Consider the following 111,616-nt stretch of genomic DNA (forward strand, 5'->3'; position numbering starts at 1 on the left):
CCACGGTCGCGTCCACCGTCGCCAGCGCCGGCTACCGCCGCGTGCTGCGGTGGGTCGCGGTGCTCGACGACGCCCCGCGGGGCACGACGCCCCGGCCCGAGGACGTCGTCGGCCGGTCGATGGTGGCGCTCCCGCAGCAGGGCAACACGCACACGGCGCTCGTCTACGTCGGCGTGGACCCGGCGCGCCGGCGCCGCGGCGTCGGCACGGCGCTGTGGGAGGCGGCGCTCGACGTCGTGCGCGCGGAGGGGCGGCGCGTGGTCCAGTCCGACTCGTCCTTCGCGCCGGAGCCGCCGCCCGGCCCGGGTGCGATCGAGGCGCCCACGGGCAGCGGACGCGTCCCGGCGCACGACGACGCCACGACCTTCGCGCTGCACCGCGGCTTCACGCTCGAGCAGGTGATGCGGCACTCCGTGCTCGCGCTCCCGGTGCCGCCCGCCGTGCTCGACCCGCTGCGAGACGCGGCGACGGCGCGGGCGGCCGGGTACCGCGTGCACGTGTGGACGGACGACGTCCCCGAGGAGTGGCTCGCGCAGCTCGCGGTGCTCGAGACGCGCATGAGCACCGACGCCCCGAGCGGGGGCCTCGACCTCGCGGAGGACCCGTGGGACGCGGAGCGCGTCCGGACCTTCTCCCGGGAGATCCGCGACCGGGGCCGCGGCTACGTCGTCGCCGCGGCGGAGGACACGGCGACGGGCACGCTCGCCGCGTTCTCGATGGTCGCGTACCCCCGCGACCGGCCCGAGGTCGTGTTCCAGGAGGACACGCTCGTGCTGCGCGAGCACCGCGGGCGCAGCCTGGGCCTGCTCGTCAAGGTCGCCGTGCTCGACGAGCTGGCGCGCGCCCGGCCGTCGTCGCGCCGCGTGCACACGTGGAACGCCGAGGAGAACCGGCACATGCTCGCGATCAACGTCGCGCTGGGCTTCGCGCCCACGGGCGTCGAGGCGGAGTGGCAGCTCGTCCTCGACGCACCGGACCCCGCCAGCGCGCCCTGACCCCGGGGGCCGCCGCGGCCCGACCGCTCAGCGGATGCCGTCGAGGAAGCGGATCACCCGCTCGGTGACGAGCGCGGCGGCCTCCGGCTCGTACGACGGCAGGCTCGGGTCCGTGAAGAGGTGGCGGTCGCCGGGGTAGACGAACAGCTCGGCGTCGGGCGTGGACTCCACGAGCTCGCGCGCCGCGTCGAGGTCGCCCTCGCCCGCGAACGACGGGTCCGCCTCCATGCCGTGCACCTGGACGGGCACGGCGTCGGGCCAGGCGTCGCCGAACTCGGAGACGGGCACGCACGCCTCGAGGAGCACCGCGCCCTTGGCGCCCGGCTGCGTCTGGGCGAGCATCTGGGCCGGGAGGACGCCGAGGGAGACCCCGGCGTACACGACGCCGAGGTCGTAGCCGTCCACGGCCCCCCGGGCGCGCTCCAGCACGGTCCCGAAACCGAGCTCCTGCACGTGGGCCATGCCCTCGTCGAGGGTCGCGAACGTGCGCCCCTCGAAGAGGTCCGGCGTGTGCACCACGTTCCCCGCGCCGCGCAGCGTCTCCGCGAGCGTCCGCACGCCCTCGGTCAGTCCCTGCACGTGGTGGAACAGCACGACCTCCGCCATGGTCCCTCCTCCGATCGTCGCTCGTGGGCCGTGCGACGGCGTCGCCGCCCGGTGCGCGCCCGACGGCGCACGACCCCCATCGTCGCGCGGCCCGCCCCCACGCGCCCGGGGTCCAGGGACCTGCGACGGCCGTTCGTCAGGCCGCCGGACCATGGACCGCGGGACGGTCGGGGTGGGCGAGGGCCGACGTCGGTCAGTAGTTTGGTGGTCATGACCTCGCAGCCCGTGCCGCCCCCGATCGACCCCACCTCCACGCCGTCCTGGACCGCGCTCACCGTGCACCGCGACACCGTGGAGCCGGACCTGCGCACCTGGTTCGCGGCCGACCCGGACCGCGCGCGCCGCCTCACGCACCAGGCGGCCGACCTCACGGTCGACCTGTCGAAGAACCTCGTCACCGACGAGACGCTGGAGCTGCTCGTGCGCCTCGCCGAGGAGGTCCACCTCGACGACCGCCTCGAGGCGATGTTCACGGGCGAGCACATCAACGTCACGGAGGACCGCGCCGTCCTGCACACCGCCCTGCGCCGCCCGACCCCCCTGGGCGACGACGAGCACCTCGTCGTCGACGGGCAGGACGTCGACGCGGACGTGCACGCCGAGCTCGCGAAGGTCTACGCGTTCGCGGACAAGGTCCGCTCGGGCGAGTGGACGGGCGTGACCGGCGAGCGCGTGCGCACGGTCGTGAACATCGGCATCGGCGGCTCCGACCTCGGACCGGTCATGGCGTACGAGGCGTTGCTGCCGTACAAGCACCAGGACATCGAGGTCCGGTTCGTCTCGAACATCGACCCGACGGACGTCGCGGAGAAGACGGCGGGCCTCGACCCGCGCACCACGCTGTTCATCGTCGCGTCGAAGACGTTCGGCACGCTCGAGACCCTGACCAACGCGCGCCTCGCGCGGGACTGGCTGTGGACGGAGCTCGCGGCGGTCGGTGCGATCGAGGACACGGACGAGTCCCGGCAGGCCGCCGTGGCGCAGCACTTCGTCGCGGTCTCGACCGCGCTCGACAAGGTCGCGGCGTTCGGGATCGACCCGGCGAACGCGTTCGGGTTCTGGGACTGGGTCGGCGGGCGCTACTCCGTCGACTCCGCGATCGGCACGTCGCTCGCGATCGCGATCGGCCCGGACCGGTTCGCCGAGCTGCTCGCGGGCTTCCACGCGATCGACGAGCACGTGCGCCGCACGCCGTTCGAGCGCAACGTCCCCGTCCTCATGGGGCTGCTCAACGTCTGGTACGTGAACTTCCTCGACGCGCACACGCACGCCGTGCTCCCGTACGCGCAGTACCTGCACCGCTTCCCGGCCTACCTCCAGCAGCTCACCATGGAGTCCAACGGCAAGCGCGTGCGCTGGGACGGCTCCCCCGTGACGACGGAGACCGGCGAGATCTTCTGGGGCGAGCCGGGCACGAACGGCCAGCACGCGTTCTACCAGCTCATCCACCAGGGCACCCGCCTCATCCCGGCCGACTTCATCGCGGTCGCGAACCCCGCGCACCCGCTCGTCGACGCGGTGGGCGACGGCGGCGCGGTCCAGCCGGGCGCCGACGTGCACGGCCTGTTCCTCGCGAACTTCTTCGCCCAGACCAAGGCGCTCGCGTTCGGCAAGACGGCGGACGAGGTCCGGGCCGAGGGCACCGCGGAGCACCTCGTGAGCGCCCGCACGTTCCCGGGCAACCGCCCGACGACGTCGATCCTCGCTCCCGCGCTCACGCCGTCGGTCCTGGGCCAGCTCATCGCGCTCTACGAGCACATCACGTTCGTGCAGGGCGTCGTGTGGGGCATCGACAGCTTCGACCAGTGGGGCGTCGAGCTCGGCAAGAAGCTCGCGCTCGAGATCGCGCCGGCCGTCGCGGGCGACGAGGACGCCCTCGCGGCGCAGGACCCGAGCACCGCGGCCCTCATCGACCGCTACCTCGACCTGCGCGGCTAGCCCGCGCCCCGCCCGAGCACGGGGACGACCGTGCTCGGGCGGCTCGCGGGGGCCGGTCGTGCGCGGCGAGGCGGGGCCAAGCAGCTCCGCGGGCGGCGTCCCGCGGTGTGTCGTCCGCCTCACGGCGGGAACGTGTCGCGAGGTCGTGGCGTCGTGCGCGCGACCGCCCGTCCACAGCCGCGCTGCGAGCGCCCGCGCCCTGCGTACACTTGCGGGCGCGCGACCGCCGCGAGCCCGTTCGGCGTCGCTCTCACCGTGGAAGGAACCCCGATGGCCGACGCCGCCACCCCCGAGACTCTTGCTCGGACCCTGATCGAGCACGCCGACGCCGTGCGCAGCGCGTGGCTGGAGGCTGCGGCGAACGAGCTCCACGGCCGCACGTCGCGAGGCGAGCTCGAGCGGGAGCAGGGCGAGATCCTCGACGCGCTCCTCGAGGGCCTGCGCGCCGGCGGCGTCTCGCTCGCCGAGCCGGCGTTCGACCAGCTCCGGGGCATCCTCGCGGACGTGTCGTCCGCACGCGCGCGCCTCGGCTTCACGCCGCGCGAGACCGCGATCGGCGTGTTCGCGCTCAAGGAGGGCCTGTACCGGCTCGACTCCGCGACCGGTGCCGACACGGACGTCACCCCGCTGCTGCGGCTCGTCGACCAGCTCGGGCTCTTCACGTTCGAGACGTTCGCGGCCGCGCGCGAGGCGATCATCGCCGAGCAGGCCGAGCAGCTGCTCGAGCTCTCCACGCCCGTGGTCAAGCTCTGGGAGGGCATCGTCGCGGTGCCGCTCGTGGGGACGCTCGACTCCGCGCGCACCCAGGTCGTCATGGAGAAGCTGCTCAACACGCTCGTCGACACGGGCAGCGAGCACGCGATCATCGACATCACGGGCGTGCCCGCGGTGGACACCCAGGTCGCGCAGCACCTGCTCAAGACGGTCGTCGCGGCGCGCCTCATGGGCGCCGAGTGCACGATCAGCGGCATCCGCCCGCAGATCGCGCAGACGATCGTCGCGCTCGGCATCGAGTTCGGCGACATCCGCACGCGCGCGACCCTCGCCGACGCCCTCGTCGACGCGCTGCGCGCGAGCCGCGACACCCGGCAGGCCGGGCTCCCCGCATGACCGACGGCGTCCCCATCCTCAAGATCGGCTCGACGCTCCTCGTCTCGATCCAGATCGACCTCCAGGACGACACGGCGCTGCAGCTCCAGGAGGACCTCGCCCAGCGGATCACCGACACCGGTGCGCGCGGCGTGATCATCGACATCTCCGGGCTGGAGATCGTCGACTCGTTCATCGGCCGCATGCTCGCGTCGGTCGCCGGGATCTCGCACGTGCTCGACGCGACGACGGTCGTCGTGGGCATGCGCCCGGCCGTCGCCATCACCATGGTCGAGCTCGGCCTGTCGCTCGGCGACGTCCGCACCGCGCTGGACGTCGAGCGCGGCCTCGCGCTCCTCGCCCCCGAGGAGCGGTCCGCCGAGGACGTGCTCCTGGCCGCCGCCGAGCGCGAGGAGAGATGACCACCACCACCCCGCCGCCGGCGACCGCGGAGCGCGTGCCCGTGCGCACGGACTCCGACGTCGTCAAGGTGCGCCAGCTCGTCCGGGCGCTCGCGCAGCAGGCGCGCCTCTCGCTCGTCGACCAGACGAAGCTCGTGACCGCGGCGAGCGAGCTCGCGCGCAACACCCTCGTGTACGGGGGCGGCGGCGAGGCCGAGGTGCAGCTCGTCACGGAGGGTGCGCGGACGGGCGTCCGCGCCGTCTTCTCGGACGAGGGGCCGGGCATCCCCGACCTCGACCTCGCGCTCACCGACGGCTGGACCAGCGGCGGCGGGCTCGGGCTGGGGCTCTCGGGGTCGCGACGCCTCGTCCAGCACTTCGCGATCGACACCGCGCCGGGCGTGGGCACGCGCGTCGAGATCGCGACCTGGTCCCGATGACCTCGGCGGAGCCGGGCCGCCCGGACGACCGCCGCACGCTCGTCGAGGACGGGACCTGGTACACCGTGGACCACCCGTCCGCGGTCGGCAGCGTGCGCCGCGGCGCGAGCGTCGCCGCGCGCAACCTCGGCCTCGACGACGAGCGCGCGGCCGAGGTCGGCCTCGTCGTCTCCGAGCTCGCGACCAACCAGTGCCGCCACGCCGGGGGCGGCTCGGTGCTCGTCCGCGTGCGGCGCACCGGCGCCGAGGCCGCGCTCGACGTGCTCGCCGTCGACGCCGGGCCGGGCATGCGGGACATCACCGCGGCGATGCGCGACGGCGTCTCGAGCCGCGGCACGCTCGGCATCGGGCTCGGCACCCTCCCCCGCCTCGCGTCGGCGTGGGACGCATGGACGTCGCCCGGGCAGGGGACGGTCATCGCGGCGACGTTCGTCGCGCACGGCGCGACCACCGACCTGGCAGCACCCACGGGCGTGACCCGCCCCATGACCGGGCAGGACGTGTGCGGCGACGCCCTCGCGGTGCGCCACGACGACGGCGTGCCCAGCCTGCTCGTCGCCGACGGGCTCGGCCACGGGCCGCTCGCCGCGGCGGCCTCCGGCGCCGCGGTGCGGGCCTTCCTCGACGCGCCGCCCGGGAGCGCGGTCGCGCTCCTCGAGCGCGTGCACGGCGCCCTCGGCGGCACGCGGGGCGCGGCCGTCTCGGTCGTCCAGGCGTCGGGCGGCGTGCTGCGCTGCGCGGGCCTGGGCAACATCGCCGGGACCGTCCACGGGGCGCGCTCGCGCGGGCTCGTCAGCCACCCCGGCATCGCAGGGACGCGCGGCCGGCCGCTGCGCGAGACGACGTACGCCGTCGAGCCGGGCGACGTCGTCGTGCTGCACAGCGACGGCCTGACGGCCCGGTGGTCGCTCGCCGACTACCCGGGCCTCGCCGCCCGCTCCCCCCTCGTCGTCGCGGGCGTCCTGCTGCGCGACCACGCCGTGCGCCGCGACGACTCGTGCGTGGCGGTGCTGCCGATCGCCCGGGAGGCCGCGTGAGCACCACCCTCCTCATCACCCAGCTGCGCTCGGACTCCGACGTGCTCGCGCTGCGCCGGGCCGGGCGGGAGATCTGTCGCCTGCTCGGCCTCGACACGCAGGACCAGGTGCGCGTCGCGACGGCGCTGTCCGAGATCGGGCGGTCCGCGGTCGGTTCCGGCACGGCCGACGTCGTCGTGGGCGTCCTGCCCGGGCTGCCGCAGGCCACGCTGCGCGCCGAGATCGTCGCGGGGACGCCGTTCCTCGTCGAGGGCGACTCGAGCGACGGCGGCGTCCCGGCCGCCCGACGGCTCGTCCCCGGCCTCCAGGTCGACCCGACGGGCACGCGCGTGCTGCTCACCAAGGCCCTGCCCGCCACCGCGCGCACGGACGAGGCGACGCTCGCGGGCGTGCGCCGGTCCACCGCCGCCGCGCACGTCGCCGACGCGAGCGACGAGGTGCGCGTGCAGAACGCCGAGCTCGTGCGGACGCTCGACGAGCTGACACGACAGCAGGACGAGCTCCGGCGCTTCAACGAGGAGCTGGAGGAGACGAACCGCGGCGTCCTCGCGATGTACGACCAGCTCTCGGCGGAGCTCGAGGAGACCAACACCGGCGTCGTCGCGCTGTACGCCGAGCTCGACGAGCGCGGGCGCGAGCTCGCCGCCGCCAACGAGGCGAAGACCCGCTTCCTGCGGAACGTCAGCCACGAGCTGCGCTCGCCCGTGAACTCGATCATCGGCCTCACCTCGCTCCTCACGGACTCCCACCTCGACGCCGACCAGACGCAGCAGGTCGGGTTCCTGCGCGAGAGCGCGACGACGCTGCTCACGCTCGTCGACGAGCTGCTCGACCTGGCGCGCGCCGAGGCGGGCCACGACGACGTCGAGCCCACGCCCGTCGACCTCGGGGCGCTGCTCGACGAGCTGCGCGGCACGACCCTGCCGCTCGTGCGGTCCGGCGTCTTCCTGCGGGTCGCGGCCGAGCCGGGCCTCACGCTCGTCACCGACCGTCGGCTGCTGTCCCGCGTGCTGCGGAACCTGCTGACGAACGCGGTGAAGTTCACGGACGAGGGCGAGGTCGTGCTGCGGGCGGCGGCCGACGGCGACGTCGTGCGGTTCGACGTGCGCGACACGGGTCTCGGGATCCCGGCCGACCAGCTGGAGGCCGTGTTCGAGGAGTTCGTCCAGGTGCCCAACCGCCTCCAGCCGACCGTCCGCGGCACGGGCCTCGGCCTGCCGTACGCGCGCCGCACGTCGGAGGCGCTGGGCGGCACGCTCGTCGCGACGTCGCGCCCGGGCGCCGGGAGCGTGTTCACGCTGCGCCTCCCGTCCCTCCCCGCGGCGCCCGAGGACGCCCCCGCCGCGCGCCCGGAGCCCGAGGAGGCCCCCGTCCGCGACACCCCGCTCGGGCACGTGCTCGTCGTCGACGACGACCGGGCCTACGCGTCGGTCGTCGCCTCGATGCTCCGCGACGCCGCCGCGCGCGTCAGCGTCGCGCACGACGCCACGCACGCGCTCGCCCTCCTGCACGACGGCCCGGCCGACGTCGCGCTCCTCGACGTGTGCCTGCCCGGCACCGACGGCCTCGCGCTGCGGTCGCGGATCCGCGACGTGCACCCGGGCACGGCGGCCGTGCTCATGTCGAGCGCGCCGCCGCCGTCCGGCATCGGCGACGTGCCGTTCCTCGCGAAGTCGGAGATCGACCGCGACCGCCTCGTGGCGGCCCTGGGACGCGAGGTGCGCAGCCGATGAACGCCGACCGCACCGTGCTCGTCGTCGACGACACGCCCGCGCACCGGTACGTCATGGCGAGCTGGCTGCGGCGGGCCGGGTTCGGCGTCGTCGAGGCCGGGACCGGCCGTGACGCGCTCGCGCACGCCACGACCCCGGTCGACGCCGTCGTGCTCGACGTGAACCTGCCGGACCTCTCGGGCCGCGAGGTGTGCCGGATCCTCAAGAGCGACCCCGCGACCGCGCACCTCCCCGTCCTGCACGTCTCCGCGACCGACGTCGACGCCGCCGCGCGCACCGCCGGGCTGGAGGGCGGCGCGGACGCCTACCTGCCGGAGCCGCTCGACCGCGACGAGTTCCTCGCGACGATCAGCGCGCTGTGCCGACGCGTCGACGCCCAGCGTGGCGCCGGGCGCACCGCCCGCCGCCTGGAGGCGCTCACCGACGCGCTCGTCCCCCTGCACGAGGCGCGCTCCCCCGAGGCCGTCGCCGACCACGCCGCCCGGGGCGCGTGCGCCGTCCTCGGTCGCGCCGTGATCTCGATGGTCGTCGCGGACGCCGGGGTCGTGCTGCGCTCCGTCTGCGCCGCGGAGGGCGCCGCGCTCGTGCGCGGTCGCGGCCCGACGGCGGTCCTCCCGCCGACCGGGGCGTCGACCGCCGTGTTCGGCCCGGACGAGGTCCCCCTCCCCTGGCGGCCGCTCTTCGAGGAGGCGGGCGTCGGACCGTCGGCGTGGTTCACGCACTGGCTCGTCGACGCGTCGGGGGCGCTCGTCGGCGGCCTGGGCATCGAGGTCGGCGACGAGCCGCTGTCCGACGAGGAGCAGGAGGCCGCCGCGCGCTTCACGGAGGCCGCGACGGTCGCGCTGTCGAACCTGCGCACGTTCACCGAGGAGCACCGGATCGCCCTCGCGCTCCAGCGCGCGCTCCTGCCGTCGGGGCTGCAGGTGAGCGGCGGCGTCGAGGTCGTCGCGCGCTACGAGGCGTCGGACGACCGGCTGGACGTCGGCGGCGACTTCTACGACGCGTTCGACCTGCCGGACGGGCGCGTGGCCGTCGTCATCGGCGACGTCCAGGGGCACTCGCTGCGCGCGGCGACCGTGATGGCGGAGGTGCGGGTCACGCTGCGCGCCTACCTGCGCGAGGGCCACGACGCGGCGTCCGCCCTGGACCTGCTCAACGCGGCGCTGCGCGAGGACCACCCCGAGTTCGCGACCGTGTGCGTGTGCGTGCTCGACCCCCGGACCGGCGCCCTCGAGCTGACGGACGCCGGCCACCTGCCCGCGCTCCTCGTGCGCGCCGACGGCACGGTGGACCGGGCCAAGGCGGGCTCGCGCCTGCTGGGCGTACCCAGCCCGCGGTCCCGCCCCGCGCACCACGACGTGCTCGCCCCCGGCGACCTCCTCGTGCTCGTGACCGACGGTCTCGTCGAGCGCCGCGGGGCGTCCCTCGTGGACGCGCTGGACCGGCTGGCCGAGGTCGCCGGGCGGAGCGCCGGCGCGAGCCCGGCGCTCCTGTGCGAGCGCGTCGTCGCGGCGTTCGACGACCCGGGCCGCGAGGACGACGTCGCGGTGGTCGCCGTCGCGCGTCACGCGTCGCCGGACGGCACCTTGTCCTTGACGTCGTCGTAGCCGACGTCCCCGGGGATCTCGCCCGGGGCGTAGACGAGCCGCACGACGCCCGTGGGGAACGTCTCCGAGCGTAGGAGCGTCAGCGGGTAGACGGGCTCGCCCTCGTCGAACAGCCGCTCGCCGGTGCGCGCCGCGACGGGGTGGACGAGCAGGTGCAGCTCGTCGAGCAGCCCGGCCGCGAGGAGCTGGCGGACTACCGAGATCGACCCGGCGACGAGCACCTTGCCGACGCCCGGCTCCTCCTTGAGGGCGCGGACCGCGTCGACGAGGTCGCCGTTCACCCGCTCGACGTGCCGCCACCCGAGGTCCTGGTCGCCGCGCGTCGCGACGATCTTGCGCAGGTTCCCGAGCCGCGCGGCGAACTCCGCGTCCTCCTCCCCGGCGGTCTCCCGCTCGGGCCACGCGCCGGCGAAGCTGTCGTACGTGACGCGCCCGAGGAGGAGCGCGTCGACGTCCCGGTAGTCCTCGTCCACCGCCGCGGCCATGTGGTCGTCGAAGTAGGGGAAGTGCCACGCCGGGTCGATCTCGGCGACGCCGTCGAGCGAGAGGAACAGGGTGGACACGAGCGTCGCGGTCATGGTGGGCCTTCCGGTCGGGAGGATCGACGAGAAACAGACCGTAGCCGCAGCGGAATCTCATCGTCCCCGGCCGAACACGCCACCAATCCCCGGTCGAACACGGGGTCAGCGACCAGATCCGGCGGATAACGGTCGCCGACCCCGTGTTCGGCGGAGGTGGGGGTGGGGGCGGGGTTCAGCGGCGGAGGGCCAGGGTCAGGGTCGCGCCGACCGTCAGGTGCTCGACGACGAGCAGGGCCACCGCACCGGGCGTCACCGCTCCGAGCGGGCCGAGCAGGGAGACGAGCAGCACGACGCCGCACGTCACGAGCCAGGGCCGTCGGCCGCCCGAGCGCAGGCGGCCGAGCAGCGCGCGCACGCCCCACCCGGCGTACCCGACGACGAGCGTCACGGCGACCGCCGCCGCGACGCCGACCGTCTGCGTCCCGGTCGCGGTGCGCACCGCGGGGTCGACGCCGAGCGCCGTCCCGACGACCAGCACGACGGCGGCGACCACCGCCGCGACGGGCGGGACGGCCCAGCGCGGCACGCGCCGCGCCGTCCGCCCGTCCGGCACGGACGCGCGGGGATGGCCTGGGACGTGCGAGGCGCCGCGCGAGGTGGCGTCCGAGGCGCTGCTCGACGTGCTCCGTGTCGTGGACATGACGTTCCTCCTTCGTCGCGCGGCGGAGCCGCGTCTCGTGCGGCCGGGGCCGCGGTCGGCGGGTGCCGACGTCTCCCACGGTCGTGGCCCGAGCGCCCGCCTCGCGTCGGCCGGACGGCGGGGGCCGGGCCGACCGGCGTCGGGCCTCGACCCTCCTGCCGGACGGCGACCCCCGACCTTGGTCGGTGGTCGGCCGCGCACCGGCCGCCTAGCGTCCGGAGCATGACCACCACCGACTGCCCTCCCCTCGCCGGGCGCCCCGTCCTCGCGACGGCCGCCGCGCGCCGCGACGGCACGCACGTCCTCGTCCCCGAGTGGGTGGTCGCGCTCGCCTGGCTCGCCGTCGCGGTGCTCACGGCGCTCGCGACCGCCGGGGTCGTCGCGCAGGACGACGCCGGCGCGGGCCCGTGGCTCGACGTCTCCGTCGCGGTCCTCGCCCTCGCGGTGCTGCCCCTGCTGTGGTCGCGGACCCCGTGCAACGCCCCGGTGGTCGGCGCGCTGGTCCTCGCCTCGCTCGCGGCGTACTCGGGTGCCGCGACCCCGGCCTCGACCGTCGCGACCCTGCAGGTCGCGCGCTGGTACCCGCTGCGCACCGCGCTCCCGGTCGCGGTCGCCGGCTTCCTCGGCCACGCCGTGCAGGCGCTGTGGCGGCCGCAGGCGCTGCCGCTCGGCTGGTGGCTCCTGTGCGACCTCGCCGTGCACGCCGCCCTGCTCGGCTGGGGCCAGTACGCGCAGGCGCGCGACCAGCTGCTGTGGTCGCTGCGGGACCGCGCGCGGCGCGCCGAGCGCGAGCAGGAGCGCCGCGTGGCCGAGGCGCGCGTCGCGGAGCGCACCCGGATCGCGCGCGAGATGCACGACACCCTCGCGCACCGGCTCTCGCTCCTCGCCGCCACGGCGGGCGCGCTCGAGTACCGGCCGGACGCCGACCCGGAGCGGCTCGCCCGCGCCGCGGGACTGGTGCGCGCCGGGGTGAGCTCGGCGCTCGACGACCTGCGCGACGTCGTACGAGTGCTGCGCGCCGAGCCCGGGCTCGGCGGGGCCGACGCGCTGTCGCCGCAGCCGACGCTCGACGACGTCGAGCGGCTCGTCGTGGAGGCGCGCGACGCGGGCGGCGACGTGACCTACGAGCGGACGGGGTCCGCCGACGTCCCGCCGACGGTCGCGGTCGCGGCCTTCCGCGTCGCGCAGGAGGGGCTGACGAACGCCCGGCGGCACGCGCCGGGCGGCCCGGTGACGCTCCGCGTCGTCGCCCGGGCGGGCGAGGTCCGGGTCACGGTGTCCGACGGCGGCCCGCGCCGCGTCCCCGTCGGCGCGGGAGGTGGCGGCGGTATCGGCCCGGGAGGGGGCGGCGTCGGCGACCGCGCGGGCGGCGGCACCGGTACCGGGCTGGTCGGGCTGCGGGAGCGCGTCGACCTGCTCGGCGGGACCCTCGACGCCGGGGCGCGGGACGCGGGGTTCGTGCTCGACGTCCGGCTACCGTGGGACGCGTGACGGAGCAGGGTGGGGGCGCGGGCGCCCCGCGCGGGAGCGACCACCACGACGCCGGAGCGGTCGTCCCGGGCACCGCGCGCACCCGCCTGGTGATCGTCGACGACGACGCGCTGGTCCGCGCCGGGCTGCGCCTCATGCTCGACGGCGCGCACGGCATCGAGGTCGTCGGCGAGGCCGCCGACGGCGTGGAGGTGACGGCCGTGCTCGACGCCCACCCGACCGACGTCGTGCTCATGGACCTGCGCATGCCGCGCGTCGACGGGATCGAGGCCACGCGGCGCGTGCGGGCGCGACCGGACGCGCCGGCCGTCGTCGTGCTCACGACGTTCGACACGGACGAGGAGGTCGTCGGCGCTCTGCACGCCGGGGCGTCCGGCTACCTGCTCAAGGACATGCCGCCCCAGCGGATCGTCGCCGCCGTGCGCGCGGCCGCGACGGGCGAGCCCGTGCTGTCACCGGAGATCGCGCGGCGTCTCATGACGTCGGTCGCCGACGCGGGCGGCCAGCGCGAGCGGGCCCGGGCCGCGCTCGACGCGCTCACCGGGCGCGAGCGGGACGTCGCGGTCGAGCTCGGCCGCGGCGCGACGAACGCGGACATCGCCGCGCGCCTGTTCCTCAGCGTCCCGACGGTCAAGGCCCACGTGTCGAGCGTGCTGCTCAAGCTCGGGCTGGAGAACCGCACCCAGGTCGCGCTGCTCGTCCACGCCGCGGGCCTCGACTGACCGTCAGTCGCCGGGCCACTCCCCCGTCCAGCGCTCGAACGCGCGCGCCCCGCCGCGGTCGATGAGCGCCTTCACCACCGCGTAGACCGCACCCTGCAGGAGTGCCGCGAGCACGATCTCCTTGAGCGGGTACTCCGACTGCAGGGGTGTCGGGGCGTCCTTGCGGTGGCCGGGCGAGACCCGCTTGTAGATCTGCTTGAACACCTGCCCGGCGACGAGCCCGCCCACGACGGAGCTGACGATGCCGACGGGGCGGTACAGGATCTTCGCGGACTTGCTGCCGTTCTTCTCCGGGGGGTGGTCACCGGTCGTCACGTCGTCCATCCCCCGACGCTAGGTCGGCTGCGGCGCTCTCGCTCGTCGCACGGCCACGGGCGGCCCGCCGCGGACGTCAGGCCGGCACGACGGCGCACCCCGCCGGGTCGACGACGACCCGCACCCGGTCGCCCGGCTCGACGACCGACGGGGCGCCCGCGAGCGCCACCAGCCGGGCGGGCGCACCGCCGTCGGCGCCGGGCAGGTCGACGTCGACGGTCACCTCGACCGCGCCGCGGCGGAACACGCTCCCGACGACGGTCGCGTCCCACGCGTCGTCCGACGACGGCACGCCCTCGCCCGCGAGCCGCAGGCCGCGCGGACCGACCGCGAGCAGGTTCCCCGGCCCGTGCGGGACGAACGCCTGGTAGCCGAGGAACTCCGCGACGCGGCGCGACCCGGGCGCGCGCCAGAGGTCCTCGGGCGGCGCGACCTGGAGGAGCCGGCCCGCGTCCATGACGGCGACGCGGTCGGCGACGGTGAACGCCTCGTCGTGGTCGTGGGTGACGAAGACGGCCGTCGTGCCGGTGGCGCGCAGGGCCTCGCGCAGGTCGAGCGCGAGGCGCTCGCGCAGCCCCCGGTCGAGCGCGGAGAGGGGCTCGTCGAGCAGGAGCAGGCGGGGGCGCGGCGCGAGCGACCGCGCGAGCGCGACGCGCTGGCGCTCCCCCCGCTGAGCGTCGCGACCGCGCGCCGCTCGTACCCGGCGAGCCCGACGACGTCGAGCAGCTCGGCCACGCGCGCGTCGCGCTCGGCGCGCGGCAGCCCCGCGATCCCGTAGGCGACGTTGCCCGCGACGTCGCGGTGCGGGAAGAGCTGGCCCTCCTGGAACATGAGCCCGAACCCGCGGCGGTGCACGGGGACGCCCGTGAGGTCGCGGCCGTCCCACGCCACGGAGCCCGCGGCGACCGGCTCGAGCCCCGCGACGGCGCGCAGCAGGCTCGACTTGCCGCAGCCGCTCGGCCCGAGCAGGGCGAGCACCTCGCCGGGCGCGACGTCGAGCGTGACGCCCGCGACCGCCGTCGTGCCGGGGTCGGTGCGCGCTCCCCCGTCGCCGCGCCCGCCGTACCGCACGACGACGTCGCGCACCGCGAGCCCGGCGGCCTCCCCGGTGCCGGGGCCGGGGCGCGACGGCTCCGGCGCGCCCGCGCGCGCGGGGGCGGGGTCGGTCTGCACCATCAGAACTCTCCTCCGGGTCGGTCGCCGCGCAACCGCTCGGCGAGCAGCATCACGGTCGCGGTGAGCAGCGCGAGCACGACGCTCGCCGCGAGCGCCATGCCGTAGTTCTCGGCGCCCGGGCGCCCGATGAGCCGGAAGATCACGACCGGCAGGGTCGCGCTGTCCGGGCGGGCGAGGAACGACGTCGCGCCGAACTCCCCGAGCGAGACGGCGAACGCGAACCCGACGGCGAGGCCGAGCGAGCGCGCGGCGATCGGGCCGTCGACCGTGCGGAACACGCGCCCGGGCGCGGCGCCGAGGGTCGCGGCGGCCTCGCGCAGGCGCGGGTCGATGGCGCGCAGCGTCGGCAGGACCGTGCGCACGACGAGCGGCGTCGCGACGACCGCCTGCGCGATCGGCACCAGCAGCCCCGACGTGCGCAGGTCGACGTCGAGGCCGAGCGGCCGGTCGAGCGTGACGAGGAAGCCGAAGCCGACGGTCACCGCGGAGACCCCGAGCGGGAGCATGAACACCGAGTCGAGCACCGAGATCGCGCGCCGCCCGCCGCGCGAGCGCGGGCGCCGGGACACGACGAGCGCCACGAGGCCCCCGATCACGACGGCGAGCACGGTCGCGAGCGCGGCGGTGCGCAGCGAGTTGCCCGCCGCCTCCCACACGGTGACGGACAGCGCGTTGCGCCCGCCCGTGGTGCCGAGGTTCGCGTAGTTGTCGAGGCCCCAGCCGCCGCCCGGGACGCGGAACGAGCGCACGACGAGCGTGCCGAGCGGCAGCCCGACGAGCACGACCACCACGGCCGCGGTGAGCGCCGCGGGCGCGAGGTCGCCCGTCGGGCGGCCGTCGCGCCACAGGCGCAGCGGGTGGGCGGACGACGCCGACGACGACAGGTTGAGGGCGCGCTCGCGCCGGGCCCGCGTGCGATTCGCGACCGTGAGCGCCGCCGCGACGACCACGAGCTGCACGACCGACAGCACCGCCGCGGTGCGCAGGTCGAGGAACTGCGTGGTCTGGATCCAGATCTCCGTCTCGATCGTCCCGTAGCGGATGCCGCCGAGCACGAGCACGACGCCGAACGCCGTCGCGCAGAAGAGGAAGACGATCGACGCGGCGCTCGCGATCGCGGGCGTGAGCGCCGGGAGCGTCACGGTGCGGAACGCGCGCCACGGCGTCGCGCCGAGGGCGCGCGCCGCCTGCTCGGCGCGCGGGTCGAGGTGCTCCCAGAGGCCGCCGACCGTGCGCACCACGACGGAGTAGTTGAAGAACACGAGCGCGACGACGATCGCGGCGAACGTCTCGTCGAGCCGCAGGAACCCGAGCGGGCCGCCCTGCACGAGCAACGACCGGAACGCGACGCCGACGACGACGGTCGGGAGCACGAACGGCACCGTGACGAGCGCGCGCACGACCCGGCGCCCGGGGAACCGGCACCGGTACAGCACGTACGCGCCGGGCACGCCGAGCAGCAGCGACAGCGCCGTGCCGAGCACGGCCTGCCAGAGCGTGAGGCCGACGATCCGCCACGTGCGGGGCTCCGAGAAGACCTCCGCGAACCCCGAGAGGTCGAGGCCGCCGTCGTCCCCGACGAACCCGCGCGCCACGAGCGTGACGACCGGCCACGCGAAGAACACCCCGAGGAACGCGAGCGGCACCGCCGCCGCCAGACCCCACAGCACCCCGCGCCCGACGCCGCCCCGCCGGACCTCCCGACCCCTCACCACGGCTCTCCCCCGCGCGACCACGGCTCTACCCCGAGCGACCACGGCTCTACCCCGCGAGGGAGAGCCGTGGTCGCTCGGGGACCGGGGGTCAGTCGACGACCGTCGCCGTCCATGCCTTGATCCACTCGTCGCGGTGCGCCGAGACGTCGGCGGGCGCGACCTCGAAGGGTTCGTCGGCGAGCGGCGCGAACTCGGCCCAGCCGTCGGGCAGCGTGACGGAGTCGTCGGCGGGGTACATGTACATCTGGTCGGCGACGTCGGCCTGGAACGTCTCGCTCACGAGGAAGTCGAGGAGCTGCTGCGCGCCCTCGGGGTTCTTCGCGTTCGCGAGCACGCCCGCGTACTCGACCTGGCGGAAGCACGTGTCGAGCAGCGCGCCCGTGGTCGACGCGGAGCCGTCCTCGGTGAGCGTGAACGCGGGCGACGTCGAGTACGACAGCACGAGCGGGCGCGGCCCCGCGCCCTCCGAGCCGGAGAAGTCGACGTAGTACGCGTCGGACCAGCCGTCGACGACCTTCACGCCGTTGGCGCGCAGGTCCGCCCAGTAGTCCTCCCAGCCGTCCTCGCCGAACGCCCCGACGGTCGCGAGGAGGAACGCGAGGCCCGGCGACGACGTCGCGGGGTTGGTCACGACGAGGAGGTCCCGGTACTCCGGCTTCGCCAGGTCCTCGAGCGTCACGGGCTCGGGGATCCCCGCGTCCGCGAACCACGCGTGGTCCACGTTGACGCACACGTCCCCGAGGTCGACGGCGGTGAGCTCACCGCGGTCGCCGACCGCGTACGACGCGGCGGACTCCGAGACGTCCGCGGGCGTGTACGGCTCGAGGACGCCCTCGTCGATCGCGCGCGACGCGAAGGTGTTGTCGATCCCGAACACGACGTCGCCGAGCGGCGAGTCCTTCGTGAGGATCAGCTGGTTGACCAGCGCGCCGCCGTCGCCGGGCGCGACCTGCTCGACGGTGAGCCCGCTCTCCTCCTCGAACGCGGCGAGCACGTCGTCGCTCACCGCGAAGGAGTCGTGGGTCACCAGGGTGACCGTGCCCCCGCTGCCCGACGACGCGTCGTCGCCCCCGGCGCCGTCACCACCCGAGCAGGCCGCGAGGGCGAGGAGCGCGAGCGTCGCGCCCACGCCGGTCGCGAGGGCCCGGCCGCGGCGGGCGACGGTGGTCGTGTGCTGCATGTGTCCTCCCTGGACGTTCAGGAGGGGTCCACCGGCCCGACGAGCCGCGCGCCGGGTGGGCGCGACGGACCGCGCGAGCAGGTGATCGAGAATCCCGACTTCCTCCACCGGTGCTAACCGGATCAGGTTCGAGGGTCTGCGGTGGTCCGCACTCTCAGCTCCTCCAGGAGCTCCCCTGTCGTTCACCGCGAGCCTACACCGGCCCCTCACCCGGAGAGTCCCCTGAGAGAACCCTGAGCACCGGAGACCGCGGACCAGGGACGGTTCGGGGCCTGTCCCCGATGCCGCGGGCACGCGCGCCGCGGGAGGTTCGGTACGGCCGCCGGGAGCCCCGGCGGCCACCACAGGACGACGCCGCCCGGCGAGCCACGACGCTCCCGCGCAGCGGCACGACGAGAGGACGGACGAGGACGTGACGACGACAGGTGCGGCACGGCGGAGCACCCCGCGCGAGGGCGCGCCCGCTGAGGGCGCCGAGGGCGGTGCACGACCCGCGATTGCCACCGCGCGCGGGCTGGTGAAGACGTACGGGCGCGGCGAGGCCGCGGTGCGTGCGCTCGACGGCGTGGACGTGGACGTCGAGAAGGGTCGGCTGACGGCGATCATGGGCCCGTCCGGGTCCGGGAAGTCCACGCTCCTGCACTGCCTCGCGGGGCTCGACTCCCCCACGGCTGGGACCGTCGTCGTCGACGGCGAGACCGTCTCCGCGATGAGCGAGCGCCGGCTGACGCGCCTGCGGCGCACGCGCCTGGGGTTCGTCTTCCAGTCGTTCAACCTCGTGCCGACGCTCACGGCGGAGGAGAACATCGTGCTGCCGCTCGCGATCGCCCGGCGCCCCGTAGACCGGGAGTGGTTCGACCGCGTGGTCGACGCCGTGGGCCTGCGCCCCCGGCTGGGGCACCGGCCCGCCGAGCTGTCGGGCGGGCAGCAGCAGCGGGTCGCGTGCGCGCGGGCGCTGGTGTCGCGGCCCGCGATCGTGCTCGCGGACGAGCCGACGGGGAACCTCGACTCGCGCGCCGCCGCGGAGGTCCTGGGCTTCCTGCGCGCGTCCGTGGACGACCTCGGCCAGTCCGTCGCGATGGTCACGCACGACCCGACCGCGGCGTCGTACGCCCACCGGGTGCTCTTCCTCGCGGACGGCCGCCTCGTGACCGAGCTCCACGACCCCACGCCCCAGGCGGTCCTCGACACGCTGGGCTCCCTCACGCCCGCCGCGCCGGCCCCGGCGCACGCCGCCCCGGCAGCGACGACGGCGGCCGCCCGATGATGGGCCGGATCGCGCTGCGCGGCGTGCGCGCGCACGGCGCGCAGCTCGTCCTCTCGGTCCTCGCCGTGACGATCGGCGTCGCGTTCGTGACCGGCACGTTCGCGCTGCGCGCGATGCTCGCGACCACGTTCGACGGCATCGTCGCCTCGTCGGTCCAGGCGGACGCGTACGTGCGCGGCGCGTCGTCGGCCGGGGACGCGCTGATGTCGACGTCGGCCCAGGTGGGCGGTGCGCGCAGCCTCGTCCCGGCGGACCTGGCGCGCGACCTCGGCGCGCGCGACGACGTCGCGCTCGCGCTCCCGGAGGTGAGCGGTCCCGCCGTGCTCGTGGGCGCGGACGGGACCGCGGTCCTCGGCAGCCAGGCGCCGAGCATCGGCGTCGCCTACGACCCCCGCGACCCCGGCCCGCAGGTGGTCGACGGCCGCGCACCCCGCGACGGTGGCGAGGTCGCGCTCGAGTCGGCGACGCTCGCGGCGTCGGGCCTCGCGGTGGGCGACACGACCGACGTCGTGCTGGGCGACGCCGTGCGGCCCGTGCGCGTGGTCGGCGAGGTCTCGCTGTCCGCACCGATGGCGGGCGCGACGATCGTCCTGCTCGACGCCGGGACCGCCGCCGGGACGTACGCGCCCGACGACCTCGTCCCGTCGGTCGCTCTGTACGCGGCCGACGACGTCTCCCCGGAGGCGCTGCGCGACGCCGTCGCGACCGCGCTCCCGGCGGGCGCCGAGGCGCTGACGGGGGCGGAGCTGCGTGCCGAGACGAGCGAGGCGATCACCGACCAGCTCGGGTTCGTCTCGACGTTCCTCCTGGTGTTCGCCGCCCTCGCGCTGTTCGTCGGCACGTTCATCATCACCACCACGTTCTCGATGCACGTCCGACGCCGCACGCGCGAGCTCGCGCTCCTGCGCGCGGTGGGCGCGTCGCCCGGGCAGGTGTTCGGCTCCGTGGTGGGGCAGGCGGCGGTCGTCGGGGCCGTGGGCGCGCTGCTCGGCGTCGGGGCCGGGTTCGGCCTCGCGGAGCTCGCCCGCAGCGGGCTCGGCGCCGTCGGCATGGAGCTCTCCGGCTCGCTGCCCGTCACGACCACGGGGGTCGCCGTCCCGCTCGTGGTCGGCGTCGTCGTGTCGGTGCTCGCCGCCGCCCTGCCCGCGCGGCACGCCGCGCTCGTGCGCCCGGTGGAGGCGATGCGCGCCGACGTCGTCCGGCCCACCGGGACGGGGCGGGCCCGTGCCGTCGCCGGTACCCTCGCGCTGCTCGCGGGCGTGGGGCTCGTCGTCGCGGCGGCCGTGGCCGGCAGCGGGGGCGCGCCCCTCCTCGGTCTCGGCGCGGCCGGCGTCGTCGCGGGCGTGCTCCTCCTCGCGCCGCTCGCGGTCGGCCCGGTGCTGACCGTCCTCGCCGCGCCGTTCGTCGCGCTGGTCCGCCCGCTCGGCGGTCTCGCGCGCGGCAACGTCACGCGCCAGCCGCGGCGGACCGCGGCCACCGCGGGCGCGCTCGTCGTCGGGATGGCGCTCGTCTCGACGACGTCCGTCCTCGCGCTGTCCACCCGCGTCTCCGTGCAGGACATCGTCGACCAGGAGACCGCGGCCGACCTCGTCGTCCGCTCGGCGATGCCGTACCTGCCCGACGGGGTCGCGGGCGACGTCCCCGCCGTGCCCGGCGTCGCTGCGGTCGACGTCACGACGTACGGGCAGGTCGTCGTCGACGGCGAGCCCCAGCTGGTCGTCGGGTTCCCCGCCGAGGGCTTCGGCCGCTCCGTGCGCACGACCGCGACCGAGGGCGACCTCGCCGCGTACGCACGGGGCGAGGCCGCCGTCATGGCGGACGCGCTCGACGAGCACGGCTGGGCCCTGGGCGACGTCCTGACGCTCGCCGACCCGGCACGGCCCGACCTCCCGGCCCGGGAGGTGCGCATCGGCGCGGTGGTCGACTCGCACGCGTTCTCCGTCGACCTGCTCCTGCCGCCCGACGTGGCGGCCGCGGTCGGCGCGACGACGACGGAGATGCTGTTCCTCGACGCCGAGCCCGGCGCGGACCTCGCGGCCGTCCGCGCCGGGGTGACCGACGCCGTCGCGCCGTACGTCGTGGCGTCCGTGCTCGACGCCGACGAGTTCGCCGCGGACGTCGCCGGCCAGGTCGAGTCGGTCCTCGCGATCGTCTACGCCCTGCTGGGGCTCTCCGTCCTCGTCGCCGTGCTGGGCATCGTCAACACGCTCGCGCTGTCCGTCGCGGAGCGGACGCGCGAGATCGGGCTGCTGCGGGCCGTCGGGCTCGGGCGGGCCCAGCTCGCGACGACGATCGTCATCGAGTCCGTGCTCGTCGCGGTGTTCGGCACGGCCGTCGGGCTCGCCGTGGGGACCGGCCTCGCCGCCGCGCTCCCGTCGGTGCTCGCGGACCAGGGCTTCACGACGCTCGCCGTGCCGTGGGCCCAGCTCGGCGCCATGCTCGTGCTCGCGGGCGTCGTGGGCGTCGTCGCCGCGGCGTGGCCCGCGGTGCGCGCCGCGCGCCTGCCCGTCCTGGACGCGGTGAGCCACGACTGAGCCGGGTGCGCGCGCCGGGCGACGCGTGGGCGGCGACTTCGCACTACGGTGGTCGTGCGAGCACGCCCGGCGCCGCCCGGCGCCCCGACCGACGGAGGAACCCCTCGTGGCCGACACGAACGAGAACGAGCAGACCCTGGCCCTCAAGGTCGGGACCGTCGCCCTGACCTTCGCCGCGGGCTGGGCCGCGCAGAAGCTCGTCACGTTCGTCTGGGCCAAGGTCACCGGGCACGACGCCCCGAAGGACCTCGACGACGAGGAGGTCGGCGTCGTCCAGGCCGTGACCTTCGCCGCCGTCGCCGCGGGCGTCGGCGTCCTCGCCCGCCGCTTCGCGGGCAAGGAGGCGAAGCGCGTCGTCGCCCGCCTCGCGTCGCGCGCCTGACGCTCGGCCCGCTCCGTCCGCGCGAGGGAGGCCGGGCCGCCGGGTAGCCTGGCGCGCGTGACCGCCCCGCCGGCGAGCCCGACGACGCCCCCTCAGGACTCGATCCTGCGCGCCGGCCTGCGCGTCCTCGCCGACGCCGGCCGGCTCCTGGCCCGGCACTGGCCCGCGCTCGTCGCGGTCGCCGTCCTCGCGCAGGTGCTGCACGAGCTCGCGCTGCGGGCCGCGCTCGCCGTCGCGCCGTCGTCCGGGGTGCTCGGCCTGCTCGTGCTGTGCTTCTCGCCGCTCGCGACGGTCGTCGGGATCGTCGTCATGCTGCACGTCCTGCGCCGGGAGCCGCGCACCGAGCGCGACCGGCTCGAGGTCCGGGCGCTGCTCGGCTCGATCGCCTCGGTCCTCGTGCCCTACCTCGTCATCTACGAGTTCTACGGCGGGCTGTCGTCCGACTGGCAGGCGTACATCGACTCCGCCGCGCTCGACCACGCGTTCGCCGCGGGCGCGGGGATCGAGACCGCGAGCCCCGTCCCCGAGGGCTTCGGGCTCACCGTCGTGCTCGTCGTCGCGGGCGCGCTGCTCGCCCGCACCCTGCTGGAACGGCTCGCGCGGCGCCTCGACCGCGGCGTCCCCGCGCGCGACGGCGACGCCCGGCACAGCGCCCGCTCCGCCGCGGTGCGCATCGCCGCGGGCTACTGCGAGGTCGTCTGGATCGTCGTCGGCGCGTTCACCGTCACGGCCCTCGTCGGGCGCGTCCGCGAGTGGTGGTCGACGCGCGTCGTCGTCGTCGAGGTGACGACCTGGTGGGACGGCGTGGTCGCGCGCGTGGACGCGCTCAAGCCGCTCGTCGACGCCGTGGGCCCGACGACGTCCCTCCTCGTCGCGGGCGTCGTCACCGGGCTCGTGGTGCCGCTCGCGTGGCTCACGCTCGGGACGATCGTGTACGGCGTGGAGGCGATCGACGTCGTCGACCCCGCCCACGCGGTGCCGGGCGACGGCGGCGCGACCGGCCGGACAGCCCGCGCCGTCGACCGGTTCAACCGGACGCTCGGCGAGAGCGGCGCCCAGCGGGCGTGGGCGCTGATGCTCGACCCGGGCCGGCGGTTCGGCGGCCTCGTCGGGGCCCTCGGGATGCTGTGGCGCAGCCGCTGGGGCGCGGTGCTGCTCTTCTGCGTCGCGTTCGCGCTCCTCACGCTCGCCGAGCAGGTCGTGCTCACCGCCGCGCAGGCGGTCGTCGGCCAGCCGGGGATCGTCGCGTGGCGCGCGCTCGTCGGCCCGCTCGAGACGGTCGCGACCGTCGTCGTGCAGGTGCTCACGACCGTCCTGCTCGCCGCCGCTGCCGACGCGCTGCTCGCGAGCCTGGGCCTGCCGTCCGCGCTGCGCACGCGACGGGCGGCGCGGCGGGCCGGCGAGCCGGACACCGGCGCCGGCACCGGGACGCCGAGCACGCCCACCGCGGTCGGCGCGGCCTCAGCCCCCTGACGCGGCACCCGGCCGGGCGCGGCGGTCAGCCGACGTCTGCGACGGGGAGCGACCAGTACGCGGGCAGGAGGCTCGGCTCGACGAGACGCACCTCGGCGGGCTCGGCGTCGTCCGGGGTGAGGAAGTGCTGCGCGCTCCGGCTGGAGACGGCGCCCGTGCAGACCGGCGCCTCGGGGTACGGCATGCCGGGGAGCGCCGCGGCGCCCGCCGCGTACTCCCGGCCGGCCGTGTCCCGGAGCAACACCGCGCACGACGAGAAGGTCTCCTCCGCGCCCTCCGGGGCGGGCGGCGCGTCGGAGCGCAGCGACACGTCGGCCGCCCAGAGCGTGTAGCCGTCGGGCACCTCGATCCGGCCGCCGTACCCGTCGTCGAGCCCGTCGACCGCCTCGACACCCACCAGCCGGGCCCGCACGTCACCGACCTGGGCCCAGCCGTCGGCGTCCGGCGCGTGCGCGACGCGCGGCTCGCCCGACCACCAGGCCTGCACGTCGTCCGACCGCCAGGTCAGCCAGCCCAGGGCGCCGAGCGCCACGACCAGCACGGGCAGCCACCAGCGGTTGGTCCGCCACCAGCCGGCGCTCATGCGTCCCACCCACCCGGGACGAGCGCGGGCCGCGCCGTCTCCAGGGAGTCCCCCGCGGCGGGCGGCGCGACGCGGCCGAGGTCGACCTCGGCGATCGCCTGGGGACGGTCGAGGTCCGCGTCCTGGTGCTCCGTGAGCACGCGCAGCACGAGGTCGCCCTCGAGCGCCCGTGCGGGCACCTCGACGGCGACGGTCCCCGCCTTCGGGACGTCCGGGTCCGCGAACGTGCTGAGGACCTGGTTGCCCACGCGGCGCGACGCCTCGTGGTCCCGCCCGGCGGCGTCGCGCAGCTCGACCACCTCGACGCTCGCCTCGCCCGTCGTCCCGGACACCGCGAGGTCCACGACGACCCAGACGCCGTCGGTCGTCAGCGGGCCGGATCCGTCGTCAAGCGTCGTGCCGGTGCGGACGTCGTCGACCCGCACGCGCACCGGACCGGCGGTCACGACCTCGCCCACGGTGCCGCGCGACGTCGTCGGCGTGAGCGTGGGCCACCACGTGTCGACGCGCGACACCGCGGCCCCCGCCCCCACGGCGAGGACGAGCAGCACGACGGTCACGGCCCGGCCGGTCCGCCGCGGGCGCCCGTCCGCCGCCCCGGGACCGCCCGGCGTCACGGGCCCGTCCGGCGCCTCGGGCCCGTCCGGCGCCTCGGGCCCGTCCGGTGCCACGGCGGTCGCTTCCTCGGTCACCAGCCGTCCTCCGTCTCGGGCGGGTCCACGATCTCGGGCGGGACGGCCCCGGCCGGGACGTCCACGAGCGTGACAGCGCCCGTCTCGGCCCACCGCCGGCCGCCGCCGACCGTCATGTCGCGGTACCGGAACGTCGGGACGGTCACGGTCAGCGGCGCGTCGGGCGTGCTCACCGCGCCGCGCTCCCCCGGCACCGACACGGGCCACAGGAGCGCGACGTCGTCGGCGAGGCCCGGCGAGAGCACGGGGTACGACGACGCGTCGCGCACGAGGAGCGTGGGGTCCGGGCGGTCCGGCTCCGCGTCGCCCGCGAGCGCCACGCCGCCGGGCAACTCGTCGGGGAGCCTCACCGCGGTGCGGTCGAGCCGCCGCGACTCGCGGTCCGTGTCCAGCGCGCCGACGACCACGACGAGCCACGCGTCCGCCCCGGAGTCCTCGAGCGCCGAGACCTGCACGGCGTCCGTCACGGACCACGAGCGCACGGTGAGGTCGAAGGGCCCCGTGGCGACCGGCTCCCCCGCGGCGGCCCGGGCCGGCCCCGCGTCGGCGGCGTCGTGCCGGGCGAGGCCGCCGGCCGCCGTCGTGCCGACGACGGCCCCCAGGACGACGGCGAGCGCCACGCGGCGCGGCCACGTGCCCACGACGGCGCGGAGCAGCGGCACGCCCCGGGCGGTCTTCGGCGCGGTCGACGTCACGGCGCGCATCCTACGGGGCCGTCACGGGCCGTCGCCGGAACCGCACGGGCCGTCAGGCCCCGCGCACGAGGAGCGTCGTGACCGGCCCCATGACGATCGCGTACATGACGGCGAAGAACAGCGTGTGCAGGAGCACGAAGAGCAGCGCGTCCAGCACGGCGCCGCGGGCCCGGAAGTGGCGCACGAGCTTGCGCACGAACTGGACCGGGTGGGCGAGGTCCCAGCTGTTGAACCGCACGTACCGGCCGAGGTAGATCCCGACGGAGACGAGCGCCAGCACGACGAGCACGACGACCCACGACACGGGACGACGGAACGGGGCGTCGTCGTCCGGGTAGAGCACGATCGCGAGCAGCGCCTGCGCGAGGAACACGTTGACGAGCGTGTTCATCACCCCGGACAGGGCGAGCGTCAGCACGGCCACGATGTCGTACCAGAGCGGGACCTGCTCGCCCTCCTGCCGGTGGCTGTAGTTCAGCTCGGTGACGAGGTAGCCCGCGTTCGGCAGGAGCAGCAGCCAGACGCCGAACCCGACGACGGCGCACGTCACGACCGCCCACGACGGGGCGCCGCCCGCGATGAGCACGGCGTCGACGAGGACGACGAGCCCGAGCACGATCACCGGAGCGATCGAGAGCCCGATGTTGAGGAGCATCGGCCGGTACACGCGCGTGCGGTACAGCGGCGCACGCAGCACCACGAGGGCGAGCGCGTACACGTTGAGCAGGGCCACGCCCCCGAAGAGCCAGTCGAGCACGACCCCACGGTACGGGGGGTTCCCCGCGCGCGGCGCGGGGAGCGTCGTTAGCGTGGAGGTGCTCGACGCAACGACCTCCCCCGTGCCCGACGACGGGCACCTCCCCCCAGGAGTCGCCATGGCGCAGCAGGACGCGGGCAGGGCCGCCGGACCCGCCGCGACGACGACGTCGACGTCCACCTCCCCGACGCTCATGCTCGTCCTCGCGACCATCGGCTTCGCGGTGAACTTCTGGGCCTGGGCGCTCATCAGCCCGCTCGGCGCGGCGTACGGGCAGCAGTACGACCTCACCGACGTGCAGGTGTCCGTGCTGGTGGCCGTCCCGGTCGTCGTCGGGTCGCTCGGCCGCATCCCCGTGGGGGCGCTCACGGACCGCTACGGCGCCCGCATCATGTTCCCCCTGGTCAGCGCCCTGACGATCCTGCCCGTGCTGTTCGTCGGGCTCGTCGCGGACAGCTTCGCCTGGCTGATCGTCGGCGGGTTCTTCCTCGGTCTCGGCGGCACCGCGTTCGCCGTCGGGGTGCCGTTCGTCAACGCGTGGTACCCGCCCGCGCGGCGCGGCACCGCCGTCGGGATCTTCGGCATGGGCATGGGCGGCACCGCGATCTCCGCGTTCACCACCGTCCGCATCCGCGACGCGTGGGGCGACGCCGCCCCGTTCCTCCTCGTCGCCGCCGTCCTCGCGGTGTTCGCCGTCGTGTCGTGGCTGCTGCTGCGCGTCCCGCCCGGCCGGGCGACCGCCCCCGCCGGCGGGTTCTGGTCCCGCACCTGGGCGACGTTCCGCCTCCCCGCCACGCTGCAGCTCTCCTGGCTGTACGCCGTCGGGTTCGGCGGGTTCGTCGCGTTCTCCGTCTACCTGCCGACGTTCCTCGTCAACGCGTACGACCTCACCGCGTCCGACGCCGCGGCCCGCACCGCCGGGTTCGTCGTGCTCGCCGTCGTCATGCGGCCCGTCGGGGGCGCGCTGTCCGACCGGTTCGGCGGCGTGCCGGTGTCCGTCGCGTGCTTCGCCGTCGTCACAGCGCTCGCCGCGGTGGTCGCGTTCCAGCCGTCGCTCGTGCCGGTCGGGACGATCGCGTTCCTCGGCCTCGCCGCCGCGCTCGGTGCGTCGTCGGGCGCCACGTTCGCCCTCGTCTCGAAGGTCGCACCGGTCGAGAAGGTCGGCGCGGTCACGGGCCTCGTCGGCGCGGCGGGCGGACTCGGCGGGTTCATCCCGCCGCTGCTCATGGGCGCCGTCTACCAGCTCGAGGGCACCTACGGCCTGGGCTTCGGGCTGCTCGCCCTGACCGCCCTGCTGACCCTGCTGTTCACCCTCGGCCCCGTCCGTCGGGGCGTCCAGGCCCGCGCCGCCGCTTCGTCGTCCTGACCCGCCCGGGGGAGCCCGCACTCGCGAGATAGAGCCGTGGTCACGCGAGGTAGAGCCGTGGTATGCCCGACGGCGCGTGGCGGCCCTGGGTGGGCGGGGTGGGTGGTGGTGCCGCGTCTACCATCCGCCGCTCGTTCCTCGCGGCTCCCGCCAGGCCCGCCACGACGCGGCACCACCACCCACCCCGCCCGGCGTCGTCACACCTCTGTCTCCCCAGCCCGAGCGACTGCCCGCGGTGTCAGGTGCGCTCGCACCGCACGGCCCACCGGGTCACCGCGGTCGCGCCGGAACTCGGTGGCGAGCAGGTGATCTGGGCTCGTCCTGGTCGGCTGACGGGCCACAATCACCTGCTCGCCGGAGGCCGCGGCCCATGGTGGACAGTGGGTGTCGCTCGACCCTCCGGCCCGGCGCAGGGCGGCCGGGGGGTGGTGCCCGGATCCACCACGGTCTTCGCCATTGACCACGGCTCTCCATCGCGTGACCACAGCTCTACCTCGGCGAGCCACGGCTCTACCTCTCTACCTCGCGCGACTGCGGTTCGATCGCGAGGTCAGTCGGACGCCGCGGTGCCGCGGGCGACGAGGCGCGGGAGGACGAACCAGAGGCCGACGAGCAGCACGAGCGCGCAGCCGCTCGACCACAGGGCGGCGGCGCGGTTCACGACGACGTCGACCACGAGCAGCACGGTCCCCGTGACGACGAACGCGAGGACGAGCACGCCGAACCGTGCGATCCGGTCGCTCAGGGTCACGAGCGTCGTCTTGCGGTGCCGGCGGAAGAGCGTGCGGTGCAGGCTCACGGGCGTCACGAACAGGCCGGTCGACAGCACGGCCAGCGCGACGAGCGCGAGGTAGACGTCGGTCTGGAAGGTGTCGAGGTCCCCGAAGCGCTGCTGGAACGGCAGCGTGAGGAGGAACCCCGTGAGGATCTGCACGCCCATCTGCATGACGCGCAGCTCCTGGAGCAGCTCTGCCCAGTTCCGGTCGGACCGTTCCTCGGCCGACTCGTCCCGCCCGTCGCTGACCTGGGTGGTCACGGTTTCCTCCCTCGCGCCGACGCTGGGATAATCTTCAGTCTGCTGGGGTCAGGAATCGGCTCCGTCCTGCTCGATCTCCGGGGACCCCCATCGATGGACGCTGCCCTGCCCTCCGACGCCACCGAGCCCGACGACGTCGTCCCGCCCGCTCTCGCCGACCTCCTCGCCGCCCTCGGCCCGGGTGATCCCCAGCCGGTCGGCCGCTTCCGCGTGGACATCGCGACCGACTCGTGGTGGTGGTCCGACGAGGTGTACGAGATGCACGGTTTCGCGCCGGGCGAGGTCGTGCCGACGACCGCCCTCGTCCTGTCGCACAAGCACCCCGAGGACCGCGAGCGCGTCGCGAGCGAGCTCGCGCAGGCCGCGCGGACCGGGGAGCCGTTCGGGTCCATGCACCGCATCGTGGACGCGACGGGCGCTACTCGCACGCTCGCCGTCGCGGCGCAGGGGAAGAACCCGGGCGCGGAGCTGCCCTGGGCGCACGTGGTGGGCTACTTCGTCGACCTGACGACGGCGCACGCCGAGGCCGCGCGGCGCGAGGCGACGGCGTCGATCCGGGCCGCGGACGCGTCGCGCTCCGTCATCGAGCAGGCCAAGGGCGTGCTCATGGCGGCGCTGCGCACGGGACCCGACGACGCGTTCGAGGTGCTGCGCCGGCGCTCGAACGACGTGAACGTCCCCGTCCGCGAGCTCGCCCGTCGCCTCGTGGAGGGCGTGGTCGGCGGCGCCGAGACGGCCGGGCCGCTGCTCGACGAGTCGGTGCGACGCCGGGTCGACGCGCTGCTCGAGGCGCCGTGCGTCGACGAGTCGGCCACCGGCGGCTGAGCGCCGGGCCTCAGTCCCCCGCGGGCGCGCCGACGCCGGGGATGCGGCGCGTCTCGACGATCTCGCGGGCGACGTCGACGAGCTTGATGTTCGCGTCCTGGGACACGCGGCTCATCACGGCGAACGCGCGGCCGGGCGTCAGGGAGTACCGCTCCATGATGATGCCCTGCGCCTGCCCGATGAGCGTGCGGGTCTGGACGGCGGACTGCAGCTGCTCCTCGGTCCGCGCGGCCGAGATGGCCGCGGCGGCGACGGCCGCGAACGTCGAGGCGAGGTGGTGGGAGTCCGGGCCGAACGCGTTCCGCGAGCCGGAGTACATGTTGAGCGCGCCGTGCGCGTTCTCCGACGTGTAGAGCTGGACGCACAGCATGGAGCCGACGCCGAGCTCGCCCGCAGCGCGCGGCGCCCAGCGCGGCCAGCGCGGGTCCGCCGCGACGTCCCCGGACTCCACGAGCGCGTGCTCGCGGATCGCGTCGAGGCACGGGCCCTCGTCGAGCTCGTACTGGAGCGCGTCCCCGCGCGCCACGACCGGGTCCGAGATCGCCGCGCTCTCGATGCGACGGCGGGTCACGAGCGAGATGCCGGCCTCGTCGCAGCCGTCGACCATCGCCACCGCGAGCTCGACCACCCGGTCGAGCGTCTGCTGGAGGGTGGGCTCGTCGGCGAGCGCGCGGGCGGCGTCCGCCACGAGGCCCGCCACCGTCGCCTCCTCCGCCATCAGGTCGACGACGGGGACCTCGGTCAGCGGTGCTCCGGACCCTCCCGGGGTCGGCTCGCCGCTCGTTCCGCGATCGGTGCTCATGGTGCTCTCCTTGTCTCCGCCGCAAGCCTACGTCGCGGCGAGCCGGAGCACGTACGGCGTCGGAGGCCCCGCCCGGGCGTCACCGGGGCGGGGCGGGGGCGGCGGCCGTCTCGCCCGCACAAGGCGTGGCGGCTGTGACCCTCTCACGGGCGCCGTCGCTCTCGCGGCGGTCCCGCCCCCGGGCGGGCGCGGACGCCCACCCTCCGACCCTCCCGGGCGAGCCGCGGTCTCACCGTCCGCGGCTCCCCCGGCGAGGAGGGGCCCGTCAGAACACGGGCTTGCCTCCCGTGACACCGAGGACGGTGCCGGACACGTAGCTCGCGTCCGTCGGGGAGGCGAGGAAGACGAACGCCGGCGCGACCTCCGCGGGCTGGCCCGCGCGCCCCAGCGGGGTGTCCTTCCCGAACTGCTCGATCTTCTCCTCGGGCTGGGTGGCCGGCTGGAGCGGCGTCCAGATCGGTCCCGGCGCGACGGCGTTCACGCGGATGCCGCGCGGGCCGAGCTCGGCCGCGAGGTTCACCGTGAGGTTGTTGATCGCCGCCTTCGTCGACGCGTAGTCGAGCAGGGACGTCGACGGCTGGAAGGCCTGGATGGACGAGTTGTTGACGATCGCCGCGCCCTCGCCCAGGTGCTCGAGCGCCGACTGCGTGATCCACAGCAGCGCGTAGAGGTTCGTCTTGAGCACCCGGTCGATCTCGTCGGTGGTGACGTCCTCGATCGACTCGCGCCGCGCCATCTGGAAGCCGGCGTTGTTGACGAGCACGTCGAGCCCGCCGAGCTCGGCCGCGGCGCGTCCGGGCAGGGCCCGTGCCGTCGCCTCGTCGGTGACGTCGCCGGGCAGGAGGGCGCACGTGCGGCCCGCCTCGCGGACCCAGCGCGCCGTCTCCTCGGCGTCCTCCTGCTCTTCCGGCAGGTAGCCGACGGCGACGTCGGCGCCCTCGCGCGCGAACGCGATGGCGACGGCGCGGCCGATGCCCGAGTCACCGCCCGTGATCAGCGTCCGACGGCCCTCGAGCCGCCCGGTGCCGCGGTAGGACTGCTCGCCGTGGTCGGGCACCGGATCCATGCGTCCGGTGAGGCCCGGGGGTTCCTGCTGCTGGGCCGGGAAGGTGGTCTCGTCGGTCATGTCGTTCCTCCTTCTCGTGTGGGGTTCTCGTCGTGCGCGGGGCCGTCCGGCTCAGGAGCGGGCCGGCTCCCGACGACGCGCGAGCTGCGCCTCGTGGGCGCGGGGCCGCGCGACCGGACGGACGGCGGCGAACGCGCCCGCGACCGTGGCCTCGGCCGTCGGGCCGACCCCGCCGGCCTTGCTCAGCGCGCGCATCACCTGCGCGGCGGTCTCCTGGACGGGGACGCCGGCCTCGCCGGCCGCCTCCGCGAGGAGCTGGCCCGCCGCGACGTCGTCGACGCCGTGCACGGCCATGAGCACGCCCTTGACCTGCTCGACGGCGGCCTGCGCGACGAACGCGCGCGTGACGGCGCGCTGCGACTCGCGCTCCAGCGCCTCCTTGTGCGTCGGGGTGACGTCGACGACGTACCCCGCGATCTCGACGACGCGACCGCGCGCGTCCCGTCGGCCCTGTCCCGTCACGACGACGGACCGGGCCTTGCCGTGCCCGTCGACGATCCGGTGGGCGCACGAGAACGGGCGACCGGAACGGATCGCCTCCGTGGCGGCGCGCACCACGCGGGCGCGGTCGTCCGGGTGCTTGCGCGAACGCAGCGCGTCGAGGCTGGGCTGGACGTCCCCCGGCGCCCAGCCGTGCATGGTGTACACCTCGTCCGACCACCACCACGTCCCGGTGCCGAGCTCGACGCGGTACTGCCCCACGAGGAGGTGCGTGCCCACGGCGAGCACCTCCGCGAGCGCTGCGGGGCGCACGGGCGCCGTCTGGTCGGGGCTGAGGGTGGTCACGGGGATCGAGGCCATGTCGTCCTCCCAAGGTTCGGGGGGCTTCGGGCCGCTTCATGACTCCGGTGCCCAACGTAGCCCACCCTCCCGAGGTCGGCACCCGGGCTCGGCTACGGTGCGGGCATGACGCGCGAGCCGAGTCGGACGATCGTCCAGCATGCCGCGGACGCGCTCGCGCTCGTCCGCCCGACGCCGCCTGCGGACACCCCGCTCGAGGACGCCGTGGGCGCCGTCCTGGCCGCCGACGTCGTGTCCGTCCTGGACGCCCCCGCGTTCGACGCGTCCGCGATGGACGGGTACGCGGTGCGCGCGCAGGACGTGGCGGGGGCGACGCCGTCGGCGCCCGTGGTGCTGCGCGTCGTGGGCGACGTCGCGGCCGGGGACGCGGGTCCGGCCGGGCTCGACCTCGGCCTGGGACCGGGCGAGGCGGTCCGGATCATGACGGGCGCGCCCGTGCCGCCCGGGGCGGACGCCGTCGTGCCCGTCGAGCGCACGTCGACCGGTCGCTTCACGCCGGGCGCGGCCGGGAGCGGGCCGACGACGGTCGCGGTCCACGACGCGTCGCGCACCCACGTGCGGCCCCGCGGGGAGGACGTGCGGCGCGGCGACGTCGTCGTCGGGGCGGGCACCGTGCTCACCGCGCGGCACGTCTCGGTCGCGGCGTCCGCGGGGCACGCGGCCGTGCCCGTCCACCGCGCGCCGCGCGTCGCGGTGCTCTCCACGGGCAGCGAGCTCGTGGCCCCGGGCACCACGCCGGGGCCGGGGCGGATCCCGGACTCCAACTCGGTCCTGCTCGCCGCGTCGGCGCGGGCCGCGGGCGCGCGCGTGGTCCGGCGCGGGGCCGTGGGCGACTCCGCGGCGGCGCTCGTCGCGACGCTGGACGGGCTCCTCGACACGTTCGACGGCGCCCCGCCCGACCTGCTCGTCAGCACCGGCGGGGTGAGCGCGGGCGCGTTCGACGTCGTGCGCGAGGTGCTCTACCCGGCGACGCGCGCGGGCACGCCGTGGCAGGACGCGGTCACCGACGCCCGGCTCGTCGCGGTCGGCATGCAGCCCGGCCGCCCGCAGGGCCTCGCGCGCTGGCGAGGCGTGCCGTGGCTCGCGCTCCCGGGGAACCCGGTGAGCGCGTACGTGTCGTTCGAGCTGTTCGTACGGCCGGTGGTCGACCGGCTGCGCGGCGTACCCGGGCCGGGTCGCGCGCTCGTCCGGCGTGTCGCCGCCGCGGGGTGGTCCTCGCCGGCCGGGCGCGAGCAGCTCGTCCTCGTGCGCCACACCGAGCCCGACGGCGCGCACGTCGTCCCCGCGGGCCGTCGCCCCGAGGAGGACGCGACGGCGCGCGGCTCCGGCTCGCACCGCCTGAGCGCGCTCGCGCACGCCGACGCGCTCGCCGTCGTCGGGGCCGACGTCACGGCCGTGGCGCCGGGCGACCCCGTGCAGGTGCTGCTGCTCTGACCCCGAGGCGGGCCTCGGTCACTTCGCCGGGGGCGGCGGGTGGCCCTCCGACGCCTGCACGACGACGAACCCGCGCCCCGAGAGCGCGAGCTGGTACGCCTCGCCGGAGCCGCGCCCGATCGCGGCCCCGAGCTTCGCCGTCTTGCGGATCGAGGACTGCAGCGACGTCGACCACAGCACCGCGGCCTGCATGTCGACGAAGGTGGGGACGTCCACGTCGAGCACGACGGGCGTGCCGAACGCGGTGACGGCCAGCGCCCCGGTCCCGGTGAACGTCGTGTTGAACAGGCCGCCGCTGAGCATCGACGCGCCTTCGACCCGGTTGATGTCCCACGCGAGCGAGCTCTCGAACGCGAGCACGTTCGCGCCGTTGACCGTCACGCCCTCGTCCTCCAGGTGGAGCACGAAGACCTGGTCCGCGTCCTGCGCGAGGAACACGTCGCCGCTGCCCGAGACCTTCATGAGCGACATGCCCTCGCCCGTGAACGCCTTCTTGAACATCTTGCCGAGACCGCCGCTGCCCTCGTACGCGAAGTCGACGTCGCCCTGGTAGGCGACCATCGAGCCCTGCTTCGCGAAGAAGAACCCGCCCGTGCCGCGGAGGTCGACCTTGAGCATGCGGTCGTTCTGGAGCTGGAAGCTGCCGGGCTCGACGGAGCGCTCGGCGTGGTCGAGGAGTGAGCTGCGCATGGGTCGATCCTCGCGGTCGCGGGCCGCGAGCGCACCCGAGCCCGCGGCCGACCCCGGGCGTGGCGCCGCGCGCTGCCCCGCGTGCGAGAGTGGCGGCATGAGCTTCACGCACCTCGACGAGCGCGGGCACGCGCGCATGGTCGACGTCACCGCCAAGCAGCCGACCGTCCGCTCCGCGACGGCGACCGGGACCGTGCGGTGCTCCCCGGACATCGTCGCCGCGCTGCGGGACGGGACCGTCCCCAAGGGCGACGTGCTCGCCGTCGCGCGCGTCGCCGGGATCGCGGCCGCCAAGCGGACGGCCGAGCTCCTGCCGCTCGCGCACGTCATCGGGGTCCACGGGGCCGTCGTCGACCTCGTCGTGGGCGACCACGGCGTCGACGTCACCGCGACCGTCCGGACCGCGGACCGCACGGGCGTCGAGATGGAGGCCCTGACAGCCGTCGCCGTCGCGGGGCTCGCGGTCGTCGACATGGTCAAGGGCCTCGACAAGTCCGTCGAGCTCACGGACGTCCGCCTCGTCGCCAAGACCGGCGGCAAGTCCGGCGACTGGCACCGCGAGCCGTGACGGCCCAGCCCGACGACGGGTCGGCACCCGACGGGCCGGGTCGGCACCTCGAGCTGCCGATCCCCGCACGGGGTGCCGAACCGTCCCTCGCGTTCGACGCCGTCGTGCTGGCCGGGGGCCGGGCGGAGCGGCTCGGGACGCCCAAGCCCGGGCTCGTCGTCGGGGGTCGGCCGCTGCTGGAGCACGCACTTGCGGCGACGGCGGGCGCGGCGCGGACGGTCGTCGTCGGGCCGGACGAGCTCGCCGCCCCGGGGCGCTACGTCCGCACGTGCGAGGACCCGCCGTTCGGGGGCCCGTCGCCGGGATCGCGGCCGGGCTCGCCGCCCTGCCCGACGACGGCCGCGCGCCCTGGGTGCTGGTGCTCGCGTGCGACGTCCCGCGGGCCGCGGAGGCGGTGCCCGCGCTGCTCGCCGCCGCACGCCGCCGGAGCGGCGAGGTCGCCGTGCACGCGGTGCGCGACGGACGGGAGCAGTGGCTCGTCGGCCTGTACGAGCGCGCGGCGCTCGACGCCGCGCTCGCCGCGCTGCCGACCGTGCACGGCGCGTCGGTGCGGCGCCTGCTCGCCGGGCTGTCCGCGATCGGCGTGCCCGACGACACGGGCGCCACCGACGACGTGGACACGTGGGAGGATGCCCGCGAGCAGGAGCGCCGCCTGGCCGCAGGCGCGCCCGCGGTGCCCGGCGCCCCGCCCGCCGGCACCCCCGACGACGGCAGGAGGCCACGATGACGAACCTCGAACGCTGGGTCGACGCGCTCGCGCAGGACCTCGGCGTCGACCCGGAGGTCGTCGACATCGGCGCGGTCCTCGACCTCGCGCGCGACGCCGCGCACGGCATCGAGCGCCCCGCCGCGCCCCTCACCACGTTCGTCGCGGGCTACGTCGCCGGGCTCGCCGCGCACGACGGTTCGGGCCGCAGCGTGCAGGACGTGCTCGACCGGGCGACCGAGCTCGCGCTCGCGTGGACGCCCGAGCCCGAGCTGCCCGGCACCGCGGCCCCGGCCGAGACGCAGGACTGAGAGATGGCGACCGTCCGCTACTTCGCCGGCGCGCGCGACGCCGCCGGCACCGAGTCCGAGACCGTCGACGCGACGACGGTCGGCGAGCTGCACGCCGCGGTCGTCGCGCGGCACGCGGCGCTCGCCGACGTGCTCCCGCGCTGCTCGCTCCTCGTGGGAGGCGTCCGCGCGACGAGCGACGACACCCCGGTCGCCGCCGACGAGACGGTCGACGTCCTCCCCCCTTTCGCCGGCGGCTGACTGACCCCGCCCGGCCGACCCCACCCCGTGCCGAGCAGGCGGTCCTGGCTCGTCACGGCCCCAGGACCGCCACGACCGCCTGGTCGGCCCGCCCCGACGGCCTGGTCGTCAGTGGTCGCCGCCGTCGAGCTGCGCGAGGACGTGGGGCAGGAGCGGCTCCAGGACGGCCCAGCCGTCGCGCACCCCGCCCGTGGAGCCAGGGAGGTTGACCACGAGCGCGCGCCCGTGCGGGCCGGGCGCGACCCCCGCGACGCCGCGGGACAGCACCGCGGCGGGCACGTGGTCCGCGCCGCGCCGACGCAGCTCCTCGGCGATGCCCGGGACCTCCTGCGCCAGCACCTCGCGGGTGCCCTCGGGCGTGAGGTCGCGCGGCCCGACGCCGGTCCCCCCGGTCGTGAGCACGACGCGCGCTCCCCCGGCCACCGCCCGGGCGACCGCGTCGCGGACGGGGGCGACGCCGTCGGGCACGAGGTCGGTGACGACCGCCCAGCCCGCCGCCGCGAGCAGCCCCACGAGGAGCGGTCCCGAGCGGTCCTCCGCCTCGCCGCGCGAGCAGCGGTCGGACACGGTGACGACGGCGACGGTCACGTCCGCGGGCCGTCCGGTGGGTGCGGTCATGGCGCCACGGTAGCGAGCCGGGCGGGGCGGGACCGCGGCGTGCGCTCGCCGCGCGCGATCCGGACGGTCTGGGCATAGTGGCTGTGGACCGACCGCCGCACCTGCTCGCCCAGGAGGCCTCATGTCGTACCTGTCCGTGCCGTCGTCGCCGCCGGCGCGCCGCCCCTGGTGGCGCCCGGTGGTCTCCGTGACGGACGGCGGGAGCGCGACATGACGACGACGTCGGAGGGACCGGTCGAGGACGCGCTGCTGCGGCTCGGCAAGCACCTCAAGCGCGGGAAGGTCTCCGACGACCTGCGGCAGGTGTTCCTCACGGGCGGCCGCCAGGGCGACGTCTTCTACCGCGACCGCTGGTCCCACGACAAGGTCGTGCGCTCGACGCACGGCGTGAACTGCACCGGGTCGTGCTCGTGGAAGGTGTACGTCAAGGACGGCATCATCACGTGGGAGACGCAGCAGACCGACTACCCCTCCGTGGGGCCGGACTCGCCGGAGTACGAGCCGCGCGGCTGCCCGCGCGGCGCCGCGTTCTCCTGGTACACCTACTCCCCCACGCGCGTGCGCTACCCCTACGTGCGCGGCGCGCTGCTCGACGCCTACCGCGCGGCCCGGGCCGCGACGGGCGACCCGGTGCTCGCGTGGCGGAAGGTCACGACCGACCCGGAGACCGCCCGCGCCTACAAGGCGGCGCGCGGCAAGGGCGGCCTCGTACGCGCCACGTGGGACGAGGCGGCGGAGATCGTCGCCGCCGCGCACGTGCACACGATCGCGGCGTACGGGCCCGACCGCATCGCGGGGTTCTCCCCGATCCCGGCCATGTCGATGGTCTCCCACGGGGTCGGCGCGCGGTTCGTCCAGCTGCTCGGCGGCACCATGCTGTCGTTCTACGACTGGTACGCCGACCTGCCCGTCGCGTCCCCGCAGGTGTTCGGGGACCAGACCGACGTCCCGGAGTCCGCGGACTGGTGGAACTCGACGTACTGCATCATGTGGGGCTCGAACGTCCCCGTGACCCGCACGCCCGACGCCCACTTCATGACCGAGGCGCGCTACCGCGGTCAGAAGGTCGTCGTCGTGTCGCCCGACTACGCGGACAACACGAAGTTCGCCGACGAGTGGCTCGCCCCGCACCCGGGCACCGACGGCGCGCTCGCCCAGGCCATGGGCCACGTGATCCTCACGGAGCACTACGCGCAGCGCCGCACCCCGCAGTTCGCGCAGTACGCGGCCCGCTTCACGGACCTCCCGCACCTCGTCGTGCTCGACGAGCACGACGACGGCTCGGGGTCGGGCACGACGTACGTGCCCGGCAAGTTCCTCACCGCGGCGGACCTGCCCGACGGCGTCGGGCGCCCCGGGGACGACGACGCGAGCTCGGCGAACGCGCGCTTCAAGACCGTCGTGCTCGACGCGGACGGCACCCCGCGCGTCCCGCACGGCAGCCTCGGCCACCGCTACGGCGAGGCCGACGCCGGGCGGTGGAACCTCGACCTCGGCGACATCGACCCGCTGCTCTCGGTCGCCGACCCGCACGGCGTCTTCTGGGGCGCGCCCCAGGCCGCTCCCACCCGCGACTCGGTCCCCGACCGCCCGGTGTCGCCCGACCACGGCTCTACCTCGGCGGACCACGGCTCTACCCCGGCCGACCAGGGCTCTCCCCCGGCCGGGCACTCGTACGAGACGGTCGCCGTCGGGCTGCCGCGGTTCGACCTCGACCCGGCCCCGGGCGACGACGCGGGCGCGCACCTGGGCGGTGCGGGCGTCGTCGTGCGCGGCGTGCCGGCGCGGCGGGTCGGCGGGCGGCTCGTCACGACGGTGCTCGACCTGCTGCTCGCGCAGTACGGCGTGAACCGGCCGGAGCTCGGCCTGCCGGGCGAGTGGCCCGCCGGCTACGACGACGACGCGACGCCCGCCACCCCGGCGTGGCAGGAACGGTTCACGGGCGTGCCTCCCGCGGCCGCCGCGCGCATCGGGCGGGAGTTCGCGCAGAACGCGCTCGACTCGGGCGGGCGCTCGATGATCATCATGGGCGCAGGCACGAACCACTGGTTCCACTCGGACACGATCTACCGCGCGATGCTCGCGCTGACCACCCTCACCGGCTGCCAGGGCGTCAACGGCGGCGGGTGGGCGCACTACGTGGGGCAGGAGAAGTGCCGCCCCGTCACGGGCTGGGCGCAGTACGCGGGCGGCCTCGACTGGTCGCGACCGCCGCGCCAGATGATCGGCACCGCGTTCTGGTACCTCGCGACCGACCAGTGGCGCTACGACGGCCTGCCCGCGGACGCGCTCGCGTCGCCGCTCGCGCAGGGCCAGTTCTCCGGGCGCACGACGGCGGACACGCTCGTCGAGTCCGCGCAGCGCGGCTGGATGCCGAGCTACCCGACGTTCGACCGCAACCCGCTCGACCTCGTGGACGAGGCCCGCGCGGCGGGCAAGGAGCCGGCACAGCACGTCGTCGACGAGCTCCGGGCCGGGACCCTCCGGTTCGCGTGCGAGGACCCCGACGACCCCGCGAACTTCCCGCGCGTCGTCACGGTGTGGCGCGCGAACATCCTCGGGTCGTCGGGCAAGGGCAACGAGTACTTCCTCCAGCACCTCCTGGGGACGGACGCCGCGGTCAACGCCGCGGAGTCCGGTCCCGAGCGTCGCCCGCGGTCGATGACGTGGCGCGAGGAGGCGCCGCGCGGCAAGCTCGACCTGCTCGTCACGCTCGACTTCCGGATGACGTCGACGACGCTGTTCTCGGACGTCGTGCTCCCCGCCGCGACCTGGTACGAGAAGCACGACCTGTCCTCGACGGACATGCACCCGTTCGTGCACTCGTTCAACCCGGCGATCGACCCGCCGTGGCAGACGCGCACGGACTTCGACATCTTCCACACCGTCGCGGCGAAGGTCTCCGAGCTCGCGGTGACGCACCTCGGGGTGCGGGAGGACCTCGTCGCCGCCCCGCTCGCGCACGACACCCCGGACGAGATGGCCGTCCCGCACGGCGCGCTCACCGACTCGGGGCGGCCCGTGACGGAGCGCGAGCTCGTGCCGGGCGTGACGATGCCGAAGCTCGTCGTCGTCGAGCGCGACTACCCGGCGTTCGCCGCGCGCATGGCCGCGCTCGGTCCTCTCACCGAGAAGGCGGGCATGGCGACCAAGGGCGTGCAGTTCTCGCCCGGGCCGGAGGTCGCGGACCTCGGCCGGCGCAACGGGCTCGTGCCCGACGGCCCCGCCGCCGGTCGTCCGCGACTCGACCGCGACACGCACGCGTGCGAGATGATCCTCGCCCTCTCGGGGACGACGAACGGTCGCCTCGCCGTGCAGGGGTTCGAGCACGTCGAGCGCCGCACGGGCACGCCCCTGGCGGACCTCGCCCGCGACGAGCAGGGCAAGCGCGTGACGTTCCCCGACGTCCAGTCCCGCCCGACCCCGGTCATCACCTCGCCCGAGTGGTCGGGCTCGGAGCACGGCGGGCGCCGGTACTCGGCGTTCGTCGTCAACGTGGAGCGGCTCAAGCCGTGGCACACCCTCACGGGCCGGCAGCACTTCTACCTCGACCACGACTGGATGATCGAGCTCGGCGAGCACCTGCCGGTGTTCCGGCCGCCGCTCGACATGCACCGGCTGTTCGGCGACTCGCCCGTCGTGGGCGACACCTCGCCGTCGGGCTACCCGGGGTCCGCCGGGCACGCGGAGGTCGCGGTGCGGTACCTGACCCCGCACAACAAGTGGGCGATCCACTCGGAGTACCAGGACAACCTCTTCATGCTGTCGCTGTCGCGCGGCGGCCCCGGCATCTGGATGAGCCCGGCCGACGCGGCCAAGATCGGCGTCGCGGACAACGAGTGGATCGAGGCGTACAACCGCAACGGCGTCGTGGTGGCGCGCGCGATCGTCAGCCACCGGATGCCCGAGGGCACGGTCTACATGTTCCACGCGACCGACCGCACGATCGACGTCCCGCTCGCCGAGACGTCGGGCCTGCGCGGCGGGATCCACAACTCGCTCACGCGCATCCTGCTCAAGCCGACGCACCTCGCGGGCGGGTACGCCCAGCTCTCGTACGCGTTCAACTACCTCGGGCCGACGGGGAACCAGCGCGACGAGATGACGGTCGTCCGGCGCCGGAGCCAGGAGGTGCGGTACTCGTGACGCGGACGGGCGCAGCAGGCGGCCTCGGGCCGGCCGGCCGGGAGGGGGTGGGGTCGTGCGCGTGATGGCGCAGATGTCGATGGTCATGAACCTCGACAAGTGCATCGGGTGCCACACGTGCTCGGTGACGTGCAAGCAGGCGTGGACGAACCGCACCGGCGTGGAGTACGTGTGGTTCAACAACGTCGAGACGCGTCCCGGGCTCGGGTACCCGCGCACCTACCAGGACCAGGAGCGCTGGCAGGGCGGCTGGGTCAGGACGAAGAAGGGCCGGCTCAAGCTCCGCGCCGGGGGCCGCCTGAAGAAGCTCGCGACGATCTTCTCCAACCCGAAGCTCCCCTCGATCCACGACTACTACGAGCCGTGGACCTACGAGTACGACATGCTGCTCTCGTCGCCGCAGGGGCAGCACACGCCCGTCGCCCGGCCGAAGTCGCTGCTCACGGGCGGTGACATCAACATCTCCTGGTCCGCGAACTGGGACGACGACCTCGGCGGCTCGACCGCGACCATGCAGGACGACCCCGTGCTCCAGCACATGTCGGAGCACGTCGCCACCGAGCTCGACAAGACGTTCATGTTCTACCTGCCGCGCATCTGCGAGCACTGCCTCAACCCGGCGTGCGTCGCCTCGTGCCCCTCGGGGGCCATGTACAAGCGGGCCGAGGACGGCATCGTGCTGGTCGACCAGGACCAGTGCCGGGGCTGGCGCATGTGCGTCACCGGGTGCCCGTACAAGAAGGTCTACTTCAACCACAAGACCGGCAAGGCCGAGAAGTGCACGCTCTGCTACCCGCGCATCGAGGTCGGCCTGCCGACCGTGTGCTCCGAGACCTGCGTCGGACGCCTGCGCTACCTCGGCCTCGTCCTCTACGACGCCGACAAGGTCACCGAGGCCGCGAGCGTCGAGGACGAGCACGAGCTCCTCGCCTCGCAGCGCGCCGTCTTCCTCGACCCGAACGACCCGGAGGTCGTGGCCGCCGCACGTGCCGAGGGCATCCCCGACGACTGGATCACGGCCGCCCAGCGCTCGCCGATCTGGGACCTGATCTCGCGCTACGAGGTCGCGCTGCCCCTGCACCCCGAGTACCGCACGCTGCCGATGGTCTGGTACATCCCGCCGCTGTCCCCCGTCGTCGACGTCGTCGCCGCCTCCGGGAACGACGGCGAGGACGGGCGCACGCTGTTCGCCGCGATCTCGAAGATGCGCATCCCGCTCGAGTACCTCGCCGGACTGTTCACGGCGGGCGACACCGCCCCGGTGGAGCGCGTGCTGCGCCGTCTGGCCGCCATGCGGTCGTACATGCGCGACATCAACCTCGGCCGGGAGGCCGACGAGCGGACCGCGGCCGCGGTCGGCATGACCGGTGGCCAGGTCGAGGAGATGTACCGCCTGCTCGCCGTCGCGAAGTACGAGGACCGGTACGTCATCCCGACCGCGCACACCGAGATCGCGCGCGAGCTCGACGAGCTGTCGTGCTCCCTCGACTACGACGGCGGCCCCGGCATGGGCGGCATGGGCCTCACGGGCGGCGGCCCGTTCGGCGAGACGTCGGGGAGCCCGGTGCCGGTCGCGGTCGAGAACTTCCACGTGCTCCAGGCGCGGCAGACGGCGGACTCGCCCTACGGGCCGTCGACCCCCGGCCGCGTCAACCTCCTCAACTGGGACGGGAACGGGCGACCGCCCGGCCTCTTCCCGCCGGGCGAGGGACCCGAGCCGGGCGACGTGTCGGGCGCACCCGGCGGCGTCACGCCGGGCGGCCCGGGCTCGCTGCCGGGCGGGCGCCAGGACGCCCGGCACGACACGATCCCCGGCCCCCCGGCGCCCGGTGGACCGGGGCCCGGCGGTCCGGCGGGTGGCCCGGCGGGCGGCCCCGCGCCCGGGAGCGGTCCCGGCGTCGAGCCCGACGGGGGCACCCGATGAGGGCGCGCTCCCTGCTCCCGACCCCCGCGCTGCGGCCCGGGGCACGACCTCGGGGGCCGCAGCCCGACCACCTGGCCCCCGTGGCGACGTCGGCCGCCCAGCGCCGGACGGCCCACATGGCCGCGTCGCTGCTGCTCGCCTATCCCGACGAGGACGTGCTCGCCGCGGTCGACGCCGTCCGCGCGTCCGCCCCGGCCCTGCCCGGCCCCGTCCGCGAGCGCCTGGAGGACTTCTGCGACGTGCTCACGACGCCGGGCGGGCCGGGCCTGCGCGAGCTCCAGGCGCGGTACGTCGCGACGTTCGACCTCAAGCGGAAGTGCTCGATGTACCTCTCGTACTACGCGGCGGGCGACACCCGCCGGCGCGGGACGGCGCTCGTCGCGTTCGTCGAGGCGTACCGCGCGGCCGGGTGGGAGGTCACTGGCTCGGAGCTCCCCGACTACCTGCCGACGGTGCTCGAGTTCTCGGCCCGGACCACGGGCGACGACGCGACGATCGCGGCCGGTCTGCTCGCGTCCCACCGCGACGGCATCGAGGTGCTGCGCACGGCGCTCGAGAGCGCGCGCAGCCCCTGGACCGGGGTCGTCGAGGCCGTGTGCCTCACGCTGCCGCCGCTCGACGAGCGCACGCAGCAGCGGTACGTCGAGCTCGTGACGGCGGGGCCGCCCGCCGAGCTCGTGGGCATGGAGCCCTTCGCGCTCGAGCCGTACGGCACGGGCGCGCCCGACCGGACGGGAGGTGCGGTGCGATGAGCGGGGTGAGCACCGGAGAGGTCCTGCTGTGGGTCGTGTTCCCGTACGTGACGTTCGCGGTGTTCGTCGTGGGCTCGATTTGGCGGTACCGGTACGACAAGTTCGGGTGGACGACGCGGTCCAGCGAGCTCTACGAGAAGCGGCTGCTGCGGCTCGGCTCGCCGCTCTTCCACTTCGGCCTGCTGTTCGTGATCCTCGGGCACCTGATGGGGCTCGTGATCCCGGAGTCGTGGACGGAGGCGGTGGGGATCCAGGAGGTCGCGTACCACTTCGTCGCGACGTACATGGGGTCGGTCGCGGCCGTCGTGCTCGTCGCGGGCCTGCTCATCCTCATCTACCGCCGCCGCACGTCCGGGCCCGTCTTCCGCGCGACGACGCGCATGGACAAGACGATGTACGTGTTCCTCGCGGCGTCGATCCTGCTCGGGTCGTGGGCCACGGTGCAGACGCAGCTCCTCGCCGACGGGCTCGGGTACGACTACCGCCAGACCATCTCGCCGTGGTTCCGCTCGCTCTGGTACCTCCAGCCGCAGCCGGAGCTCATGGCGGGCGTGCCCGCGGCGTTCCAGCTCCACATCGTCGCGGCGAACCTGCTGTTCATCCTGTGGCCGTTCACGCGGCTCGTGCACGCGTTCTCCGCCCCGGTGCCGTACCTGTTCCGCCCGTACATCGTGTACCGCTCGCGCGACGCGTCGGTCGCCGCGCGCGGCCCGCGCCCGGGCTGGGACCCCTCGGAGCGCCCGCGCTCGCGCTGACCCCGAAGGCCTGGTCCGGCCGGTCCGGGTGGCCCGGGTCGACGCCCGCCGGCGGGTGAATTCGGCCCGACGCCGTCCCCAGGACACCCCGCGGCGCCCTCCTTCCCGGGGCGGTCAACCCCGACCGCGACCGTCCCCGGAAGAGGTTCCCGCATGTCCACCACCGCCCCGACGACCGCCGGTCGTCCCCGCGCCACCCGCCCGTCCGTGCCGTCGGCGGCGGACGCCACGCCCGCCCGCCGCCGTCGCGCCGCCCTCGTGCCCGCACGTCTCGCGGGCCGGGCGGACGCCGCCGTCGCCGCGACCGCGCGCGTCCTTACCCGCTGGTCCGTGCCCGCCCTGCGCGTCGCCCTCGGTCTCGTGTTCCTCGGGTTCGGCGTCCTCAAGCTCGTCCCCGGCGCGAGCCCGGCGGCCGCGATCGCGGCACGCACCGTCGAGACGCTCACGCTCGGCCTCGTCGGCGGGACCGCGGCCGTGGTCCTCACCGCGGTCCTGGAGACGTTCATCGGCCTGACGCTCCTCACCGGCCGGCTGCTCCGCGCGGGGCTGCTCGCGCTCGCCGTCGCGATGGCCGGGATCCTCTCGCCGATCGTGCTGTTCGCGGGCGAGCTGTTCGGCCACGGCATGACCCTCATGGGCCAGTACGTGCTCAAGGACCTCGTCCTCGTGACCGGCGCGGCTGTCGTCGCCGCTGTCGCCCTCGGGGCGCGCCTGAAGCTCGACGCATGACCCCTCGGCGCTCCCACGCCTTCCCTGACCCGACCCCGAGGACCCCGTGACCGCTCCGGTCACGGGGTCCTCGTCGCCTGCGGGCGACGAGCGATGAGTCCCGGCCGCCCCACCGGTCCTCCCTCTCGACGCGGGCGTCGCACGACGCCCCGCACCTCGACCCCCGACGGAGGACGTCCATGACCGCCACGCACAGCACCCCGACGACCGCGCTGCCCGGGCGCACACCCGTGAGGGCGACGCCCTCGCTGCCGCCCGCCGTCGGCTGCCGATGGTGGAGATCGACGGCACCGTCGCGGTCGTCGGCCCGGACGGGCCGATCCCGTTCGTCGACCTCTTCGAGGGCCGCGAGGAGCTCGTGGTCTACCAGCACATGTGGCACGACGGCGCCCCGCACCAGGGCCAGTGCGAGGGCTGCACGTGGACCGCCTGGCACCTGCGGGACGCGGTCTACCTCAACGCGCGCGGCGTCTCGTTCGCGATCCTCACCGTGGGCCCGTGGGACGAGGTGGAGCCGTTCGTGGAGTTCATGGGCTACACCCAGCCCTGGTACTCGGTGCGTGGGCTGGACGAGCCGGTCGGCGGCGAGATGGGGTACCTCAGCGTCTTCCTGCGCGACGGCGACCGGGTGTTCCTCACGTACCGCTCGACGGGCCGCGGGACCGAGCCGACCAACCCCGCGTTCGCCCTGCTCGACCGGACGCCCTACGGCCGTCGCGAGGCGTGGGAGGAGACCCCCGAGGGCTGGCCCGAGGGGAACGATGCCGGCTGGTTCTGGCGCACGGACGCGGACGGCTTCGCCGGCTGGAGCCCGACCACGCGTCCCGCCCCGCAGTGGACCCGTCCCGGTGCGACCCCCGTCGAAGCCCTCGGTCGGCACGAGCACCACCACTGACGCGCGAGGCGCCTCAGAGGGCGAGCGTCAGGTACGCGCTGTGGGGGTCGTCGGTGTAGTCGGCGAACGGCGCGCACGGCACGAACCCGTGGCGCGCGTACAGCCGCCGCGCCGCCGCGAAGTAGTCCTCGGTGCCCGTCTCCAGGCTCACACGGTCCAGGCCGCGGTCGCGCGCGACGTCGAGCAGGTGCGCGAGAACCGTGGCGGCGACGCCCCGGCCCCGGGCGGCCGCCGTCGTGCGCATCGACTTGAGCTCGCCCGACATCGCGTCGTGCTGCTTCAGCGCGCCGCACCCGAGGAGCGCGCCGTCCGCCGACCGCGCGGTGACGAACGTGATGTCCGGCGCGCGCAGGCGCTCGACGTCGAGCGCGTGCACGCTCTCCGGCGGCGACGTCGCGTGCATGTCGTCCAGGTGCTCCTGGAGCAGCGCCAGCACGTCCACGGTCGTCGGGTCCTCCACGACGACGCGGACGTCGTCCCAGGTGGTCGTCTCGCTCACGCGCCGAGCGTGCCACACCCGACGCAGGAGACGACGCGTGGCGCCTGATCGCAGACGGCTCGCCAACCACCACGAACCCGTTCTGCGCGTCCGGGTCGGGGCGCCGTGGGCGGCACCGGAGCGGGAGAGGCGGCGGCGCGGACGACGGCTGCCGAGCCTGGTGCCGACCACCGCCGGAGCGGCGAGTGTGAGAGGTTGGGAGCCGACAGTGTTCCCGCGTCGGCCGGCCTCAACGGAAAAAGGCACCCGCATGGCTCACGAGAGCGACCCGGCCACGTATCCTCCCGTCCCGTTGCACGGAGGCCTGCGATCCAGCCCCGACTCGTGGGAGCTGTGGGGCGAGATCGACTACGCCGTCGTCGAGTCCGCGCAACCTCGCCCGAGCCCGGCCCATGGGGCGCTGCACATCGATGCCTCGCGCGTCACGTTCCTGGACTCCGCCGGTGTCAGCCTCCTCCTGCTTGCCGCCAGCGCACCTCTGCGGCCGATCATCCTGGGCTGCAGCGACTACGCCCGAGACGTGCTCGAGCTCGCAGGAGCGTCGGACCTCTTCGTGTGGAGCACCACGCGACCCTCCGCGTAGCCGATCGACCATGCCACGCCCGACCAGCGTCGCCCAGCCGTCAGTCCTGACGACGGCACGTCCCGTGATCGCGCTTCGCCCGACGACCCGCTTGCTCGATACCGCGAGGAACGACGGCGGTCTCACCCACGCTGCACCGCCCAGCGCTGCGAGGACCGACGGTCGGGCGCGCTCCCCCGGTTGACGTCTTCGCGACCGACGTGCTCCACCTGGAGCTCGAGCACCAGGCGGTGCGTCAGGCTCGCGGTCACCGAGGTGGTGGCTGGATGGCTCCCACACGCTGGTTCCATGCGGCGACGGCCGTGTCGAGGCGCGCGCGTGCGGCGACGTAGAGGACGAGCTCGACGGGCGCCCCCTGGTCGACGACCGAGATGACGTCTTCCATCTCGCGCTGGGAGGCGTCGATCTCGCCCACGAGGTCGGCGGGTCGGTGGATCGAGGTCTCTCGGTCGTCGGTCATCGTGCGCCGCGGTGCTAGACCTGGCGTGCGAGGCGTCGGCGGAGCTGGTGGATGCGCAGGGTACCGACGACGAGGGCGACGATCCCGACGCCGATGCCTGCGATGAGCAGGGCCAGGGCGAGCGGGACGGAACCTTGCCAGCCGAGGAACGAGACGATCACGAGCTGGGTGTTCTGGAGCATGAACACGATGAGTGCGACCAGGACGAGGGCGGCGACGCACAGGCCGACCCAGGTGGCTCCGGTGCGGGTTCGGGGAGTTCTTGTCGGGTTGCCCGACGTGCGGGACACGCCTGAGTCGGGATGGCTGCCTGACACGGCGGCGGTGGGCTGTCCGTTCGTCGCGGAGCTGAGCGGGGTGGTGGCCATGGTGGCCTCCTTGCGGTTCCGGGCCCGCGCACCTCATATGGGGCACGTTCGCCGCGGATAGCCCGACCCTACGCCCTCAACCTGGGAACGAACCTGGGAGCGGCTGTACGCGCGGGCCAGGTGTTCCTAGCGGCCGAGGCTGGCTGCCAGGGGGCAGGAGAACGGTTCGCGGGCGCGTCTGGGGACGTCGTTGAGGTACTGGACGACGATCCGGTAAGAGGTGAAGAACCCGACCTCGGTGTAGGTCACGCCGAGCTGGGAGCAGTACTCGCGCACGAGGGGCTGGACACGCTTGAGGTTCGGGCGCGGCATGCTCGGGAACAGGTGGTGCTCCACCTGGCGGTTGAGACCGCCCATGAAGAAGTCGACGACCGGGCCGCCGCGGATGTTGCGGGACATGAGGACCTGGCGGCGCAGGAAGTCGACGTCCGCGGTCGCCGGGACGATCGGCATGCCCTTGTGGTTCGGGGCGAACGCGCCCCCGAGCAGGACGCCGAACACCGCGAGCTGCACGGCCAGGAACGCCCCCGCGACGGTCGGGGGGAGCAGCAGGCCCAGCGCCACCAGGTAGAGCGCGAGCCGTAGGAGCAGGACCGGGACCTCCACGCCACGGTGCGGCACGGGCCGACGGCCGAGCACCCGGCGCACGCTCGCGACGTGCAGGTTGAGGCCCTCCAGGGCGAGCAGGGGAAAGAAGTACCAGCCCTGCCGACGTGCCAGCCACCCTCGCCAGCCGTGCCGGCTCGCGATGACGGCGGGCGTGAACGCGATCACGCCCGGTGAGATGTCCGGGTCATGGCCCTCCTGGTTCGGGGCCGCGTGGTGCGCGTCGTGCTTCATCGTCCACCAGGCGTGGCTGAGCCCGACGAGCGCGTTCGCGAGGATGCGAGCGGTCCAGTCGTTCCAGGCCCGCGACCGGAACACCTGCCGGTGGGAGCTGTCGTGACCCAGGAACGCGAGCTGGGCGAGAACGAGGGCGAGCACCACGGCCAGCAGGAGCTGCCACCAGGAGTCACCCATGAGGACGATCCCGGCCCAGACGGCACCGAACGCTGCGACCGTCAGGACGAGCCGGGTCCAGTAGTAGCCGTACCGCCGACGCAGCAGCCCGGACTCGCGCACGATCTTCGCCAGCACCGAGTAGTCCCGAGCCGTCGCCCGCGCCGCAGGCAGCGCGCGGACCGTCAGGACCTGGGGCGGCGGCGCCTCACTCGAAGCGGACACGGTCGGCCTCGGCCTTCACGCTCGCGGCACGCACCGCCTCGGCCGCGCGCCAGGCCTCGAGCTCGTCCGCCCGCCTGGTCCGTTCTGTCGCGATCGCCTCCTGGGTGTCCCGGATCACCGTCGCGATCTCGTGGGCGAGCCCGCCGGAGAGCATGGCGAGGTTCGTGTTCTCGATGAGCAGGCGCCGGTCCTCCACCCGTAGCCTGACCCCCGCATAGCCATGATCGGCGAGCAACGTCGTGACGGCGGGCAGCTCGAGCAACGCTTGCTCCGGACCCGACACGCGGCGGGAGAAGACGGCGGTCACGGTGTAGAGGGGAGGCTCCGCGTCGGTGCCGAGCTCGCGCGGCAGCGCAGTGTCCAGGACGCCCCGCAGCTGCAGTGCGGTGTCCTGCACCCGGCCGAAGGACGTGGCATTAGGGGTGGTGGTGCTCATGGTGACGTCCGATGCTCGGAACCGGCGGGCCGGCTCGCATCCGCTGCCGTCGCGGCAGTCGGGGAGGCGTCAGGCGCCCCACTCAAGGAGATCGGTGCGTCCTCCAGGTCGGGTTCATAACCCCCGTCGTCGTCCCATCGCGCGCCCGAGGTGTCCTCGTCCGGGGCGTCCATCTCGCCCGGCGTCCGAGAGCCTTCTCGATCGGCGTCGCGTGGGCCGATCCGGCGATCAACCACACTTCGACACTACACCTGGACGGGTTGCTCGCTGTGTCCACGAAAGCCTGCCCAGCCGTCGGTGAGAGGATGAGCAGATGGCCTTGACGGAGTTCCTCCTCGCTCGGATCGACGAGGACGAGGCAGCGTGCGCGACCCTCGATGACGAGCCGGGACCTCCAGCGCCGTGGTCACGCTCACGGCTCCTGACCGAGTGCGCGATGAAACGACGCATCATCACCCTCGCCTACGAGGCCACCGGGTACGACATGACTGCCGACCTCGAGCGTGACACCGACGAGCGCGCCCAGAGCGGCGTCGCCTTCGTCGGTGACCGCATCCTGCGAGCCCTCGCCACGCCCTACGCCCAGCACCCGGACTTCGACCCCACCTGGCGCACCTGACGACTCGCCCGTCTGCTCCGGCCCCCGGTGTGGCGAGCTGGCCACGGAGGGCGCATCGTGAGAGACGCGACCACGTGTCGCGGGGAACGCCGGTCGTGAAGCAGCCCGCTTCCGGAGGACCTCCCGGGCCACGACGGCGTACCGCAACCGTCAGGGGCGCAGAGACTACGCCGAGAGCGTGAGCCGCCATGAGCGTCATCGAGAAGTGGATCGCCGTGGACTGTCCGGGCTGCGGTGGCCAAGCACGCGCCCGCGTCCTGCACATCATCGCCTGGGGCTCGATCCCCGGCTCCCGCGTCCCGCACCGAGTGAGCATCCTGTGCCCCCATCGTTGCCCGATCACTCGCGACGAAGCTGCCTCGGCCGTGCTCGTGTGCCCCGAGTGCCAGCTGCACGTCGCCTAGCCCCACGCCAGGGGCGTCCACCGGGAAGCGGGAAGACTGCACCTCCCCAGCCGGACCGCGAAGCCCAGCACACCCTCCGTCGGAGGACACTCCGCAGATGCGGGTCTAGAGTCGCTCTCATGCCGCACTTTCGGATCCGCGAGGCCGCGAGCCTGCTCGGGGTCAGCGACGACACCGTCCGCCGCTGGGTCGACGCCGGAGACCTCGCCGCGAGCGCCGACGACGCCGGGCGCAAGGTCGTCGACGGCGCGGAGCTCGCGCGGTTCGCCGTCGCGCAGTCGCACCCGACGCCCGACCCGTCGGGTGTCGCCCGCTCGGCGCGCAACCGGTTCGTGGGGATCGTGACGGACGTCGTGAGCGACACCGTCATGTCCCAGGTCGAGATGCTCTGCGGCGGCCAGCGGGTCGTGTCGCTCATGAGCACGGAGGCCGTGCGCGAGCTGCGGCTCGAGCCCGGCAGCCTCGCCGTCGCGGTGGTCAAGGCGACGACCGTCATCGTCGAGACCCCCGGAGGAGCCGCGTGAGCGCGGCCGCCCGCACGACGACCCGCCGCCGCGCCCGGGGCCCTCTCGCGGCGCTCGCGGCGGCGGTCCTGGTCGCCGGCCTCGCCGCGTGCGCCACGGGCGCGGGGACCGACGACGGCGCTACCCCCGACCCCGCGCGCACGACGACCGAGGACCGCACCCTCACCGTGCTCGCCGCGGCCTCGCTGCGCGACGTGTTCACCGACCTCGCGGCGGACTTCGAGGACGACCACGACGGCGTGGCCGTCGCGCTGTCGTTCGCCGGGTCGTCCGACCTGGGCGACCAGATCCTCGCCGGCGCGCCGGCCGACGTCTTCGCGTCCGCGGACGAGCGCTCCATGACGCGCGTCGTCGACGCCGGGGACGCGGCCGACCCCGTCGCGTTCGCGACGAACACGCTGACGATCGTCACGCCGCCAGGGAACCCCGCGGGCGTCGAGACCTTCGCCGACCTCGAGCGCGACGACGTCAAGGTCGTCGTGTGCGCACCGCAGGTGCCGTGCGGCAGCGCGACCGACACCGTCGCCGAGGCCGCGGGCGTAACGCTCCACCGTGTGAGCGAGGAGGGCAGCGTCACCGACGTGCTCGGCAAGGTGACGTCGGGCGAGGCCGACGCGGGGCTCGTCTACGTCACCGACGCGACGCTCGCGGGCGACGACGTCGAGGTCGTGGACGTACCCGAGACGAGCGCCGCGCTCAACGTCTACCCGATCGTGCTCGTCGCGGCGGCCGAGGACGCCGGCCCGGAGCAGGTCGCGCTCGCGCAGGCGTGGGTCGACCTCGTGACCGGCGACGCCGGACAGGCCGCGCTCGCCGCCGCGGGCTTCGGCGCGCCCGACGCCTCCGCGCCGTGACCTCCGCGCGCCCCGGCGGGTCCTGATGCGCGGCCTGCCCCGCTGGGTCCTCGTCCCCGCGCTGCTGGGCGCGTTGTTCGTCGTCGTGCCCGTGGCGGCGATGGTCGGGCGCGTGGAGCTGGCGCCGGGGCCGGACGGGACCGGCGGCTTCTGGGCGCTCGTGACCTCCCCGGCGGCTCTCGACGCGCTCGGCCTGTCGCTGCGCACGGCGCTCGCCGCGACGGCGTGCTGCGTGGTGCTCGGCGCGCCCATGGCGCTCGTCCTGGCGCGCACCACGTTCCCCGGGCAGCGCGTCGCACGCGCCCTCGTGCTCCTGCCGCTCGTGCTGCCGCCCGTCGTCGGTGGCATCGCGCTGCTGCACACGTTCGGGCGCCGGGGCCTGGTCGGCCGGCACCTCGAGGTGCTGGGGATCGAGGTCGCGTTCACGACGACGGCCGTCGTGCTGGCGCAGACCTTCGTCGCCCTGCCGTTCCTCGTGCTCAGCCTGGAGGGCGCGCTGCGCAGCCAGGACACGCGCCTCGAGGACGTCGCCGCGACGCTCGGCGCGCGGCCCACGACCGTCCTGCGGCGGGTCACGCTCCCCCGCGTCCTGCCGGGGCTGCTGTCCGGCGCCGTGCTCGCGTTCGCGCGCGCCCTCGGCGAGTTCGGAGCGACCCTGACGTTCGCAGGCGCGCTCCAGGGCGTCACGCAGACCCTGCCGCTCGAGATCTATCTCCAGCGCAGCGCGGACCCGGACAGCGCCGTCGCGCTGTCGTTCGTGCTCGTCGTGGTCGCGGTCCTCATCACCGCGGTCGTCCACGGGCCGCGCGCGCTCGGTGGCCCGCGCCCGCGGCGAGGCGTCCGGGGATCCCTGCCCGACGGCGGCCCGCGCCCCCGCGCCGTCGTCTCCCCTGCCCCGCAGGCCGGCCCGCCGGTCGACCGGGCCGCGGCACCCGCCGGGGCTCCGACGTCGCGCACCGGGACGCCGCCCGCCGCGCTGACCGTGCGCGCCGTCGTGCCGGAGCGCGGGCTCGACGTGGACCTCACCGTCGCGCCGGGCGAGGTCGTGGCGGTGCTCGGCGAGAACGGCGCGGGCAAGTCCACGCTCGTGCAGGTCGTCGCGGGCCTGCTCACGCCCGGCGAGGCCCCGGGCGCGCGCGTCACCGTCGGGCACGACGACGTCTCGCGCCTCCCGCCGCGCCGTCGTCACCTCGCGTGGCTGAGCCAGCGCCCGCTGCTGTTCGAGCACCTGTCGGTCGAGGACGACGTCGCGTTCGGCCTCCGGTCCCGGGGCGTGCCCCGCGCTCGTGCCCGCGAGGAGGCCCGGGACGCGCTGGCGCGCGTCGGCGCGGCGGACCTCGCGCGGCGCCGCTCGACCGACCTCTCGGGCGGGCAGGCGCAGCGCGTCGCGATCGCCCGGGCGCTCGTGACCGACCCGCGCGTGCTCCTGCTGGACGAGCCGCTCGCGTCGCTCGACGTCGGCGTCGCGCAGCACGTCCGGACCGTGCTGCACCACGCGCAGCGCGAGCACCCGCGCACGACCCTGCTCGTGACCCACGACCTGCTCGACGTGCTGCTCCTCGCGGACCGCGTCGTCGTGCTGGAGGGCGGCCGCGTCGTCGAGGACGGCCCGGTGGACGCGGTGCTCACGCGCCCGCGGTCCCGGTTCGCCGCCCGTCTCGCGGGCGTCAACCTGCTCGCGGGGAGCGTCGCGCACGTCGCCGTCCCGGAGCCGGCGCGGACGGCGGGCGGTGGTGCGCCGGGGGCGGCGGGCGCGACCGCGGACGGGACGGACCTGGTCGAGGTCGCGGCGGACGCCCCGGGCGCGGAGACCATCGCGCGCGAGGTGACCGTCACCGTCGACGGCGCGGAGGTCCGCGTGCGCGGGACGGCGGGCGAGCCTCTCGTGGTCGGGGACGGCGCCGTCGCGGTGTTCGAGCCGCGCGCGGTCGCCGTGCACCGCACGACCCCCGAGGGCAGCCCGCGCAACGCGTACCGGGTCGTCGTGACGAGCGTCGAGCCGCACGGGCCGCTCCTGCGCGTGTGGGGACGCGCGCTGGACGACGACCCGGGCGACCCGACCGCGGGGGCGACGACCGCCGTCGGGCACGACGCGCCGCGCCTCGCCGCGGACCTCACGCCGCGCGCGGTCGCCGAGCTCGGTCTGGTGCCGGGCGAGCGCGTCTGGTTCGTCGTCAAGGCGGCCGAGGTCCGCGTGCACGCGCGCTGAGCCCGCGGGACCCGCCAGCCCCCGACGGGACCGGGGCGTGCCGCTCAGGCGGGGCCGGGGCGTGCCGCTCAGGCGGGGGCGGGCGGGACGCCGTCGAGCGCGGTGCGCACCTCGCCGACGATCGCGGCCATCGCGGCCTCGGCGGCCTCCGGGTCGCCGTCCGCGACCGCGCGCGCGACGGCCTCGTGCTGGTCGAGGGCCTCGGGGACGGGCGAGGCGGGCATGAGGCCCAGGTGCGTCCGGCCGCTGAGCACGGCTGCGACGACCCCCGCGAGCGCGCCGAACATCTCGTTGCCGCTCGCGCGGAGCAGGATCTCGTGGAACCGGACGTCGAGCGCGAGGAACTCCTCGAGGTCGCCCGCCTCCCCGAGCAGGCGCATGCGACCGGCGGCGGCGACGAGCTCGGCGCGCTCGGCGGGCGTGGCGTGGAGCGCGGCCCCGGCGGCGGCGAGCGGCTCGACGGCGTGCCGCAGCTCGGTGAGCGTGCGGAGCTGCGGGTCGCGGCCGGGGCCCTCGAGCCGCCAGCGGATGACGCGCGGGTCGAGCACGTTCCAGTCCTCGATGCCGAGCACGACGATCCCCACGCGGCGCCTCGACCGCACGAGCCCGAGCCCTTCGAGGAGCCGCATGACCTCGCGCGCGACGGTGCGCGACACCCCGAACTCGGAGCCGATCGACTCCAGGGTCAGCGGCGTTCCCGCGGGGACGTCGCCGCTGGTGATGCGACGTCCGAGCGAGTCGAGCACGGTGGTGTGCAGGACCGTCGTCGCCATGTCTCGCAGCCTAGTGGCGGCCAATGGTGCTATCAATCACTTGCCAAAGGTGCTACCAATACCCCACAGTGGAGGCCGAGGACGACCACGACGGTCGCCACCGGGACGGCCGGGGCCGCCGCGCCCCGACCCGACCGGACGCCCCTACCCGACACGGAAGTCGACACATGGACACCGACGTCAGCTCCACCGACCGGCCCGACGACACCGGGCACCACCCCCTGCCCCAGCACCTCGTCGTCATGGGCGTCGCCGGCTCGGGCAAGACCACCGTCGCGACGCTGCTCGCGCAGCGCCTCGGCACCGAGTACGCGGAGGCCGACCGCTTCCACCCGCAGGCCAACATCGACAAGATGAGCGCCGGGACGCCGCTCACCGACGACGACCGGTGGCCCTGGCTCGAGGCGATCCGCGACTGGCTGAGCAGCGAGGCAGAGGCCGGCCGGTCCGGCGTCGTCACGTGCTCCGCGCTCAAGCGCACCTACCGAGACCTGCTGCGCACGGCCCGGGGCGAGGTGTGCTTCGTGCACCTCGACGGCACCCCAGAGCTCCTCGCCGAGCGCATGCAGCACCGCAGCGGGCACTTCATGCCCACGTCGCTCCTGCCGTCGCAGCTCGCCACGCTCGAGCCCCTGGCCGACGACGAGCCCGGCTTCACCGTCGACGTGACCCTCGCGCCCGACGAGATCGCGGACCTCGTCCTGGAGCGCCGCGCCGACTGCGCCGCACCCGCGCACGGGACGGAGGCGCGCCCGTGATCGCCGCCCTCGCCCAGCACGCCCCCGCCCTCGCGACCGTCGCGCGGGCCGCGGAGGACACCCCCGCCACCGACGCAGGCACCACCCAGCTGATCCTGGCGGCCGTCGTCGGCATCGCGACGATCGTCGTGCTCATCGTGTGGCTCAAGCTGCACCCGTTCCTCGCGCTGATGATCGGCTCGGCCGTGCTCGCGGTCGTCGCGGGCATCGACTTCGTCGACGCGTTCACCAGCTTCTCGGCCGGGCTCGGCTCGACGGTCGCCGGGGTCGGCGTGCTCATCGCGCTCGGCGCGATCATCGGCAAGCTGCTCATCGACTCCGGGGGCGCCGACCAGATCGTCGACACGATCCTCGGCAAGACCTCGACGCAGCGCCTGCCGTGGGCCATGGCGCTCATCGCCTTCGTCATCGGCATCCCGCTGTTCTTCGAGGTCGGCGTCGTCCTCCTCGTGCCCGTCGTCATGCTCGTCGCGAAGCGCGTGCGCACCAACCCGATCCTCGTCGGCATCCCGGCGCTCGCCGGGCTGTCCGCGCTGCACGGGCTCGTACCGCCGCACCCCGGCCCGCTGCTCGCGATCGACGCGCTCGGAGCCGACCTCGGCCTCACGCTCGGCCTCGGCCTGCTCGTCGCGATCCCCACCGTCATCGTCTCCGGGCCCCTGCTCGCCAAGCCCCTCGCCCGCTGGGTCCCGCTCCCGCCGCCCACGTCCGTGCTCGGCATCACCGAGCGCGACGAGGACGCCCCGCGCCCGAGCTTCGCGGTGTCCGTCGGCGTCGTCCTGCTGCCGGTGATCCTCATGCTGGCCCGGACCCTCGTCGAGGTCACCGGCTCGATCGACACCGGCTGGGGCCGCGTCTTCGAGTTCATCGGCACGCCGCTCGTCGCGCTGCTCATCACCGCGCTCACCTCGCTCGTCGTGCTGGGCTCCGCGCTCGGCCGCACCCGCGACCAGGTGAGCAAGCTCGTCGACTCGTCGTTCGCGCCGATCGCCGGCATCCTCCTCATCGTCGGCGCCGGCGGCGGCTTCAAGCAGACGCTCGTCGACTCGGGCGTCGGCGACGTCGTCGCGAAGGGCATCTCGGACGCGAACATCACGCCCCTGCTCGCGGGCTGGATCGTCGCCGTCCTCATCCGCGTCGCCACCGGCTCCGCGACCGTCGCGACCATCACCGCCGCGGGCATCATGGCGCCGATCGCGGCCGACCTCCCCCCGACGCACGCGGCGCTGCTGGTGCTCTCCATCGGGGCCGGATCGGTGTTCCTCTCCCACGTCAACGACGCCGGCTTCTGGCTCGTCAAGGAGTACTTCGGCATGACGGTCGGGCAGACGTTCAAGACGTGGTCCCTCATGGAGTGCGTCCTGTCCGTCGTGGCGCTCGTCGTCGTCCTGCTCCTGGGGCTCGTCGTCTAGCAGCCGGCGTCTCCGCAGCACGGCGAGGACCGCCCGGGCGCACGGCCCGGGCGGTCCTGCCGTCTCCGGACGTCAGCTCCGGTCGGTGAAGACCGGGGTGTAGGCGTCCGGGTCCGCGACCCAGGACTTCCGGCGGAAGCGCTGGAGCGACAGACCGAGCAGCGTCAGCAGCCCGGCCATCACGAGCAGACCGAGGTCACCGCCCGCGCCCGTCGTGGCGAGGGCGGTCGGGCCCGACGCCGTGACGGCACCGGACGCGGCGGTCACCGCACCGGTCGCGGCACCGGCCGAGGTGCCCGTCCCCGTGCTCACCGGGTTGAGCACCGGGGTCACCGTGCCGCCGGTCGTCCCCGGGTCCACCGGACCCGTCGGGTCCGTCGGGTCCGTCGGGTCCGTCGGGTCGGTCGGGTCCGTGGGGTCGGTCGGGTCCGTCGGCACGACGGCGGACGTCGGGCACCCCGCCGAGGCGTCGCCCAGGAGGCCCACACCCACGCCGCAGACCGTGACGGGCACGGTCACCGGCAGGTCGACGTCCAGGTCGGGCAGCGCCCCGAGGACGCCGTCCTCACCGAGCACGCCGTCCAGCACGCCGCCGTCGCCCAGCAGCCCGTCCTCGCCCAGCACGCCGTCGAGCAGACCGTCACCCGACGAGCCGCCGAGCAGGTCGTCCACGAGGCCGTCCTCGCCGAGCACGCCGTCCAGCAGGCCGTCGCCCTCACCGAGCAGACCGCCCCCGAGGAGGCCGTCGCCCAGCAGGTCGTCGACGAGGCCGTCCTCGCCGAGGACGCCGTCGAGCAGGCCCGAGCCGTCGGTGCCGGTCGAGCCGGTCCCGTCGCCCGAACCCTCGCCGGCCGTCCCGCCGCCGACCGTGGCGTCACCGCCCACACCGACGGCGACACCCGACACGTCCACCGGGATGGTCACCGGCACGTCGAGGTCCACGCCGGACGCCTCCTCGCCGGTCGAGCCGTCGGCGCCACCACCGGCCGCGGGAGCCGACGGCTGCGCCGGAGCCGGCGTCACCTCCGCGTCACCCAGGACACCGGCAGCGACCCCCGACACGTTCACCGGGACCGTCACCGGCACGTCGACGTCCACCCCGGACGCCTCCTCGCCGGTCGAGCCCTCGGCCCCACCACCGGTCGCCGGAGCCGACGGCTGCGCCGCCGGAGCCGGGGCCACCGTGGCGTCCCCCAGGACGCCCGCAGCGATGCCCGACACGTCCACCGGGACCGTCACCGGCACGTCGAGGTCGACGTCCGCCGGGTCCGCCCCCGTGGCGGGAGCAGGCTCCGGCGCAGGAGCAGGCTCCGGCGCGGGCGCCGGCTCGGCCGGTGCCTGGGTCACCGCGGCGTCACCGAGGACACCGGCAGCGACCCCGGACACGTCCACCGGGACCGTCACCGGCACGTCGACGTCCACGTCCGCGGGAGCCGCCGGGGCGGGCTTCGGCGCGGGCGCGGGCGCGGGTGCCGGTGCCGGCTCGGACGTGACGGCGGCGTCGCCCAGGGCGCCCACCGCGACGTCGGACACGGTCACGGGGACGTGCACGGGCACGTCGACCGCGACGTCGGGCAGGACCTCGGTCACCTGGCTCAGCGGAGCCTCGACCGACACGTCCAGTCCGAGATCGCCGAGGAGGTCGCCCTCGGCTGCGTGGGCCGCTCCGGCCCCGACGACCACGAGGCCGCCTGTGACGAGCGCTGTGCGCAGCGCGCGCCGGACGAAGGTGTGCATGATCGTTTCTCTTTCCTGCTCAGAAGTGGCTGGCGCACGACGGCGCCGGGTCGCGTCTGCCGCGCTCGGGGCGCGACGCGAGCCACGTCAGGCAGGAGAGACGGGGACCTCGAAGAAGGTCGAGGGGTGCTTCGACCGGGCGTCGTCCACGACGGCGGTCCAGGAGGAGAGCGCGGGGGCGTCGGCACCGCTGCCGACCGCCGCGAGCTCGCCGCCCGCCCCGGCGCGCTGCGCGCTGCCGGAGGGCGAGGGAGTGGTGCCGGGGCCGCCGTCGGAGGGGACGCCCCCGGGGCCGGTCGGCCCGTCGGAGGGCAGCGCCGAGCCCGGCGGCGCGCCGTTCGGTGCGACGTCGACCGCCGCCGTCCGGGCGCGCGCGTCCCTCGCGGCGACATCCTCGGGGCCGTCGCGGCCCGTCATGGTGGCGCTGGCTGCGGCGGCCGCCGGTGCGGCGGGCAAGAGCGAGGGGACGGCGGTCGCCGACGGCGCGGCCACGACGCCGCCCGGGTCGACCGCGCCCGGCGTCGACGGGAAGCCGACCGGCGGGTCGTCCGTGCCCGGGGTGTCCGTGCCGGGGGTCGCGGGGAGCAGCGGCGCCACCGGGTCCAGCGGAGCGAGCGGGCCCGTGATCGGGCCGAGCACCGGGTCGGTCACGGGGGCCAGGACGTCGAGGACCGGCGTCAGCGCCTCCAGGACCGGGGTCACCGGGTCGAGCGCGGGCGAGACCGTCTCGAGCACAGGGTTCACCACGGGGGCGACCGCCTCGACGACGGGCGTCGCGGCCGGCACGACGGCGTCGAGCACCGGCGTGGTGACGGGCGCGACGGCGTCGGTCACCGGCTGCACGACGGGCGCCACCGGCTCCACGACCTGCTCGACCACGGGAGCGACCGGCTGGACGACCTGCTCGACCACCGGGGCGACGGGCCGCCCGACCTCCTCGACCACCGGGGCGGCGGGGGTGACGACCTTCTCCACGACCGGGGCGACGGGCTGGACCACGGGGGCGACGACGTCGTGCACGACGGGCTTGACCACGTCCTGGACGACCGGGTCGACCACGGTCTGCACGGTCGACGTCACGGGCGAGAGGGCCCTGCCGAGCCCGAGCGGGTCGTCCGCGGCGGACGCACCGCCCGCGGTCGCGACGGCGAACGCGAGGCCGGCACCGAGACCGCCACCGGCGACGAGCGCGCGCACGATCCAGCGACGGGCGGCCGGTGCGCGCCTGCCCTGCGCGTCGTGAGTCGCGTCCATCGTGTGCCCCGTGGGTCGTCGGTGCAGCGAAGGGGCGGGCCGTGGGGCCCGTCCGAGGTCACGGTAGGCACGGGAGTGTGACGCTCACCACTCGACGCGCCGGATTTCACCCGACGGTTGCCCCGAACACCAGGCCGAGCGCGTACGTGGCCGCAGCTGCGCCGAACCCGATGGCGATCTGGCGCAGGGCCCGCGTGAGCGGGGACGTCCCCGAGAGGAGGCCCACGGTCGCGCCGGTCGCGAGCAGCGCGATCCCGACGAGGAGCGCCGCGACCCCGACCGCGAGGAACCCCGTCATCCCGAGGAGGTACGGCACGACCGGGATGAGCGCACCCGACGCGAAGAAGAGGAACGACGAGACCGCCGCCCCCATCGCGGTCCCGTGCGTCTCGTGCTCGTCGATGCCGGGCGGCGGCGCGATCACGGTCTGCTGGGTGTACGTCGCGAGGACGTCGGCCGCGTGCTCCTCCGCCTCGGCGGGCGCCATGCCGCGCGCCCGGTAGACGAGCGCGAGCTCGTTCGCGTCCACGTCGAGGTCGGGCAGCGCGGCCGACGCCTGCGGGCTCGGCGTCGACGCGTCGAGCAGCTCGCGCTGGGAGCGCACGGACACGTACTCCCCCGCGCCCATCGAGAGGGCCCCCGCGAGCAGTCCCGCGAGCCCCGAGAGCAGCACCGTGCTGTTCGACGCACCCGAGGCGCCGATGCCGAGGATCAGCGCGAGGTTCGACACGAGGCCGTCGTTCGCGCCGAACACCGCCGCGCGGAAGGTCCCCGACATACGGTTGCGCCCGCGCGTCGCGAGGCCGCGCACGACCTCCTCGTGGATCCGCTCGTCGGCGGCCATCCGGGGCGTCGCGTCGGCGTCGGTCGCGTACGTCGAGCGCGCCTCGGCCCGCTGGGCGAGCGCGAGCACGAACACGCCGCCGAAGCGCCGCGCGAGCCACCCGAGCGTGCGGGTGCGCCAGTCGCCGCGCAGCGGCCGTCCCGCGTCCTCGCCGAGCAGGTCGAGCCAGTGCTGCTCGTGGCGGCGCTCGGCCTCCGCGAGCGCCAGCAGGATGTCCCGCTCCTCGCCCGTCCGGCGGCTCGCGAGGTCCCGGTACACCGCGGCCTCGGCGCGCTCGTCGGCCAGGAAGCGGCGCCACCGCCGCACCTCCTGCGGGGAGGGCCGGTGCCCGACGGCGGTCGGCGGCACCGGGGTCGGCGGCACCTCGGGTGCGCCCGGGCGCGCGGGGTCGGCGGGCACGCCGGAGGGCGGCTCAGGTGTGGTGGGCATGCCTCCATGATGGCGATTTTCGGGCTCGCGGTGTTGCGCGTCGCCGAACGGCCCGTGCGGGGCGCCCCCGACCGGGGTTGCGGACGACCCCAACCTCGACCCCGCGCCGGACCGCCGTCGGCTCCGCACGCCGGACCGGGCGCCCGTCGCCGTGGTTGGATCGGAGCATGACCACTGGAGAGAACGGACTGTCCCGTCCCGAGGTCGACGCCCCGGAGGGTCCCGCGCCCACCGAGCTCGTCGTCGAGGACATCACCGTGGGCGACGGCCCCGAGGCCACGCCCGGCGCGACCGTGAACGTGCACTACCTCGGCGTCGAGTACGAGACGGGCGAGGAGTTCGACGCGTCGTGGAACCGCGGCGAGTCGATCAACTTCCCGCTGCGCAGCCTCATCGCGGGCTGGCAGCAGGGCATCCCGGGCATGAAGGTCGGCGGGCGCCGCAAGCTCGTGGTGCCGCCGGAGCTCGCGTACGGCCCGGCGGGCGGCGGGCACCGCCTGTCCGGCAAGACGCTGATCTTCGTCATCGACCTGCTCGGCGTGTCCTGACCGACGCGTCCCGAGAGCGTGCGGAGGGCCCCGGTCGTCGACCGGGGCCCTCGTGCGTCCCGGCCCTCCCGGGACGTCTCGGGTGTCGCGGGACGGGTCGACCGTCACAGGGCGAGTCAGGGCGGGTCTGCCCTCCCGGAGCGGGTCGGCCGCCCGGGGCGGGTCTGGCGGGGCCTAGCTCGCGGCGCCGGGGCACGGGACGAGGGCGGGGTCCGTCTCCTCGGGTGCGCCGCCCGGCACCGCGAGCGCCGCGACGGCTGCCGCGACCGGGACCGGTCCGGTCGCCGGGGCGAGGGCCCGCTCGCGCCGCGCCGCGCGGAGCCGGACGACGGTGTCGACGAGGACGCCCAGCAGGATGCCTCCGACGACGCCCACCACGACGGCGAGCAGCGGGCTGTCGCCGACCCACGCGGCGGCGAGCGTCCCGATGACCACGGAGTACGTCGCCCACGTCACGGAGGCGACGGCGGACAACGCCATGAACCGGCGCCGCGAGAACCCGACCGCGCCGGCGGTCACGTTGACGGCCGTGCGCCCGACGGGGACGAACCGCGCCCCGAGCACGACGGACGCGCCACGCCGGTCGAGGGACCGCGTGGCCCACTCGACCGCGCGCCGCCCGCGCGCGCCCCGCAGGGCGGGCAGGGCGCGTGTGCCGAGCGCGCGCCCCAGGGCGTAGGCGAGCTGGTCGCCGCACCAGGCGCCGAGCGCGGCGACCGCGAGCACGATCCCCCACGCGACCCCGCCGCCCGACTGGGCCGCGACGGCGAGCATGACGATCACCGTCTCGCCCGGGATCGGCGGGAAGAACCCGTCGCCGGCGGTCGTCGCGAAGAGCACGGGGAGCGCCCACGCCGAGTCCACGAGCGCGAGCAGCCACGACTCGACCTGTCCCCACAGCTCCACGACCCACGCGACCATGCGTCCCAGCCTCGACGGCGCCGCCCCGCCGCACCATGGGGTATCCCCCCGGTTCTCCCCTGAGGCGACCCCGAGCGACGACGTCGGACCGGGACCGCCGGGGTTCCCGGACGCCGTCCCGGGACGCCCCGGAACGGCCCGCGCGGGGTGGGCCGAGCGCCTCCCGGAGGGGCGTCGTCGGACACGTGCACCACGACCCTCCCGGGCGGGGGACAATGGCGCCGACGCATTCGCCTCCCCGCGCCGCAGCCGGCGGGCGGGATCGTCCGTGATCGAGGAGCGCTGTGATCACTGTCAGCACCGACGGCTCGTGCCTGAGCAACCCGGGCGGAGCCATCGGGTGGGCGTGGATCAACCACGACGGCACGTTCGACTCCGGCGGCGCCGTGAGCGGGACCAACCAGGTCGCCGAGCTCACCGCGCTGCTCCAGGCGGTGCGCGCCCACCCGGGCGCGGAGCCGCTGCTCATCGAGTCCGACTCGCAGTACGCGATCAAGTGCGCGTCCGAGTGGGTAGTCGCCTGGAAGCGCAAGGGGTGGCGGACGGCGGGCGGCCAGCCCGTGAAGAACCTCGAGCTCGTCCAGGCGATCGACCGGGTCATCGCCGAGCGCGCGGGGCCCGTCCGGTTCCGCTGGGTGCGCGGCCACGTGGGCGACCCGTTCAACGAGCGCGCGGACCAGCTCGCGGGCCTCGCCGCCCAGGACTGGGCCGCGGGCCGCGGGGACCTCGACGGCACGCTCGTGCCCGAGCTCGGCGACCCGACCCGGTCACCGGGCCGCGTGCCGGCACCGGCCGCCGCTGACCGTGGTGCACCCGCGCCCCGGCAGGCCGCACCCGAGCCGGCGTGGGACATGGACACCCTCTTCGACTGACCCGTCCCGCCGAGCACGACCCTGCACAGGGTCGAGCACGACCCTGCTGTCACGAACGGGCTGATACCGCCAGCAACGTCGTGCTCGACGGCCGGGCGGTGAGGAGCGGCGAGGGCGGCGGGGTCGGGCGGCGGGGCCGGGCGTCGGGGTCGGGCGTCGGCGGCGGGTGCGACCATGGACGGGTGACCGTCCTGCCGAGCACGGGCCGCGCGCCCGCCGAGCGCACGGTCGGCGACCTCGCGCAGCCCGGGCCGACGGCGCAGGCTGGCCCGACGACGCAGGCTGGCCCTCACGCGCCGGCTGGGCCTCCGGCGCGACCGGGTGCGACGGCGCAGCCCGGCGCGCCGCTCGCGCGTCGCTTCCGGTCGGGGCGGCCGCTCGACCTGCACCTCACGCTCGACCGGCTCGCGCGCGGCCCCTACGACCCGACGTTCCGCCGCACGCCGTCCGGCGACGTGTGGCGCACGACCCGCGCGGAGACCGGGCCCGCGGCGTACCGGCTGGTGCAGACCGGGCCGTGCGACGTCGTCGGGCACGCGTGGGGGCCGGGCGCCGCGGAGGTGCTCGACGACCTGCCCCGCCTGCTCGGCGAGGACGACGACGACACGGGCTTCGCCCCGCCCGCGGTGCTGCGCGACGCCCACCGCCGCAGCCCCGGCCTGCGGATCCCGCGCACGGGGCGCGTGCTGGAGGCGCTCGTGCCGGCGATCCTCGAGCAGCGCGTGCAGTCCGTCGCGGCGTGGCGCTCGTGGAGCTGGCTCCTCCGTCGGCACGGCGAGCGCGCCCCGGGGCCCGCGGGCGACGCCGGGATGCTCGTCGTGCCCGACGCGGCCACCTGGGCGCGCGTCCCCACGTGGGACTGGCACCGCGCGAACGTCGACCCCGGCCGCGCCCGGACGGTCGTCGCGGCGGCGCGCGTCGCCCGACGCCTCGAGGAGTGTGACCGCCTGCGCGACGTCCAGGGCGCTCCGGCCGCGCACGCGCGGCTGCAGGCCGTGCCCGGCGTGGGCGTGTGGACGGCGGCCGAGGTCGCGCAGCGGGCGCTGGGCGACCCGGACGCCGTGTCCGTGGGCGACTACCACCTGGCGAAGGCGGTGGGGTGGGCGCTCGTGGGCGAGCGCGTCGACGACGAGCGCATGCTCGAGCTGCTCGCGCCGTACGCGCCGCACCGATACCGCGTGGTGCGGCTCCTCGAGGTCTCCGGCCGGGCGCAGGCCCCGCGGCGCGGCCCACGCCTCTCGATCCAGGACCACCGCCGCAACTGACCGGCCCCCGCCCCTCGCCGAGTACGGGAAAGAGCCGCCGGAACGAGGCGTTCCGGCGACTCTCTCAGGTACTCACGGTTACTCGGGGAGCGCGCACGACCCGTCGACGCACACCGCGGCGTCGTCGGCGCCCACGAGCGTGAGGCCCGGCGCGGGCTCACGGTGCGGGGCGGCGGCGTCCGCGGCGCTCACGGTCATGAGCGTCGTGCGGCGCGGGTTCGCGATCGAGTGGTAGAGGTTCGTGGTCGTGTCCGTCATCTGAGGCCTCCTCGTGGGATTCACGGGCGCCGGTGCACGTGTGGGCCGGCGTCGGTGCGGGCTGCGTCCAGTCTGGGTGATACCGAGTCGCAGTTCCACCGCACCGGGTGTGAGATGCGTCGCTTCCACGCCGCATCCCGATGTGGTCCGGGACGCCGCGGCTCAGGCCGCGTCACGCTCCGCGACCGCCTGCTGCAGCACCTGGACGAACACCGCCGGGTCCTGCGCACCCGAGACGCCGTACCGCCCGTCGACCACGAAGAACGGCACGCCGTTGATCCCGTAGGCGCGCGCCTGGTCGATGTCGGCCTGGACGTCGTCGGCCCAGCGCCCGTCCTCGAGCGCCGCGACGACCTCGGCGCGGTCGAGCCCGACCTCCGCCGCGAGGTCCGCGAGCTCCTCGACGCGGCCGACGTGACGACCCTCCTCGAAGTACGCCTTGAGCAGCCGCTCCTTCATCTCGACCTGCTTGCCGTGCGCCTTCGCGTGGTGCAGCAGCTCGTGGGCCGTGAGCGTCTTGGTGTGCTGGAGCGCGTCGAAGTCGTAGCGCAGCCCTTCGGCCGCGGCGAGCTGCGTCATCTGCCCGAGCATCTGCTCGACCTGGGCGCGCGGCATGCCCTTGTGCCCGGCGAGGAAGTCCACCTCGGTGCCGTCGAAGTCGACGGGCGTGTCGGGCGCGAGCTCGAACGAGTGGTACTCGATGTCGACCTGCGGCCCGTCACCCGACTCCGCGAGGCGGCCGAGCGCCGTCTCGAGGCGTCGCTTGCCGACGTAGCACCAGGGGCACGCGACGTCGGACCAGATGTCGATCTTCACCGTGGGGGCGGCGGCGTCCGTGGGCGCCGGGCTGTTCGTGGTCATGTGACGCTTCAACCATCTGGGCGGCCGCGCGATTCCCGCGGCGGGCGGTCAGTCGGCGCCGTGCGTCGCGCGGTACAGGTCCTGGAGCACCATGATCTCGGCCCCGTGGTGCACGAGCTCGCGGTTCATGTGCGCGACGAGGTGGGCGAACGGTGCCTGCGCGTCGATCTCCGTCGCCTGGCCGAGCCCGACCGTGAACGCTCCGTCCTCGGGCAGGCCGTCGACGCCCGCGCGCCACCGCTCGACCTCGTGCCGCAGCCCGTCGACGGCGGGCCCGACCTCTCCCGAGAAGGTCACCGCGTCCCGGCGCCGCTCGTGCGGCCCGAACGTCCACTCCCAGCGCTCGAAGAACGCCTCGGTGAGGTGCGCGACGAGCCACGCCACCGTGCGCGGCTGCGGCGAGTCCGGGCCCTCCGGCCACTCCATCACCCACTCGCCCGCACCGAGCGTGCGCGGCGTGCGCTCCGACCCCCGCCGCACGACCCGCAGCGCGTCCGGGCCCGGCTCCCACTCGAGCTCCGCCTGCGTCAGCGTCGCGAGCCGGTCGCTCAGCTCGAGCCACGAGAAGCCGAGCTGTCCCCGCACGACGGCGAGCGCCGTCGGCACCGTGAGGATCGACCAGTCGAACTCCGGGCTGCCGTACGCGGTCCGCCCGTCCGCCGTCTCGTGCACCATCGCGGTTCCTCCCCTGGACCGGCGCGTCGGCGTCCCGCCGCGGCGCGGTCGCCGACGCCCTCGTCCGCGCGGTCGTCCCGACCACGCGTCCGGCCACCCTGCCGGGCCTCGCGGAGCGTGTCAACGCGGACCGCACCGCCGCGGCGCTGCGCGAGAATGGGGAGGCCCGCCCGTCCCTTAGGCCCGGAGTCCTCGTGCGCGTCCGCCCCCGTACCGTCCTGCTCGTCGCGACCGGGTTCGCCGTCGTCCTGCTCGGCGCGCTCGTCGTCTTCCTCGCGGTCAACGGACTCGACGGCATCCCCGGCTGACCCCGACCGCGCCTGTCGGCCGAGGCCCCGGCACCACCCGACGGGGCCGTCGCCGCGCGCCGTCCGCGCGCCGGGGTGATCCTGCTGAGGAACCCCCGCGCAGGAAGGCCGCCCCGTGACCTCGATCGCCCCCTCCCCCGACCCGCAGCTCGTCCTCGTCCGCCACGGCGAGACGGAGTGGAGCGCGAGCGGGCGCCACACGGGCCGCTCGGACGTCCCGCTCACCGTCGCCGGCGAGCAGCAGGCCGTCGCGGCCGGCGTGTGGCTCCAGGGGTGGGCCGACCGCCGGGGGCGGCGCCCCGCCGTCGTGCTCACGAGCCCCCGGGAGCGGGCGCGCCGGACCGCCGACCTCGCGGGCTTCCCCGCCGCCACGACCGACGACGACCTCGCCGAGTGGGACTACGGGCCCGTCGAGGGGCGCACGTCGGTCGCGGTCGGCGAGCAGCTCGGGCGCGAGTGGCTGCTCTTCCGCGACGGCGTGAACGTCCTCGCGGCGCCGGACGGGCACCGCGGCGAGGAGCTCGACCAGGTGGCCGCGCGGGCCGCCCGGGTGCTCGGGCGCGTCGAGCCGACGCTCCAGGACGGCGACGACGTGGTGCTGTTCGCGCACGGCCACCTGCTCCGCGTCCTCGCGACGGTCTGGTTGGGGCTCGACCCGGCCCTGGGCGCGCGGTTCGAGCTCGGCACCGCGGCGATCTGCCTCCTCGGCTACGGGCACGGGCTGCGCACGGTCGAGGGCTGGAACCTGGCCGCGCAGGGGTAGCGCGGGTGGCACGATGCTGCCCATGGGACTGAGCGAGAAGCACCTCACCGAGGGCGAGCACGTCGTCATGGAGCTCAAGGAGCACGCCAAGGCGCTGTTCTGGCCGTTCGTGCTGCTGCTCGTGATGGTCGCCGCCGTCGTGGTCACGGTCCTGCTCGTCCCGAACGACGTCGTCCGGTGGGTCGTGGCGGGCCTCGCGCTGGTCGCGGCGGTGGTCTGGGTGCTCGTGCCGTGGCTGCGCTGGCGCACCACCGAGTACACGGTGACGAACAAGCGCATCGCCATGCGCTCGGGGATCATCACGCGCACCGGCCGCGACATCCCGCTCTACCGGATCAACGACGTCAACTACGAGAAGGGCCCGATCGACCGGATCTTCGGCTGCGGCACCCTCGTCATCTCGGACGCCACCGACAAGCCCGGGCTGAACCTCCACGACGTGCCGGACGTCGAGAACGTCCAGGTGCGCCTGCACGACCTGCTCTTCACCGCCGACGACGGCTCCGACGACGGCGAGTGGCCGCCGAACGAGCCGCCCCGCGGCCGGCGCGGCCCGCGCATCCCCGCGCGGAGCGCTGACGCTCAGTCCTCGATCCGGCGTCCGGCCGCGATCTCGGCGCGGGCGCGCAGCTCGTCCGTGAGCGTGACGTCGCCCTCGAGGTGGGCGGCGAGGAGGCGGCGCGCGAGCCCGGCCGCGCGCTCGGGGTCCGCGCCGCGACCGTTCCAGGCGCCGAACCAGTCGGCGAGCGTCACCCCGTGCTCGGGCCGGTAGCAGACCGTCACCGCGTCGCCCGCGCGCAGCTCGCCGTGCTGCACGACGCGCAGGTACGCGCCGGTGCGGTTCGCGACGGTGAACCGCTTGACCCACCGGTCCTCGCCGAGGCGGCGCGCGAACGTCGAGCAGGGCGTGCGCGGCTGGGTGACCTCGAGGAGCGCGGTGCCCACGGCCCAGCGCTCGCCGACGACGGCCTCCGTGACCGGGATGCCCTCCACGCGCAGGTTCTCGCCGAACAGGCCCGGCGGGACGTCGCGACCGAGCTCGCCGGCCCACCAGTCCGCGTCGTCCTGCCCGTACGCGTACACCGCCTGCTCCTCGCCGCCGTGGTTCGCGCGGTCGGCCTGCAGGTCCGCGTAGAGCCCGAGCCGGCGCACCTTCACCGGTCCCGTGACGGGACGCTTGTCGATCGCCGTGACGCCGACGGGCCCCGCGTCCGGCAGGAGGGCGTGCACGCGGCACACCGCGAGGATCTCGCCCGTGGGGGCGCTGGAGGCGAGGTCCGTGACGGGTGCGGTCCCGGTGGTCACGGCGGCTGCGGTGGACATCCCTCGATTCTCGCAGGGTCGGCCCCGGGTGCGTCACGCGAGGGCCGCGGCGGCCTCCCGCCAGCGCGCGAGGTGCCCGACGACGTCCGCCCGGCCCGGGCCCGGGAGCTCCGGCTCGTCCGTGGCGACGACCGGCTCGACCGGGTCGCCCGTGCCGCGCGCGGCGAGCAGCGCCGCGCCGACCGCGGTCGCGCTGCGGAGCCCGACGCGGTGGACGGGCCGGCCGAGCGCGTCGGCGAGGAGCCGGCGCACGAGCGGGTCGCGCGACCCGCCGCCCGTCACGACCACCGCACCCGGCTCGCCCTCCGGACGGCTCACGGGCGGTCCCGCGACGGGCGCCACGGCCGAGGCCGCGGGCGCCGGGTCGAGCAGGTCGACCGCCGCCGCGACCGCGAACACCATGCCCTCGACGGCGGCGCGCACGAGCTCGGGCCGCCCCGTGTCCTCGCCCAGTCCGGTCCACGCCCCGCGCGCGCCGGGACCGGCGACCCCGCCGCGCTCCCCGGTGAGGAACGGCAGGAACGTCACGCCGCCCGCGCCGTCGGGCACGGTCCGCGCGAGCGCGAGGCCGTCGGACCACCCCAGCCCGAGGACCCGCAGCACCCAGCCGAGCGCGAGGCCCGCGTTCTGCACCGCCGCGAGGCGGTACCACCGCGCGGCAGGGCCCGCGCCGGTGTCCGCGAAGGTGTGCACGAGGGGGTCGAGCACGGGCTCGGGGCGGTCGAGCGCGGCCATGACCTGCGCCCCCGTGCCGAGGTTGACGTGCAGCCCGGGCGCCCCGACGGCGAGCCGCGCGGCCGGGGTGTCCCCGCCGCCGACCACGACGGGCACCGCGCTCCCGCTCGCCGGGAACCACCGCGCGAGCCGGGCGGTGATCCCGGCCACGGCGTCCGACGGCGCCACGCCCGGCAGGAGCCGGGCCGGCAGGTCGAGGTGCGCGACGACGTCGGCCGCCCAGGCGTCGCGGGGCACGTCCCACAGGAGCGTGCCAGCGGCGTCGGACCGGTCGGTCGTGGCGACGGGGAGGACGGGGTCGTCGACGAGCCACGCGCGCACGACGTCCTTCGGCAGCAGCACGTGCGCGGCGCGGTCGAGCGTCGCGGGGTCGTGCGCGGCGAACCAGTCGAGCACGGGCCCGGTCATCCCGGGCACGAGGGGGTTGGCGAGCGGGGCACGCACGGCGTCGGGCAGCGCGCGCCAGCGGTCGATCCGGTCGGCCGCGCGCGCGTCCGTCCACAGGACGGCTGGCACGACGGCGTCCCCCGCCGCGTCCACGAGCACCGCGGCGTGCATCTGGCCGGCGACGCCGACCGCGCGCACCGCGACCTCGCCGAGCCCGGCCGCGCGGGCGGCGAGGTCGTCGAGGGCGGCGCCGAGCGCCGTCGTCCAGGTCGCCGGGGCCGACTCCGCGCGGCCGGGGCGCGGGTGCTCGACGTCGTACGCCGCCTCGGCCTCCGCGACGACCGACCCGTCCCGTCCGAGCAGGACGAGCTTGAGCCCGCTCGTCCCGAGGTCGATGCCGAGGGTGGTGCCGAGGGTGGTGGGGACCAAGGTCACGGGACCGACTCTCCCACGCCCGGGTAGCGTCGGCGGCATGAGCGCCACCCGTCCCTCGCGCTGGGAGCAGAAGACCGCCGCCGACCCCTCGCACTCCACCTGGTACGTCGAACGCTTCCGGGCCATGGCCGCCCGGGGCGCCGACCTCGCGGGCGAGGCCCGCCTCGTGGACGCCATGCTGCCGCGCGGCTCCCGGGTCCTCGACGCGGGCTGCGGGCCGGGGCGCGTGGGCGCCGAGCTGTTCGCGCGCGGGCACGCCGTCGTGGGCGTCGACGTCGATCCCGTCCTGATCGACGCCGCGCGGACCGACCACCCGGGACCCGACTGGCGCGTGGGTGACCTCGCGGAGCTCGACCTGCCCGCGGAGGGTGTCACCGAGCCGTTCGACCTCGTCGTGTGCGCGGGCAACGTCGTGACGTTCCTCGCGCCGGGCACCGAGGTGGAGGTGCTGCGCCGCTTCCGCGCCCACCTCGCGCCCGGCGGTCGCGCCGTCGTGGGCTTCGGCACGGGTCGCGGGTACCCGCCCGAGCAGTTCCTCGCCGACGCCACGGAGGCCGGCCTGCACCTCGACCTCGCGCTCGCCACGTGGGACCTGCGCCCCTGGACCCCGGACGCCGACTTCCTCGTCGCCGTGCTCGGCGACGCGGCGCCCCGGCCGGGCGTGGCCTGAGCCGTGCCGTCCTACCGGGTGACCCTCGCCGTCGGCCTCCTGCACCCGGGCGCCGACCCCGAGGCCGTGCTGCCCGCAGCCGCCGACGCGGCGCGCGCCCTCACGACCGTCGAGGCGTACGACGTCGGCGTCGTCCGTGGCGAGGCGCGCGTCACCGTGCGCTTCCTCGCCGACACGGACGCGTCCGCGCACGGCGTCGCGGACGCCGTGGAGGCGGGCGTGCGGGCCCACGCGGCGACGTCGGGCGGGCGCCTGACCCGCCGCTGGGGAGCGCGCTGGCACCCCGCCTGAGCAGCGGCCGACGACGCGCGACGGCCCCCGCCGGACCCGCCGGGTCCGAGGGGGTGCGGTCGCCGCGCGACCGGGTCCGGGGGCCGGTTCAATGGACGGAGCTGACCCCGACGCCGGGAGGCGCACCCGTGACCACCAGGACCGGCCTGTTCCGCCGCAAGTCCGTGGAGGACTCGCTCGCGGCCGTCGACGACCCCGAGCGCTCGCTCAAGCGCGAGCTCACCGCGTGGGACCTCGCGGTGCTCGGCGTCGCCGTCGCGGTGGGCGCCGGCATCTTCTCCGTCGGCGCGACGGCCGCGGCCAACTACGCCGGCCCGAGCGTCATCGTCTCGTTCGTCATCGCCTCGATCGTCTGCGCGCTCGCCGTCATGTGCTACGCCGAGTTCGCGTCCGCGCTGCCCGTCGCCGGGTCCGCCTACACGTTCTCCTACGCGACCATGGGCGAGCTCGTCGCGTGGATCATCGGCTGGGACCTCATCCTCGAGATGCTGCTCGCGTCCGCGGTCATCGCGAAGTTCTGGGGCGTGTACCTCGGCGACGCGTTCGGGCTGTTCGGCATCGACCTCCCCCTGACGATCCCCCTCGGCCCGGTCGACCTCGAGTGGGGCCCGGTCTTCATCGTCGCGGTGTTCACCGCGCTCCTCGCGCTCGGCACGAAGCTGAGCACGCGCGTCAACAGCGTGTTCACCGTCATCAAGGTCGCCATCACCCTGTTCGTCATCGTCGTCGGGTTCTTCTTCGTCGACGCCTCGAACTACACGCCCTTCGTCCCGCCCGCGCAGCCGGCGCCCGAGCAGGGCAACCTCGAGCAGCCGCTCGTCGGGTTCCTCACCGGCCTCGAGCCCACGACCTACGGCGTCATGGGCCTCCTCGCCGGGGCGGCGCTCGTGTTCTTCGCCTTCATCGGGTTCGACGTCGTCGCGACCACGGCCGAGGAGGCCAAGGACCCGCAGCGCACCCTGCCGCGCGGCATCCTCGGCGGCCTCGCGATCGTCACGGTGCTCTACATCCTCGTCACGCTCGTCGTGACGGGCATGGTGTCGTACACCGAGCTCGCGGAGTCCGACGCGCCGTCGCTCACCACCGCGTTCGTCATCGTCGGGGCCGACTGGGCCGGGCGGGTCATCTCCGTCGGGATCCTCATCGGCCTGACGACGGTGATCATGGTGCTGCTGCTGGGCCTGACGCGCATCGTCTTCGCGATGAGCCGCGACGGTCTCCTCCCCCGCGGCATCTCCCGCACGTCGCCGCGCTACCGCACGCCGGTCCGGCTCCAGGTGGGCGTCGGGGTCGTCGTCGCGCTCATCGCGGGGCTGTCCCAGGTGGAGCTGCTCGAGGAGATGATCAACATCGGGACGCTCTCGGCGTTCGTCCTCGTGAGCTTCGGCATCCCGATCCTGCGCCGCTCCCGGCCCGACCTGCAGCGCTCGTTCAAGGTGCCGTGGTCGCCCGTGCTGCCGATCGTGTCCGGCGTCGCGTGCCTGTGGCTCATGGCGAACCTCACGACCCTCACGTGGCTGCGGTTCCTCGGCTGGGTCGTGGTCGGGCTGATCATCTACGGGTTCTACGGCTACCGGCACTCCGTCGCGGGCCGGGACCCGCTGAAGGGCGACGTCGCCACGTAGCGCCGACGCGTCGGTACCGTGGGCGCGCATGAGCGCCCCGGAGACCCCGATCACCGCCGACCTCGTCCGCGAGGCTCTGGCGGAGCAGCATCCCGACCTCGCCCGGCTGCCGCTCCGCGAGGTCGCCGGCGGCTGGGGGAACCAGATGTGGCGGCTGGGGGACGACCTGGCCGTCCGGGTGCAGCGCATGGACCCGACGCCGGAGCTCCAGCTCAAGGAGCGGCGGTGGCTGCCCGTTCTGGCGCCGCGCCTGCCGCTCCCCGTGCCGACGCCGGTGCGGCACGGGGAGCCGTCCGCGCGTCTCCCGCGGCACTGGACGGTCATGACCTGGGTCCCCGGCGAGCCGCTGGACCACGGGACGATCACCCGGGGCGAGCACGCCGCCGACGCGCTGGCGGGCTTCCTCCGGGCGCTGCACGTCGCGGCGCCCGCCGACGCGCCGTCGTCCACGGACCGGGGCGCGCACCCCCGCGACGTCACGGACGGCTTCGAGGGCTTCCTCCGCGCCGTCGCCCCCGACGACGCCGTCGCCGTCCGGTCCGTCTGGGCCGACGCCGTCGCGGCCCCAGCGTGGGAGGGTCCGCCCGTGTGGGTGCACGGGGACCTGCACCCCGCGAACGTCGTCGTCGCGGACGGGACGCTCGCGGGCATCGTCGACTTCGGCGACCTCTTCGCGGGCGACCCGGCGTGGGACCTCGCCGCGGCCTGGGTCCTGCTGCCCGCCGGCCTCGCGGCGCGGTTCTTCGACGCCTACGCGCAGGCCGACGACGCGGCGGTCCGGCGTGCCCGCGGGCTCGCGGCGCTCAAGGCCCTCTTCCTCCTGCTCATGGGGCAGAACGGCGACCGCGGACTGCCCGGCGGCAAGGCCCACTGGGGGCCCGTGGGGCGCGCCGCGCTCGACCGCGTCCTCGCGGGCTGACGTCTCGTCGCGCGGTGCCCTCCCCTGCTCGGCACCGCTGCCGCACACAACCTACGCAACCGTAGGTTACGGTGGCGTAGTGAACACTCTGGCGACGAGGCCGTGGACCGACCGTTACGCCCCCGGCGTCCCGACGGACGTCGAGGTCCCCGACGAGCCGGTCACGGCCGCCCTCTACCGCGCGGCCGAACGCTGGCCGGACCGCGTCGCGGTCGACTTCTTCGGCGCGACCACCACGTACGCGCAGCTCGTGGCGCAGGTCGAGCGCGCCGCGAGCGCCCTGCACGACCTCGGCGTCCGGCACGGCGACCGCGTCGCGCTCGTGCTGCCCAACGCGACGTCGCACGTCGTCGCGTTCTACGCCGTCGAGCGGCTGGGCGGCGTCGTGGTCGAGCACAACCCGACGTACACGGCCGACGAGCTCGCCCACCAGCTCGCCGACTCCGGCGCGAGCGTCGCGGTCGTGTGGACCAAGACGGTCCCGGCCGTGCTCGAGGCCCGCGCCCACGTGCCCGGGCTGCGGCGCGTCGTCGGGCTCGACATCGCGCGCGACCTGCCGCGCGGCAGCCGTCTCGCGCTGCGCCTGCCCGTCGCCCGGGCGCGTGCGCAGCGCGAGGCCCTGCGTTCGCCGCTCCCGGCCGGGGTGCCCGACTGGCACGACCTCGTCCGGCGCGCACGGGCCCTCCCCCCGACGCTGCCCCACCCCGCCGCCGACGACGTCGCCCTCCTGCAGTACACCGGCGGCACGACCGGCACCCCGAAGGGCGCGGTCCTCACGCACCGCAACCTCGTCGCCAACGTGGTCCAGGGCCAGGCGTGGGCGTCGTTCGAGGAGGGCGCCGAGACCGTCTACGGCGTGCTGCCCTTCTTCCACGCGTTCGGCCTGACGTTCTGCCTCACCCTGCCCGCGCGCGTCGGCGCGACCCTCGTCGCGTTCCCCAAGTTCGACCCGCAGGCGTTCGTCGCCGCCCAGGCGCGGCGGCCCGCGACGTTCCTGCCCGGCGTCGCGCCCATGTTCGACCGCATCGTCACCGCCGCGGCCGACGCCCCGGGCGCGGGCTCCGACCTCACCTCGATCCGCCTGGCCTTCGCCGGCGCGATGCCCATCACCGCGGAGACGGCGCAGCGCTGGGAGGACGCGACGGGCGGCCTGCTCATCGAGGGGTACGGCATGACCGAGACCTCGCCGATCTCGCTCGGCAACCCGTGCTCCGACGACCGCCGCCCCGGCACCCTCGGGCTCCCGTTCCCCAGCACCGAGATCCGCGTCGTCGACGCCGACGCGCTCGACGCCGGCGACCTGCGCGACGCCGAGCCGTCCGACGACGGCGTGCGCACCGTGCGCGGCGAGCTGCTCGTCCGCGGCCCGCAGGTGTTCCGCGGCTACTGGAACCGTCCCGAGGAGACCGCCCACCAGCTGCTCGACGACGGGTGGCTCCGCACGGGCGACGTCGTGCGCGTGGCCCTCGACGGCCCCGACGCCGGCCTCGTCACGCTCGTCGACCGCATCAAGGAGATGATCGTCACCGGCGGGTTCAAGGTGTACCCGTCGCAGGTCGAGGAGCACCTGCGCGGGATGCCCGGCGTGCGGGACGTCGCCGTCGTGGGCGTGCCGGGCTCCGGGTCCGACGAGCACGTCGCCGCCGTCGTCGTGCTCGACGACGCGGACGACGCCGCCTCGCCCCCACGCGTCGACCTCGCCGCCGTGCGCGAGTGGGGCGAGAAGCGCCTCGCCCGGTACGCCCTGCCCCGCACGTTCGCCGTCGTGCCGGAGCTGCCGCGGTCCCAGATCGGCAAGGTGCTGCGCCGTGTCGTCCGCGAGGACCTCCTGGGCCGCGACGACGTCGAGCACCACCGCTCCTGACTGCGACGCACACCCGCACGCCGAACGCGCGAGGTAGAGCCCTGGTCCGCCGAGGTAGAGGCGTGGTCACCACCACGCCTCTACCTCGCGCGACCAGGGGTCTACCTCGCGCGACCAGGGCTCTCCCTCGGGGGCCGGGCGCCTGTTCGGCGTGGGGGCGGGGTTCGCCGTAACCTGGCACACGTCGTCGGCGACGTCCGCGACGCAGTCGGGCGGGCACCGGCGCTCTCCCACCCCGTCGCCCCGAGGAGGCCACGTGCCCGAGCCCGTCACCGCTGCCCCCGCACCGGCAGCCGCCGCCCCCCTGCCGCACGTCGTGGTGGTCGGCGCCGGGTTCGCCGGGCTCGCCGTCGTCAAGGGGCTCGCCAAGGCGCCCGTGCGCGTGACGCTCGTGGACCGCCGCGTCTACAACACGTTCCAGCCGCTGCTCTACCAGGTCGCGACGGGCGGCCTGAACCCCGGCGACGTCACCTACTTCCTGCGCGGGCTGCGGCTCAAGCAGAAGAACGTGCGGGTCGTGCACGAGCATCTCGTCGGCATCGACCACGAGGCGCGCCGCATCCGCCTCCTCAACGACGAGTGGGTCGACTACGACTACCTCGTCGTCGCGAACGGCGTCACGGCCAACTTCTTCGGCACCCCGGGCGCCAAGGAGAACTCGTTCCCCATGTACTCGCGGTCCCAGGCCATGAAGATCCGGGACACGCTCTTCATCCGCCTCGAGAAGGCCGCGGCGAACCCCGGCAAGGACGAGGGGCTGCGGGTCGTCGTCGTCGGCGGCGGCGCGACGGGCGTCGAGGTCGCGGGGGCGCTCGCGGAGCTCCGCACCGCGGGGCTGCGGCCCGCCTACCCGGAGATCCACGGCGACGCGTTCGAGGTGAAGATCGTCCAGCGCGGCGGCGAGGTGCTCAAGTCGTTCCACCCGAAGCTGCGCCGGTACGCGGCGGAGGAGCTGCGCCGTCGCGGCGTCGGCCTGCACCTGGGTGCCGGGGTCGCGGAGGTGCTGCCCGACGCCGTCGTCCTCACCGACGGCACGCGCATCCGCTCCGACCTCACGGTGTGGTCGGCGGGGGTCCACCCCCACGAGGAGGTCGACGACTGGGGCCTGCCGCGCGGCGAGGGCGGGCGCGTCGTCGTCGGCGACGACCTCCAGGTCGAGGGCCTGCCGGGCGTGTTCGCGGCGGGTGACATCGCGATCTCGCCCGCCGGGCTGCCGCAGCTCGCGCAGCCCGCGATCCAGTCGGGCGAGCAGGTCGCGCGGAACATCGAGGCGCTCCTCGCCGGGCGCCCGACGACGTCCCTGCGGTACTTCGACAAGGGCACCATGGCGGTCATCGGCCGGCGCGCGGCGATCGCCGAGGTCGTCGGGAGGCTGCGGCTCACGCGCGGCGTCGCGTGGCTGGCGTGGCTGTTCGTCCACATCATGGGGCTCATCGGGCCGCGCAACCGCCTCACGACGCTCGCCGGTCTGGTCACGCGCTACGGCTTCCCGTTCCACCGTCGGCCCATCCCGATCGTCGGCGACGTGCCGACCGTCCGGCCGCCGAAGCGCACCGGAACCGGCCGCCCCTGACGCCCGACGGCAGCCCGCGCGCAGGCCGACCGGGCACCCGTCGCGTACCCTCGATCACGCAATCAGTTTCAGGGGGCAACCGGGGGCGGTGCAGTGGCAGGACGTATGACGGACCCGTCGGCGATGACGGACCGGACGAGCACCAGGAAGCACGACGACGGGACGCGCGACGCCGCGCGGCCGCGGGTCGTGGGAGCACCGCGACGCGCACGGGCGGTCGTGCTCGCCGTCGTGGCCGTGACCGCGCTCGCCGGGTGCCGCGTGGACGGGCTGCCGGGCGGCCCGGGGAGCCCGTCGCCGTCGCCCACGTCGCAGCCGACGACGACCCCCACCCCTGAGCCGACCGTCGAGCCGACGCCGGACCCGACCGGAGAGCCGACGGGCGGCCCCGGTGAGCCGGGCAGCTCGGACGGGGTCGAGGTCTCGGTCGAGATCGAGCCGGCGTTCTCCATGCCCAACCTCGTCGAGACGCGGCTCAAGCAGGCGCGTGCCGACCTGGAGCAGCGCGGGGCGGTGACGGTCGTCGTCGTGGACGCGCGCGACGTGCGGGCCGGCGCCCTGCCCGGCGCGGCCAACGGCTGGACGGTGTGCGCGCAGGACCCGGAGGGCGGGGACCTCGTGCGCGCCTCGCAGACCGTGACGCTCGACGCCGCACCGAACGCGAAGCAGTGCCCGTGACGCGCCCCTGACCGGGTCCCGTCACACCCGGGCCGGTCGCCCCGGGTGGCGGCGCGGACGACGACGGAGGACGGTGGACTCCCACTCTCCACAGACAGGAGTCCGCCGCATGAAGATCGCCCTCGTCGGTGCCCACGGCAAGGTGGGCCGGCTGCTCGTCCCGATCCTCGTCGACCACGACGCGACCGTCACAGGGATCGTGCGCGCCGAGGAACAGCTCCCGCTCGTCCGCCGGCTGGGCGGCGAGCCGCTCCTGCTCGACGTCGAGCACGCCTCGACCGAGGAGATCACCGCCGCGCTCGACGGGTTCGACGCCGTCGTATGGTCCGCCGGGGCGGGCGGCGGGAACCCGGAGCGCACCTACGCCGTCGACCGCGACGCCGCCAGTCGCACCATGGACGCCGCCGTCGCGGCCGGGGTGCCGCGCTACGTCATGGTGTCGTGGATCGGGTCGGTGCCCGACCACGGCGTCGACCCCGACTCGAGCTTCTTCGCCTACGCCGACGCGAAGCTCGCCGCCGACGACCACCTGCGCGGCACCGACCTCGACTGGACCGTCCTCGGCCCGGGCACGCTCACCGACGACGACCCCACCGGGGCGATCCGCGTCGTCGGCGACGGCCCGGACGGCCTCGACGGCGCGGACGACGTGCCCGACGGCGCGGCCTCCCGCGTCTCGCGGGCGGACGTCGCGATGGTGGTCGCCCAGGCGCTGCGCACGCCGTCGACCGTCGGGCGCTTCATCCGCTTCACCGCGGGCGACACCCCGGTCCTCGAGGCGCTCGACCGATAGCCGTCAGCGCCCGAGGCGCCGGCCCACCCGCTCGCGCAGGTCGAGCGCCGTGCGGCGCCACGTCGCCGCACGCGCAACGACCGTCCCGATGCTCGTGTCCTCGGCCTTCACGTGCACGACGTCGACCCCGCGCTCCGCGGCCGTCCGGACGATCGTGTCCGTCGCCCCGCGCAGCGCGAGCTGGAGCAGGACCGACGTCGTGCTCGCCTGCGCCTCGCCCGTCCCGAACCGCCGCCGGTAGACGACCTCGGTGACCACGCGGTCGAACATCCGGTCCGGCGGCGCGTCCGCGTCGGCCACGTCCGCGTCGCCGGACGCGCCGAGGAGCGCGTGCGCGTCGGCGAGGGCGTCGTCACCGTCCGCGTCCGGCGGCAGCACGGCGAGGTAGAGCGAGAGCAGGAGCTCGCTGATCTTGCCCAGCACCCACGCCCGGCCGGGCAGCGGGGGCAGCGCCACGACGTACTGCGCGAGGTTCACCTCCAGCGCCTCGGCCGACAGGCACGTCCACGCGGGCGCCGTGCGGACCTCGACCACGCGGTCCCAGTCGACGTCCTTGCCGTCCAGGCCGACCCGCTGAGGGCCGATCGTCACGGCGCCGAACCGGTCGAGCAGCGCGAGCGGTGCCGTCGCGAACCGCGGCACGTACGGGACGAGCCGCACGACCCCCTGGACCGACACGTCCCACTCGCGTTCGAGCGGGTACGTCGGGCGCGGGTAGGCGGCGATCACGCGGCGCACCCACTCCGCGACGACGTCGTCGAACCCGCCGTCGCCCGCGGCGGCGTCGGGCGGGCCACCGTCGGCGCCGTCGGCCACGTCAGCGTCGTCCGCGAGCGCCTCGACGAGCGCGTCCTCCAGCGCGGTGTCGAGATCAGGTCCGGGGACCGCCTCGGGCGCCGGGTCGCCGTCGTCGCGCCGCGCACGACGGCCGGGGAGCGCACCGGGGAGCGAGAACGAGGGCCGCGGGAGCGTGGGTCGCGGCAGCGCCCGCAGGGCGGGGACGCGCAGGAGACGTCTCTCGCCGAGCAGCCGCGCGAGCGTGCTGCGCCCGTCGCCCGACGTCGTGCCGGGCAGGTCGGGGCCCTGTCCCGGCTCGTCGTCCGTCGTCGTCAGGAACGGTTCCTTCGCCACGTGCCCCCCGTCCGTCGCGCCTCCCGACGGCGCACCGCGAGCCAGCGTAGACCGGGCGGGGCCGCCCTCCCGTGGAGGACGGCCCCGCCCGTCGGGTCGACGCGGAGGCGTCAGCCGCAGTCGATCGCGTCGTACGACACGTCGTACCGCTGGTACACCGGGTCGCCGCCGCGCCACTGGTAGGCCGCGACCGTCGCGGTGCCCGCCGCGACCGACGACGCACGCGTGCTGAACGACTGGTACGCGTTCTTGTCCGGCGCGAGGGCGCTGAACTTCTTCTCGCCGAACGGCGTGACGAGCCGGACGTCCGCGGGGGCGTCCTCGCCGTTGGCGCCGCGCACGGCGACGTACGCCGTGCCGTTGAGGCACCGCGCCTGTGCCTCGACGGCGTCGATGCGCGGGTTGCCCACGCCGTTGATCGCGAACGTGTCCTCGGACAGCGCGGCGACGGCGTGCCCGATCGCCCGCGACATGATGTCGAGCGCGGTCGCGTCGACGTTGTCGATCGTGTCCGCCGGCGAGTGGTAGTTCGGGTCGTAGAAGATGCCCTCGGTGCCGCCGAACATCGCGACCTCCTCGGCCGTCTTCGAGCCGTCCGCGCCGGTGAACAGGCCCGACGCCGGGACCCCGTTCTCGATGAACGCCTGGTAGTCGGAGCGGCCCGAGAACTCGGTGTCGACCCAGGGCTGGTCGATGCCGTCGAAGTAGTCGGTGAACACCGCCTCCGTCTCGGCCGAGCCCGGCGGGACCTCGACCGGGGCCGGGTAGGTCGACTCGTTCGCGTCGTACACGCCGATGATGTAGTTCGGCGAGCCGACCATGTCGAAGTTGAGGTACGTCGCGATGTCGTCGAGCGCCGCCGGGTCGTTCGCGGCGAGGTCGCTCACGTAGTGGGTCGAGCCACGCAGGCCGACCTCCTCGGCGCCCCACCACGCGAACCGGACCGCGTTCTCGACGTCCTGGCCGCCGTCGGTCGCGGCCGCGAGCTGGACCGCGACCTCGAGGATCGCGGCGGAGCCGGAGCCGTTGTCGTTGATGCCCGGGCCGTCCTCGACGCCGTCGAGGTGCGCACCGACCATGACGACGTTGTGGTCGCGCCCGCCCGGCGTCTGGGCGAGCACGTTGAACGTCTCGAACTCCTCGACGTGGGTCTGCAGGTCGTAGGTCGCGACCGGCTCCGCGCCGCCCGCGATCGCGGCGAGGATCTGCTGGCCCGCGGCCTGCGTGATGCCCACCGTCGGGACCCACGCGTCGTTCTCGGCGCCGAGGGTCGGGCTCAGCGCGCCGTCGGTGTTGTTGTACAGGATCACCGCCGCCGCACCGGCCTGCGCCGCGTACAGCGCCTTGTCGGCGAACGGGCACGAGCCGCGGCTGATCAGCGCGACCGCGCCGCTCACGGCGACCCCCTCCCACGTCTCCGGGGTGCAGCCCTGGACGAGCGCGTCGGCGGGCTGCACGATCGGGCCCGTGACGCCGTCGTCCGGGGTGTCGGGCGCGAACTCGGCCGGGTAGACGTCCGACGTCACCTCGACGCCGGCCGCCGTGAGGGACAGCTCGTCGGTCTCCAGGTCCTCGAACGTGAAGTACTGGCGCTCGGGCTCGTAGCCCGCGGCCCGCAGGGCGTCCTCGACGTAGACGGCGCTCGCCTCGTAGCCGGGCGTCTCCAGCGCGCGGTTGCCGCCGTTGGCGTCCGCGATGTCCTGGAGGTCCTGGAGCCGCTGCATGACCGCGTCGCCGGTGACGAGGTCCTCGAGCGGGGGCGGTGCCGCGGCGGCCCGCAGGCTGCCGGCGGCCGTGCCGGACGCGGCGCCGAGAGGCTCGGCGCCGACGGGAACTGCGGTCAGCGCCGCGAGCACGAGGCCCGCTACCGCTGCGGACGGGACGATCGTTCGTGGTCTCACGCATCCTCCTCGACAGTGGCCCCCGCGGACCACCCCCGGTCGTGTCGGGGTGCGGCCGAGTCGCACACGAGACGCGACGCTGCGGAGGCTCGTGTGCTCGCGAGCGTATGCCTCCCGGGCCGCGCGCGGAACCCCCGGGCGGCACGAGCGTGAGGAGTTCACACGACCGTAACGGCCGCGGCGCCGGAGCAGGTCGTGGGCGACGTCGGGCAGACTGTGCCCGTGCCCGGATTCGCCGTCGTCGACCTCGAGACCACGGGGTTCTCGCCCCGCCTCGGCGACCGCGTCGCCGAGGTCGCGGTCGTCCTCGTGGACGACGCCGGTCGCGTCGAGGACGAGTGGTCCACCCTGGTCAACCCCGAGCGCGACCTCGGGCCGCAGCACGTGCACGGCATCGCCGCGGCGGACGTCGCGCTCGCGCCGACGTTCGACCGCGTCGCGCCCGCGCTCCTGCGCCTGCTCGCCGGGCGCGTGCTGGTGGCCCACAACGCGGCGTTCGACACGCGCTTCCTGCGCGCCGAGATCGGGCGTGCCGGGATCGCCGCGGCCATCGACCCCGTCGCGTGCCTGTGCACGCAGCAGCTCGCGAGCCGCTACCTCACGGGCTCGCGGGCGCTGGCCGCGTGCTGCGCGGCCGTGGGCGTCGTGCACGACGGCGTCCACTCGGCCCTGGGCGACGCGCGCGCCACCGCGGGGCTGCTCGGGTACTACCTCGACGTCGCGTCCGACGACGAGTGCTGGGCCGTCGCGCGCGCCGCGGCGGACGGCGTCCGCTGGTCGCTGCCCGCCGTCCTGCCCGGTGCCGAGCCGGTGCTGCGCGGCGCCAGCCGCGCCCGCGGGCACTGGCTCGCGGCGCTCGCCGACCCTCCCGCCGTTCCGGACCCGTCCCCGCCCGGTGCCCCGGGAGCGGACGCGCGGCGCGACGTGAGCACGTACCTGCGCCTGCTCGACGAGGCGCTCCTCGACCGCTACGTCTCGCACGCCGAGCGGGCCGCGCTGCTCGCGGAGGCCCGGCACGCCGGACTCGACCGCGAGACGGTCGAGGCCCTGCACCGCGACTACCTGGCCGCACTGGCCCGGGCCGAGCTCGACGCGCTCGACGGGACGACCGCCACGGGCGACCGCGACGAGGGCGTCGCGCTGTGCGACGACCCGGCGCTGCACGAGGTCGCGGGGCAGCTCGGCCTCGACGCCGACGACGTCGCGGGAGCCGTCGAGGCGGCGCTCGGGACGCGCCTGGTCGACGCGGTCGCGGACGTCGGGGCCCCGGGCACCGCGGCACCGGGGGCCGCCGCCCTGGGCGCCACGGTCCCGGCCCGACCCGCGTTCGTGCTCGCCGCGGGCGACGAGGTCGTGCTCACCGGCTCGATGTCGCGGACGCGGGAGGCCTGGGAGCGCGACGTCCGCGCCGCGGGCCTCTCCCCCTGGCCCTACGTCACGCGCCGCACGCGGCTCCTCGTCGCCGCCGACCCCGACTCCCTCTCGACGAAGGCCCGCACCGCGCGCCGCTACGGCGTCCCGGTCGTCACCGAGGCGGCGTTCGAGCGCCTGCTCGCCGTTTCCGGTGCGCGGGCAGCGTGAACTGCGACCGGTCCCGTGCGGGACAGTCTCACGGGCACGTCTCGTCGAGCTTGACCGCCGCCAACGTCACCACCGTCGAGATCGGTACCACCGCACCCGGCGCCGGGTCCTGCGCGCAGACTGTCCAGTTCGAGTCGTCGATCGCGAGACGCTCCAGACCCGTCGCGTCCTGCTGATCCATCACGTAAGAGTCCATGGTCTGCAGCAGGTCCTGGGCATCCTGGAGGTTCTGGCCGACCACCGCCGGCATGGTGAACGTCTGCTCCGTGGCGCCGGTGGCACCGGAGCCCGCGTCAGCCGTCGTGGGCTGCTCCGGAGCGCTCTCCTCGGCCATTGTGGGCTCTGGTCCCGTGCCCTGCGCCTCCGCTTCTTGCGTCTCGGTCACCGTCACCGTCGCGGGTTCCGCAGGGCTTCCCGTGCACGCCGTGAGCGACACCATCGCCACCCCGACAAGACCCCAGAATCGTCGTTTCATCATTCCCCCTCGCCAGCCTGACCTCCAGAGTCCCCCAGCCTTCGAGGCCGCGGACAGGGCCGAGCGGGTGAATTGCTGCTCGGCCCTCACGAACGTGGCCAGAGCACGGCGGCCCCCGGGGTGCGACGCTGGGAGTCATGACCACGCGCGGCACGGGAGACGGCATGACCGACGACGCGCTCGACGTCGACGCGCTCGTCGACGGCCTCTTCGCACTCCCGCTCGAGCAGTTCGTCGTGGCGCGCACGGCCGCCGCGAAGCGGGTCAAGGCGTCGGGCGACGCGGTCGGTGCGGAGCGCGTCGGCCGGCTCACGAAGCCGACGGTGGCGGCGTGGGTCGTGAACCAGGTGGCGCGCGAGCGGCCGGACGACGTCGCCGCGCTCGTGAGCCTCGGGGACGAGCTGCGCGACGCGACGGCCGACCGCGACCGCACCCGCCTGCGCACGCTCGACCGGCTGCGGCGCGAGCGGGTGGAGCGCGTCGTCGGGGAGGTGCGCGACGCGGGCGAGATCGCGGGCCGTGCGGTGTCCGGGACGGCGGTCGACCGGCTCGCGGAGACTCTCACGGCAGCGGTGATGGACCCGGACGCGGGCGCGCTCGTCCGAGCAGGCCGGTTGTCGCAGGCGCTCCAGCACGTCGGGTTCGGGATCGTCGACGAGGGCGGCGAGCCGGCCGACGTCGTCGAGCTGCGCGCGCGCACGGGCGCAGTCACGGACGGCGGCGGGACGACCGACGGCGACGAGGAGCCCCCGGCCGACGCCGAGGAGGAGGACGCCCAGGAGGCGGCCGAGCGCGAGGTCGAGGAGAGCGCGGCCGAGGTCGACCGGCTGGAGGCCGAGCGCGACGACGCCGGCACCCGCGCGCGCGAGGCGGGGGACGCCGTCGGGCAGGTGGAGGACGAGCTCGCCCGCGTCGAGGACGAGCTCGCGCGGCTCGCCGACGAGCGCGAGGCGCTGCGCGCCCGCCTGAGCGACGCGCGGGACGCGGAGTCCGCCGCGCGGGAGGCGCTCGACGCGGTCGACGAGCGGCTCGACGCCGCCGAGGAGCGCGCCGCGGCCGCGCGCAAGGCCCGCCGGGCGGCGCGCCGCCGCTGAGGCCGTTCGTCGTGCGCGAACTCGGGACTGAGCGGGGCACGCTCAAGGTTGCACAGGTCAGACGCCACGGCCCCCGTGGCACGACCGACCTGGAGGACCACCATGATCAGCACCTACACCGTGGCGCCGTTCCGTCCGCTCCCCACCGAGCGGCTCGTGCGCCAGCTCTGGACGCGCCCGTCCGGCGCGGGCGTCGCCCCCACGGGCTTCGCGCCCGCCGCCGACGTCTACCGCGAGGGCGACGACCTCGTCGCCCGCTTCGACCTGCCGGGCGTCGACCCGGAGCGCGACGTCACCGTCGAGCTCGAGGGTCGCCGGCTCGTCGTCCGCGGCGAGCGTCGTGACCAGCGCGTCGTCGAGGCTCCGGCCGAGGAGGCGTCCGACGACGCCGAGCAGGCCGAGGGCGAGCAGCCCGCGGCGGGCACCGACGAGGCGGCCGAGGCCGCCCCGGCCGGGCGCCGCGTCCGCGAGGTCCGGTTCGGCGAGTTCCGCCGCACCGTCACCCTGCCGAAGACCGCGGAGGCCGACGCCGTCCGCGCGTCCTACGACGCGGGCGTGCTCACCGTGACCGTCGCCGGCGTGTTCGCCGGCCGCGCTCCCCAGCGCATCGAGGTCACGCGCGCGGCCTGACGCCGCACCGCCGGCGCGACGCCCGACGTCGCGCCGGCCCTCCGACCCGGCCGCGCACGCCCCTGCGCGGTCGGACGGCGGGGCCGGCACCCTCGTGGTGCCGGCCCCGACCGCTCTCTCGCACGGCTCACGGGACCGACGTCCCCGACCGGGCGTCTGACGTCCTTTCACCCCGTCACGCCCTCCCCGAGGCGGCTGACCGCGCGTTAGCGTTCACCTCACATCCCCAGGAGGGTTCGGTCGTGCCCGTCGACGTCGACGCGGCGACCGCGAGACGAGGACGACGCATGGCCCTGAGATTCAACGCCCCTCCCGGCTGGCCGGTGGCCCCCGGGGACTGGCGCCCCGAGCCGGGCTGGACCCCGGACCCTGCCTGGCCGTCCGCGCCCGAGGGTTGGACGTTCTGGGTCGAGGACACCACCACCGCACCGTCGACCGGGGCCGCGCGGCCTCGACGCGGGCGCCGGGCGGCCCTGCTGACCGCAGCGGGCGTCGCCCTGTTCGTCGTCGGGCTGCTGGTCGGACAGGGCAACTCGGGCCGGGCGCTCGACGAGGCGAGGACCCTCGTCGCGCAGGCGGCCGACGAGCAGGACGCGGTCGAGGGCGAGCGCGCCGAGCTGGACGCCGAGCGGACCGCGCTCGAGGAGCAGACGGCCGCCGCACAGGCGACCCAGGCCGAGCTGGACGAGCGGGCGACGGCGCTCCAGACGTCGGAGGCCGATGTCGCGGCGCGCGAGGGTGCGGTCGCGACCGTCGAGGCCGACCTGGCGACCCGGGTGTCCGACGTCGAGGGCCGCGAGGCGGCCGTCGCCCAGGCGGAGGCGGCCGCCGCCGCGGCCCGCTCGACCCAGCAGTCCCGGCCCAGCGCCCCGGCCGGGGTCGCGGACACCGGGGGCAGCACGTCCACGTACTACCAGAACTGCGACGCGGTGCGGGCCGCCGGCGCGGCTCCGCTGCTCCGTGGCGAGCCGGGCTACGCCCCCAAGCTCGACCGCGACGGCGACGGCGTCGCCTGCGAGTAGGTGCGTCAGCCTTCGGTCGCGCCTGCGCGGCCGAGGAACGACCGCAGCGCCTCGGTGACGAGCGCGTGGTCGTCGCCCTGCGCGAGCCCGGACACGGTGACGACGCCGACGATCCCGACGCCCTCGACCCGGACGGGGAACGCGCCGCCGTGCGCGGCGTACTCCTGGAGCGGGAGGTCGTGCTTCTCGTTGAACGACGTCCCCTTCGCCCGTGCCCGCAGGCCCACGAGGTACGACGACGCCCCGAACCGCTCGACGACGCGCACCTTGCGCTCGACCCACGTGTCGTTGTCCGGCGTCGTGCCCGCGCGCGCGGCGTGGAACACCTGCTGCGGCCCCTTGCGGACGTCGATCGTCACGGGCAGGTCGCGCTCGTCGGCGAGCTCGACGAGCAGGCAGCCGAGCCGCCACGCGTCGTCGTGCGTGAAGGCGCGGAGCACGAGGTCGCGCTCTTCCGCCTCGACGGAGGCGACGAGGGCGGCGAGGTCGTCGGGCGTCGTCATGCGGTCATCGTGGCACGATCACGACGTGACGACGACGCCCGTTCCCCGCCCGGCAGCCCTCGACCCGCTCGACCACGGCCTGCTCGACCGCGCGTCGGGGGTGCTGCTCGCGCAGGCGGCGGGCGACGCGCTCGGCGTGCCGTACGAGTTCGCGCAGCCGCCCGGGCCCGGGCACCGTGACGAGGTCGCGGTCATGCGCGGGGGCGGGCTCGGCCCGTACGCCCCCGGCGAGTGGAGCGACGACACCCAGATGTCGGTGTGCGTCGCGCGCGTGACCGCGGCGCACGACGTCCTCTCCCCCGTGCCGGACGCGTTCGGGGCGACGCCGCTCGACGAGGTCGCGGCCGCATTCGAGGCGTGGCGCACCGGGGGCGCGACCGACGTCGGGACGCAGACCGCCGCCGTGCTGCGCGACGCCGCCGCCCGCCGGGGACCTGCCGCGACGCGCCTGCGCGAGGCGTCCGCCGCGCTCCATGCGGCGACCGGTCGCACGGCGGGGAACGGCGCGCTCATGCGGACGGGCGTCGTCGGGCTCGTCGCGCTCGGCGACCGGGACGCGACCGCCCGCGCGGCGCGCACCGTCGCGGAGATCACGCACACCGACCCGCTCGCCGCCGAGTCGTGCGTGCTGTGGTCGGAGGCCGTGCGCGTCGCGGTGACGGAGCAGCGGCTCGACGTGCGGGCCGGCCTCGACCTGCTCGGCCCGGAGGCCGCGGCGCGCTGGTCGGCGTGGGTCGCGGACGCGGAGTCCGCCCGGCCCGTGGCCGACCTCCGGCAGAACGGCTTCACGGTGACCGCGCTCCAGGCGGCGTGGCGCGCGATCGCGACGACGTCCCCGCCGGAGCGCTCGCGGTTCGCGGGTCGGGACCACCTGGTGGCGGCGCTCCAGGCCGCGGTCGCCGTCGGCGGCGACACCGACACCGTCGCCGCGATCGCCGGGAGCCTGCTCGGCGCGCGCTACGGCGCCCGCGCGGTGCCCGACGAGTGGTCCGCGGCCGTCCACGGCTGGCCCGGGGTCGGCCGCCGCGTGCTCACGGCGCTGGCGCGCCGCACCGCCCAGGGCGGCCTCGTGCGCTCCGAGGCGCTCGTCCTGCCCGACGGCGACGCGCGCCCCGTGCAGCACTGCCCGCTGTGCGGGACGCTGCTCCGCGAGAACCCCCGCTACCCGCGCCACGTGTGCGGGTGGTGCGCGCAGGACGTCACCGACGAAGCGGGCCGTCCCGTCGTCCTGGCGAACGCGACCATCACGGGCGGGTACACCGCGCAGCGCCCGGACGGCTTGCCCGCGTCGTCCGACGTGCTCGCGGGGAGGGTCTGGATCGACGGCGTCGCACTCCGTGCGCAGGAGGCCCGGTTCGGCGGGGTCGTCGTGCAGCCGCTCGACGACCCCGCCTGAGCCGGCAGCGCGCTCGCGCTCCAGGCCCGGGGGCGTGGCCTCAGCCGCAGGAGACCGCCGGGAAGGCGACGTCCTGGGCGGAGGAGGCGCCGCCGTCGGGCAGGGTGCCCGTGACGGTGACGGACCCGGCGTCCGCGGCGACCGCCCGCGTCGAGAACGACTGGTATGCAGACTTGCCCGGCGCGACCGCCGCGACCGTGCGCGTGCCGAACGGCGTCGCGAGGGTGACGTCGGCCGGGATGTCACCGGTGTTCGTGGCGCGGACCGCGACGTACGCGGTGCCCGCGAGGCAGCGGGTGCTGGTCTCGACGGCGAGCGCGGGGCCCGCCTCGTCCTCGCGTCGGAGCGTCACCCGGTCGACGACGCGCTGCGACCCGGTCGCGTAGGTGGTGACGGTGAGCGACGTGGGCGTGACGTCGAGGTCGGAGTAGCTGGCCTCGCGCGACTGCTCCCAGCGCGCCGTCCACAGCTTGGCGCCGTCGAAGTCGTAGAACTTCGAGCCCGACGACGAGTTGCCCGTCAGGTAGAGGACCTGGTCCTCGTCCGGGGTGAGGACGTCGCCCTCGGCCGGCGCCGCGGCCGGGACGACCGGCGTCGCGCCCTCCATGAGGTACGAGCGCGTGTAGATGTGGTCGTGGCCCGCGAGGACGAGGTCGACGCCCAGGTCGCTGAAGACGGGCGACAGGGCCTCGCGCAGGCGCACCACGTCGGTGTCGCGCGAATGGAACGCCTGGCTGTAGAGCGAGTGGTGGAACGTCACGACGACCCAGTCGTACGCGTCGCCGTGCGTGCCGACCACGTCGCGCAGGAACGCCTCGTGCCCCGCGATCTGCGTCGCGGACGAGTCGTTCGAGTCGATCGCGACGACGAGCACGTTGTTGTACGCGTACCAGTAGTCGCGGCGCTGCTCGGTCGAGAGGTTCGGCATCGCGTAGTGCTGGTCGTAGAGCGCCGACGCGGTGTCGTGGTTGCCGTCCTGGACGGCGAAGCGCAGCTCGCGCATCTGGCGCGGCGCGAGGAAGCCCGCGTACTGCTGGCTGCTGCCCGCGTTCTCGACCTGGTCGCCCGCGGAGATGAGGAACGCGGTGTCCGGGTGCCGCTCGGTCATGGTGTCGAGGTTGGCGGCCCAGCGCGCCGCGTCGTTCGCGGCGTTGCCGCTCGCACCGATCTGCGCGTCGCCGACGAACAGCGCGGAGAACTCGTCCCCGAACGTCCCCGTCGTGAACGTCGACGGCTCGGACCAGCCGGCCGCCGCGCTGCCCACGCGGTACACGTACGCCGCGTCCTCCTCGAGCCCGGTGATCGTGGCGTGGTGGTACGTCGCGCCGTCCGCGGCCGCACCACTCCGGGACGACGACGTCGGGGCCGTCCGCCAGTCGACCTCGCCGCCCGTCTCGTCGGCTCGGGCCCACTGCACCTCGCCCGCGCCGGGCAGCGTCGAGAACCACGCGACGTTGGCCTGCGTCTCGTCCGCGCCGACGTTCAAGGCGACGTCGCGGACCTCGCCGTGCGTCGGGACGAGCGAGCGGACGTCGAGGTAGATGTCCGAGCTCGTCGGCGCGTCCTGGTAGAGCGCGACGGAGATCGTGTTCTCGCCGGGCTCGAACGCGTCGGCCGGGACGACGAACGTGCCCGTCACCGGGTCCGTGCGGCCGTTGCCGTGGTACTGGAGGTTCTCGGTGATCTTCCGGTCGTCGTCGCCGAGGCGCACGACCTCCTCGCCGTTCACGTAGACGATCGCGGCGTCGTCGTAGACGATCTCGCCCTCGAACGCCGGGACGCCGTCGAGGTCGGCCGCGGTGAGCTCCACGTCGGTGCGGAAGAAGAACGTGGGGACGTCCGTCGTCGTGCCCTCGATGTACTGGGTGAGGAGCGTCGTGATCGGGAAGGCGGCGCCGATACCCGTCGCTGCGCCGCGCTTCGCGCCGAACGCGCCCGTCGCGGACCTCCACGCGGAGTCGTCGAAGGCGGTGGTCGTCCACACGCGCTGGTCCACGGCGGATCCCGCCGGGTTCGTGTTGTCGTCGAGGTAGCGCCAGGTCGTGCCGGACGTCGAGAGCAGGGACTCGTCGGCGGCGGCCGTCGAGGTCGCGGTCGCGGCGACGAGCGCCGTGCCGACGAGCGAGACGGCGAGCGCCGACGCCGCCGCGCGCGCGAGCGCGCCGGGCAGCCGGGAGGCGTGCGGGTTCATGGGTTCCTTCGCAGGTCAGGGGTCCGCGCGGCGACGACCGTCGGACCACCGTGGCGGCGTCGGACCCGTGGTGGGAAGCGCTGTCACAGTAGGGAGCGGGGATGGCTCCCACGCGTCGTCGCGGTGAACGCGCGGCGGCGGCCAGATGGCCGTCCTCCGCCCGGCCCGGGAGACGCACGACGCCGCGCCCCGGAAGGGACGCGGCGTCGAGGCCTGCGACGAGGGGAAGGCGGCTCAGGCGCCCCGGCGCCGCCGGAGGACGAGGACCCCCGTGCCGAGCGCGACGAGCAGGAGCGCGGCGATCGCGACACCGGCGGCCTGCACGCCGGTCGTCGCGAGACCACCCGTGCCACCGTCGGCCGGTGCTCCCGGCACGTCGGGCGTGCCCGGCACGTCGGGCGTGCCCGGCACGTCGGGCGTCGTGGGCACGGTCGGGCGCGTGGGGTCGGTCGGGACCGCGGGATCGGTCGGCGTCGTCGGTGTGGTCGCGCCCGGCTCGTCGGCGGTGTTGGTCAGCTCCACGGCGACGGCCGCGCTCGTGGAGACCTCCACGCGCACCGTGCCGTCGTCGCCCGGCTCGACCGTGCCACCGTCGACCTGCCACGTCGGCGCGCCCCACTCCACGCCCTCGACCGTGGGGAAGTCGGGCTCGCCCAGCACCACCTCGGCCCCGAGCGGGAGGTCGTCGAGGGTCGCCGTACCGTCCACGGGGAGCGTGAGCTCGCCCGCCGACCCGTCGACGGCGTACGCGACGGTGAACGCGGTGCCCGCGGGGACGACCGAGGCGGCGTCGCCCAGCACCCGCTTGGTCACCGTGAGGCTGCCGCTCTCGGCGGGCACGGTGCCGCACGGGATCGACCCGGCGAAGAGGTAGGCGTGCGCCTCCCCGCCGAGCAGGGTGAGGTCGCGCGCCACGACCTGCCCGTCGAGCGGGGACGCCTCGACGGTGAGGTCGGCGGTCGGCGCGTACACCGACCCGTCCAGGCGTGCCCCGCCGGCACCGAGCGTGACCGGGCCGTCGAGCCGCGACAGGTCCCACATCACGAACGAGGCCGCCTTGCCTGCCTCGCCGAACACGGAGCCCTTCAGGTCGGTCGTCCCGGCGGGGACGGAGACGATGAGCGGGGCGTCGGCCGACGGGAGCACGCCGTCGGCGAACTGCACGGTGTACGCGTCCGCGATCGCCGCGTAGTCGACGACGTTCGGCCGCCCGGCGTCGAGCGGGGAGAGGACGACGCGGTCGCCGACGTCCTCCGTCACGGAGAGCACGTGCGCCGCGCCGCTCGGCACGAGGTCGGCGAGGCACCGGCGGACCTCGGCGGCCCCCGTGGCGCCCGTCTCGACGTACGCCGCCACGGAGCCGCGCTCCGTCGCCACCGTCGCGGCGCCGTCCGGCCACTTCTGGTTCGTGGCGTCGACGGCGGGCGAGTCGTCGAGCGCCGTGCGGTACCGCACCCAGTCGGCGCGCTGGTACGTGCCGAACGCCGGGTCGTCACCCACGACCTTGAGGTAGCCCCGGAGCGCTGCACCCCGGTCCGCGGGCGCCCCGCCGTTCGTGATCTGGACCGTCCCCGACGTCGGCGCGTAGCCACCGACGAGGAGACGGGTGGGGTCGCCGTCGACGGTGGGGATCGTGTAGTCGGCCGTCCCGGCCGCCTGGTGGAGGATCGCGTACATGCCCCCGTCGGCGCGGACGGAGAGCTCGCCGCCGACCGCGACCGAGCCCTCCGTCTCGTGGTTGCCGAGGTGGGCGTCCTCGCGGGCGTAGACGCTGAACCCCCGGCCAGGTCGAAGGGGTTCACCGATGCGTCGGCGGCGACGGCGCCCGACGCGGGCAGCACGAGCGCGGCACCCGCCAGCGCGACGACAGCAGCGGCAGCGGTGCGGCGCCGACCGGGACGAGTAGTTGACTGCGGCAACAGAAGTGAGGGCAGCATCGAGCGGACAGCTCCATCAGGTGGGGGAAGGGTCGGTCCCGACGGACCGGGTCCAGCCCGTCCCTCTCACCGTAGGCCGAACTGGACGAGCGTCCAGAACGCGTGCCGGGTGAAGTCGCGCCGATGTGATCGACCCCACCTCACCGTGCGCACGGGCAGCCGGACCTGTCGGTCATGTCGGGCGTCCGAGGAGCCTCGAGAGGCTGCGCGTGCGCGCGGCCCCAGGTCAGGAGATGACGAGGCTCGCGATCAGCCCGTCGCGCAGGCGGACGGTGAACGTGCCTGGCCCGTTGTACCCGTCCCCCGAGACCGTGAGGTCGAGCAGCACCTCGTCGGGTGCGGCCCCCGGCCGCAGCCCGGAGACGTCGAAGTGCGAGCGCTTGCCGATGTTGTCCGTCCGGTCCCAGCTCGCGAGCTCGGTGCGGCCGCGGAAGCGGCGGCTCCCGTCGTCGAGGACGGCGTCCGCGGTGAACGCGGTGAGAAACCGGGCGGTGTCGCCTGCGTTCGTCGCCTCGACGAGGGTCCGCACCGCAGCCGGGAGGTCCTGCGTCACGTCGCTCATCCCCTCACTGTGCTCCCCTCGACGCCCGACGACGACCCGGACGTGGCGAGACGCGGCGTCCGCGAGCCCGCGCCCGAGACGGTCGAACAGCGCGACGCTCGCCGTCCCCGGCCAGTCCGCGGGCAGCGCGGCAGACGGCAGCCCGGGGTCGGCGTACGGGATCGGGCGCCAGTCGTCCACGGCGCGCACCCAGCGCGCGAACGCGTCGCGCGGCTCGTCCGCTCGCGTGGACGGGGCGCCGTCGGCTCCCGCGTCGTCGTGCCGGGCGAGGAACGTGCGGTGCAGCGCCGCGACCCGGTCGAGGTCCCACCAGCGCGCCGCCGCGTCCGCGAACGACCCCGCGACGCGCGGCGCCCCCGCGAGGAACACCGTCGCGGCGTCGCGGACCTCCAGCGCCACGAGGATCTCCTCGACCTCGTCCACGAGGTGACCGGGCGTGATCCACAGCCCGTCCGCGACGCTCCCGGCGCCGATCCACGCGAGGTGCCGGCGCAGCTGGTGCCGCGCGTCGCGCCGCTCCTCGGGCAACGAGTACGACACGAGGCACCACGGGTCGCCGCCGCCCTGCTGCCGGTAGCCGAAGATGCGCCGGTCGCCGCGCGCGAGCATGGGCCCGGCGTCGGGCGCGAGCCGGTACCCGGCGCGGCCGTCGTCGAGCGTCTCGGGCACGAGCAGACCCTTGGCCTTGACGCGCGAGACCGCGCTGCGCGCCCCCGCGGGCGGCACGCCGAGCGCGCCGAGCAGGTCGACCAGGTCCGCCACCGCGACCGCACCGCCCAGGTCCCGGACGTACAGCCCGACGACGGTGCGCAGCAACGACGTCGTGCTCCCGGGCCGGGAGTCGAGGTCGTCGAGGATCACGCGGACCGGGCCGCGCCGGGCGCGGTCGTGCGGTCGAGGACCTCGGCCAGGGCGTCGCGCACCGCCTCGACACCGACGCGCACCTCGTCGAAGCTCGTCGAGAGCGGGGACAGGCCGAGGCGCAGGCCGTTCGGGCGGCGGAAGTCGGGGATCACGCCGCGCTCCCAGAGCAGCGGGAGCGTGGCCTCGAACGCGTCGTGGTCGACGGTCACGTGGCTCCCCCGGCGCTCGGGGTCGCGCGGCGACGCGTACCGGGCGCCGAGCGGGAGCACCAGGTCGTCCACGAGGGCGGTCGCGTGCTCGGTGAGCGCGACGGACTTCGCGCGGACCGCCGCCATCCCGGCCGCGTCCACGAGGTCGAGCATGTCCTGCATCGCGAGCATCCCGACGATCGCGGGCGTCCCCGAGAGGAAGCGCCGGACGCCGTCGTGCGGCGCGTACGCCGGACCCATCTCGAACGGCGCCGCGCTCCCCATCCAGCCCTGGATCGGCTGGGTGAGCGCGCCCTGGAGGTCGGCGCGCACGTAGCCGAACGCGGGCGCGCCGGGACCCCCGTTGAGGTACTTGTACGTGCAGCCCGCCGCGAGGTCGACGCCCCACGCGTCGAGCTCGACGGGGACCGCGCCCGCGGAGTGGCACAGGTCCCACAGGACGAGCGCCCCGGCATCGTGCGCGAGGGTCGTGATCGCGGCGGCGTCGCTCACGTACCCCGACCGGTACGCGACGTGGCTGAGCAGCACGAGCGCGGTGCGGTCGGAGAGGACCTCCGCCACCTGCGCCGGGGTCACGCCGCCGTCGTGGTCGGGCGTGATCCACCGCAGCGTCGCGCCGTGCTCGCGCGCGACGCCCTCCAGCACGTACCGGTCCGTCGGGAAGTTCCCGGCGTCGAGCACGATCTCGTCGCGGCCCGCGACCTGCGGCGCCGAGAGCGCGGCGCGCACGAGCTTGTAGAGGATCACGGTCGTCGAGTCCCCGACGAACGTCTGGCCCGCTGCCGCGCCGAGCGTCACCGCACCGATCCGGTCGCCCAGCGTCAGCGGGAGCTCGTACCACTCCTCGTCCCAGCCGCGGATGAGCCGCGCTCCCCAGACGTCGGTCGCGAACCGCGCGAGCCGTTCCGCCGACGCGCGCGTCGGACGGCCGAGCGAGTTCCCGTCGAGGTAGGCGGTGACCTCGTCGGAGTCGACGAACGCGTCGCGGAACCGCGCGAGCGGGTCCGCCGCGTCGAGCGCGGCCGACCGCGCGGCGTGGTCGGTGGTCGTGCCGTCGGTGCGGTCGGTCATCGCGTGTCCTCCGGGGTGCGGGGTGCGCGCGGCGCACCGTGGGGCTCGGGTCGCGCCACGACGACGGCGCGCGCGAACCACGCGGCCACGTCGTCGGGGTCGTCGAGGTCGGGCGGGTCGCCGGGGACCCAGGTCGCGACGCCGTCCGGGTCGGGCGCGGCGCCGTCGTGCGCGATCGCGCCCAGGAGGGCGTGCGCGTCGAGGCCGGCCTCCGCGAGCGCCCGCAGCTCGCGGGCGTTCACACCGGGCGGGAGCGGGCCGTTGCCGAGGTCGGTGCCGTAGACGACCGTCCCGCCGAGCGCGACGAACCGCCGCGCGTTGTCGATCGCGACGTCCTGCTCGGCCGTCGGGCTCCCCCACCCGTGCACGTCGAGCGTGCTCACCCAGCTCACCCGGCTCACCTGACCCACCCGGCCACTCCCCGCCCCGCCGAGCACGGGGTGACGGTCGCCATCCGGCTCATCTCGCCCGTCACCCCGTGCTCGACCGCGTGGAAGGTCGTGCTCGGCGGGGCGGGGCGTGGCCATCGCCGCCAGGAGGTTCTCGGGCAGGCGCTCGCTGAACGGGGCGTGCGCCAGCCGGTCGAGGCCTGCCTCGAACGCGCGGGCCGCCATGCCGCGCCCCTCCACGTGCGCGACGACGTCCCGGCCCCGCGCGTGGGCGTGGCCGACGAGCGCGGCGAGGGTGACGTCGTCGGGCACCGGGCCGGCGCCGGAGTGCAGGGCGACCTTGACGAACGACGTCCCCGCGGCGACCTGGCGGTCGACGGCGGCGACGGCCGCCTCGGGCGAGCCGACCTCCTCGACGGACCCGGCGGGCGCCCACGACCGGTCCGACGGGTAGCCGCCGGGGGCGGTGAGGAACGCGCCCGCGAACGCGACCGCCGGGAAGCCGGGGCGCCCGGGCCACGTGCGCGCGACGTCGGGCACCCACCCGAGGTCGTGCACGACGGCGATCCCGCCGCGGCGCACCGCGACCGGGTCGACGAGGCCGAGGTGCACGTGCGCGTCCGCGAGCGGCGGGAGCCAGGTGCCGCCGTCGCCCGCCCGGCCGAGGCTCACGACCGCCCGATCTCGGTGCGGACGGCGAACAGCTCGGGGAAGAAGGTGAGGTCGAGGGCGCGCTGGAGGAAGCCGACGCCGCTCGACCCGCCCGTGCCGCGCTTGGTGCCGATGATGCGCAGCACCGTCTTCATGTGGCGGAACCGCCAGAGCTGGAAGTTGTCCTCGAGGTCGACGAGCTCCTCGCACGTCTCGTACGCGGACCAGTACGTCTCCGGGTCGTCGTAGATGCGCCGGAAGACCTCGACCAGGTCGTCGTCGAGCGTGTGCGCCACCGTGACGTCGCGGTCCAGGACGCGCTGCGGGACGTCGTGGCCGTGCCGCGCGAGGTGGCGCAGGAACTCGTCGTAGACGCTCGGCTCGGCGAGCAGGCGGGCGAGCTCGGCGCGCGCGTCCGGCTCGGCGTCGAACACGTCGAGCATGCGCGCGTTCTTGTTGCCGAGCAGGAACTCGACCGCGCGGTACTGCCACGACTGGAAGCCGGACGCGTGCCCGAGGAACCCGCGGAACTGCGCGTACTCGCTCGGGGTGAGGGTCGCGAGGACGGACCACTGCTCGGTGAGCGTGCGCTGCACGTGCTTGACGCGCGCGACGCGCTTGAGCGCGGCGCCCAGCTCGTCGGCGGCGAGCAGGTCGCGCGCGGACAGGAGCTCGTGCAGCACGAGCTTGAGCCAGAGTTCCGTCGTCTGGTGCTGCACGATGAACAGCATCTCGTCGTGGTGCTCCGGGTCGCTCACGGGCTCCTGCGCGGCGAGCAGCGTGTCGAGGTGCAGGTACGACCCGTACGTCATCTGCTCGCGCAGGTCCGTGACGATGTCGGACTCGAGCGCGCGCTCGTTCGGCGCGGGCAGCGGTGCGTCGGCCATCCGTCGAGCATATGTCACGAACGTGACGACCGCTAGATCCGTGCGATGCGTCGGGATGTCGCAATGCTCCGATCATTGCGTCATTCCGACCGGGTGGTAGGGGTCAGTCGTCCGCCGCGGCGCGGCGCTCCTCCTCGTCGACGGACTCGCCCGTCGGGTCCTCCGCGACGAGGTCGTCGAGGAACGCGCCGCCCAGCGGCCCGTCGCTCAGCCCGACGAACCGCCAGCCCGACGCCGGGTCCCCCTCGACCTCGACGAGCCCGGTGTTCGCGAGCGGGGTCCACGCGAGCCGGTCGACGTCGACGCTCGCGGCGCGCGCGCACGCCCACGCGCGGATCGCCGCGCCGTGCGACACGACGACGGCGGTCTCCCACCCGGTCCGCGCGACGGCGGCGAGGGCGTCGTCGTACCGGTCGAGGAACTCGGTGCCGTCGGGGCCGCCGGGCACCCGCCGGTCGGGCTCGCCGCGGCCCCAGGCGAAGACCGTCTCCAGGTAGAGGGCGTGGTCGTCGTGGTCGGCGGACATCTCCAGGTCGCCCGCGTCGACCTCGCGCAGGCCGTCGAGCTCGAGCGGCTCCAGACCGTGGTGCTCGACGAGCGGCGCCGCCGTGAGGTGCGTGCGCACGAGCGTGGACACCGCGACGCCGTCGACCACGCGGCCCGAGAGCGCGTCCGGGATCGCCGCCGCCTGGCGCGCCCCGAGGGCGGTGAGGCCCGGCCCGGGCAGGGCGGTGTCGAGCAGGCCGGCGACGTTGGACGGGGTCTGTCCGTGACGGACGAGCAGCAGGCGCATGGTTCTCCGGTTCTCGGGTGCGGGGGTCTCCTGCCACCCTACGAGCCCGGCAGCGAGCGCGGCGTGGCACGCTGGGCGCATGTCCCGCCGCGAGCTCGTCGTCCTGGGGACGGCCAGCATGGTCCCGACCCGCACGCGCAACCACAACGGGTACGTCCTGCTCTGGGACGACGAGGCGATCCTCTTCGACCCCGGCGAAGGCACCCAGCGGCAGATGACGTTCGCCGGGGTGTCGGCGACCGACCTCACGCGCATCGCGATCACCCACCTGCACGGCGACCACAGCCTCGGGCTCGCGGGCGTCTCCCAGCGCATCAGCGGCGACGGGGTGCGGCACACGATCGGGGTGACCTACCCGGCGTCGGGCCAGCGGTGGGTGAACCACCTGCTCGACGCGAGCGCCCACTACCGCCGCGGCCACCTGGAGCTCCAGCCGGTCACGACGGACGGCGTGCTCCCGCCCGTCCCCGGCCGCCCCGAGCCGGGCTTCACGCTCCGCGCCGAGCGTCTCGACCACACGATCGAGGCCGTGGGCTACCGCCTCGACGAGCCCGACGGCCGCTCGCTCGACCCCGCGCTCCTCGCCCGCCACGGGCTCGCGGGGCCGGTCGTGGGCGAGTTGCAGCGCGCGGGCCGCGTCACGACGCCCGGCGGGCGGACCGTCACCCTCGACGACGTGAGCGGCCCCCGGCCCGGCCAGTCGTTCGCGTTCGTCATGGACACGCGCCTGTGCGACGCCGTGCACCGGCTCGCGGACGGCGTCGACCTGCTCGTCATCGAGTCGACGTTCCTCGACCACGACCGCGAGCAGGCCGAGCGCTGGGGCCACCTCACGGCCCGGCAGGCCGCGACGGTCGCGGCCGAGGCGGGCGTCCGGACGCTCGTCCTCACGCACTTCTCCCAGCGGTACCCCGACCCGACGGAGTTCTGGCGCGAGGCCCGCGAGGTGTTCGACGGCGACCTCACCGTCGCGCAGGACCTCGACCGCGTGCGGGTCCCCCACCGCCGTCGGCCCGCCTGACCCCGACGAGCCACCACGGCTCTACCTCGCGGAACCAGGGCTGGTCGCGGGGTTTGCAGGTCAGTCGCCGCGGGCGCGGCGGGTCGCGCGGTCGTTGGCGCGCTGGATCGCCTCGACGAGCTCGTCCTTGGTCATGGTCGACCGGCCGTCGACGTCGAGCCGGCGGGCGACGTCGAGCAGGTGCTCCTTGGTCGCGTTCGCGTCGACGCCCCCGGCGGTGTCCGTGGTCGAGTCGAGCCCACCCTCCTCGGCGCGCTCGTCGGACGGGCCGGGCTCGTCCTTCGGCTCCCAGTGGTCGCCGATCTTCTCGTGCGTGTGCTTGAGCGCGGCGAACGCCACGCGCCGCGCGCGCGCCTCGGAGCCGTACTGCTCCCTCGCGGCGTCGTAGGCCTTCGCGAACGTGCGCTGCGCCTTCTCGTCCGAGCGCTGCAGCGTGCTGGGGATCTCGGACTGCTTCGCGTCGCCGTCACGCGTCGTCTTCGGCACGGGTCACCTCCTGCTGCCCGACGGCGGTCGCCGCCTCCCCCGAGCGTCCCGCCCCGGGCGACGGCTCGCGCGCCGAACGGGGGCGGGCGCGCCGGGCGCGGCCTACGCTGCCGGGATGTCGAGCGTCCTGCGGTTCCGCGGCCGCATCGCGGGCTGGGGCACGGCGTCCGGGACGCGGGTCGTCGTCGGGCGCTGGGACGTGTCGCCGTTCGGCGCGTTCGCCGACGTCATGGTCGAGCGGCCCGACGGCGAGCGCCTCCTCCTCGCGCCGTCGCGCCCCGTCGCGGAGCTCGTCACGTCGACCTACCGCTTCGACCGGGTCGTCCTGGTGCCGGTCGCCGTCACGGACGAGCCGGCCCACGCCGTGCCCGCTGCCGCCCGCGACCACGCGGCGGGTGCGCGACCGGGCCGCGGCCGCCTGCCGGGCTGGCACGTGGTGGCCGGGCCGCTCGAGGCGCGGCTCGCCGTCGGGCCGCGGACGGCCCTGGGTCACGTGCTGCGCGCGGTGCCGCACCGCGTCGCGACGTCGCGGCACGCGACCGTGCTCACCGACCCCCTCGCGCGCGTGCTGCTGCGCGGGGTCCGGACGCGGGGCAGCGCGGGGCCGGGACGCACCGAGCACTACGGCGCGACCGACGTCCGCGCGCTCGTCGCCGCGCAGACGTGCTGGGACGGGACGTCGTTGGGCGACCTGCGCGACGTCGTCCCGCCGGTCCGGTTCGGCTTCGGGTCGACCCCGCCCCGGCCGAGCGTGACCGACGTCGTCACGACCATCGTCGTGCGCTGACCCCGGGAGGCGTCCGCGGCGGGACGCGAGACCGGGGCCGCGCGCCGGACGACGAGCGTCCGGCGCGCGACCCCGGTGCGACCGGTCCGGGCCTCAGACCCCGCGGGCCGCGAGCCAGCCTGCGAGCCGGTCGGGACGGTCGGTGATGATCGCATCCACCCCGAGGTCGACCGCGGCGGCCCAGTGCGCGGGCTCGTTGAGCGTCCAGACCGCGACCTCGAGACCGGCGTCGTGCAGGCGCTGCACCAGGCCCGGGTCCTCCAGGAGGAGCGCCCCCATGGGGTTGCACGTCACGACGTCGAGCTCGGCGCACCGCGCGAGCACGTCGTCGTCGAGCGCCACGACGAGCAGCCCACGGCGCAGGCCCGGGTCGGCCTCGCGGAGCGCCGCGACCGTCTCGGGCCAGAAGCTCTGCGCCACGACCCGGTCGGCGAGGCCCGCGAAGCGGATCGGCCCGGTGACGCGCCGCACCTGCTCGGCCGTCCACGACCCCTTGAGCTCGAGCAGCAGGTCGGTGCCCGGCCGCCGCACGAGGAGGTCGACGACCTCGCCGAACGTCGGCACGCGCTGGCCGCCGAACGCCGGGGAGAACCACGACCCGGCGTCGAGCGCCCGGATCGCCGCGCGGTCGAGCCGTGCGACCGTGCCGCTGCCGGACGTCGTCGCGTCCACGGTGTCGTCGTGGATGACGACGGGCTCGCCGTCGGCCGTGAGCTGCACGTCGATCTCGATGCTGTGCGCACCGGCCCGCCACGCCGCCTCGAACGCGGCGAGCGTGTTCTGCGGCGCGACGGAGCTGTTGCCGCGGTGCGCGATCACGCGCGGGCGCGCGGCCCGGTCCGGCACCGAGCCCGTGGGCGCGAGGGCGGTCGCCGTCACAGGTACGGCTCCACGTTCTCGCTGTACGCCGTCTCGATGCGCGGCGCGACGGACTCGAACGCGGCCGCCGGGTCGGCGCCCTCGATGACGATCTGCTCGATCGCCTCGTTGAGCAGCGCGTCGGCGCCCGGGATGAAGACGCGCGCGTCGTCCTGGGGGCGCGCCTTGTCGGCGAGCTGGTCGACGGCCGTGCGGAACTGCGGCGTCGCCTCGTAGATGGCCTTCATGGTGTCGGACTCGACGGCCGACGTGCGCACCGGCATGTAGCCCGTGTTCTGCGAGAAGTACGCGGTGTTCTCGGTGTTCGTGAGGAACGCGAGGAACATCGCCGCGGCGAGCTGCTGCTCGGGCGACTTCGACGCCGGGATGGCGAGCCCGGTGCCGCCGGTCGGGGTGCCGCCGCCGTCAGGGCCGTCGGGCAGGTAGGCCGTGCCGACCTCGAACGACGCCGCGTCGAGCGCGCCCTTGAGCGAGCCCGTCGAGCCGATGGTCGAGGCGATGAGACCCGACGAGAAGTCGACCATCGCGTCGTCCGCGGAGAGCGTCGCGACGCCCTTCTCGTGGAAGAGGTCGTGCAGGAACTGGCCGCCCGCGACCGACTCCTCGGAGTCGAGCGTGAGGTCGAACCCGTCGGAGTACGCACCGCCCTGGCCCCAGATCATGTTCTCGAACCACCACGCGCCCCACGACGGCCCGGTGGACAGGCCGAGCGTCGAGCCGCCCGACGGGACGAGCGGCTTGAGGGACGCGTCCCACTCCTCGAGCTCCGCCCACGTCTCCGGCCCGCGGTCGGGCAGGCCAGCCGCCGCCCACAGGTCCTTGTTGTAGTAGAAGAGCGGCGTCGAGCGCGCGTAGGGCACGGCCCAGTGCTGGTCGTCGTACTCGTAGTCCGCGTAGAGCGCGGGCTGGAAGTCGTCCGCGTCGGCGTCGACGAACTCGAGCACGTCGTCGAGCGGCAGGATCTGGTCGTTGAGGTGGTAGCGGAACCACCACACGTCGGACGCGATGACGACGTCGGGCAGCTCGTCGGTCTGCGAGGCGGCCTGGAAGCGCTGGGCCACCTCGTCGTAGTTGGCGCCCGCGGTCACGAGGTTGACCGTGATGCCGGACTCCTCCTCGAACCGGTCGATGAGCTCCTGCTCGATCTCCTGCGACGTGCCGGGGTGGTTGCTCCACCACGTGATCTCGGACGCGGGCTCGACGGCGGACCAGTCGACGGCCTCGGCCGCCGCGTCGTCGCCCCCGGTGCCGGCGCCGTCGGCCCCGGCCACGCTCGGGCCGGCGCACGCGGTGAGCGCGAGGGCGGTGACCGCCGTGAGGGCGGTGGCGGCGGCGCGGGCCCGACGGCGGCGCGCGGGCCGGCCGGGTGCGGTGCGGTGGGACACAGGTGCTCCTTCAGGTCGTGCACCGGGTGTCGGTGCGCTTCGGGAAACCCGGACCGCTGCGGGCGGGCCGGGGAGTCTGGTGTCGGGCGGGTGCGCGCGGGTCAGCCGGTGACGGCGCCCGCGGTGAGGCCCGCGACGAGGCGACGCTGCAGGACGAGGAAGACGACGAGGATCGGCAGCGTCACGACCACGGTCGCGGCGAGCAGCACGCCCCAGTTCGTCATGCCGTCGGTGTTCTGCAGCAGCGTGAGACCGACGGGGAGCGTCATCTTGTCCGGGCGGTCGATGACGAGGAACGGCCACAGGTAGTCGTTCCACTCCGTCACGACGGACACGAGCGCGACCGCCGCGAGCGTCGGCGTGCTCATCGGCACGACGAACCGCCAGAGCTTGCGCCAGTGCCCCGCGCCGTCGAGCTCGGCGGCCTCGAGGATCGAGCGCGGCAGCGTGAGGAAGTGCTGCCGGAACAGGAACGTCCCGAACGCGCTCGCCAGGCCCGGCACGAGGATGCCCTGGTAGGTATTGAGCCACCCGAGGCTCGCGACGAGCGTGTAGTTGGGGATGATCGTGATCTGCGGCGGGATCATGAGCGTCGCGATGACGAGCCCGAACACGACCTTCTTGAACGGGAAGTCGAGGAACACCAGCGCGTACGCGCACGTGAGGCCCAGCGCGACCTTGAGGCCCGCGCCCACGACCGTGATCCCGACGCTGTTGAGCAGCAGGCGCCCCAGCGGGATCGAGTCCGCGGCCTGCGCGTAGTTGTCGAGGTTCACGCTGCCCGGGAGCCACTGCAGCGGGACCGTGTACAGCTCGGCGGGCGTCTTCATGCTCGCGAGCACCATCCACACCAGCGGCGCGCCGAGCACGACGGTCGCGAGGACCAGGGCGAGGTACCCACCCGGCTGGAGGGCCCGGCGTCGGGCACGGGGTGCGCCCGACGGGCGGGGCGCGAGGGCGGCCGGCGTGGCGGGCGCCGTCTCGGGACGGGCGGGCGCGACGGCGCTCATGCGTAGTGGACCTTCCGCTGGACGAACCGCATCTGCACCGCGGTCACCGCGAGCAGCACGAGGAACAGGACCGTGGCGACCGCCGACGCGTACCCGGCGCGCCCGTTGACGAAGCTCTCCTCGTAGATCGAGTACATGAGGGTCGTCGTCGAGCCGAGCGGGCCGCCCTGCGTCATCGCCTTGATGATGTCGAAGGACTGGAGCGACGCGAGGAGCATCGTCACGACGAGGAAGAACGTCGTCGGGGTGAGGAGCGGCAGGACGATCGAGCGCAGCGTCCGGGCCGACGACGCGCCGTCGAGCGCGGCCGCGTCCTTGAGGTCCTGCGGAACGGACTGGAGGCCCGCCAGGTAGATGAGGGCGACGTACCCGAGGTTCTTCCACAGGTAGACCACGACGATCATCACGAGAGGCCACGGGCGCTGCGTGTACCACTGCGGCGACGCGACGCCGACCCAGCCGAGCAGCTCCTGGACCAGCCCGTAGCGCGGGTCGAACATGAACAGCCACAGGATCCCGACCGCGAAGCCCGACAGCACGTAGGGTGCGAACGCGACGGTCCGGGCCACTCCACGGCCCCGGAGCTTCCGGTTCAGGAGCAGCGCCAGGCCCAGGCCGAGGACCATCGCGCCGCCGACGGTCGCGAGCGTGAAGACGAGCGTCGTCGTGACGATGCGGCCCGTCGTCGGGGCGGTGAACCACTCGACGTAGTTGCCCAGCCCGACCGGCCGCGCGACCGGCGACCCGAGGTTCCACTGGAGCGTCGAGAGGTAGAAGCTCTGGAGCAGCGGCCGGTAGACGAACACCAGCAGCAGCAGGACGTTCGGGCCCGCGAGCAGGAGCGCCCACAGCAGGTTCCGCCGACGGCGGCGCGCGCCCAGGCGGCTGCGGTGCAGCGTCTGGACCTCGCGGTCGGTGCCCGACGACGTCGGGCCGGCAGGCGATCCCGGCGCGCCTGGGCGGGTCTCGCCCGGGCGGGCCGCGCCCGGGCGGACCGCGTCCGGGCCCGAGGCCGGGGAGGTGGGGCCCGGCGCGGCGCCGCGGGGCGCGCCCGGGGAGCCCGAGGACTCCGGGGTGAGAACGGTGGTCACAGCACAGGTCCGCTCGTCCGAGGGTGCAGGTCACGGCCGGCGCGGCACCCGTCCTGCGGGTGGGCGGCCACTCGGAGCATAGGAAGCGGAGGCGCCGGTTTTGTGCCGGAATGGGCGGGTGCGGGGACGGGCGTCGCGCAACGTTCACCGAGCCGTGCCCACCGCGCCACCCGCACCTGTGGAGCGGTCACGTGGTGGACACCTCGTGAAGCGTCGTCCACAGGGCGGGACGGACGGTTCCGCGTCGCACGGCGTTTCGCTAGGTTCGTGGCGTTCGCGCGGTGCCGCCCGGTCCGGGCCGCGCCGCCCGGTTCGCGGGCAGGGGGTCTGGTGAGTCGTACGCGTCATGCGCCGGTCGAGGAACGACCGGCAGGAACGGTGAGCGCCCGAGCGCTCCGGTCGAGAAGCAGTGCCCGACGGCGAGCGCTCACCCTGGGCGTCGTCGTGACGGCCGGATGCCTGGTCGCCGGGTGCGCCGGCGGGGGTGAACCCGCACCGTCACCTCCGGTCGAGACGTCGGCCGAGGCGTCTGAGACGGAGACACCCGAACCCGAGCCGACCACGACCGGGCCGCCGAAGCCCGAACGACCCGCGGCCATGGAGCGCGACGACGCCGAGGGTGCTGCTGCAGCGGCGGAGTACTTCCTCGAGCTCTACCCGTATGTGATGAGCACCGGCGACACGGCCGAGTGGGACGCCATGACGTGGGCCGAAACGTGTGACTTCTGCACCTCCGTAAGCAGCGAGGCGAGAAGCATCCGAGACAAGGGAGACGCGTTCAGCGGAGCAGAGATCACTCTGTCGAACGCCAACGTCGGCGCATTCGACGATCTCATCGGCGGTTACCCGATCCTCTTTGACTTCGACCAGTCTCCGCATCGCAGAGTCGCGCCTGATGGAAACGTAGTTTCTGAAGACGACGGCGAATCGGGACAGCTCCAGATCGACGTGCTTGAAAAGGACGGAAACTGGTTGGTGCTCGCAGTCGGAGGATCGGACTAGTGCACCGCGTCGCTCTCCTCACTCGAACAGCCACCACGCTCCTTGCCATCGGGCAAGGCGCCGCTTACTCCGCGGACGACGGCGGAATCTTCTCATCCGAGTTCCAAGACGATCAAGCGATCGTCCATGCGCAGCAGACACCGCACGGCGGCACCGAACACGTCCCGCAAGCGGCAAACGGCGGTCCCGCATCGGAGGCCTTTCGGCGAGGACCTGCCTACCGCTGCTTCGACGGCGACACCGCGACGACGTTTCCGGGGCTGGTACAGGCATGCCCGGGCGGACAGACCCCGGTCGACCACACCCAGGCGTGCGCGCCGGAGGAGTTCGCGATGGACCCGCTCTTCCGCCAGACGTGGACGAACGCCCCGGACGGGTCACGCACCGCGGTGTCGGGCTGGGAGTTCGTCGACGACGGGTCGTGCGTCGGCGCGGCGGACCTCACCGCGGAGGCGGAAGCGGCCTTCCGCCAGCTCACCATCGCGCCGTCGCCCGTCGTCGTGCAGCCGCCGGACGGCTGGACCGTGGTCAACGTGCCGACGATCACCTACACGGAGCCCGAGGAGCAGGTGCTCGACACGACGCTTCTCGGCATCCCGGTCCAGATCCGGGCGACCCCCCGGTCGTTCACCTGGGACTACGGCGACGGGAGCGGTCCGGTGACGACGACCGACCCGGGCGGCGCGTACCCGCACCACACGGTCGCGCACACCTACGACCAGCCGGCGGACCGGGTGACGATCACGCTGACCACGACGTGGTCCGGGCAGTTCCGGATCACCGGCACCCCGAGCTGGACCGACGTCACCGGCACGGCGACGACGACGAGCACCGCCGACCCGCTGCGGATCTACGAGGCCCGGTCCCGCTTGGTGACCGACGACCTCCCTGACTCCTGACGGGACCGCCTGCGTGAGGCCGAGGAGCCGGACGACCGCGGTGCCGCCCATCGGCCGGGCGGCACCGCGGTCTGCTGGTCAGGAGGCGGCTACGCGCAGGTGAGCGCGTCGTACGCGGCCGTCACCTCCGTCGTCGTGCCGGCGACGTCGGTGACCGCGACGAGCGCCTCCCCCGCCTCGAGCGCCCCGCCGCGCACCTTGAACGACTGGTACGCGCTCTTGCCCGGGTCCACCTGGGCGAACGCGCGCTCGCCGTGCGGGGTGGTGACGGCGAGGGCGACGGTCTCGTCGCCGTCGTTCGTCGCGCGGACGGCGAGGTACGGGGTGCCACCGAGGCAGCGGGGCTGCGCGGTGACGGTGACCTGCGGGTCGACGGGCGGCGCCTCGGCCGGGAAGACGTCGAGCGCGTCGAGCTCGGTGTACCAGGTGAGCTTGGTCAGGGTGACGGTGTTCCACCCCTGCTGGAGCTCGACCTGGTGCGTGACGGACTGCCAGTTGCCCCACGTGGTGTGCGGGAAGGTGACGACCCCGGCGTCGGCGCCGTTCACCGTGACCGTGCTCGTCGACGGCAGAGTGTAGCCGCCGCGCTCGGAGCCGTTCGCGAACCGCACGCCGAGCGTGTACGGACCGGCCTCGTCGGCGTGGACCTGGAGGGCGACGGAGCTGTCGAGGAAGTCGAGCCCACCGACCTTCTGCCCGCCCGACGCCCCGGCGGCGCTCCCGACGGAGCCGCGCGTGATGACGCCGTCCTCGAACTCGTACCGCGTCGCGTCCGACGGGATGACCGGCGGCGCCGACGGGCGCGGGTCGCGCGTCGCGGGGTAGACGTCGAACGCGTCGAGCTCGGTGTAGAACGTCGCGCGCGTCAGCGTGATCGTGTTGGTCCCGGCGACGAGGTCGACGAGGTGCTCGGACGTCTGCCAGTTGCCCCACGTGGTGTGCGGGAAGACGACGGTCTCCGTCACCGCGCCGTTCACGGCCAGCGTCCCGGTGGACGGGACGCGCGCCGCGCCGTCCTGCGAGCCGTTCGCGAACCGGATGCCGAGCACCGCCGGCCCGGCCGCGTCGGCGTGCACCTCGACCGTCACGGACGAGTCCGCGAAGTCCAGGCCGCCGACCTTCGCCCCGCCCGACGCCCCGCCGTCGGCCACGACGCGCGCGTTCGTCACGACGCCGTCCTCGGCCTGGTAGCGGTCGGACGCCTGCGGGACGGACGGGACGCCGTCGGCCGACCACTCGAGGTCCGCGACGTACATCGCGCGGTACGTGAACGCCGCGTTCCAGCCGTGGAAGACGATCGCGTCCGAGCCGTCCGGTGCGGTGACGATGTCCTGCCCGCCCGGGCCGCGCACGTCGCCCTGGAAGCGGTCGCTCGTCATGAGCTCCGTCGTCGCCTTGGTCCACGGCCCGGCCAGGCTCGGCGCCGTCGCGTACGACGTGCGGTACGCGCCGCCGTAGAAGTCGTTCGCGGAGTAGAACAGGTAGTAGGTGCCGTCGCGCTCGACGACGGTCGGCGCCTCGACGACGCGGCCCTCGTACGCCGTGTCGACGCGGATCAGCTCGGTGGCGGGACCGGTCAGCGTGGTGCCGTCGGGCGACAGCGGCTGGGCGAAGATGATCGCCGTCTTGCCGGTGCAGCAGTTCCCGTCGGCCTTCCACAGCAGGTAGAGCTGGTCGCCGTCGACGAACGTCCCGGCGTCGATCGCTCCCCCGAGGTCCTCGGTGCCGTCTTCGCCGTTGGGGCAGACGAACGGGTCGTCGCCGACGGGCTCGAACGGCCCCTCGGGCGAGTCGGCGAGCGAGAGGCCGATGCACTGGCGCGGCGACGTGGCGTCGCGCGCCGTGTAGTAGAGGGCGTACCCGCCCTCGACCGCGGCGACCTCGGGCGCCCACACGCAGCGGTCGGTCGCGCCGCCCGGCGAGAACGTGCACGCCTCGCTGACCCACGCGCCGAGGTCGGGCGCGACGTCGGTCGGGGCGCTCCACGTCACGAGGTCCGTCGAGGTGCGGTGCTGCACGTTCCGGCCCTGGTCGTTCGTCGCGTAGGCGTGGTAGACGCCGTCGACGAGCAGGATGTCCGGGTCAGGGAAGTTGGCGTCGACGACCGGGGCGATCGTCGGGGCGACGGCGGCAGAGGCTGCGGCGGGTGCAGCGGGTGCCGCCGACGGGACGGCGGTCGCGGCGGCGGCGCCCGAGACCACCAGCCCGAGCGCGACGAGCGCACCCGTGACAGCGGTGGCACGCGTGCGCGCCCGGGACAGGGAGAGCTTCATGGGGTGTCTCCTCGACGGTGAGGGGGCAAGAACCCGGGACGGCGTCGACCTCGGGATCTCGAGTCTCCCGGGCCGATTCACACAAGTCAACAACTTCTCGCAAGAGTCAACAAGCAAGATGTCGCGGCCAGGGCACGCGCAGGCGGCGACAGCCCGGCTCGCCCCGCGCGGCGCTCACGCCCGACGGCGGTCCGGCAGCCCCGCGGCGACGCGCAGCTCCGCGTACGCCGCGCCGAGCGTCGCGACCGTGTGGTGCGCGTTGAGGCCGCTCGGGTTCGGGAGCAGCCACGCCCGCGCGGGGCCGACGCGCCGCTCCAGCGGGCCGGTCGCGGCGCGACGGTCCGCGAAGGCCGTGCGGTACGCGCCCAGGCCGAGCACCGCGACCCAACGCGGCCGGTACGTCTCCGCCGTCTCGACGAGGCGGCGTCCGCCCGCGACGATCTCCTCCGGCGTCAGCTCGTCCGCCCGCGCGGTCGCCCGGCGCACGACGTTCGTCATCCCCAGCCCGGCGTCGAGGAACGCGTCGCGCTCCCACGGTCCCAGCACGCGGTCGGTGAAGCCCGCCTCGTGCATCGCCTTCCAGAACCGCGTGCCCGGGTTCGCGAAGGGCAGCCCGACCGCCGCCGAGTACAGCCCGGGGTTGATCCCGCAGAACAGCACGTCGAGGTCAGGCCACAGCCAGTCCTCGATCTCACGGCCGCGCGCGGCGGCGAGGTCGTCGGCGGTCGGGCGCGCGTACGGCGGGTCGGTCGGCACCGGACCATCCTCGCGCGGACGTCAGCCCCAGGGCTGCCCGTACGCCTCGACGAGCTCGCGCACCTCGTCGTCGGTGAGGAGCCGCGCGTCGAGCCGGTCCCCGAGCAGCAGCCGGACGCGCGCCGCCTCCTCGATCTCGACCGCGCGGTCGACGGCCTCCGCGACCGTGCGCCCGGCAGCGATCGACCCGTGGTTCTGGAGCAGGGCGCCGTGGAAGCGCAGCGCGCTGCCCCGGACGCGCTCGGCCTGCGCCGGGTCGCCCGGCGCGGCGTACCGCACGAGGGGCACGTTGCCCACGCGCATGACGACGTACGGCGTGACCGGCGCGAACGCCGTGTGCTCGCGCCACGGAGCGAGGCACGACGCCGCGACGGCGCTCGGCGAGTGGAGGTGCACGACGCAGCGGTACCCCGGGTCGCGCGCGTACATCGCGAGGTGCAGCGGCCACTCCTTGGTGGGCCGCGGCGTCGGGCCGTCGCCCTCGGTGACGGGGGTGCCGTCGAGCGTCGTGCGGGCCATCTGCTCGGCGGTGAGGGTCGCGAGGGACGTGCCGCTCGCGCTCAGGCGCACCTCGTCGCCGACGCGCACGGACACGTTGCCCGACGTCCCGGGCGACATCCCGCTCGCGGCGAGACCGCGCCCGGCGGCGAGCAGCTCCTCGACCAGGTCGCTCATGCGAGCTCCTCCCACGCGGTGACGAAGAGGTCCTCGGTGCCGAAGTTGCCCGACTTGAGGACGAGGTTGACGTCGTCGGCCCCGCGGCGGCGACCGCGCAGCCAGGACACGCCTGGGCTCAGGAGCTGCCCGACCTCGAGCACGTGCACCCCGAGCCCCTGGACGACGCTGCCCGACGTCTCGCCGCCCGCCACGACGAGCTGCGTCGCGCCCGCCTCCGCGAGCCGCGGCGCGAGCGCGGAGAACAACCGCTCGACCACGGCGGGGGCGTCCGCGGTCACCGCACGGCCGCGCGCGACGTCGTCCGGCTCGCCCACGGAGTACACGAGCACCGGCCGGTCGGGCTGCTCGGCCCAGCGCTCGCGCGCCCACGCGAGGAGCCGCTCGACCTCCGCGCCCGGGTCCGCGAGCGCCGCCGCGACGTCGACCTTCTGGTGCGGCAGGTGCGGCAGAGCCGCCCGGACCTGCGCCTGGGTGGCGCGCGACGCGCTGCCCGCGAGCACCGCGCGTCGGCCCGGGACGGCGGCGATGTCGCCGAGCGTCGCGCCCGTCGGGTCCAGGCCGAGCGCGAGCCCGGAGCCGCCCGTGACGAGCGGGGCGTCGGACGTCGCGCGGGCGACGACGGCGAGGTCGTCGTTGTCGATGCTGTCGACGACGACGTACCGCGCACCCTCCGCCTCAGCCGCGACGATCGCGCCCCGCAGCGCCTGCTCGCCGGCTCGCACGACGCCGACCGGCACCTCGGCGACCGGGTGCGCGGTCTGCGCCGCGAGGAGGTTCGCGACGCGCGAGTCCCACATGGGGTTGAGCGGGTGGTCCTTCATGGGGCTGCGGTCGAGCGGGTCGTCCCCCACGAACAGGTGGCCGCGGAACACGGTGCGGCCCGCGTCCGGGAAGCCGGGGACGACGACGGCGCTGCGCGCGCCGGTCTCCTCCAGCAGCGCGTCCGCGACGGGCCCGATGTTGCCCTCCGGCGTGGAGTCGAACGTCGAGCAGTACTTGTCGTAGACCTGCGTGACGCCGAGCGCGGCGAGCGCACGGTAGGCCGCGCGCGCCTGCTCCACGGCCTGGGGGGCGGGCACGGAGCGGATCTTCAGCGCGACCACGACGGCGTCGTGGTCGGCGAGGTCCGCGAGGTCGT

Annotated in this window: 105 protein-coding genes, 4 pseudogenes and 1 riboswitch (2 of these 110 running past the window's edge); of the genes and pseudogenes, 56 read left to right on the plus strand and 53 right to left on the minus strand. The window is 75.3% G+C overall.

Annotated features, from left to right (window positions below; translation table 11 throughout):
- On the plus strand, window positions 1-995 hold the 3' portion of the coding sequence (locus BJP59_RS15080) for a GNAT family N-acetyltransferase (protein WP_194521318.1). It extends 169 nt beyond the left edge of the window; only the last 995 of its 1,164 coding nucleotides appear in the window; its start codon lies off the left edge, out of view; the stop codon is at window positions 993-995.
- 27 nt (window positions 996-1,022) lie between these two features.
- Here BJP59_RS15080 and BJP59_RS15085 read toward each other — a convergent pair whose 3' ends face one another.
- Window positions 1,023-1,601 carry a dienelactone hydrolase family protein gene (locus BJP59_RS15085; protein ID WP_194521319.1) on the minus strand — a complete coding sequence of 193 codons (579 nt, stop codon included), beginning with the start codon at window positions 1,599-1,601 and terminating at the stop codon, window positions 1,023-1,025.
- Between the two features lie 210 nt (window positions 1,602-1,811).
- On the opposite strand from BJP59_RS15085, the gene pgi reads away from it, so the two are divergent.
- From pgi to BJP59_RS15120, 7 genes are all read left to right on the plus strand, one after another.
- Window positions 1,812-3,539, plus strand: a complete 1,728-nt coding sequence (pgi, locus tag BJP59_RS15090) for a glucose-6-phosphate isomerase (protein WP_194521320.1) — start codon at window positions 1,812-1,814, stop codon at window positions 3,537-3,539.
- A 270-nt stretch (window positions 3,540-3,809) separates the two neighbouring features.
- Window positions 3,810-4,649 carry an STAS domain-containing protein gene (locus BJP59_RS15095; protein WP_043653447.1) on the plus strand — a complete coding sequence of 280 codons (840 nt, stop codon included), beginning with the start codon at window positions 3,810-3,812 and terminating at the stop codon, window positions 4,647-4,649.
- A complete protein-coding gene (locus BJP59_RS15100; protein ID WP_021483159.1) occupies window positions 4,646-5,050 on the plus strand; it encodes an STAS domain-containing protein in 405 nt (134 codons plus the stop codon). Before BJP59_RS15095 ends, BJP59_RS15100 begins: the two co-directional genes overlap by 4 nt.
- Window positions 5,047-5,469 (plus strand): anti-sigma regulatory factor, encoded by a 423-nt coding sequence (locus BJP59_RS15105; RefSeq protein WP_194521321.1) that lies wholly within the window; start codon window positions 5,047-5,049, stop codon window positions 5,467-5,469. The genes BJP59_RS15100 and BJP59_RS15105 overlap by 4 nt, the downstream gene beginning before the upstream one ends.
- A complete protein-coding gene (locus BJP59_RS15110; RefSeq protein ID WP_194521322.1) occupies window positions 5,466-6,506 on the plus strand; it encodes an ATP-binding SpoIIE family protein phosphatase in 1,041 nt (346 codons plus the stop codon). The genes BJP59_RS15105 and BJP59_RS15110 overlap by 4 nt, the downstream gene beginning before the upstream one ends.
- Complete coding sequence (locus BJP59_RS15115) at window positions 6,503-8,239, plus strand: ATP-binding protein (protein ID WP_194521323.1); 1,737 nt, start codon at window positions 6,503-6,505, stop codon at window positions 8,237-8,239. Before BJP59_RS15110 ends, BJP59_RS15115 begins: the two co-directional genes overlap by 4 nt.
- Window positions 8,236-9,846: a fused response regulator/phosphatase gene (locus tag BJP59_RS15120; RefSeq protein ID WP_194521324.1), complete on the plus strand. Its 1,611-nt coding sequence runs from the start codon at window positions 8,236-8,238 to the stop codon at window positions 9,844-9,846. Before BJP59_RS15115 ends, BJP59_RS15120 begins: the two co-directional genes overlap by 4 nt.
- Here the strand turns inward: BJP59_RS15120 and BJP59_RS15125 are convergent.
- Together BJP59_RS15125 and BJP59_RS15130 are read right to left on the minus strand one after the other, a co-directional pair.
- Window positions 9,804-10,424, minus strand: a complete 621-nt coding sequence (locus BJP59_RS15125; RefSeq protein WP_194521325.1) for a dihydrofolate reductase family protein — start codon at window positions 10,422-10,424, stop codon at window positions 9,804-9,806. The genes BJP59_RS15120 and BJP59_RS15125 overlap by 43 nt on opposite strands.
- A 175-nt stretch (window positions 10,425-10,599) precedes the next feature.
- Window positions 10,600-11,067, minus strand: a complete 468-nt coding sequence (locus BJP59_RS15130; protein ID WP_228485087.1) for a DUF6069 family protein — start codon at window positions 11,065-11,067, stop codon at window positions 10,600-10,602.
- Between the two features lie 222 nt (window positions 11,068-11,289).
- Between BJP59_RS15130 and BJP59_RS15135 the strand changes: the two genes are divergently transcribed.
- Entirely contained in the window at window positions 11,290-12,558 is a 1,269-nt protein-coding gene (locus BJP59_RS15135; RefSeq protein ID WP_194521326.1) for a sensor histidine kinase, read from the plus strand.
- A gap of 89 nt (window positions 12,559-12,647) precedes the next feature.
- Window positions 12,648-13,280: a response regulator gene (locus BJP59_RS15140; protein WP_255541895.1), complete on the plus strand. Its 633-nt coding sequence runs from the start codon at window positions 12,648-12,650 to the stop codon at window positions 13,278-13,280.
- Between the two features lie 3 nt (window positions 13,281-13,283).
- Here BJP59_RS15140 and BJP59_RS15145 read toward each other — a convergent pair whose 3' ends face one another.
- From BJP59_RS15145 to BJP59_RS15160, 5 genes and pseudogenes are all read right to left on the minus strand, one after another.
- Complete coding sequence (locus tag BJP59_RS15145) at window positions 13,284-13,604, minus strand: DUF4235 domain-containing protein (protein WP_061267789.1); 321 nt, start codon at window positions 13,602-13,604, stop codon at window positions 13,284-13,286.
- A gap of 67 nt (window positions 13,605-13,671) precedes the next feature.
- A complete protein-coding gene (locus BJP59_RS20350) occupies window positions 13,672-14,052 on the minus strand; it encodes a hypothetical protein (protein ID WP_336244636.1) in 381 nt (126 codons plus the stop codon).
- Window positions 14,053-14,247: 195 nt separating this feature from the next.
- Window positions 14,248-14,771, minus strand: a pseudogene (locus BJP59_RS20360) (ABC transporter ATP-binding protein); the annotation flags it as partial.
- Window positions 14,771-16,486, minus strand: coding sequence for an ABC transporter permease (locus BJP59_RS15155; RefSeq protein WP_228485089.1), 1,716 nt, complete (start codon window positions 16,484-16,486; stop codon window positions 14,771-14,773). The pseudogene BJP59_RS20360 and the gene BJP59_RS15155, both read right to left, overlap by 1 nt.
- An 88-nt stretch (window positions 16,487-16,574) precedes the next feature.
- Complete coding sequence (locus BJP59_RS15160) at window positions 16,575-17,666, minus strand: thiamine ABC transporter substrate-binding protein (RefSeq protein ID WP_194521328.1); 1,092 nt, start codon at window positions 17,664-17,666, stop codon at window positions 16,575-16,577.
- An 82-nt stretch (window positions 17,667-17,748) separates the two neighbouring features.
- Window positions 17,749-17,853: riboswitch (TPP riboswitch) on the minus strand.
- A gap of 309 nt (window positions 17,854-18,162) precedes the next feature.
- Here BJP59_RS15160 and BJP59_RS15165 point away from each other — a divergent pair.
- From BJP59_RS15165 to BJP59_RS15180, 4 genes are all read left to right on the plus strand, one after another.
- Entirely contained in the window at window positions 18,163-18,933 is a 771-nt protein-coding gene (locus tag BJP59_RS15165; protein WP_228485448.1) for an ABC transporter ATP-binding protein, read from the plus strand.
- A complete protein-coding gene (locus BJP59_RS15170) occupies window positions 18,930-21,467 on the plus strand; it encodes an ABC transporter permease (RefSeq protein ID WP_336244578.1) in 2,538 nt (845 codons plus the stop codon). Before BJP59_RS15165 ends, BJP59_RS15170 begins: the two co-directional genes overlap by 4 nt.
- A gap of 106 nt (window positions 21,468-21,573) precedes the next feature.
- Complete coding sequence (locus tag BJP59_RS15175; RefSeq protein WP_009861813.1) at window positions 21,574-21,849, plus strand: DUF4235 domain-containing protein; 276 nt, start codon at window positions 21,574-21,576, stop codon at window positions 21,847-21,849.
- Between the two features lie 57 nt (window positions 21,850-21,906).
- Window positions 21,907-23,322: a hypothetical protein gene (locus BJP59_RS15180; RefSeq protein WP_194521330.1), complete on the plus strand. Its 1,416-nt coding sequence runs from the start codon at window positions 21,907-21,909 to the stop codon at window positions 23,320-23,322.
- Between the two features lie 25 nt (window positions 23,323-23,347).
- On the opposite strand, the gene BJP59_RS15185 is transcribed toward BJP59_RS15180, so the two are convergent.
- From BJP59_RS15185 to BJP59_RS15200, 4 genes are read right to left on the minus strand one after another with little or no spacing between them, the layout of a single operon-like run.
- On the minus strand, window positions 23,348-23,905 hold the full coding sequence (locus tag BJP59_RS15185; RefSeq protein ID WP_194521331.1) for a hypothetical protein: 558 nt from the start codon (window positions 23,903-23,905) through the stop codon (window positions 23,348-23,350).
- Window positions 23,902-24,597 carry a hypothetical protein gene (locus BJP59_RS15190; RefSeq protein ID WP_194521332.1) on the minus strand — a complete coding sequence of 232 codons (696 nt, stop codon included), beginning with the start codon at window positions 24,595-24,597 and terminating at the stop codon, window positions 23,902-23,904. The genes BJP59_RS15185 and BJP59_RS15190 overlap by 4 nt, the downstream gene beginning before the upstream one ends.
- The gene (locus tag BJP59_RS15195) at window positions 24,594-25,292 is read right to left on the minus strand and encodes a hypothetical protein (protein ID WP_194521333.1); all 699 of its coding nucleotides are present in this window, start codon (window positions 25,290-25,292) and stop codon (window positions 24,594-24,596) included. Before BJP59_RS15195 ends, BJP59_RS15190 begins: the two co-directional genes overlap by 4 nt.
- 52 nt (window positions 25,293-25,344) lie before the next feature.
- Window positions 25,345-26,049: a DUF1361 domain-containing protein gene (locus BJP59_RS15200; RefSeq protein WP_194521334.1), complete on the minus strand. Its 705-nt coding sequence runs from the start codon at window positions 26,047-26,049 to the stop codon at window positions 25,345-25,347.
- Window positions 26,050-26,167: 118 nt separating this feature from the next.
- Here BJP59_RS15200 and BJP59_RS15205 point away from each other — a divergent pair, with 118 nt between their 5' ends.
- On the plus strand, window positions 26,168-27,415 hold the full coding sequence (locus BJP59_RS15205) for an MFS transporter (RefSeq protein WP_168944465.1): 1,248 nt from the start codon (window positions 26,168-26,170) through the stop codon (window positions 27,413-27,415).
- 550 nt (window positions 27,416-27,965) lie between these two features.
- On the opposite strand, the gene BJP59_RS15210 is transcribed toward BJP59_RS15205, so the two are convergent.
- On the minus strand, window positions 27,966-28,451 hold the full coding sequence (locus tag BJP59_RS15210; protein WP_194521335.1) for a DUF6328 family protein: 486 nt from the start codon (window positions 28,449-28,451) through the stop codon (window positions 27,966-27,968).
- Window positions 28,452-28,544: 93 nt separating this feature from the next.
- Here BJP59_RS15210 and BJP59_RS15215 point away from each other — a divergent pair, with 93 nt between their 5' ends.
- A complete protein-coding gene (locus BJP59_RS15215) occupies window positions 28,545-29,276 on the plus strand; it encodes a PAS and ANTAR domain-containing protein (protein WP_194521336.1) in 732 nt (243 codons plus the stop codon).
- Between the two features lie 10 nt (window positions 29,277-29,286).
- On the opposite strand, the gene BJP59_RS15220 is transcribed toward BJP59_RS15215, so the two are convergent.
- The 3 genes from BJP59_RS15220 to BJP59_RS15230 form a co-directional block, all read right to left on the minus strand.
- Window positions 29,287-30,078: a GAF and ANTAR domain-containing protein gene (locus BJP59_RS15220; protein WP_228485090.1), complete on the minus strand. Its 792-nt coding sequence runs from the start codon at window positions 30,076-30,078 to the stop codon at window positions 29,287-29,289.
- A gap of 265 nt (window positions 30,079-30,343) precedes the next feature.
- A complete protein-coding gene (locus BJP59_RS15225; protein WP_194521337.1) occupies window positions 30,344-31,204 on the minus strand; it encodes an SDR family oxidoreductase in 861 nt (286 codons plus the stop codon).
- A gap of 51 nt (window positions 31,205-31,255) precedes the next feature.
- A complete protein-coding gene (locus BJP59_RS15230; RefSeq protein WP_061267802.1) occupies window positions 31,256-32,005 on the minus strand; it encodes a PAS and ANTAR domain-containing protein in 750 nt (249 codons plus the stop codon).
- Window positions 32,006-32,110: 105 nt separating this feature from the next.
- On the opposite strand from BJP59_RS15230, the gene BJP59_RS15235 reads away from it, so the two are divergent.
- Window positions 32,111-33,439, plus strand: a complete 1,329-nt coding sequence (locus BJP59_RS15235; protein WP_194521338.1) for a molybdopterin molybdotransferase MoeA — start codon at window positions 32,111-32,113, stop codon at window positions 33,437-33,439.
- An 18-nt stretch (window positions 33,440-33,457) separates the two neighbouring features.
- Here BJP59_RS15235 and BJP59_RS15240 read toward each other — a convergent pair whose 3' ends face one another.
- Window positions 33,458-34,129, minus strand: a complete 672-nt coding sequence (locus BJP59_RS15240; RefSeq protein ID WP_021483456.1) for an AIM24 family protein — start codon at window positions 34,127-34,129, stop codon at window positions 33,458-33,460.
- A 97-nt stretch (window positions 34,130-34,226) separates the two neighbouring features.
- Between BJP59_RS15240 and moaC the strand changes: the two genes are divergently transcribed.
- The 4 genes and pseudogenes from moaC to BJP59_RS15260 all read left to right on the plus strand — a co-directional run bounded on the left by moaC (window position 34,227) and on the right by BJP59_RS15260 (window position 35,954).
- A complete protein-coding gene (moaC, locus tag BJP59_RS15245; protein ID WP_021483455.1) occupies window positions 34,227-34,697 on the plus strand; it encodes a cyclic pyranopterin monophosphate synthase MoaC in 471 nt (156 codons plus the stop codon).
- A 104-nt stretch (window positions 34,698-34,801) separates the two neighbouring features.
- Window positions 34,802-35,424 (plus strand): annotated as a pseudogene (mobA, locus tag BJP59_RS15250) (molybdenum cofactor guanylyltransferase).
- The gene (locus BJP59_RS15255; RefSeq protein ID WP_194521339.1) at window positions 35,421-35,714 is read left to right on the plus strand and encodes a DUF6457 domain-containing protein; all 294 of its coding nucleotides are present in this window, start codon (window positions 35,421-35,423) and stop codon (window positions 35,712-35,714) included. Before mobA ends, BJP59_RS15255 begins: the two are co-directional and overlap by 4 nt.
- A gap of 3 nt (window positions 35,715-35,717) precedes the next feature.
- Entirely contained in the window at window positions 35,718-35,954 is a 237-nt protein-coding gene (locus BJP59_RS15260) for a MoaD/ThiS family protein (protein WP_194521340.1), read from the plus strand.
- A gap of 108 nt (window positions 35,955-36,062) precedes the next feature.
- Here the strand turns inward: BJP59_RS15260 and BJP59_RS15265 are convergent, their stop codons facing one another.
- Window positions 36,063-36,572: a MogA/MoaB family molybdenum cofactor biosynthesis protein gene (locus BJP59_RS15265; RefSeq protein WP_194521341.1), complete on the minus strand. Its 510-nt coding sequence runs from the start codon at window positions 36,570-36,572 to the stop codon at window positions 36,063-36,065.
- 210 nt (window positions 36,573-36,782) lie between these two features.
- Between BJP59_RS15265 and BJP59_RS15270 the strand changes: the two genes are divergently transcribed.
- The 6 genes and pseudogenes from BJP59_RS15270 to BJP59_RS15295 form a co-directional block, all read left to right on the plus strand.
- Complete coding sequence (locus BJP59_RS15270) at window positions 36,783-40,718, plus strand: nitrate reductase subunit alpha (protein ID WP_228485091.1); 3,936 nt, start codon at window positions 36,783-36,785, stop codon at window positions 40,716-40,718.
- 55 nt (window positions 40,719-40,773) lie between these two features.
- On the plus strand, window positions 40,774-42,642 hold the full coding sequence (gene narH, locus BJP59_RS15275) for a nitrate reductase subunit beta (protein ID WP_228485092.1): 1,869 nt from the start codon (window positions 40,774-40,776) through the stop codon (window positions 42,640-42,642).
- Window positions 42,643-42,722: 80 nt separating this feature from the next.
- Window positions 42,723-43,394 carry a nitrate reductase molybdenum cofactor assembly chaperone gene (gene narJ / locus BJP59_RS15280; RefSeq protein ID WP_228485093.1) on the plus strand — a complete coding sequence of 224 codons (672 nt, stop codon included), beginning with the start codon at window positions 42,723-42,725 and terminating at the stop codon, window positions 43,392-43,394.
- Entirely contained in the window at window positions 43,391-44,149 is a 759-nt protein-coding gene (gene narI, locus BJP59_RS15285) for a respiratory nitrate reductase subunit gamma (RefSeq protein ID WP_228485094.1), read from the plus strand. The genes narJ and narI overlap by 4 nt, the downstream gene beginning before the upstream one ends.
- A gap of 153 nt (window positions 44,150-44,302) precedes the next feature.
- The gene (locus BJP59_RS15290) at window positions 44,303-44,878 is read left to right on the plus strand and encodes a DoxX family protein (protein WP_228485095.1); all 576 of its coding nucleotides are present in this window, start codon (window positions 44,303-44,305) and stop codon (window positions 44,876-44,878) included.
- 229 nt (window positions 44,879-45,107) lie between these two features.
- A pseudogene (locus tag BJP59_RS15295) lies at window positions 45,108-45,773 on the plus strand (DUF899 family protein); the annotation flags it as partial.
- Window positions 45,774-45,786: 13 nt separating this feature from the next.
- Here BJP59_RS15295 and BJP59_RS15300 read toward each other — a convergent pair.
- Entirely contained in the window at window positions 45,787-46,272 is a 486-nt protein-coding gene (locus tag BJP59_RS15300; RefSeq protein WP_228485096.1) for a GNAT family N-acetyltransferase, read from the minus strand.
- A 250-nt stretch (window positions 46,273-46,522) separates the two neighbouring features.
- Here BJP59_RS15300 and BJP59_RS15305 point away from each other — a divergent pair, with 250 nt between their 5' ends.
- Entirely contained in the window at window positions 46,523-46,855 is a 333-nt protein-coding gene (locus tag BJP59_RS15305) for a hypothetical protein (RefSeq protein ID WP_043652484.1), read from the plus strand.
- 247 nt (window positions 46,856-47,102) lie between these two features.
- Here the strand turns inward: BJP59_RS15305 and BJP59_RS15310 are convergent, their stop codons facing one another.
- The 4 genes from BJP59_RS15310 to BJP59_RS15325 all read right to left on the minus strand — a co-directional run bounded on the left by BJP59_RS15310 (window position 47,103) and on the right by BJP59_RS15325 (window position 49,343).
- Window positions 47,103-47,315: a hypothetical protein gene (locus BJP59_RS15310; protein WP_114553883.1), complete on the minus strand. Its 213-nt coding sequence runs from the start codon at window positions 47,313-47,315 to the stop codon at window positions 47,103-47,105.
- Between the two features lie 14 nt (window positions 47,316-47,329).
- Entirely contained in the window at window positions 47,330-47,683 is a 354-nt protein-coding gene (locus BJP59_RS15315; RefSeq protein ID WP_194521343.1) for a LapA family protein, read from the minus strand.
- 126 nt (window positions 47,684-47,809) lie between these two features.
- The gene (locus tag BJP59_RS15320) at window positions 47,810-48,907 is read right to left on the minus strand and encodes a fatty acid desaturase family protein (protein ID WP_228485097.1); all 1,098 of its coding nucleotides are present in this window, start codon (window positions 48,905-48,907) and stop codon (window positions 47,810-47,812) included.
- Complete coding sequence (locus BJP59_RS15325) at window positions 48,891-49,343, minus strand: hypothetical protein (RefSeq protein WP_194521344.1); 453 nt, start codon at window positions 49,341-49,343, stop codon at window positions 48,891-48,893. Before BJP59_RS15325 ends, BJP59_RS15320 begins: the two co-directional genes overlap by 17 nt.
- 313 nt (window positions 49,344-49,656) lie before the next feature.
- Between BJP59_RS15325 and BJP59_RS19895 the strand changes: the two genes are divergently transcribed.
- The 4 genes from BJP59_RS19895 (at window position 49,657) to BJP59_RS20365 (ending at window position 53,953) form a co-directional block, all read left to right on the plus strand.
- Window positions 49,657-49,962 (plus strand): DUF6221 family protein, encoded by a 306-nt coding sequence (locus tag BJP59_RS19895; protein ID WP_108046999.1) that lies wholly within the window; start codon window positions 49,657-49,659, stop codon window positions 49,960-49,962.
- Between the two features lie 523 nt (window positions 49,963-50,485).
- On the plus strand, window positions 50,486-50,890 hold the full coding sequence (locus BJP59_RS15335; protein ID WP_074803402.1) for a TOBE domain-containing protein: 405 nt from the start codon (window positions 50,486-50,488) through the stop codon (window positions 50,888-50,890).
- Complete coding sequence (modA, locus tag BJP59_RS15340; protein ID WP_228485098.1) at window positions 50,887-51,744, plus strand: molybdate ABC transporter substrate-binding protein; 858 nt, start codon at window positions 50,887-50,889, stop codon at window positions 51,742-51,744. The genes BJP59_RS15335 and modA overlap by 4 nt, the downstream gene beginning before the upstream one ends.
- A 25-nt stretch (window positions 51,745-51,769) precedes the next feature.
- The gene (locus tag BJP59_RS20365; RefSeq protein WP_194521345.1) at window positions 51,770-53,953 is read left to right on the plus strand and encodes an ABC transporter permease; all 2,184 of its coding nucleotides are present in this window, start codon (window positions 51,770-51,772) and stop codon (window positions 53,951-53,953) included.
- Between the two features lie 68 nt (window positions 53,954-54,021).
- Here the strand turns inward: BJP59_RS20365 and BJP59_RS15350 are convergent, their stop codons facing one another.
- Window positions 54,022-54,726, minus strand: coding sequence for a FadR/GntR family transcriptional regulator (locus BJP59_RS15350; RefSeq protein WP_128957716.1), 705 nt, complete (start codon window positions 54,724-54,726; stop codon window positions 54,022-54,024).
- Between the two features lie 167 nt (window positions 54,727-54,893).
- Here BJP59_RS15350 and BJP59_RS15355 point away from each other — a divergent pair, with 167 nt between their 5' ends.
- On the plus strand, window positions 54,894-55,484 hold the full coding sequence (locus tag BJP59_RS15355) for a gluconokinase (protein WP_228485099.1): 591 nt from the start codon (window positions 54,894-54,896) through the stop codon (window positions 55,482-55,484).
- Window positions 55,481-56,896, plus strand: coding sequence for a GntT/GntP/DsdX family permease (locus BJP59_RS15360; RefSeq protein WP_228485100.1), 1,416 nt, complete (start codon window positions 55,481-55,483; stop codon window positions 56,894-56,896). The genes BJP59_RS15355 and BJP59_RS15360 overlap by 4 nt, the downstream gene beginning before the upstream one ends.
- A gap of 72 nt (window positions 56,897-56,968) precedes the next feature.
- Here the strand turns inward: BJP59_RS15360 and BJP59_RS15365 are convergent, their stop codons facing one another.
- The 3 genes from BJP59_RS15365 to BJP59_RS15375 form a co-directional block, all read right to left on the minus strand.
- Window positions 56,969-58,633: a hypothetical protein gene (locus tag BJP59_RS15365; protein ID WP_194521346.1), complete on the minus strand. Its 1,665-nt coding sequence runs from the start codon at window positions 58,631-58,633 to the stop codon at window positions 56,969-56,971.
- A gap of 87 nt (window positions 58,634-58,720) precedes the next feature.
- Window positions 58,721-59,887, minus strand: coding sequence for a hypothetical protein (locus BJP59_RS15370; protein WP_194521347.1), 1,167 nt, complete (start codon window positions 59,885-59,887; stop codon window positions 58,721-58,723).
- 106 nt (window positions 59,888-59,993) lie between these two features.
- Window positions 59,994-61,160 (minus strand): VIT1/CCC1 transporter family protein, encoded by a 1,167-nt coding sequence (locus BJP59_RS15375; RefSeq protein WP_163188763.1) that lies wholly within the window; start codon window positions 61,158-61,160, stop codon window positions 59,994-59,996.
- 167 nt (window positions 61,161-61,327) lie between these two features.
- Here BJP59_RS15375 and BJP59_RS15380 point away from each other — a divergent pair, with 167 nt between their 5' ends.
- Window positions 61,328-61,708, plus strand: a complete 381-nt coding sequence (locus tag BJP59_RS15380; protein ID WP_043659735.1) for an FKBP-type peptidyl-prolyl cis-trans isomerase — start codon at window positions 61,328-61,330, stop codon at window positions 61,706-61,708.
- A 174-nt stretch (window positions 61,709-61,882) separates the two neighbouring features.
- On the opposite strand, the gene BJP59_RS15385 is transcribed toward BJP59_RS15380, so the two are convergent.
- On the minus strand, window positions 61,883-62,629 hold the full coding sequence (locus tag BJP59_RS15385; RefSeq protein WP_194521348.1) for a DedA family protein: 747 nt from the start codon (window positions 62,627-62,629) through the stop codon (window positions 61,883-61,885).
- A 284-nt stretch (window positions 62,630-62,913) separates the two neighbouring features.
- Here BJP59_RS15385 and BJP59_RS15390 point away from each other — a divergent pair, with 284 nt between their 5' ends.
- Both BJP59_RS15390 and BJP59_RS15395 read left to right on the plus strand, forming a co-directional pair.
- On the plus strand, window positions 62,914-63,501 hold the full coding sequence (locus BJP59_RS15390; RefSeq protein WP_076404413.1) for a ribonuclease H family protein: 588 nt from the start codon (window positions 62,914-62,916) through the stop codon (window positions 63,499-63,501).
- Between the two features lie 182 nt (window positions 63,502-63,683).
- Window positions 63,684-64,766 (plus strand): DNA-3-methyladenine glycosylase 2 family protein, encoded by a 1,083-nt coding sequence (locus BJP59_RS15395; protein WP_228485101.1) that lies wholly within the window; start codon window positions 63,684-63,686, stop codon window positions 64,764-64,766.
- Window positions 64,767-64,844: 78 nt separating this feature from the next.
- Here BJP59_RS15395 and BJP59_RS15400 read toward each other — a convergent pair whose 3' ends face one another.
- From BJP59_RS15400 to BJP59_RS15410, 3 genes are all read right to left on the minus strand, one after another.
- Window positions 64,845-65,024 carry a hypothetical protein gene (locus BJP59_RS15400; RefSeq protein ID WP_021483013.1) on the minus strand — a complete coding sequence of 60 codons (180 nt, stop codon included), beginning with the start codon at window positions 65,022-65,024 and terminating at the stop codon, window positions 64,845-64,847.
- A gap of 162 nt (window positions 65,025-65,186) precedes the next feature.
- Window positions 65,187-65,885 (minus strand): DsbA family oxidoreductase, encoded by a 699-nt coding sequence (locus BJP59_RS15405; RefSeq protein WP_021483014.1) that lies wholly within the window; start codon window positions 65,883-65,885, stop codon window positions 65,187-65,189.
- Window positions 65,886-65,933: 48 nt separating this feature from the next.
- The gene (locus tag BJP59_RS15410) at window positions 65,934-66,560 is read right to left on the minus strand and encodes a DinB family protein (protein ID WP_194521349.1); all 627 of its coding nucleotides are present in this window, start codon (window positions 66,558-66,560) and stop codon (window positions 65,934-65,936) included.
- Between the two features lie 423 nt (window positions 66,561-66,983).
- On the opposite strand from BJP59_RS15410, the gene BJP59_RS15415 reads away from it, so the two are divergent.
- Complete coding sequence (locus BJP59_RS15415; protein WP_228485102.1) at window positions 66,984-67,631, plus strand: histidine phosphatase family protein; 648 nt, start codon at window positions 66,984-66,986, stop codon at window positions 67,629-67,631.
- Between the two features lie 124 nt (window positions 67,632-67,755).
- A pseudogene (locus BJP59_RS19900) lies at window positions 67,756-68,082 on the plus strand (PH domain-containing protein); the annotation flags it as partial.
- 131 nt (window positions 68,083-68,213) lie between these two features.
- Here BJP59_RS19900 and BJP59_RS15425 read toward each other — a convergent pair.
- Together BJP59_RS15425 and BJP59_RS15430 are read right to left on the minus strand one after the other, a co-directional pair.
- Window positions 68,214-68,954 carry an MOSC domain-containing protein gene (locus tag BJP59_RS15425; protein ID WP_081600313.1) on the minus strand — a complete coding sequence of 247 codons (741 nt, stop codon included), beginning with the start codon at window positions 68,952-68,954 and terminating at the stop codon, window positions 68,214-68,216.
- 33 nt (window positions 68,955-68,987) lie between these two features.
- A complete protein-coding gene (locus BJP59_RS15430) occupies window positions 68,988-70,511 on the minus strand; it encodes an FGGY family carbohydrate kinase (RefSeq protein WP_194521350.1) in 1,524 nt (507 codons plus the stop codon).
- Between the two features lie 37 nt (window positions 70,512-70,548).
- Here BJP59_RS15430 and BJP59_RS15435 point away from each other — a divergent pair, with 37 nt between their 5' ends.
- From BJP59_RS15435 to BJP59_RS15470, 8 genes are all read left to right on the plus strand, one after another.
- On the plus strand, window positions 70,549-71,181 hold the full coding sequence (locus BJP59_RS15435) for a class I SAM-dependent methyltransferase (RefSeq protein WP_194521351.1): 633 nt from the start codon (window positions 70,549-70,551) through the stop codon (window positions 71,179-71,181).
- Between the two features lie 3 nt (window positions 71,182-71,184).
- Window positions 71,185-71,472 carry a hypothetical protein gene (locus BJP59_RS15440; protein ID WP_086149870.1) on the plus strand — a complete coding sequence of 96 codons (288 nt, stop codon included), beginning with the start codon at window positions 71,185-71,187 and terminating at the stop codon, window positions 71,470-71,472.
- Between the two features lie 128 nt (window positions 71,473-71,600).
- The gene (locus BJP59_RS15445; RefSeq protein ID WP_021483054.1) at window positions 71,601-73,097 is read left to right on the plus strand and encodes an amino acid permease; all 1,497 of its coding nucleotides are present in this window, start codon (window positions 71,601-71,603) and stop codon (window positions 73,095-73,097) included.
- A gap of 28 nt (window positions 73,098-73,125) precedes the next feature.
- On the plus strand, window positions 73,126-74,016 hold the full coding sequence (locus BJP59_RS15450; protein WP_194521352.1) for an aminoglycoside phosphotransferase family protein: 891 nt from the start codon (window positions 73,126-73,128) through the stop codon (window positions 74,014-74,016).
- 79 nt (window positions 74,017-74,095) lie between these two features.
- Window positions 74,096-75,880 (plus strand): AMP-binding protein, encoded by a 1,785-nt coding sequence (locus tag BJP59_RS15455; protein ID WP_194521353.1) that lies wholly within the window; start codon window positions 74,096-74,098, stop codon window positions 75,878-75,880.
- Between the two features lie 256 nt (window positions 75,881-76,136).
- Complete coding sequence (locus BJP59_RS15460; RefSeq protein WP_228485103.1) at window positions 76,137-77,453, plus strand: NAD(P)/FAD-dependent oxidoreductase; 1,317 nt, start codon at window positions 76,137-76,139, stop codon at window positions 77,451-77,453.
- A 123-nt stretch (window positions 77,454-77,576) separates the two neighbouring features.
- On the plus strand, window positions 77,577-78,131 hold the full coding sequence (locus tag BJP59_RS15465; protein ID WP_194523155.1) for a PASTA domain-containing protein: 555 nt from the start codon (window positions 77,577-77,579) through the stop codon (window positions 78,129-78,131).
- A 109-nt stretch (window positions 78,132-78,240) separates the two neighbouring features.
- Window positions 78,241-78,924: an SDR family oxidoreductase gene (locus tag BJP59_RS15470; RefSeq protein WP_194521354.1), complete on the plus strand. Its 684-nt coding sequence runs from the start codon at window positions 78,241-78,243 to the stop codon at window positions 78,922-78,924.
- A gap of 3 nt (window positions 78,925-78,927) precedes the next feature.
- Here BJP59_RS15470 and BJP59_RS15475 read toward each other — a convergent pair whose 3' ends face one another.
- Both BJP59_RS15475 and BJP59_RS15480 read right to left on the minus strand, forming a co-directional pair.
- Entirely contained in the window at window positions 78,928-80,055 is a 1,128-nt protein-coding gene (locus BJP59_RS15475) for a hypothetical protein (RefSeq protein WP_194521355.1), read from the minus strand.
- A gap of 110 nt (window positions 80,056-80,165) precedes the next feature.
- A complete protein-coding gene (locus BJP59_RS15480; protein ID WP_194521356.1) occupies window positions 80,166-81,956 on the minus strand; it encodes a M28 family peptidase in 1,791 nt (596 codons plus the stop codon).
- Between the two features lie 222 nt (window positions 81,957-82,178).
- Between BJP59_RS15480 and BJP59_RS15485 the strand changes: the two genes are divergently transcribed.
- Window positions 82,179-83,537 carry an exonuclease domain-containing protein gene (locus tag BJP59_RS15485; protein ID WP_194521357.1) on the plus strand — a complete coding sequence of 453 codons (1,359 nt, stop codon included), beginning with the start codon at window positions 82,179-82,181 and terminating at the stop codon, window positions 83,535-83,537.
- 28 nt (window positions 83,538-83,565) lie between these two features.
- Here the strand turns inward: BJP59_RS15485 and BJP59_RS15490 are convergent, their stop codons facing one another.
- Window positions 83,566-84,012 (minus strand): PASTA domain-containing protein, encoded by a 447-nt coding sequence (locus tag BJP59_RS15490; RefSeq protein ID WP_163188778.1) that lies wholly within the window; start codon window positions 84,010-84,012, stop codon window positions 83,566-83,568.
- Between the two features lie 137 nt (window positions 84,013-84,149).
- On the opposite strand from BJP59_RS15490, the gene BJP59_RS15495 reads away from it, so the two are divergent.
- The 3 genes from BJP59_RS15495 (at window position 84,150) to BJP59_RS19905 (ending at window position 86,758) form a co-directional block, all read left to right on the plus strand.
- Complete coding sequence (locus BJP59_RS15495) at window positions 84,150-85,106, plus strand: hypothetical protein (protein ID WP_228485104.1); 957 nt, start codon at window positions 84,150-84,152, stop codon at window positions 85,104-85,106.
- A gap of 102 nt (window positions 85,107-85,208) precedes the next feature.
- Window positions 85,209-85,736, plus strand: coding sequence for an Hsp20/alpha crystallin family protein (locus BJP59_RS15500; RefSeq protein ID WP_076404404.1), 528 nt, complete (start codon window positions 85,209-85,211; stop codon window positions 85,734-85,736).
- 287 nt (window positions 85,737-86,023) lie between these two features.
- Window positions 86,024-86,758 carry an excalibur calcium-binding domain-containing protein gene (locus BJP59_RS19905; protein ID WP_228485105.1) on the plus strand — a complete coding sequence of 245 codons (735 nt, stop codon included), beginning with the start codon at window positions 86,024-86,026 and terminating at the stop codon, window positions 86,756-86,758.
- Window positions 86,759-86,763: 5 nt separating this feature from the next.
- Here BJP59_RS19905 and BJP59_RS15510 read toward each other — a convergent pair whose 3' ends face one another.
- Complete coding sequence (locus BJP59_RS15510) at window positions 86,764-87,261, minus strand: heme-degrading domain-containing protein (RefSeq protein ID WP_194521358.1); 498 nt, start codon at window positions 87,259-87,261, stop codon at window positions 86,764-86,766.
- A gap of 25 nt (window positions 87,262-87,286) precedes the next feature.
- On the opposite strand from BJP59_RS15510, the gene BJP59_RS15515 reads away from it, so the two are divergent.
- Window positions 87,287-88,657, plus strand: a complete 1,371-nt coding sequence (locus BJP59_RS15515) for an ADP-ribosylglycohydrolase family protein (protein ID WP_228485106.1) — start codon at window positions 87,287-87,289, stop codon at window positions 88,655-88,657.
- 40 nt (window positions 88,658-88,697) lie between these two features.
- Here the strand turns inward: BJP59_RS15515 and BJP59_RS15520 are convergent, their stop codons facing one another.
- The 7 genes from BJP59_RS15520 to BJP59_RS15550 all read right to left on the minus strand — a co-directional run bounded on the left by BJP59_RS15520 (window position 88,698) and on the right by BJP59_RS15550 (window position 98,211).
- A complete protein-coding gene (locus BJP59_RS15520; RefSeq protein WP_194521360.1) occupies window positions 88,698-90,848 on the minus strand; it encodes a purple acid phosphatase family protein in 2,151 nt (716 codons plus the stop codon).
- A gap of 234 nt (window positions 90,849-91,082) precedes the next feature.
- Window positions 91,083-92,654 (minus strand): collagen-binding domain-containing protein, encoded by a 1,572-nt coding sequence (locus tag BJP59_RS19910; RefSeq protein WP_228485450.1) that lies wholly within the window; start codon window positions 92,652-92,654, stop codon window positions 91,083-91,085.
- A gap of 357 nt (window positions 92,655-93,011) precedes the next feature.
- Window positions 93,012-94,208, minus strand: a complete 1,197-nt coding sequence (locus BJP59_RS15530) for a PaaX family transcriptional regulator C-terminal domain-containing protein (protein ID WP_194521361.1) — start codon at window positions 94,206-94,208, stop codon at window positions 93,012-93,014.
- Entirely contained in the window at window positions 94,205-95,491 is a 1,287-nt protein-coding gene (gene kynU / locus BJP59_RS15535; protein WP_194521362.1) for a kynureninase, read from the minus strand. The genes BJP59_RS15530 and kynU overlap by 4 nt, the downstream gene beginning before the upstream one ends.
- Window positions 95,488-96,552, minus strand: coding sequence for an amidohydrolase (locus BJP59_RS15540; RefSeq protein WP_194521363.1), 1,065 nt, complete (start codon window positions 96,550-96,552; stop codon window positions 95,488-95,490). The genes kynU and BJP59_RS15540 overlap by 4 nt, the downstream gene beginning before the upstream one ends.
- Window positions 96,549-97,418, minus strand: coding sequence for a tryptophan 2,3-dioxygenase (locus BJP59_RS15545; RefSeq protein ID WP_076404398.1), 870 nt, complete (start codon window positions 97,416-97,418; stop codon window positions 96,549-96,551). The genes BJP59_RS15540 and BJP59_RS15545 overlap by 4 nt, the downstream gene beginning before the upstream one ends.
- A gap of 103 nt (window positions 97,419-97,521) precedes the next feature.
- Window positions 97,522-98,211 carry a histidine phosphatase family protein gene (locus BJP59_RS15550; RefSeq protein ID WP_194521364.1) on the minus strand — a complete coding sequence of 230 codons (690 nt, stop codon included), beginning with the start codon at window positions 98,209-98,211 and terminating at the stop codon, window positions 97,522-97,524.
- Between the two features lie 79 nt (window positions 98,212-98,290).
- On the opposite strand from BJP59_RS15550, the gene BJP59_RS15555 reads away from it, so the two are divergent.
- Window positions 98,291-99,232, plus strand: a complete 942-nt coding sequence (locus BJP59_RS15555; protein WP_031316540.1) for a ribonuclease Z — start codon at window positions 98,291-98,293, stop codon at window positions 99,230-99,232.
- A 60-nt stretch (window positions 99,233-99,292) separates the two neighbouring features.
- On the opposite strand, the gene BJP59_RS15560 is transcribed toward BJP59_RS15555, so the two are convergent.
- A complete protein-coding gene (locus BJP59_RS15560) occupies window positions 99,293-99,718 on the minus strand; it encodes a ChaB family protein (protein ID WP_194521365.1) in 426 nt (141 codons plus the stop codon).
- A gap of 115 nt (window positions 99,719-99,833) precedes the next feature.
- On the opposite strand from BJP59_RS15560, the gene BJP59_RS15565 reads away from it, so the two are divergent.
- Window positions 99,834-100,505, plus strand: a complete 672-nt coding sequence (locus BJP59_RS15565) for a hypothetical protein (RefSeq protein ID WP_194521366.1) — start codon at window positions 99,834-99,836, stop codon at window positions 100,503-100,505.
- Window positions 100,506-100,598: 93 nt separating this feature from the next.
- On the opposite strand, the gene BJP59_RS15570 is transcribed toward BJP59_RS15565, so the two are convergent.
- The 4 genes from BJP59_RS15570 to BJP59_RS15585 all read right to left on the minus strand — a co-directional run bounded on the left by BJP59_RS15570 (window position 100,599) and on the right by BJP59_RS15585 (window position 104,675).
- Window positions 100,599-101,384 carry a glycerophosphodiester phosphodiesterase gene (locus BJP59_RS15570; RefSeq protein WP_228485107.1) on the minus strand — a complete coding sequence of 262 codons (786 nt, stop codon included), beginning with the start codon at window positions 101,382-101,384 and terminating at the stop codon, window positions 100,599-100,601.
- The gene (locus tag BJP59_RS15575; RefSeq protein ID WP_194521367.1) at window positions 101,381-102,769 is read right to left on the minus strand and encodes an ABC transporter substrate-binding protein; all 1,389 of its coding nucleotides are present in this window, start codon (window positions 102,767-102,769) and stop codon (window positions 101,381-101,383) included. The genes BJP59_RS15570 and BJP59_RS15575 overlap by 4 nt, the downstream gene beginning before the upstream one ends.
- Before the next feature lie 101 nt (window positions 102,770-102,870).
- Window positions 102,871-103,779, minus strand: a complete 909-nt coding sequence (locus BJP59_RS15580; protein WP_053370565.1) for a carbohydrate ABC transporter permease — start codon at window positions 103,777-103,779, stop codon at window positions 102,871-102,873.
- A complete protein-coding gene (locus BJP59_RS15585) occupies window positions 103,776-104,675 on the minus strand; it encodes a carbohydrate ABC transporter permease (RefSeq protein ID WP_064315648.1) in 900 nt (299 codons plus the stop codon). Before BJP59_RS15585 ends, BJP59_RS15580 begins: the two co-directional genes overlap by 4 nt.
- Before the next feature lie 639 nt (window positions 104,676-105,314).
- Between BJP59_RS15585 and BJP59_RS15590 the strand changes: the two genes are divergently transcribed.
- Together BJP59_RS15590 and BJP59_RS15595 are read left to right on the plus strand one after the other, a co-directional pair.
- A complete protein-coding gene (locus BJP59_RS15590) occupies window positions 105,315-105,872 on the plus strand; it encodes a DUF6318 family protein (RefSeq protein WP_228485452.1) in 558 nt (185 codons plus the stop codon).
- Window positions 105,873-106,204: 332 nt separating this feature from the next.
- Window positions 106,205-106,771, plus strand: coding sequence for a hypothetical protein (locus BJP59_RS15595; protein WP_194521369.1), 567 nt, complete (start codon window positions 106,205-106,207; stop codon window positions 106,769-106,771).
- Window positions 106,772-106,860: 89 nt separating this feature from the next.
- Here the strand turns inward: BJP59_RS15595 and BJP59_RS15600 are convergent, their stop codons facing one another.
- The 4 genes from BJP59_RS15600 to otnK form a co-directional block, all read right to left on the minus strand.
- Window positions 106,861-109,044: a family 43 glycosylhydrolase gene (locus BJP59_RS15600; RefSeq protein ID WP_194521370.1), complete on the minus strand. Its 2,184-nt coding sequence runs from the start codon at window positions 109,042-109,044 to the stop codon at window positions 106,861-106,863.
- Window positions 109,045-109,218: 174 nt separating this feature from the next.
- Window positions 109,219-109,800 (minus strand): G/U mismatch-specific DNA glycosylase, encoded by a 582-nt coding sequence (mug, locus tag BJP59_RS15605; RefSeq protein ID WP_194521371.1) that lies wholly within the window; start codon window positions 109,798-109,800, stop codon window positions 109,219-109,221.
- Window positions 109,801-109,821: 21 nt separating this feature from the next.
- Window positions 109,822-110,475 (minus strand): class II aldolase/adducin family protein, encoded by a 654-nt coding sequence (locus BJP59_RS15610; protein WP_194521372.1) that lies wholly within the window; start codon window positions 110,473-110,475, stop codon window positions 109,822-109,824.
- Window positions 110,472-111,616 carry the 3' portion of a 3-oxo-tetronate kinase gene (gene otnK / locus BJP59_RS15615; protein WP_194521373.1) on the minus strand. It continues 106 nt past the right edge of the window, so 1,145 of the gene's 1,251 nt are visible here — the last part of the coding sequence; its start codon lies off the right edge, out of view — the gene reads right to left on this strand; it ends in the stop codon at window positions 110,472-110,474. The genes BJP59_RS15610 and otnK overlap by 4 nt, the downstream gene beginning before the upstream one ends.

The sequence above is a fragment of the Cellulosimicrobium sp. JZ28 genome, assembly GCF_015327065.1.
Taxonomy (GTDB): domain Bacteria; phylum Actinomycetota; class Actinomycetes; order Actinomycetales; family Cellulomonadaceae; genus Cellulosimicrobium; species Cellulosimicrobium funkei.

What these genes read in the sequence shown, in the direction of transcription:
- BJP59_RS15085 (WP_194521319.1), bottom strand. Translation starts at nt 1,601, where the DNA reads ATGGCGGAGGTCGTGCTGTTCCACCACGTGCAGGGACTGACCGAGGGC.
- pgi (WP_194521320.1), top strand. Translation starts at nt 1,812, where the DNA reads ATGACCTCGCAGCCCGTGCCGCCCCCGATCGACCCCACCTCCACGCCG.
- BJP59_RS15095 (WP_043653447.1), top strand. Translation starts at nt 3,810, where the DNA reads ATGGCCGACGCCGCCACCCCCGAGACTCTTGCTCGGACCCTGATCGAG.
- BJP59_RS15100 (WP_021483159.1), top strand. Translation starts at nt 4,646, where the DNA reads ATGACCGACGGCGTCCCCATCCTCAAGATCGGCTCGACGCTCCTCGTC.
- BJP59_RS15105 (WP_194521321.1), top strand. Translation starts at nt 5,047, where the DNA reads ATGACCACCACCACCCCGCCGCCGGCGACCGCGGAGCGCGTGCCCGTG.
- BJP59_RS15110 (WP_194521322.1), top strand. Translation starts at nt 5,466, where the DNA reads ATGACCTCGGCGGAGCCGGGCCGCCCGGACGACCGCCGCACGCTCGTC.
- BJP59_RS15120 (WP_194521324.1), top strand. Translation starts at nt 8,236, where the DNA reads ATGAACGCCGACCGCACCGTGCTCGTCGTCGACGACACGCCCGCGCAC.
- BJP59_RS15125 (WP_194521325.1), bottom strand. Translation starts at nt 10,424, where the DNA reads ATGACCGCGACGCTCGTGTCCACCCTGTTCCTCTCGCTCGACGGCGTC.
- BJP59_RS15130 (WP_228485087.1), bottom strand. Translation starts at nt 11,067, where the DNA reads ATGTCCACGACACGGAGCACGTCGAGCAGCGCCTCGGACGCCACCTCG.
- BJP59_RS15135 (WP_194521326.1), top strand. Translation starts at nt 11,290, where the DNA reads ATGACCACCACCGACTGCCCTCCCCTCGCCGGGCGCCCCGTCCTCGCG.
- BJP59_RS15145 (WP_061267789.1), bottom strand. Translation starts at nt 13,604, where the DNA reads ATGGACGACGTGACGACCGGTGACCACCCCCCGGAGAAGAACGGCAGC.
- BJP59_RS20350 (WP_336244636.1), bottom strand. Translation starts at nt 14,052, where the DNA reads ATGGACGCGGGCCGGCTCCTCCAGGTCGCGCCGCCCGAGGACCTCTGG.
- BJP59_RS15160 (WP_194521328.1), bottom strand. Translation starts at nt 17,666, where the DNA reads ATGCAGCACACGACCACCGTCGCCCGCCGCGGCCGGGCCCTCGCGACC.
- BJP59_RS15170 (WP_336244578.1), top strand. Translation starts at nt 18,930, where the DNA reads ATGATGGGCCGGATCGCGCTGCGCGGCGTGCGCGCGCACGGCGCGCAG.
- BJP59_RS15185 (WP_194521331.1), bottom strand. Translation starts at nt 23,905, where the DNA reads ATGAGCGCCGGCTGGTGGCGGACCAACCGCTGGTGGCTGCCCGTGCTG.
- BJP59_RS15205 (WP_168944465.1), top strand. Translation starts at nt 26,168, where the DNA reads ATGGCGCAGCAGGACGCGGGCAGGGCCGCCGGACCCGCCGCGACGACG.
- BJP59_RS15215 (WP_194521336.1), top strand. Translation starts at nt 28,545, where the DNA reads ATGGACGCTGCCCTGCCCTCCGACGCCACCGAGCCCGACGACGTCGTC.
- BJP59_RS15220 (WP_228485090.1), bottom strand. Translation starts at nt 30,078, where the DNA reads ATGAGCACCGATCGCGGAACGAGCGGCGAGCCGACCCCGGGAGGGTCC.
- BJP59_RS15225 (WP_194521337.1), bottom strand. Translation starts at nt 31,204, where the DNA reads ATGACCGACGAGACCACCTTCCCGGCCCAGCAGCAGGAACCCCCGGGC.
- BJP59_RS15230 (WP_061267802.1), bottom strand. Translation starts at nt 32,005, where the DNA reads ATGGCCTCGATCCCCGTGACCACCCTCAGCCCCGACCAGACGGCGCCC.
- BJP59_RS15235 (WP_194521338.1), top strand. Translation starts at nt 32,111, where the DNA reads ATGACGCGCGAGCCGAGTCGGACGATCGTCCAGCATGCCGCGGACGCG.
- BJP59_RS15240 (WP_021483456.1), bottom strand. Translation starts at nt 34,129, where the DNA reads ATGCGCAGCTCACTCCTCGACCACGCCGAGCGCTCCGTCGAGCCCGGC.
- moaC (WP_021483455.1), top strand. Translation starts at nt 34,227, where the DNA reads ATGAGCTTCACGCACCTCGACGAGCGCGGGCACGCGCGCATGGTCGAC.
- BJP59_RS15255 (WP_194521339.1), top strand. Translation starts at nt 35,421, where the DNA reads ATGACGAACCTCGAACGCTGGGTCGACGCGCTCGCGCAGGACCTCGGC.
- BJP59_RS15260 (WP_194521340.1), top strand. Translation starts at nt 35,718, where the DNA reads ATGGCGACCGTCCGCTACTTCGCCGGCGCGCGCGACGCCGCCGGCACC.
- BJP59_RS15265 (WP_194521341.1), bottom strand. Translation starts at nt 36,572, where the DNA reads ATGACCGCACCCACCGGACGGCCCGCGGACGTGACCGTCGCCGTCGTC.
- BJP59_RS15270 (WP_228485091.1), top strand. Translation starts at nt 36,783, where the DNA reads ATGACGACGACGTCGGAGGGACCGGTCGAGGACGCGCTGCTGCGGCTC.
- narI (WP_228485094.1), top strand. Translation starts at nt 43,391, where the DNA reads ATGAGCGGGGTGAGCACCGGAGAGGTCCTGCTGTGGGTCGTGTTCCCG.
- BJP59_RS15290 (WP_228485095.1), top strand. Translation starts at nt 44,303, where the DNA reads ATGTCCACCACCGCCCCGACGACCGCCGGTCGTCCCCGCGCCACCCGC.
- BJP59_RS15305 (WP_043652484.1), top strand. Translation starts at nt 46,523, where the DNA reads ATGGCTCACGAGAGCGACCCGGCCACGTATCCTCCCGTCCCGTTGCAC.
- BJP59_RS15310 (WP_114553883.1), bottom strand. Translation starts at nt 47,315, where the DNA reads ATGACCGACGACCGAGAGACCTCGATCCACCGACCCGCCGACCTCGTG.
- BJP59_RS15315 (WP_194521343.1), bottom strand. Translation starts at nt 47,683, where the DNA reads ATGGCCACCACCCCGCTCAGCTCCGCGACGAACGGACAGCCCACCGCC.
- BJP59_RS15325 (WP_194521344.1), bottom strand. Translation starts at nt 49,343, where the DNA reads ATGAGCACCACCACCCCTAATGCCACGTCCTTCGGCCGGGTGCAGGAC.
- BJP59_RS19895 (WP_108046999.1), top strand. Translation starts at nt 49,657, where the DNA reads ATGGCCTTGACGGAGTTCCTCCTCGCTCGGATCGACGAGGACGAGGCA.
- BJP59_RS15335 (WP_074803402.1), top strand. Translation starts at nt 50,486, where the DNA reads ATGCCGCACTTTCGGATCCGCGAGGCCGCGAGCCTGCTCGGGGTCAGC.
- BJP59_RS20365 (WP_194521345.1), top strand. Translation starts at nt 51,770, where the DNA reads ATGCGCGGCCTGCCCCGCTGGGTCCTCGTCCCCGCGCTGCTGGGCGCG.
- BJP59_RS15350 (WP_128957716.1), bottom strand. Translation starts at nt 54,726, where the DNA reads ATGGCGACGACGGTCCTGCACACCACCGTGCTCGACTCGCTCGGACGT.
- BJP59_RS15355 (WP_228485099.1), top strand. Translation starts at nt 54,894, where the DNA reads ATGGACACCGACGTCAGCTCCACCGACCGGCCCGACGACACCGGGCAC.
- BJP59_RS15365 (WP_194521346.1), bottom strand. Translation starts at nt 58,633, where the DNA reads ATGCACACCTTCGTCCGGCGCGCGCTGCGCACAGCGCTCGTCACAGGC.
- BJP59_RS15370 (WP_194521347.1), bottom strand. Translation starts at nt 59,887, where the DNA reads ATGGACGCGACTCACGACGCGCAGGGCAGGCGCGCACCGGCCGCCCGT.
- BJP59_RS15375 (WP_163188763.1), bottom strand. Translation starts at nt 61,160, where the DNA reads ATGCCCACCACACCTGAGCCGCCCTCCGGCGTGCCCGCCGACCCCGCG.
- BJP59_RS15380 (WP_043659735.1), top strand. Translation starts at nt 61,328, where the DNA reads ATGACCACTGGAGAGAACGGACTGTCCCGTCCCGAGGTCGACGCCCCG.
- BJP59_RS15385 (WP_194521348.1), bottom strand. Translation starts at nt 62,629, where the DNA reads ATGGTCGCGTGGGTCGTGGAGCTGTGGGGACAGGTCGAGTCGTGGCTG.
- BJP59_RS15400 (WP_021483013.1), bottom strand. Translation starts at nt 65,024, where the DNA reads ATGACGGACACGACCACGAACCTCTACCACTCGATCGCGAACCCGCGC.
- BJP59_RS15405 (WP_021483014.1), bottom strand. Translation starts at nt 65,885, where the DNA reads ATGACCACGAACAGCCCGGCGCCCACGGACGCCGCCGCCCCCACGGTG.
- BJP59_RS15410 (WP_194521349.1), bottom strand. Translation starts at nt 66,560, where the DNA reads ATGGTGCACGAGACGGCGGACGGGCGGACCGCGTACGGCAGCCCGGAG.
- BJP59_RS15425 (WP_081600313.1), bottom strand. Translation starts at nt 68,954, where the DNA reads ATGTCCACCGCAGCCGCCGTGACCACCGGGACCGCACCCGTCACGGAC.
- BJP59_RS15435 (WP_194521351.1), top strand. Translation starts at nt 70,549, where the DNA reads ATGAGCGCCACCCGTCCCTCGCGCTGGGAGCAGAAGACCGCCGCCGAC.
- BJP59_RS15450 (WP_194521352.1), top strand. Translation starts at nt 73,126, where the DNA reads ATGAGCGCCCCGGAGACCCCGATCACCGCCGACCTCGTCCGCGAGGCT.
- BJP59_RS15465 (WP_194523155.1), top strand. Translation starts at nt 77,577, where the DNA reads ATGACGGACCGGACGAGCACCAGGAAGCACGACGACGGGACGCGCGAC.
- BJP59_RS15470 (WP_194521354.1), top strand. Translation starts at nt 78,241, where the DNA reads ATGAAGATCGCCCTCGTCGGTGCCCACGGCAAGGTGGGCCGGCTGCTC.
- BJP59_RS15490 (WP_163188778.1), bottom strand. Translation starts at nt 84,012, where the DNA reads ATGAAACGACGATTCTGGGGTCTTGTCGGGGTGGCGATGGTGTCGCTC.
- BJP59_RS15495 (WP_228485104.1), top strand. Translation starts at nt 84,150, where the DNA reads ATGACCACGCGCGGCACGGGAGACGGCATGACCGACGACGCGCTCGAC.
- BJP59_RS15500 (WP_076404404.1), top strand. Translation starts at nt 85,209, where the DNA reads ATGATCAGCACCTACACCGTGGCGCCGTTCCGTCCGCTCCCCACCGAG.
- BJP59_RS19905 (WP_228485105.1), top strand. Translation starts at nt 86,024, where the DNA reads ATGGCCCTGAGATTCAACGCCCCTCCCGGCTGGCCGGTGGCCCCCGGG.
- BJP59_RS15510 (WP_194521358.1), bottom strand. Translation starts at nt 87,261, where the DNA reads ATGACGACGCCCGACGACCTCGCCGCCCTCGTCGCCTCCGTCGAGGCG.
- BJP59_RS15520 (WP_194521360.1), bottom strand. Translation starts at nt 90,848, where the DNA reads ATGAACCCGCACGCCTCCCGGCTGCCCGGCGCGCTCGCGCGCGCGGCG.
- kynU (WP_194521362.1), bottom strand. Translation starts at nt 95,491, where the DNA reads ATGACCGACCGCACCGACGGCACGACCACCGACCACGCCGCGCGGTCG.
- BJP59_RS15545 (WP_076404398.1), bottom strand. Translation starts at nt 97,418, where the DNA reads ATGGCCGACGCACCGCTGCCCGCGCCGAACGAGCGCGCGCTCGAGTCC.
- BJP59_RS15550 (WP_194521364.1), bottom strand. Translation starts at nt 98,211, where the DNA reads ATGCGCCTGCTGCTCGTCCGTCACGGACAGACCCCGTCCAACGTCGCC.
- BJP59_RS15555 (WP_031316540.1), top strand. Translation starts at nt 98,291, where the DNA reads ATGTCCCGCCGCGAGCTCGTCGTCCTGGGGACGGCCAGCATGGTCCCG.
- BJP59_RS15565 (WP_194521366.1), top strand. Translation starts at nt 99,834, where the DNA reads ATGTCGAGCGTCCTGCGGTTCCGCGGCCGCATCGCGGGCTGGGGCACG.
- BJP59_RS15580 (WP_053370565.1), bottom strand. Translation starts at nt 103,779, where the DNA reads ATGAGCGCCGTCGCGCCCGCCCGTCCCGAGACGGCGCCCGCCACGCCG.
- BJP59_RS15595 (WP_194521369.1), top strand. Translation starts at nt 106,205, where the DNA reads ATGGACCCGCTCTTCCGCCAGACGTGGACGAACGCCCCGGACGGGTCA.
- BJP59_RS15600 (WP_194521370.1), bottom strand. Translation starts at nt 109,044, where the DNA reads ATGAAGCTCTCCCTGTCCCGGGCGCGCACGCGTGCCACCGCTGTCACG.
- BJP59_RS15610 (WP_194521372.1), bottom strand. Translation starts at nt 110,475, where the DNA reads ATGAGCGACCTGGTCGAGGAGCTGCTCGCCGCCGGGCGCGGTCTCGCC.